This window comes from Salinicola corii (assembly GCF_008298015.1).
Taxonomy (GTDB): domain Bacteria; phylum Pseudomonadota; class Gammaproteobacteria; order Pseudomonadales; family Halomonadaceae; genus Salinicola; species Salinicola corii.
Genome location: NZ_VTPX01000009.1, coordinates 55,045 through 170,387, shown reverse-complemented (window position 1 = coordinate 170,387; position 115,343 = coordinate 55,045). Strand labels below are relative to the sequence as shown.

At 64.2% G+C, this 115,343-nt stretch carries 104 protein-coding genes and 1 riboswitch (2 of these 105 only partly in view); of the genes, 37 read left to right on the top strand and 67 right to left on the bottom strand.

From position 1 onward, the window contains the following. On the bottom strand, positions 1-734 hold the beginning of the coding sequence (locus F0A16_RS15830; RefSeq protein WP_149436374.1) for an IucA/IucC family protein. 1,012 nt of this gene lie to the left of the window's left edge; the window shows 734 of its 1,746 coding nt (coding positions 1-734); it begins with the start codon at positions 732-734; its stop codon lies beyond the left edge, outside the window. 242 nt (positions 735-976) lie between these two features. Then, positions 977-3,190, bottom strand: coding sequence for a TonB-dependent receptor (locus tag F0A16_RS15825; RefSeq protein WP_223119805.1), 2,214 nt, complete (start codon positions 3,188-3,190; stop codon positions 977-979). A gap of 591 nt (positions 3,191-3,781) precedes the next feature. Between F0A16_RS15825 and F0A16_RS15820 the strand changes: the two genes are divergently transcribed. The 8 genes from F0A16_RS15820 (at position 3,782) to F0A16_RS15785 (ending at position 13,220) form a co-directional block, all read left to right on the top strand. Continuing rightward, positions 3,782-4,597: a glycerophosphodiester phosphodiesterase family protein gene (locus F0A16_RS15820; protein WP_149436373.1), complete on the top strand. Its 816-nt coding sequence runs from the start codon at positions 3,782-3,784 to the stop codon at positions 4,595-4,597. An 84-nt stretch (positions 4,598-4,681) separates the two neighbouring features. Further along, positions 4,682-5,500, top strand: a complete 819-nt coding sequence (locus F0A16_RS15815; RefSeq protein WP_149436372.1) for a motility protein A — start codon at positions 4,682-4,684, stop codon at positions 5,498-5,500. Then, positions 5,497-6,351 (top strand): OmpA family protein, encoded by an 855-nt coding sequence (locus F0A16_RS22020; protein ID WP_149436371.1) that lies wholly within the window; start codon positions 5,497-5,499, stop codon positions 6,349-6,351. The genes F0A16_RS15815 and F0A16_RS22020 overlap by 4 nt, the downstream gene beginning before the upstream one ends. A gap of 214 nt (positions 6,352-6,565) precedes the next feature. Continuing rightward, positions 6,566-6,863, top strand: a riboswitch (cobalamin riboswitch). A gap of 172 nt (positions 6,864-7,035) precedes the next feature. Beyond that, entirely contained in the window at positions 7,036-8,904 is a 1,869-nt protein-coding gene (locus tag F0A16_RS15805; RefSeq protein WP_149436370.1) for a TonB-dependent receptor domain-containing protein, read from the top strand. A gap of 150 nt (positions 8,905-9,054) precedes the next feature. Then, a complete protein-coding gene (locus F0A16_RS15800; RefSeq protein ID WP_149436369.1) occupies positions 9,055-10,131 on the top strand; it encodes a PA0069 family radical SAM protein in 1,077 nt (358 codons plus the stop codon). Positions 10,132-10,366: 235 nt separating this feature from the next. Further along, positions 10,367-11,170: a glycosyltransferase family 2 protein gene (locus F0A16_RS15795; RefSeq protein WP_149436368.1), complete on the top strand. Its 804-nt coding sequence runs from the start codon at positions 10,367-10,369 to the stop codon at positions 11,168-11,170. Then, positions 11,167-11,463, top strand: coding sequence for a lipid-A-disaccharide synthase N-terminal domain-containing protein (locus F0A16_RS15790; RefSeq protein ID WP_149436367.1), 297 nt, complete (start codon positions 11,167-11,169; stop codon positions 11,461-11,463). Before F0A16_RS15795 ends, F0A16_RS15790 begins: the two co-directional genes overlap by 4 nt. A 14-nt stretch (positions 11,464-11,477) precedes the next feature. Further along, positions 11,478-13,220 (top strand): ArnT family glycosyltransferase, encoded by a 1,743-nt coding sequence (locus tag F0A16_RS15785; protein WP_149436366.1) that lies wholly within the window; start codon positions 11,478-11,480, stop codon positions 13,218-13,220. A gap of 62 nt (positions 13,221-13,282) precedes the next feature. On the opposite strand, the gene F0A16_RS15780 is transcribed toward F0A16_RS15785, so the two are convergent. Beyond that, a complete protein-coding gene (locus F0A16_RS15780; RefSeq protein ID WP_149436365.1) occupies positions 13,283-14,680 on the bottom strand; it encodes an ATP-binding protein in 1,398 nt (465 codons plus the stop codon). Continuing rightward, positions 14,677-15,339 carry a response regulator gene (locus tag F0A16_RS15775; protein WP_149436364.1) on the bottom strand — a complete coding sequence of 221 codons (663 nt, stop codon included), beginning with the start codon at positions 15,337-15,339 and terminating at the stop codon, positions 14,677-14,679. Before F0A16_RS15775 ends, F0A16_RS15780 begins: the two co-directional genes overlap by 4 nt. Before the next feature lie 220 nt (positions 15,340-15,559). Between F0A16_RS15775 and F0A16_RS15770 the strand changes: the two genes are divergently transcribed. The 4 genes from F0A16_RS15770 to cobO are packed head-to-tail and all read left to right on the top strand — an operon-like array spanning position 15,560 to position 19,291. Further along, positions 15,560-17,182: an ArnT family glycosyltransferase gene (locus tag F0A16_RS15770; protein WP_149436363.1), complete on the top strand. Its 1,623-nt coding sequence runs from the start codon at positions 15,560-15,562 to the stop codon at positions 17,180-17,182. Positions 17,183-17,240: 58 nt separating this feature from the next. Continuing rightward, positions 17,241-18,299, top strand: a complete 1,059-nt coding sequence (locus F0A16_RS15765) for an SDR family NAD(P)-dependent oxidoreductase (protein ID WP_149436362.1) — start codon at positions 17,241-17,243, stop codon at positions 18,297-18,299. A 34-nt stretch (positions 18,300-18,333) separates the two neighbouring features. Then, positions 18,334-18,642: a winged helix-turn-helix domain-containing protein gene (locus tag F0A16_RS15760; protein ID WP_149436361.1), complete on the top strand. Its 309-nt coding sequence runs from the start codon at positions 18,334-18,336 to the stop codon at positions 18,640-18,642. 49 nt (positions 18,643-18,691) lie between these two features. Beyond that, positions 18,692-19,291: a cob(I)yrinic acid a,c-diamide adenosyltransferase gene (cobO, locus tag F0A16_RS15755; RefSeq protein ID WP_149436360.1), complete on the top strand. Its 600-nt coding sequence runs from the start codon at positions 18,692-18,694 to the stop codon at positions 19,289-19,291. Positions 19,292-19,294: 3 nt separating this feature from the next. Here cobO and F0A16_RS15750 read toward each other — a convergent pair whose 3' ends face one another. Next, entirely contained in the window at positions 19,295-20,251 is a 957-nt protein-coding gene (locus F0A16_RS15750) for a cobalamin-binding protein (protein WP_187776044.1), read from the bottom strand. A gap of 120 nt (positions 20,252-20,371) precedes the next feature. Here F0A16_RS15750 and F0A16_RS15745 point away from each other — a divergent pair, with 120 nt between their 5' ends. Then, positions 20,372-21,199, top strand: coding sequence for an SIMPL domain-containing protein (locus F0A16_RS15745; protein ID WP_149436358.1), 828 nt, complete (start codon positions 20,372-20,374; stop codon positions 21,197-21,199). A 47-nt stretch (positions 21,200-21,246) separates the two neighbouring features. Here the strand turns inward: F0A16_RS15745 and F0A16_RS15740 are convergent, their stop codons facing one another. After that, a complete protein-coding gene (locus F0A16_RS15740) occupies positions 21,247-22,692 on the bottom strand; it encodes a sodium-dependent transporter (RefSeq protein WP_149436357.1) in 1,446 nt (481 codons plus the stop codon). Positions 22,693-22,934: 242 nt separating this feature from the next. On the opposite strand from F0A16_RS15740, the gene F0A16_RS15735 reads away from it, so the two are divergent. Both F0A16_RS15735 and F0A16_RS15730 read left to right on the top strand, forming a co-directional pair. Next, positions 22,935-23,591 (top strand): potassium channel family protein, encoded by a 657-nt coding sequence (locus F0A16_RS15735; protein ID WP_187776043.1) that lies wholly within the window; start codon positions 22,935-22,937, stop codon positions 23,589-23,591. Between the two features lie 67 nt (positions 23,592-23,658). Further along, positions 23,659-25,026, top strand: a complete 1,368-nt coding sequence (locus tag F0A16_RS15730; RefSeq protein ID WP_149436355.1) for a TrkH family potassium uptake protein — start codon at positions 23,659-23,661, stop codon at positions 25,024-25,026. Between the two features lie 6 nt (positions 25,027-25,032). Here the strand turns inward: F0A16_RS15730 and F0A16_RS15725 are convergent, their stop codons facing one another. Then, a complete protein-coding gene (locus F0A16_RS15725) occupies positions 25,033-25,647 on the bottom strand; it encodes a LysE/ArgO family amino acid transporter (RefSeq protein WP_149436354.1) in 615 nt (204 codons plus the stop codon). A 103-nt stretch (positions 25,648-25,750) separates the two neighbouring features. Here F0A16_RS15725 and F0A16_RS15720 point away from each other — a divergent pair, with 103 nt between their 5' ends. Together F0A16_RS15720 and F0A16_RS15715 are read left to right on the top strand one after the other, a co-directional pair. Continuing rightward, positions 25,751-26,659, top strand: coding sequence for a LysR family transcriptional regulator ArgP (locus tag F0A16_RS15720; protein ID WP_149436353.1), 909 nt, complete (start codon positions 25,751-25,753; stop codon positions 26,657-26,659). Positions 26,660-26,823: 164 nt separating this feature from the next. Then, entirely contained in the window at positions 26,824-27,204 is a 381-nt protein-coding gene (locus tag F0A16_RS15715) for a hypothetical protein (RefSeq protein WP_149436352.1), read from the top strand. Positions 27,205-27,258: 54 nt separating this feature from the next. Here F0A16_RS15715 and F0A16_RS15710 read toward each other — a convergent pair whose 3' ends face one another. Beyond that, positions 27,259-27,558, bottom strand: coding sequence for an MTH1187 family thiamine-binding protein (locus F0A16_RS15710; protein WP_149436351.1), 300 nt, complete (start codon positions 27,556-27,558; stop codon positions 27,259-27,261). A 479-nt stretch (positions 27,559-28,037) separates the two neighbouring features. Between F0A16_RS15710 and cfa the strand changes: the two genes are divergently transcribed. Beyond that, the gene (cfa, locus tag F0A16_RS15705; RefSeq protein WP_149436350.1) at positions 28,038-29,189 is read left to right on the top strand and encodes a cyclopropane fatty acyl phospholipid synthase; all 1,152 of its coding nucleotides are present in this window, start codon (positions 28,038-28,040) and stop codon (positions 29,187-29,189) included. An 88-nt stretch (positions 29,190-29,277) separates the two neighbouring features. Here the strand turns inward: cfa and F0A16_RS15700 are convergent, their stop codons facing one another. Genes F0A16_RS15700 through F0A16_RS15690 form a run of 3 tightly spaced genes read right to left on the bottom strand, consistent with a single transcriptional unit; the run spans position 29,278 to position 36,566 of the window. Continuing rightward, on the bottom strand, positions 29,278-34,194 hold the full coding sequence (locus F0A16_RS15700; RefSeq protein WP_149436349.1) for a coiled-coil domain-containing protein: 4,917 nt from the start codon (positions 34,192-34,194) through the stop codon (positions 29,278-29,280). Further along, positions 34,191-35,120 (bottom strand): hypothetical protein, encoded by a 930-nt coding sequence (locus tag F0A16_RS15695; protein WP_239023859.1) that lies wholly within the window; start codon positions 35,118-35,120, stop codon positions 34,191-34,193. Before F0A16_RS15695 ends, F0A16_RS15700 begins: the two co-directional genes overlap by 4 nt. Before the next feature lie 3 nt (positions 35,121-35,123). Further along, on the bottom strand, positions 35,124-36,566 hold the full coding sequence (locus tag F0A16_RS15690) for a hypothetical protein (RefSeq protein WP_149436348.1): 1,443 nt from the start codon (positions 36,564-36,566) through the stop codon (positions 35,124-35,126). A gap of 145 nt (positions 36,567-36,711) precedes the next feature. Here F0A16_RS15690 and F0A16_RS15685 point away from each other — a divergent pair, with 145 nt between their 5' ends. The 3 genes from F0A16_RS15685 (at position 36,712) to F0A16_RS15675 (ending at position 39,301) form a co-directional block, all read left to right on the top strand. After that, positions 36,712-37,698: an aldo/keto reductase gene (locus F0A16_RS15685; protein WP_149436347.1), complete on the top strand. Its 987-nt coding sequence runs from the start codon at positions 36,712-36,714 to the stop codon at positions 37,696-37,698. Positions 37,699-37,770: 72 nt separating this feature from the next. Next, entirely contained in the window at positions 37,771-38,118 is a 348-nt protein-coding gene (locus F0A16_RS15680; RefSeq protein WP_149436346.1) for a 4a-hydroxytetrahydrobiopterin dehydratase, read from the top strand. Continuing rightward, the gene (locus F0A16_RS15675; RefSeq protein WP_149436345.1) at positions 38,111-39,301 is read left to right on the top strand and encodes an amino acid aminotransferase; all 1,191 of its coding nucleotides are present in this window, start codon (positions 38,111-38,113) and stop codon (positions 39,299-39,301) included. The genes F0A16_RS15680 and F0A16_RS15675 overlap by 8 nt, the downstream gene beginning before the upstream one ends. Before the next feature lie 89 nt (positions 39,302-39,390). Here the strand turns inward: F0A16_RS15675 and F0A16_RS15670 are convergent, their stop codons facing one another. Both F0A16_RS15670 and dkgB read right to left on the bottom strand, forming a co-directional pair. Next, positions 39,391-39,849 (bottom strand): EF-hand domain-containing protein, encoded by a 459-nt coding sequence (locus tag F0A16_RS15670; RefSeq protein ID WP_149436344.1) that lies wholly within the window; start codon positions 39,847-39,849, stop codon positions 39,391-39,393. A gap of 122 nt (positions 39,850-39,971) precedes the next feature. Then, positions 39,972-40,784 carry a 2,5-didehydrogluconate reductase DkgB gene (gene dkgB / locus F0A16_RS15665; RefSeq protein ID WP_149436343.1) on the bottom strand — a complete coding sequence of 271 codons (813 nt, stop codon included), beginning with the start codon at positions 40,782-40,784 and terminating at the stop codon, positions 39,972-39,974. Positions 40,785-40,921: 137 nt separating this feature from the next. Here dkgB and F0A16_RS15660 point away from each other — a divergent pair, with 137 nt between their 5' ends. Next, the gene (locus tag F0A16_RS15660; protein ID WP_149436342.1) at positions 40,922-42,064 is read left to right on the top strand and encodes an NAD(P)/FAD-dependent oxidoreductase; all 1,143 of its coding nucleotides are present in this window, start codon (positions 40,922-40,924) and stop codon (positions 42,062-42,064) included. A gap of 124 nt (positions 42,065-42,188) precedes the next feature. On the opposite strand, the gene F0A16_RS15655 is transcribed toward F0A16_RS15660, so the two are convergent. From F0A16_RS15655 to leuC, 18 genes are all read right to left on the bottom strand, one after another. After that, on the bottom strand, positions 42,189-42,776 hold the full coding sequence (locus tag F0A16_RS15655; RefSeq protein ID WP_149436341.1) for a YceI family protein: 588 nt from the start codon (positions 42,774-42,776) through the stop codon (positions 42,189-42,191). 94 nt (positions 42,777-42,870) lie between these two features. Then, entirely contained in the window at positions 42,871-43,425 is a 555-nt protein-coding gene (locus F0A16_RS15650; RefSeq protein WP_149436340.1) for a cytochrome b, read from the bottom strand. A gap of 699 nt (positions 43,426-44,124) precedes the next feature. Then, positions 44,125-45,327, bottom strand: coding sequence for an O-succinylhomoserine sulfhydrylase (locus F0A16_RS15645; protein WP_149436339.1), 1,203 nt, complete (start codon positions 45,325-45,327; stop codon positions 44,125-44,127). Between the two features lie 52 nt (positions 45,328-45,379). Then, complete coding sequence (gene purF / locus F0A16_RS15640; RefSeq protein WP_149436338.1) at positions 45,380-46,891, bottom strand: amidophosphoribosyltransferase; 1,512 nt, start codon at positions 46,889-46,891, stop codon at positions 45,380-45,382. A 29-nt stretch (positions 46,892-46,920) separates the two neighbouring features. Then, positions 46,921-47,544, bottom strand: coding sequence for a CvpA family protein (locus tag F0A16_RS15635; RefSeq protein ID WP_149436337.1), 624 nt, complete (start codon positions 47,542-47,544; stop codon positions 46,921-46,923). Further along, positions 47,544-48,269 carry an SPOR domain-containing protein gene (locus tag F0A16_RS15630; RefSeq protein ID WP_149436336.1) on the bottom strand — a complete coding sequence of 242 codons (726 nt, stop codon included), beginning with the start codon at positions 48,267-48,269 and terminating at the stop codon, positions 47,544-47,546. The genes F0A16_RS15635 and F0A16_RS15630 overlap by 1 nt, the downstream gene beginning before the upstream one ends. Before the next feature lie 61 nt (positions 48,270-48,330). Then, positions 48,331-49,614, bottom strand: coding sequence for a bifunctional folylpolyglutamate synthase/dihydrofolate synthase (locus tag F0A16_RS15625; RefSeq protein WP_149436335.1), 1,284 nt, complete (start codon positions 49,612-49,614; stop codon positions 48,331-48,333). Positions 49,615-49,628: 14 nt separating this feature from the next. Beyond that, on the bottom strand, positions 49,629-50,576 hold the full coding sequence (gene accD, locus F0A16_RS15620) for an acetyl-CoA carboxylase, carboxyltransferase subunit beta (protein WP_239023858.1): 948 nt from the start codon (positions 50,574-50,576) through the stop codon (positions 49,629-49,631). 97 nt (positions 50,577-50,673) lie between these two features. Then, positions 50,674-51,504 carry a tryptophan synthase subunit alpha gene (gene trpA, locus F0A16_RS15615; protein ID WP_149436334.1) on the bottom strand — a complete coding sequence of 277 codons (831 nt, stop codon included), beginning with the start codon at positions 51,502-51,504 and terminating at the stop codon, positions 50,674-50,676. An 11-nt stretch (positions 51,505-51,515) separates the two neighbouring features. Further along, positions 51,516-52,784, bottom strand: a complete 1,269-nt coding sequence (gene trpB / locus F0A16_RS15610; RefSeq protein WP_149436333.1) for a tryptophan synthase subunit beta — start codon at positions 52,782-52,784, stop codon at positions 51,516-51,518. Then, positions 52,744-53,424, bottom strand: coding sequence for a phosphoribosylanthranilate isomerase (locus F0A16_RS15605; protein WP_149436332.1), 681 nt, complete (start codon positions 53,422-53,424; stop codon positions 52,744-52,746). Before F0A16_RS15605 ends, trpB begins: the two co-directional genes overlap by 41 nt. Then, positions 53,421-54,386, bottom strand: a complete 966-nt coding sequence (gene truA, locus F0A16_RS15600; RefSeq protein WP_149436331.1) for a tRNA pseudouridine(38-40) synthase TruA — start codon at positions 54,384-54,386, stop codon at positions 53,421-53,423. The genes F0A16_RS15605 and truA overlap by 4 nt, the downstream gene beginning before the upstream one ends. 24 nt (positions 54,387-54,410) lie before the next feature. Continuing rightward, complete coding sequence (locus F0A16_RS15595; protein WP_149436330.1) at positions 54,411-56,783, bottom strand: type IV pilus assembly protein FimV; 2,373 nt, start codon at positions 56,781-56,783, stop codon at positions 54,411-54,413. A gap of 210 nt (positions 56,784-56,993) precedes the next feature. Continuing rightward, positions 56,994-58,109, bottom strand: coding sequence for an aspartate-semialdehyde dehydrogenase (gene asd, locus F0A16_RS15590; RefSeq protein ID WP_149436329.1), 1,116 nt, complete (start codon positions 58,107-58,109; stop codon positions 56,994-56,996). Positions 58,110-58,265: 156 nt separating this feature from the next. Next, the gene (gene leuB / locus F0A16_RS15585; RefSeq protein ID WP_149436328.1) at positions 58,266-59,345 is read right to left on the bottom strand and encodes a 3-isopropylmalate dehydrogenase; all 1,080 of its coding nucleotides are present in this window, start codon (positions 59,343-59,345) and stop codon (positions 58,266-58,268) included. A gap of 30 nt (positions 59,346-59,375) precedes the next feature. Beyond that, on the bottom strand, positions 59,376-60,152 hold the full coding sequence (locus tag F0A16_RS15580) for a class I SAM-dependent methyltransferase (protein ID WP_149436327.1): 777 nt from the start codon (positions 60,150-60,152) through the stop codon (positions 59,376-59,378). Beyond that, positions 60,145-60,789 (bottom strand): 3-isopropylmalate dehydratase small subunit, encoded by a 645-nt coding sequence (leuD, locus tag F0A16_RS15575; protein WP_149436326.1) that lies wholly within the window; start codon positions 60,787-60,789, stop codon positions 60,145-60,147. The genes F0A16_RS15580 and leuD overlap by 8 nt, the downstream gene beginning before the upstream one ends. Then, positions 60,786-62,240: a 3-isopropylmalate dehydratase large subunit gene (gene leuC / locus F0A16_RS15570; protein ID WP_149436325.1), complete on the bottom strand. Its 1,455-nt coding sequence runs from the start codon at positions 62,238-62,240 to the stop codon at positions 60,786-60,788. Before leuC ends, leuD begins: the two co-directional genes overlap by 4 nt. Positions 62,241-62,433: 193 nt before the next feature. Here leuC and F0A16_RS15565 point away from each other — a divergent pair, with 193 nt between their 5' ends. Further along, a complete protein-coding gene (locus F0A16_RS15565; protein ID WP_149436324.1) occupies positions 62,434-63,312 on the top strand; it encodes a LysR family transcriptional regulator in 879 nt (292 codons plus the stop codon). A gap of 15 nt (positions 63,313-63,327) precedes the next feature. Here the strand turns inward: F0A16_RS15565 and aroC are convergent, their stop codons facing one another. Together aroC and prmB are read right to left on the bottom strand one after the other, a co-directional pair. Beyond that, entirely contained in the window at positions 63,328-64,419 is a 1,092-nt protein-coding gene (aroC, locus tag F0A16_RS15560; protein WP_149436323.1) for a chorismate synthase, read from the bottom strand. Positions 64,420-64,454: 35 nt separating this feature from the next. Next, on the bottom strand, positions 64,455-65,411 hold the full coding sequence (gene prmB / locus F0A16_RS15555; protein WP_239023857.1) for a 50S ribosomal protein L3 N(5)-glutamine methyltransferase: 957 nt from the start codon (positions 65,409-65,411) through the stop codon (positions 64,455-64,457). A 187-nt stretch (positions 65,412-65,598) separates the two neighbouring features. Here prmB and F0A16_RS15550 point away from each other — a divergent pair, with 187 nt between their 5' ends. After that, entirely contained in the window at positions 65,599-66,171 is a 573-nt protein-coding gene (locus F0A16_RS15550) for a Smr/MutS family protein (RefSeq protein ID WP_149436321.1), read from the top strand. 238 nt (positions 66,172-66,409) lie between these two features. Here F0A16_RS15550 and F0A16_RS15545 read toward each other — a convergent pair whose 3' ends face one another. From F0A16_RS15545 to F0A16_RS15535, 3 genes are read right to left on the bottom strand one after another with little or no spacing between them, the layout of a single operon-like run. Then, positions 66,410-67,486 carry a patatin-like phospholipase family protein gene (locus tag F0A16_RS15545; protein ID WP_149436320.1) on the bottom strand — a complete coding sequence of 359 codons (1,077 nt, stop codon included), beginning with the start codon at positions 67,484-67,486 and terminating at the stop codon, positions 66,410-66,412. Next, positions 67,483-68,364, bottom strand: coding sequence for an alpha/beta fold hydrolase (locus tag F0A16_RS15540; RefSeq protein WP_239023856.1), 882 nt, complete (start codon positions 68,362-68,364; stop codon positions 67,483-67,485). Before F0A16_RS15540 ends, F0A16_RS15545 begins: the two co-directional genes overlap by 4 nt. Continuing rightward, on the bottom strand, positions 68,361-69,167 hold the full coding sequence (locus F0A16_RS15535; protein WP_149436319.1) for an alpha/beta fold hydrolase: 807 nt from the start codon (positions 69,165-69,167) through the stop codon (positions 68,361-68,363). The genes F0A16_RS15540 and F0A16_RS15535 overlap by 4 nt, the downstream gene beginning before the upstream one ends. Positions 69,168-69,407: 240 nt before the next feature. Between F0A16_RS15535 and F0A16_RS15530 the strand changes: the two genes are divergently transcribed. After that, positions 69,408-70,355, top strand: coding sequence for an AEC family transporter (locus F0A16_RS15530; RefSeq protein ID WP_149436318.1), 948 nt, complete (start codon positions 69,408-69,410; stop codon positions 70,353-70,355). Positions 70,356-70,475: 120 nt separating this feature from the next. Here the strand turns inward: F0A16_RS15530 and F0A16_RS15525 are convergent, their stop codons facing one another. The 17 genes from F0A16_RS15525 to F0A16_RS15445 form a co-directional block, all read right to left on the bottom strand. After that, on the bottom strand, positions 70,476-72,053 hold the full coding sequence (locus F0A16_RS15525; protein WP_149436317.1) for an aldehyde dehydrogenase (NADP(+)): 1,578 nt from the start codon (positions 72,051-72,053) through the stop codon (positions 70,476-70,478). 130 nt (positions 72,054-72,183) lie between these two features. Further along, positions 72,184-72,963, bottom strand: a complete 780-nt coding sequence (locus F0A16_RS15520; protein WP_239023855.1) for a FadR/GntR family transcriptional regulator — start codon at positions 72,961-72,963, stop codon at positions 72,184-72,186. 78 nt (positions 72,964-73,041) lie between these two features. Continuing rightward, positions 73,042-73,851, bottom strand: coding sequence for an NAD-dependent epimerase/dehydratase family protein (locus tag F0A16_RS15515; RefSeq protein WP_149436315.1), 810 nt, complete (start codon positions 73,849-73,851; stop codon positions 73,042-73,044). A gap of 76 nt (positions 73,852-73,927) precedes the next feature. Then, positions 73,928-75,208 (bottom strand): TRAP transporter large permease, encoded by a 1,281-nt coding sequence (locus F0A16_RS15510; RefSeq protein WP_149436314.1) that lies wholly within the window; start codon positions 75,206-75,208, stop codon positions 73,928-73,930. A 4-nt stretch (positions 75,209-75,212) separates the two neighbouring features. Then, complete coding sequence (locus F0A16_RS15505; RefSeq protein ID WP_149436313.1) at positions 75,213-75,734, bottom strand: TRAP transporter small permease; 522 nt, start codon at positions 75,732-75,734, stop codon at positions 75,213-75,215. Between the two features lie 70 nt (positions 75,735-75,804). Continuing rightward, entirely contained in the window at positions 75,805-76,806 is a 1,002-nt protein-coding gene (locus F0A16_RS15500) for a TRAP transporter substrate-binding protein (RefSeq protein WP_149436312.1), read from the bottom strand. Positions 76,807-77,112: 306 nt separating this feature from the next. Further along, complete coding sequence (locus tag F0A16_RS15495) at positions 77,113-78,441, bottom strand: enolase C-terminal domain-like protein (protein WP_149436311.1); 1,329 nt, start codon at positions 78,439-78,441, stop codon at positions 77,113-77,115. A gap of 173 nt (positions 78,442-78,614) precedes the next feature. Next, the gene (locus F0A16_RS15490) at positions 78,615-79,745 is read right to left on the bottom strand and encodes an L-talarate/galactarate dehydratase (protein WP_149436310.1); all 1,131 of its coding nucleotides are present in this window, start codon (positions 79,743-79,745) and stop codon (positions 78,615-78,617) included. Between the two features lie 191 nt (positions 79,746-79,936). After that, the gene (locus F0A16_RS15485; protein ID WP_149436309.1) at positions 79,937-80,968 is read right to left on the bottom strand and encodes a LacI family DNA-binding transcriptional regulator; all 1,032 of its coding nucleotides are present in this window, start codon (positions 80,966-80,968) and stop codon (positions 79,937-79,939) included. A gap of 99 nt (positions 80,969-81,067) precedes the next feature. Beyond that, on the bottom strand, positions 81,068-81,538 hold the full coding sequence (gene sixA, locus F0A16_RS15480; protein WP_149436308.1) for a phosphohistidine phosphatase SixA: 471 nt from the start codon (positions 81,536-81,538) through the stop codon (positions 81,068-81,070). Further along, positions 81,538-82,617, bottom strand: a complete 1,080-nt coding sequence (locus F0A16_RS15475) for an NAD(P)H-dependent glycerol-3-phosphate dehydrogenase (protein ID WP_149436307.1) — start codon at positions 82,615-82,617, stop codon at positions 81,538-81,540. The genes sixA and F0A16_RS15475 overlap by 1 nt, the downstream gene beginning before the upstream one ends. Before the next feature lie 106 nt (positions 82,618-82,723). After that, a complete protein-coding gene (locus F0A16_RS15470; protein ID WP_149436306.1) occupies positions 82,724-84,166 on the bottom strand; it encodes an NAD(P)(+) transhydrogenase (Re/Si-specific) subunit beta in 1,443 nt (480 codons plus the stop codon). A gap of 18 nt (positions 84,167-84,184) precedes the next feature. After that, positions 84,185-85,756 (bottom strand): Re/Si-specific NAD(P)(+) transhydrogenase subunit alpha, encoded by a 1,572-nt coding sequence (locus F0A16_RS15465; protein ID WP_149436305.1) that lies wholly within the window; start codon positions 85,754-85,756, stop codon positions 84,185-84,187. A gap of 381 nt (positions 85,757-86,137) precedes the next feature. Then, positions 86,138-87,598: a protein adenylyltransferase SelO gene (locus F0A16_RS15460; RefSeq protein ID WP_149436304.1), complete on the bottom strand. Its 1,461-nt coding sequence runs from the start codon at positions 87,596-87,598 to the stop codon at positions 86,138-86,140. Positions 87,599-87,735: 137 nt separating this feature from the next. Beyond that, positions 87,736-88,614, bottom strand: a complete 879-nt coding sequence (locus F0A16_RS15455) for a glucosaminidase domain-containing protein (RefSeq protein WP_149436303.1) — start codon at positions 88,612-88,614, stop codon at positions 87,736-87,738. A gap of 152 nt (positions 88,615-88,766) precedes the next feature. Continuing rightward, a complete protein-coding gene (gene htpG / locus F0A16_RS15450) occupies positions 88,767-90,665 on the bottom strand; it encodes a molecular chaperone HtpG (RefSeq protein ID WP_149436302.1) in 1,899 nt (632 codons plus the stop codon). A gap of 106 nt (positions 90,666-90,771) precedes the next feature. Beyond that, positions 90,772-91,107 (bottom strand): YkvA family protein, encoded by a 336-nt coding sequence (locus tag F0A16_RS15445; protein WP_239023854.1) that lies wholly within the window; start codon positions 91,105-91,107, stop codon positions 90,772-90,774. Positions 91,108-91,406: 299 nt separating this feature from the next. Here F0A16_RS15445 and F0A16_RS15440 point away from each other — a divergent pair, with 299 nt between their 5' ends. After that, positions 91,407-93,383, top strand: coding sequence for a transglycosylase SLT domain-containing protein (locus tag F0A16_RS15440; RefSeq protein WP_149436301.1), 1,977 nt, complete (start codon positions 91,407-91,409; stop codon positions 93,381-93,383). A 219-nt stretch (positions 93,384-93,602) separates the two neighbouring features. Here F0A16_RS15440 and F0A16_RS15435 read toward each other — a convergent pair whose 3' ends face one another. After that, complete coding sequence (locus tag F0A16_RS15435) at positions 93,603-94,019, bottom strand: NINE protein (RefSeq protein WP_149436300.1); 417 nt, start codon at positions 94,017-94,019, stop codon at positions 93,603-93,605. Positions 94,020-94,625: 606 nt separating this feature from the next. On the opposite strand from F0A16_RS15435, the gene F0A16_RS15430 reads away from it, so the two are divergent. Next, a complete protein-coding gene (locus F0A16_RS15430) occupies positions 94,626-94,832 on the top strand; it encodes a cold-shock protein (protein ID WP_110600936.1) in 207 nt (68 codons plus the stop codon). Between the two features lie 134 nt (positions 94,833-94,966). Here the strand turns inward: F0A16_RS15430 and F0A16_RS15425 are convergent, their stop codons facing one another. The 4 genes from F0A16_RS15425 to F0A16_RS15410 form a co-directional block, all read right to left on the bottom strand. Continuing rightward, the gene (locus F0A16_RS15425; protein ID WP_149436299.1) at positions 94,967-95,407 is read right to left on the bottom strand and encodes a nucleoside deaminase; all 441 of its coding nucleotides are present in this window, start codon (positions 95,405-95,407) and stop codon (positions 94,967-94,969) included. A 63-nt stretch (positions 95,408-95,470) separates the two neighbouring features. Next, positions 95,471-96,394, bottom strand: a complete 924-nt coding sequence (yegS, locus tag F0A16_RS15420; protein WP_149436298.1) for a lipid kinase YegS — start codon at positions 96,392-96,394, stop codon at positions 95,471-95,473. Between the two features lie 254 nt (positions 96,395-96,648). Beyond that, the gene (locus F0A16_RS15415; protein ID WP_149436297.1) at positions 96,649-97,839 is read right to left on the bottom strand and encodes a multidrug effflux MFS transporter; all 1,191 of its coding nucleotides are present in this window, start codon (positions 97,837-97,839) and stop codon (positions 96,649-96,651) included. Positions 97,840-97,908: 69 nt separating this feature from the next. Further along, positions 97,909-98,604: an MgtC/SapB family protein gene (locus F0A16_RS15410; protein WP_149436296.1), complete on the bottom strand. Its 696-nt coding sequence runs from the start codon at positions 98,602-98,604 to the stop codon at positions 97,909-97,911. Between the two features lie 132 nt (positions 98,605-98,736). Here F0A16_RS15410 and F0A16_RS15405 point away from each other — a divergent pair, with 132 nt between their 5' ends. Continuing rightward, positions 98,737-99,588, top strand: coding sequence for a formate/nitrite transporter family protein (locus F0A16_RS15405; RefSeq protein ID WP_239023853.1), 852 nt, complete (start codon positions 98,737-98,739; stop codon positions 99,586-99,588). Positions 99,589-99,684: 96 nt separating this feature from the next. Here the strand turns inward: F0A16_RS15405 and F0A16_RS15400 are convergent, their stop codons facing one another. Next, entirely contained in the window at positions 99,685-101,388 is a 1,704-nt protein-coding gene (locus F0A16_RS15400; protein WP_149436294.1) for a 2-isopropylmalate synthase, read from the bottom strand. Between the two features lie 256 nt (positions 101,389-101,644). Between F0A16_RS15400 and F0A16_RS15395 the strand changes: the two genes are divergently transcribed. From F0A16_RS15395 to F0A16_RS15380, 4 genes are all read left to right on the top strand, one after another. Next, positions 101,645-102,130: an Lrp/AsnC family transcriptional regulator gene (locus F0A16_RS15395; RefSeq protein WP_149436293.1), complete on the top strand. Its 486-nt coding sequence runs from the start codon at positions 101,645-101,647 to the stop codon at positions 102,128-102,130. Between the two features lie 83 nt (positions 102,131-102,213). Then, the gene (locus tag F0A16_RS15390; protein ID WP_149436292.1) at positions 102,214-102,729 is read left to right on the top strand and encodes an invasion associated locus B family protein; all 516 of its coding nucleotides are present in this window, start codon (positions 102,214-102,216) and stop codon (positions 102,727-102,729) included. Between the two features lie 217 nt (positions 102,730-102,946). Continuing rightward, positions 102,947-103,924 carry a Bug family tripartite tricarboxylate transporter substrate binding protein gene (locus F0A16_RS15385; protein ID WP_149436291.1) on the top strand — a complete coding sequence of 326 codons (978 nt, stop codon included), beginning with the start codon at positions 102,947-102,949 and terminating at the stop codon, positions 103,922-103,924. A 101-nt stretch (positions 103,925-104,025) separates the two neighbouring features. Further along, positions 104,026-104,823, top strand: coding sequence for an HpcH/HpaI aldolase family protein (locus tag F0A16_RS15380; RefSeq protein ID WP_149436290.1), 798 nt, complete (start codon positions 104,026-104,028; stop codon positions 104,821-104,823). Between the two features lie 88 nt (positions 104,824-104,911). Here F0A16_RS15380 and F0A16_RS15375 read toward each other — a convergent pair whose 3' ends face one another. The 3 genes from F0A16_RS15375 to F0A16_RS15370 form a co-directional block, all read right to left on the bottom strand. After that, entirely contained in the window at positions 104,912-105,142 is a 231-nt protein-coding gene (locus tag F0A16_RS15375) for a hypothetical protein (RefSeq protein ID WP_239023852.1), read from the bottom strand. A 31-nt stretch (positions 105,143-105,173) separates the two neighbouring features. Next, on the bottom strand, positions 105,174-105,560 hold the full coding sequence (locus tag F0A16_RS21795) for a hypothetical protein (protein ID WP_187776048.1): 387 nt from the start codon (positions 105,558-105,560) through the stop codon (positions 105,174-105,176). Positions 105,561-105,753: 193 nt separating this feature from the next. Continuing rightward, the gene (locus F0A16_RS15370; RefSeq protein WP_149436288.1) at positions 105,754-105,957 is read right to left on the bottom strand and encodes a putative motility protein; all 204 of its coding nucleotides are present in this window, start codon (positions 105,955-105,957) and stop codon (positions 105,754-105,756) included. Between the two features lie 229 nt (positions 105,958-106,186). Between F0A16_RS15370 and F0A16_RS15365 the strand changes: the two genes are divergently transcribed. Continuing rightward, entirely contained in the window at positions 106,187-106,795 is a 609-nt protein-coding gene (locus F0A16_RS15365; RefSeq protein ID WP_149436287.1) for a hypothetical protein, read from the top strand. Between the two features lie 5 nt (positions 106,796-106,800). Here F0A16_RS15365 and F0A16_RS15360 read toward each other — a convergent pair whose 3' ends face one another. Both F0A16_RS15360 and F0A16_RS21790 read right to left on the bottom strand, forming a co-directional pair. Next, positions 106,801-107,250 carry a methyl-accepting chemotaxis protein gene (locus F0A16_RS15360; protein ID WP_187776042.1) on the bottom strand — a complete coding sequence of 150 codons (450 nt, stop codon included), beginning with the start codon at positions 107,248-107,250 and terminating at the stop codon, positions 106,801-106,803. Further along, positions 107,202-107,435, bottom strand: a complete 234-nt coding sequence (locus F0A16_RS21790) for a hypothetical protein (RefSeq protein WP_187776041.1) — start codon at positions 107,433-107,435, stop codon at positions 107,202-107,204. Before F0A16_RS21790 ends, F0A16_RS15360 begins: the two co-directional genes overlap by 49 nt. A 189-nt stretch (positions 107,436-107,624) precedes the next feature. On the opposite strand from F0A16_RS21790, the gene nfo reads away from it, so the two are divergent. From nfo to aldA, 3 genes are all read left to right on the top strand, one after another. After that, positions 107,625-108,473: a deoxyribonuclease IV gene (gene nfo, locus F0A16_RS15355; RefSeq protein ID WP_149436285.1), complete on the top strand. Its 849-nt coding sequence runs from the start codon at positions 107,625-107,627 to the stop codon at positions 108,471-108,473. A gap of 22 nt (positions 108,474-108,495) precedes the next feature. Continuing rightward, a complete protein-coding gene (locus tag F0A16_RS15350) occupies positions 108,496-108,783 on the top strand; it encodes a hypothetical protein (protein ID WP_149436284.1) in 288 nt (95 codons plus the stop codon). 176 nt (positions 108,784-108,959) lie between these two features. Continuing rightward, positions 108,960-110,435, top strand: a complete 1,476-nt coding sequence (gene aldA / locus F0A16_RS15345) for an aldehyde dehydrogenase (protein ID WP_149436283.1) — start codon at positions 108,960-108,962, stop codon at positions 110,433-110,435. 99 nt (positions 110,436-110,534) lie between these two features. Here the strand turns inward: aldA and F0A16_RS15340 are convergent, their stop codons facing one another. From F0A16_RS15340 to F0A16_RS15330, 3 genes are all read right to left on the bottom strand, one after another. Continuing rightward, positions 110,535-111,734: an MFS transporter gene (locus tag F0A16_RS15340; protein ID WP_149436282.1), complete on the bottom strand. Its 1,200-nt coding sequence runs from the start codon at positions 111,732-111,734 to the stop codon at positions 110,535-110,537. A gap of 100 nt (positions 111,735-111,834) precedes the next feature. Continuing rightward, complete coding sequence (gene pepN / locus F0A16_RS15335) at positions 111,835-114,486, bottom strand: aminopeptidase N (RefSeq protein ID WP_149436281.1); 2,652 nt, start codon at positions 114,484-114,486, stop codon at positions 111,835-111,837. A gap of 195 nt (positions 114,487-114,681) precedes the next feature. Continuing rightward, a complete protein-coding gene (locus F0A16_RS15330; RefSeq protein WP_338100613.1) occupies positions 114,682-115,092 on the bottom strand; it encodes a YbaN family protein in 411 nt (136 codons plus the stop codon). A gap of 215 nt (positions 115,093-115,307) precedes the next feature. Between F0A16_RS15330 and F0A16_RS15325 the strand changes: the two genes are divergently transcribed. Next, a protein-coding gene (locus tag F0A16_RS15325; RefSeq protein ID WP_187776040.1) for a DODA-type extradiol aromatic ring-opening family dioxygenase crosses the window boundary here: on the top strand, positions 115,308-115,343 show its beginning. 750 nt of this gene lie beyond the right edge of the window; the window shows 36 of its 786 coding nt (coding positions 1-36); the start codon lies at positions 115,308-115,310; the stop codon falls past the right edge of the window.

Here is a 115,343-nt window from a genome sequence, read left to right as displayed (position 1 = left end):
TTGAAGAGTGCCGCCTGGACTGGATGCATGCTGAGCACCACGCGGTCCGCCTCGACGCCCTGACGCCCTACCGCCGCCTCGACGTCAGCGGTCGCCAAGCCGTTCGTGCGGCACTCGAATCCCTCCCGGGGAAAAGAGAACTGATGTAGAGGGGTGAGCGCCTGAAACTCGGGCGAATATCGGCGCGAGTTCATCGAGTCGGGCCACTGCCTGGCCTTGGGGGCGGGATGGGTGGGATGACCGAACCAGAGCCGCTGCTCGCTGGCGAGATAGTCGCGCGGTGCATCCTGCACTGCCGCGTTGGCAGCCAGCATCTCGGCGATACCGCGCTCGCTCTGACGCATCTGCTCGAACAGTTCGGCGTTGACCTCACCATCATCGGCGGCGACGGCCGCGATCAGCACTTCGGCCAACTGCAGGAACGAACATGCCCGCCACTCGTGCACGCCCGACAGGCGGACGTAGGGGTCGGATAGATAGCGGTGCTGTCCCAGGTAGGCACGTCGATCGACGAGCAGGCAACAGTCGAAGCCATGCTCTCCCGGCCAGTGCAGGTCGAGCGGCTGGCCTTGCTGCCCTCGCAGCTCGCCGAGACCCCGAGAGTCTGCGGGCCAACGATAGGCAATCCAGCCGTTGGGTAAGGCGTACTCCTTGATGAGACAATTGAGCAACGCATGGGTCGAGGCGCGGTCGCTGACCGCCCTGGAAGACCCGGTATTGGGCCGAACGTTCATACACTCTCCGCTTGGTAGCTTCCAGTCGTATTCCTCGTCCGGCTAGTCACATCAGTGCGCCTGGTCCTGTTACGGCAGGCGACTTGTCGGTCTGTCCGCGGGCCTGTCCGCTGGCTCGCTTGACGGTTCGTCGAAAGGCGGTTTGTTCTTGGATTCCGCCATGTACTCGAGAGGGGCCGCTGACGACCTCATCCCAGATTGCCAAGGAAGTCTCTCGCGAAGCGCGATTCACCCGGCAACGATCAAAAGTCCACGCTGTAACCCACGCTCAGCGTTCTACCGCGCCCCGCGAAATAACGGTCGTTCATGTAGCCGGCATTCGGGCTATCGAGCGCGCTCTGGGAGTAGTAGGTGATGTACTGCTTGTCGAACAGGTTAGCGATGCCGACGTTCAGTTCGCCCACCGGCAACTGGTAACCGACGGCGGCATCGACCAGCGTGTAACCGTCGAAGTCGGTATCCCAGCCATTGGCGCTATCGTCGAAGCTCTTGTCGAAGGCGTGGTTGACCTGAAGGAAAGACGTCCATTTCGGCGACCACCGAGCGGACCAGCTCGCGATCAAACGATCGGGGGCGACGTTTAGGCCATTGAGCCTGGAATCGAGCGTGCCGTTGTTGTCGCTGTCGTATCGCCCCCGGGTATGGGAATAGGCCAGTCTTCCCGAGTGCTTGTCGGTGAACTCGTAGCCGACGGAAGCTTCGATGCCTTCGATTTCGGTCTCTTCGCGTTGCATCACGAAGGCGTCGTCCCGTGTCGTCAGGCGCGTGCCGAAGTCGGACGATGAAACGTAGTACGACAATTCGGCGTTCAGACGACCATCGTCGTAGCGCACACCGGTTTCGATGTTGTCCGTGACGATAGGGCGCAGATTCTCGAAACTGTCGACAGATTGACCCGGCGTGTTGATGCCACGAAGCACGCGGCCGACGTCGGGGATCGAAAACCCTTCCGAATAGTTGGCGAACAGGCTCCAGTTGTCGATGGGGCGCCACACCACACCGGCGTTGTAGAGCGTCTCTTCGAAATCGGGCGAGCCGCCCTCGACATCGACCCCGTTGTTAGCGGCTACTGTCCGGTAACTGTCGATATCGAGCTTGGCGTATTCATAGCGCGCGCCGGCCGAGAAGGTCACCGAATCGATCGGGCTGAAATCCACCTGGATGAACGGCGACAGATCGGTATATTTCACCTTGGGCACGTAGGTGCGATCCGTGCCCCACAGATACTGTTCGGTATCATCGCGCATGACATCGAAACCGAGCGTGAGCTTGATACGGTCGTCCCAGAGACCATCCTTGGTCAGCGACGTCTTGAGCCCGTATTTCTGCGTCTCCGCCATGGTCTGGTCATAGAGCGTGCCCACCGGCGCAATGCTCGGATCCTGGAACGACCCGGAATTGGTGGCCCCGAACAGCGATTCGTAATCCTGGTAGAACGCCAGCACGTTCAGGTGCATGCCGGCCAAGTCGTAGTCGTCCCAGGTGACGCCGGTGGTCCACACCCTGTTGTAGGGCGCGGAGCCCTCGGGATCGCCGCGTTCGGAGGTCGTCGGCACGTCATTGGCGCGATCGCCCGTAACGCTGACGTAGTTGTTCTGCCCCTCGAGACGATAGTGATTGACGCTGAACTGCAGCCGGCGGTCATCGTCGAACCAGTAGGCGACCTTGCCGAACACGTCGTAGGCGTCGGAATCCATCAGATCGCCCTGGGTATTGTCGACGCCGATGGGATCGCCATCGCCATCAACGTAGAGCCCCTGGTCCTCATAGCTCAGCGAGAAGAGGTAGTCGAGGTTGTCCTTGTTGCCACTGACGCCGTAATTGGTGCGGTAGCTGGTGATGTCCGCGTTCAATTCCGATGTCGGCGTAGTCACCTCGGCCTCGAAGTGCTGATTGAACGCGCCTGGCTCGGGACGCTTGGTGATCAGGTTGATGACGCCACCGGCCGCACCCAGGCCATTGGTGGCGTTCGCCCCCTTGATGACCTCGATGTGATCGATCATCGAGAAGTCGATGGTGTGCAGCTCGCGCCCGGTCGGACGCAGCGGATTGGACTGTGGGATGCCGTCGATCATGACCAGCGGCGCGCGCCCGCGTAGCGTCTCGCCACTGCCGCTCATCTTTTGGCGCGGGGGCGAATAGTCCGGCAGCAGGTTGCTGAGCATTTCCGACGAATCCGAGGTGATGCGCTGCTGCTGCGCGAGTTCCTCACGCGTGATCACGCGAATCACCTGGGGCGAGTCCTGCCGCTCGGTGCCCGAGCGCGTCGCCGTGACCACCATCGTCTGGGTGCCGCCGTCCGTCGCGCCCGCCTGACGCGTTCCCGATGCTCCGGTGTTCGCGACCACGGCATCGGCTGCCAGGGCCACCGGCACGCCCGTCGCCAAGCCCGTGGAGACCACCAGAGTCCCCCACACCGTCCGTCTCAACACCGCCCGCTTACCCTTGACCCGCATGATCCGCCCCCTACCGATATTTTCGTCGTTGTCTTAAGCTGCGTTTTTTTTAGCCGCACCCTTTTCACCGCGTCCGCCCTGCCGTTTCTTTTCTATCCGTGCGCAGCGATGCTTTCGCGCGTTCCCGAGCGCGTCGCCTGTTCGTCCCCGGCAGCGTGGCGGAGGATTATTGCAAACAATGTGCAACAGCATCAACTAACAATAATCATTCTCATATGAATGTCTTTCTGATTCATCGGGCCGTCATCTCCCTGGCCCAGACTTGGCCAATGGCATGATGCCAGTGCGACAGTCCGCATCCGGGTCAAGGCCTCGATACGGGATCCCCACGTCCGGCAGTTTATCTTGACGGCGGCGTCACGGTAGTCGAAGGTCAGGCGGTAGCCGAAGACCGGGCCCGGACGCCCGCGGTCTCGACCTCGACGACCGCGCACGCCGCTTGCCGAAACGGCTTGACCGTCGCGACGCGGCACACGCTTGTCGATCCGGCGTGCGATACTCGACCCAGCATGCCGTCCTCGACAGCGAAATTGCTTCTCAACATGGATAGTGGCCAACCCCAACCCAGCGTTGGCCGGAGACCCCGACGCAATGACCCAGAGCTCTGCCGCACCTTCCGACGCCCTCTCCCGCCACGCCGCTCCGCGCTATATCGCCCATCGCGGTCTCTCCGCACGGGCGCCGGAGAACACTCTGGCGGCCGTTCAGGCCGCGGCTGACGCCGGCTGCGAGTGGGTCGAGCTGGACGTTCAACTGCTTGGGGACGGTACCCCGGTGATCTGGCACGACGCCGGTCTCAAGCGCTGTTCCAATGGCCGTGGCAAGCTGGTGAAGCTGGATGCCGAGAGCGCCGCCAAGCTGGATGTCGGCAGTTGGTTCGGCGCGCAGTATCGGGGCGAGGCCATGGCGACCCTGGAAGCGATGCTGGCATTGATCAAGCGACTCGACATGGGTCTCAATCTGGAACTCAAGGTCTGCCGCGGCCGCAACGCCATCGAACTGGTGCAGGCCACCCTGCCGCCGACGCTGGAAGCGCTGCCGGCGGAGAAGCTGATCGTCTCCTCGTTCGACCGTCACGCCCTGACGGCGGCGCGGGCACTGGAATCCGATCCCGACCGGCTGCGCCTCGGAGTGCTCGACGACAAGGCCCCCAAGCGCTGGTGGCTGGAGACCGAGCGGCTTTCCGCTTACAGCCTGCACTTGGACTGGCGCAAGCTGAAGATCAAGCGGGCCCAGGAGATCGCCGACGAAGAGATCAAGCTGTTCTGCTATACCGCCAACGACCCGGTCACCTTCGAGAAGCTCTGGGATTGGGGTGTCGACGGTGTGATCAGCGACGATCCCACGCGTTTCGTCTTCCACGCGGAAGAGGCCGCCGCGCGTGCGTCGAATACAAAAAGCGCCTGATACACCCGCCAATTAGGACCTTTGGCCGCGCCTCATCGCGCATAAGATGGGCACCATGCCCGTTTTCCACGTCGCGAGCCGTTCATGAACCCATCCACGCTCATCGGCATCATCGCCAGTGCTCTGCTACTGGCGACCGTCGTGCTGTTCACCGCCCAGGCCCCAAGCAGCTTCTTCAACCTGCCGGGGCTGGCGATCGTGCTCACCGGCACGCTGGCGGCCAGCTTCATCAGCTACCCGCTGCGGGAGATGCAGCGGCTGTGCCGCCAGATCGCGGTGGTGTTCCGACGCGAGCCCCAGGCCAGCGAGCTGGAGAGCGACCTCGGGCAGTTGATCGAAATGTCGCGCCACTGGAGCCGTGGCAATATCCGCGCCATCGAAGGCGCGCTGGAGAGCACGACCAATCCCTTCCTGCGGACCGGCATACAGATGGTGATCGCCAATACCCGCGAGGAGGAGATCCGTGAAATGCTGCGCTGGCGCATGGTGCGGGTGAAGGCCAAGGAGCGTACCGAGGCACAGATCCTGCGCACCATGGCGGTCTACGCGCCGGCATTCGGAATGCTGGGTACGCTGGTCGGGCTGATCAACATGCTGGAGGTGATCCAGGCCGGCGACCTGGCGGTGATCGGCCCGCGTCTGGCGGTGGCTCTGATGTCGACGTTCTACGGCATTCTGCTGGCCAACCTGCTGTTCAAGCCGATCGCGGTCAAGCTCGAACGCCGCACCGAGGCCCGGCTGATGGCCATGACGCTGCTGCTCGAGGGGATCATGATGGTCAGCAAGCGTCGCCTGCCGGCTTTCATCGAGGAGGCGCTGAACACCTACCGCGCTGAACATCGCGACGAGATGCGCGATGTGCGACGCCCGCAGCCCGCCGACACCGCGGCCGAATCCGCATGAGCCTGGCCGCGATCTCCCCTGGCGGCCCCTTCTCCGACCTGCTGTTCGACGACGGCCCCTTCGACGACGCCGGACGCAGCAGCGAGAGCGATTCCTGGCTGATGAGCTACCTAGACATGCTCATGCTGCTGATCACGTTCTTCGTGCTGATGCTGGCGCTCTACGGCGGCCAGCTCGTCGATCGCGACCTCGAGACGCCCGCGGTCACTGCCCTGCCGCTGCAGATTCCTGCGACACGACCGCCCGCGCCTCTCCCGGCGGCGACCGTCGGTGAATTCTATCGCCCACCGCGACAGCTCGCGCCCGCGCCGCTGGCCAGCGATGCCGGCTTCTATTCGCCCGGCCCGGTCGCGGCACCCGAGAAGAGGGTGGCCACGGTCCCGATGGTGTTCAGCGTGCCGTTGTTCGATCTGCCCGATCCCACGCCCGCCGCCGCGCTGCCGCAGATCGACGGCGTCGAGATAACCGCGATCCCCCATGGATTCAACCTGCGGATCCAGGACCATCTGCTCTTCGACAGCAGCGCCGTGGGGCTGAGCGACAACGGTCGACGGCTGGTCGAACGACTGATCCCGACACTTCAGGCATTCAAGGGCACCATCTCGGTCGAAGGCCATACCGACAGCGTACCGATCTCGACCCCGCGCTTTCCCTCCAACTGGGAGCTGTCGGCGGCGCGTGCCTCGGCGGTGGTGCGTGTGCTGCGGTTGGCCGGCATCGGTGGTGACCGGCTGCGAGCGATCGGCTACGCCTCGACCCACCCCCTGGCCAGCAATCACACCCCCGCCGGGCGCGCCAGCAACCGCCGGGTGGAACTGGTACTCCAGGAACCGAACTCGCCGACGCCGTAACGACTTGCATCCGTCCGTGGCACCGCGGGTACCGTCTCCACATGATTTCATCGGCCACCATGCCGATCCTGAATTCACTTGTGGGGAGGAAGCTGCGACAATCCGGCCCGTCGAGAGACGTGTGCACGGGAAGCGCTGTATCAATTGTCGAGCAGTATAAAGCGCAAGGCGCACGCAGCGCAGAAGCCGGAGCCTATGGGTTATAGGTGAGGACTTTGAGCAGCGCGCAACGCCGCGATTTGACTGCACAGACATTTAGACAGTGTTTCCCTCGGGAAGCGGGTGAGAACCCCGCACTGCCCCCGCAACGGTAATCGCGTTAGGAACACTACATTTCCTTGGATACCACCGGGATGCGCCATCAAGCCATCCAGCCACTGTGATCCACCGGATATCGATTCGATAGAATCAACTTCAAGGGAACGTCCGGGATTATGGGAAGGCGTGCGTATCGGATGACCTGAGGGTCATCGCGCGAGAGTCCGGAGACCGGCGCGTTTCTCTTCACTGGTTGATGCGGAGGGCTCATCCAGTGGCGACCCTGCCTGCCCGAGCGAACCGACGCCCGCAGCGGGTCTCGTCACGTCCGTCCTCCCATTGCGTCTTGGTCAAGATTCAGCGCCATCGCCATCGCCCAGGCCACGGCGGTACTCGATCGCGCCACGCAGTTGGGGATCACATCACATGCGTTACAACAAGAACGCCGTCGCCTCGGGTGTCGCGCTCACGGTCGCCATGACCGCGCTTTCGGCCCAGGCCCAGCAGGCGCCGGCTCAACGACAACAGCAGCTAGACGATGTCCAGGTCACTGCCAATCGCCTGCCGCAATCGCAGGCAGACGTCTTGGCCAGCACCACCATCATCGATCGTGCCGAGATCGAGCGCAGCCAGGCGGATAGCGTGGTCGAGCTGCTGCAGAACCGCGCCGGCATCGAGATCGCCCAGACCGGCGCGCCCGGCAGCCTCACCAGCCTGTTCATACGCGGCAGCGAGTCCGATCATAGCGTCGTTCTGATCGACGGCGTCCGGGTCAATTCGGCGACGAGCGGCGGTGCGAGCCTGGAGTTCTTGCCGGTCGAGGCGATCAAGCGTATTGAAATCGTGCGCGGCCCGCGTGCGGCGGCCTATGGAGCTGATGCCATCGGCGGCGTAATCCAGATATTCACCCGGCGTGGCGGCGATGGTACTCGAGGCGCGCTGAACCTGAGAGTCGGGGAAAACAGCACCAACAAGCAGAACCTGTTCGTCTCCACGGGAGACGACGACACCCGCCTCAACGCCAGCCTGTTTCGCCGCGACGGCGACGGCTTCAACGCCACTGAGGCCGACACCAGCGGCGAGCGCGATGGCTTCGAACGCAGTGGTGGCCAATTGGGCCTTTCTCACCGTTTCAACGACCGGGTCGACTTCAGCTTCAATGCTCTGCGCCAGAACTTCGACACCGATTACGACGACTGTTACCCCGTCGGTGCCCTGGGCGCATCCGAGGACTGCCGGACCGAGGGTTATCTGCAGACCTTCGGCGGTCAGCTCGACGTTGCGCTCGACACCGACTGGAACATGATTCTTACCGCCGGTCATTTCGACGAGCAGCGGGAGGAGCGTTACAACGGCGAGCGCAACAGTCGCACCGAGTCACACCGCAACGAGCTGGGATTGCAGCACCGCTTCACGCGGGGAAATGGCGTCGACGTGCTCGGGGTCGACTACCGCGAGGAGCGCCTCGACTACGACGATTACGCCTACGGCTCGCGATATCAAAAGGACAGCCGCGAGAACTACGGCCTCTACGCCATGGTTCAACGCCAATATGGTCCCCACGAAGTATCGGGCTCATTGCGCTATGACGACGATTCACGGTTCGGCGACGAGACCACCGGTAATCTCGGCTATGCCTATCACCTGACCCGGTTCCAGCGGATCGGCGTCAGCTACGGCACTGCTTTCAAGGCGCCCAATCTGATCGATCTCTACGGACCTTACGGCACCAACCCCGATCTCGACGCCGAGACCTCGAAGACACTGGAGGCCTTCTGGGCCCTGGATCGCGGCCCTTGGGACGCTCGGGTATCCGTGTTCGAGAGCCGGATCGACGATCTGATCAGCTACGATCCGACGACCTATATTCCCTACAACGTCGATGAAGCACGCATCCGCGGCGTCGAGTTGAGCGGTGGGTGGCAACAGGGCGGTCTCGCCCTGCGCGCCAGCCTGACTCACCAGGACCCGGAGGATCGCGATACCGGCGACCGCCTCAAGCGCCGCGCCAGGACGTTTGGTCGGGTCGATGCCGATTACAGTCTCGCCGCCTGGTCCGTTGGCGCCACCCTGCGGGCCGCGGGCGACCGCCGCGACACGCAGTTCGCCTTTCCCTACGGCGACACCACCACGGCCGGCTACGGCGTGGTCGATCTGCGCACCGCCTGGCAGGTCACGCCGACCGTCGAACTGTCGGCCAAGCTGGAAAACGCCTTCGACAAGGATTATCACCTGGTGGATGGATATGACACCCAGGACCGCTATCTCGAAGGTGGCGTGAAGCTCAGTTTCTAGATGCCTTTCGCATTCATAAATGACTTTCGCACTCAGCGGCGCCGACACCCCGGCGCCGCTGTTCTTCCCTCTTCCCTCTGTAAATCGCTTTCACCCCCGTCGTTTCCAGTGATACTGTATATATAGACAGTATTCACAGGAGTCGCTGGCATGACGTCTCCCTCCAGGCCTACCGGCCCCATGAAAGGCCGCGGCGCGACCTACAATCCCGACAACCGTTTCCAGCCCACCCACAGTACCCGGGAAGACGACGGCTGGTGGCAGGAAGAGCTGCCGCCCCGGATCGCCACCCAGGTCCAGTTCGAGGCGCCCCGTACGGCGCTCTCCTGGAATCAATCGCCGGACCTGGGGTTCGATCGTTCGCTCAATCCCTATCGCGGCTGCGAGCACGGCTGCATCTACTGCTACGCCCGGCCCAGCCACGCCTACTGGGATCTCTCTCCCGGCATCGATTTCGAGACGCGCCTGATCGCCAAGACCGGCATGGCGGACCGGCTGCGCGAGGAGCTGTGCAAGCCCGGTTACGCCTGCCGCCCCATCAATCTCTCCGGCAACACCGACTGTTATCAGCCGATCGAGGCCCAACACGGTACGACGCGCTCGCTGCTGGAGCTGCTGCTGGCGTGTCGCCATCCGGTCACGCTGGTGACCAAGAGCGCACTGATCCTACGCGACCGGGAACTGTTGGCCGAGATGGCCCGCCAGCGCCTGGTGCGCGTCTTCGTCAGCCTGACCTCGCTCGACAACGAGTTGAAACGCACCCTGGAGCCGCGCACCGCCTCACCCGCGGCGCGCCTCAAGGTCATCAGGGACCTGCACCAGGCCGGGGTGCCGGTCGGCGTACTGGTGGCGCCGGTGATACCCGCCATCAACGACAGCGAAATCGAGACGCTCCTGGCCCGAGCCGCCGACGCCGGCGCCCGAACCGCCAACTGGACGCTACTCCGCCTGCCGCGCGAGGTGACGCCGCTGTTCGAGGCCTGGCTGGAGGCGCACTATCCGGAGCGCGCGGGCAAGGTGATGAGCCTGATTCGCCAATCTCGCGGGGGCCAGAGCAACGACAGCCGCTTCGGCCATCGCATGCGTGGCGACGGCCTGTTCGTGGACATGATCGGCCAACGCTTCCGCCGCGCCGCGAAGCGGCTGGGAATGGGACAACGAGCGGACATGGGGCTCGATACCACCCGCTTCCGTGCGCCCCACGCCCAGCAGGACCTGTTCGGCTGATTCTCGAGCATCGGCCACCACGCGGAGGACGCCCCTTGGTTGGTTGGAATGTCCTCCCCGCGACTATCGCTTAAGATTCCTTTAAGTCTGGCTCGCGACCATGGCGGAACTCCGCTCGCGCGCTCCGCGACACGTTCAATCGAGCCAGACCGGAACTGCCTGGGCCACACATCCTGCGAGACGAGTGATGTCGAGCGCCCAGGCAGCCGGTCAGCTCGCCAGGGAATTACCATCAATGCGCTCACCCCTTCACTCCCCCCTGCTCTCGATCCTGATACCGGCCAAGGACGAGGCCGGCAATCTACCCGGCCTGCTCGACGAGATCGAGCGGGCGCTGGCCGATATCGACCACGAAGTGATCGTGGTCGACGACGCCTCGACCGACGGCACCTGGGATCTACTGGAACGACGCGCGGCGCGGTCCCCCCGCCTGCGTCCGATGCGCCATGCGCTGAGTGCGGGGCAAAGCACCTCCGTCTGGCAGGCAGCCAGGGCCGCGCGAGGCATCTGGCTCGGCACGCTCGACGGCGACGGCCAGAACGATCCGGCCGACCTGCCCAGGCTGTTCGAGCGCGCTCGGCGTGGAGATGTCGCGCTGGTCGCGGGTCATCGCATCAATCGTCGCGACGACTGGATCAAGCGCACGTCATCCAGGGTCGCCAATCGCGTGCGCTCGGCGCTGTTGAACGATGCCACGCCGGATACCGGTTGCGGGCTCAAGGTGGTGCGTCGCGACGCCTTCGTGTCGCTACCCTATTTCGATCACATGCACCGCTTTCTGCCGGCGCTGATACGCGCCCAAGGCGGCCAGTGCGTTTCTGTTCCGGTCAACCATCGACCACGAGGAGCAGGGGAATCGCACTATGGGCTCAACAACCGCCTGTGGGTCGGACTGGTGGATATGGTCGGAGTGATGTGGTTACGCCGACGTAGCCGGCTACCCGCGACCTGCGTCGAGCTGCCGGCGGCGATGACGGCCCCGGCCGGCGACGCAGTGACCGATCATCGGCGCACTGATGGCAAGGAGGCGACGTCATGAATCAGGAATGGATATGGGTGATTATCGGTTTCATCGGGCAGGCCCTGTTTTCGGCCCGCTTCATCATTCAGTGGCTCGCCAGCGAACGCGCCAGACGCAGCGTCATTCCCGTCGCCTTCTGGTTCTTCAGCCTCGGCGGCGGCGCCACGCTGCTGGCCTATGCCATCTACCGTCGCGACCCGGTGTTCATCGCCGGTCAGGGCGCTGGCCTGGTCATCTACATTCGTAACCTGATGCTGATCCGGCGGGAAAAGCACCAGGCTAGCGTCCCGGAAACCCCCTCGAATTTCTGAACGAGACCTCGCTCATGCGGCGCTTCCTGTCCGATCCCTCGCAGGCCCACTATCGGCGTGCCTGGCTGTTGTTGCTGCTTTTCACCATCGTCCTGCTGGGCATCGGTATCGGCCTGCGCGACCCCTGGCCGGCCGATGAACCGCGTTTCGCGCTCAACGCGCTGGAGATGTTGCGAACCGGACAGTTCTGGTTTCCGCATCGTGGCGGCGAGCTCTATCCCGACAAGCCTCCGGTATTCATGTGGGCATCGGCACTAAGCATCTGGCTGACCGGCTCCGTGCGCTGGGGCTTCCTGATTCCCACCGCCCTCGCCGGTATCGGCACCCTACTGTTGACGGTGGATTTGTGTCGTCGGCTGTACGGTCGGCGTATCGCGCTGATGTCGGGACTGGCGCTGCTGAGTGCATTCCAGTTCGTGCTGCAGGCCAAGACCGCCCAGATCGACATGATGCTGACTTTCTGCACCACGCTCGCCACCTATGGCCTGTTGCGCCACGCGCTGCTTGGCCCCGCCAGAATCTGGTGGCTGGCGGGCTGGGCAGCGATGGGCCTGGGCATCATCACCAAAGGCGTCGGCATCCTGCCATTGACACTGCTCCCGGCCTGGCTGTGGATGACCTATTCCGGACACTCCCGCGGACCGATCACACGCATCACGCTCAAGGATGCCATTCAGGGCATCGCTGCCATGCTGCTGTGCATTGCCGCCTGGGCAGTGCCGATGATCGTCATGTCGACCTGGGGAGACGATCCATCGCTGGCAGCCTACCGGGACAACATCCTGTTCAAGCAGACCGGGCAGCGGTACGCCGACTCCTGGACCCATCTCGAACCCTGGTACTACTACCTGGTCAGCGTACTGCCCTGGGCGTGGATGCCGTTGATTCTCGCCTTTCCGTGGGCGTTGCCCGCCTGGTGGCGCCGCCTGCGGCGATCCGATCCACGGTTCCTGCTGCCGCTCAGTTCGATCGTGCTGATCGTGATCTTCTTTTCCCTCTCGCCTGGCAAGCGCGGTGTGTACATGCTACCGACCTTACCACTACTGGTGTTGGCGATGGCCCCACTGCTGCCGGGGCTCGTCACCAGGAAGCGCCTGCACTGGCTGGGTTTCGGCCTGCTGACATTGCTGGGCGGGCTGCTGTTGGCCGCGGGTGTTCTTGGCGCCGCAGGCCTGCCCGCGCTGGCCAAGGTCGCCGAGCGTCATGCCGTGTCCCCGTGGGCCTGGTGGATCGTGATCGGCACCATCGCGGCCGGACTACTGGCCCTGCGGCCTCGTCGTGGGCTCTGGGCGTTGACCATTTGGCTGGTGGTGTTCTGGGTGAGCTGGTCGACCTGGGGCTACGCACTGCAGGATCACGCCCGCTCGCCACGTGGCATGATGGCTCAGGTTCGGTCGATCACCGGCGCCGGCGCCTGGCTGGCGATGCCGGACTTCGACGAGGAGTTCCTGCTCCAGTCGCGCCAACCCAGCATCCAGTTCGGCGACCGCACCCCCGCCAGCGCTCAGTTCCGGCGAGCGTTCGCCTGGCTGCAGCAGGATCGAAGCCGCTGGATGTTTGCGATGAAACGCCAGGCCAAGGATTACGACTGCATCAACCGCGACCAGATTCATGACATGGGCATTCAGAATGGCGACGACTGGTGGCTCATCCCGGCAACCGCCGTCGGCCGATGCCAGGGCGATGCCGACGCGGCAACAATATTCGTGGCGCCCACCACGTTGCCGGACGACACCGGCAGCGCGCCCAGCGTTTGAAGCCAAAGCACCTCTCGTGGCGTCGAATCCGGCACCTCGAGAGCGGGGTCAGGCAAATGGAATCAGGCGACGACGTCCAGCCAGTCCAGTCGCACCGCCAGCCCTCCACCGTCGCGGTTGGCGAGAGACATTCTCACACGCTGGCGCTCGGCGAGCTCGACGGCAATCGACAAGCCCAGACCGCTGCCGCTGATGCGCTGATCGGATGCCCGCTGGAAGCGTTGGGTCACGGCTTCCAGCATGGACTCGGGGATCCCTGGTCCGGAGTCGGCGATTCTCAGCCACGGGCGCTGCTCTTCAATCCCCATGGTCACGACAACCCGACCGCCCGACGGGGTATAGCGCAGTGCGTTGTCCATCAGATTGCGAATCAGGATTCCCAGCTCGGTGGCGTTGCCCGTCACGCTGACAGGGTCGTCCTCGACGATCTCCAGCTCCTGCTGCTGCGATTCGGCCAGCGGCCACAGGTCGGCAGCCAGATCCATGACCAGCGCCGGCAGCGAGACCGGCTCCGGGGCCGGGCGCTCCTGATGAATATCGAGCCGGGCCAGCAGCAGCAGCTGTTCGACCACTCGCTGCAATCGCTCGATGCCGCTGTAAGCCTTGTCCAGCGCGCTGGGTTCGCCAAAGCGGGCGTTGTCCAGATGAATCTTCATCGCCGCCAGCGGTGTTCTCAACTCATGCGCCGCGTCCGCGGTAAAGCGTCGCTCGCGCTCCAGCGTCTGGCCGAGTCGCTCGATGAAGTCGTTGAGCGCACCGCGCAGAGTCTGCAGCTCCCGTGGCACCGCCACCCGAATCGGGCTGAGATCTTTTTCGTCCCGGGTCTGAACCTGGCGGGACAGATGCCCGATCGGCGCCAGGCCGCGCCGGATCAGCCGAGCGATCAACCAGATCAGAATTGGCAGCGCCAACAGCAACGGGACGAAATTGCCTAGCGCAACCTTGTTGGAGAGTTCGTCCTGAAACGCTTCCCGCAGTCCGACGCTCAGCCAGCGCCCGCCCTCGATCGGCATGCTGAATACTCGCCAGCGATGGCCGTCGAAGCGCTGCCAACGATATCCCGCGTCACTCGGCGCCGGAAAGGCGTCCTCCCCGTGCCAGCGCGGCCCCATCAGAATCGGTCGATGCTCGGCATCCCAGAAGCCCAGCGACAGCATTCCCTCTTCGTGAATGTAGCGTTTCGGATTGCCGATCTTGTCGATGAGGCTGCCGGTCTGGCCATACCAGCGAGCAAAATGGCCCGGCTGCGAGAGCTGCTCCGCGATCGCCGCGTACGTTTGCGGCGTGGTGTCGATATCGACGAGCCCCGACACGACGCGAGCCTGCAGACTCAACTGAGCGTCGAAGATCTCTTCCATCTCGTGTCGGGTGATCAGGTAGGCGGCGGTCACGGCCAGGGCCATGACCAGGACCAGCACGCCAGCGAGGGTGAAATTGAGATAACGGCGAATCGATGTCATGCCACGCGGCTATCCAGACGATAACCGATGCCTCTCACGGTGGTGATCAGATGCTTGTCGAGCTTGCGCCGCAGGTGGTGGACGTGAACTTCGAGCGCGTTGGAGCCGACCTCCTCGCCCCAGCCATAGAGCAGACTTTCCAGCTTGGGCCGGGACATCACCTTGTCGCTGTTTCGGGCCAGCTCGAGCAGTAGCGCGAATTCACGACGCCCCAAGGCGATCGTATCCCCTCGCCAGCTAACCTCGTGCTGCGACTCGTCGATGGTCAACCGTCCAATGGACAGCAACTGGGTCGAGCGCCCTTCGGCGCGCCGGGTCACGACCCGCATCCTAGCCAGCAGTTCCTGCAGGTCGAACGGTTTGAGCACGTAGTCGTCAGCACCCGCATCCAGCCCCTGGATACGCTGCTCGACGGCGTCGCGGGCGGTCAGAATCAGGACCGGTATCGGATACTGGCGACGCAACTCCTTCAATACCACCAACCCATCGATATCCGGTAGTCCCAGGTCGAGTATCACCAACGAGAAGGGCTCGACGCGCACCGCTTCCAGCGCATCGCGGCCTTTCATCAGCCAATCGACGACATAGCCCTCTCGGATCAGAGCAGTTCGGATGCCGTCACCCAGCAAGGGGTCGTCTTCCACCAACAAAACACGCATTGCGGTTTCCGTCCTGGTTTACCCATGGATATCCGTGAAATCTCATCCGTCCAGTGCCATTGAGGCACACCCACCTTAACGATTTCTTATCGCATCGCGCCCTCAATTCCATTAGATATGGTTGCCCAGTCCGATGCCGGCCGTCTTCCTTGCAGGATAATATTTCGTTAAGACACCGGCGCCACAGTAGCGGCTCACAGCCACGTCGGGACACCATCGCGTGATCATCACCCAAAACTCTTCACACTCGTCGCACACGCGACGGCTGGAGGCCAGGCACCGGGACGTTCTCGTCATCGTCCTGCTGTGGGCGATCTCCCTCGCCTCCGCGCTGGCCAAACCGCTGATGCCGATCGACGAGACCCGTTACGTTTCGGTCGCCTGGGAGATGTGGCAGGCCCACTCTGTCTGGCTTCCGCTCATGAATGGAGCGGCCTACGCCGACAAGCCGCCGCTGCTGTTCTGGCTGATCCAGTCGGGTTGGACACTGTTCGGCGTCAACGACTGGTGGCCCAAGTCGATATCGCCCCTGGCCTCGCTGGTCGCGATGATCCATCTCTATCGAATAGCGCGCCGGTTGGGTTACGCCGGCAGCCAGGCCCGACTGGCACCGATGGTGCTCGGCACCATGCTGATGTGGAATCTCTACGCCGGCGCGCTGATGTTCGACGTGCTGCTGAGTGCCTGCCTGCTGGGTGCCATCTCGCCACTGATCGCGGGTCGGTTCGACTTGCGCAAGGCCACCGTCAGCGGACTATGGCTGGGATTGGCGCTGCTGGCCAAGGGGCCGGCGGCCTTCGTGACGCTGGCACCGATTTTATTGTCGATCCCGCTCTGGCGCGCTTCGCCGCTGGGCGGGCCCGGTCGGCGGCGCCTGGCCTTCACCCTGGCGCTAGGGTTCTCGATGCTGCTGGCCTGGGCGCTGCCCGCCGCCTGGCTGGGCGGCGCCGACTACGCCCGGGACCTGCTCTGGGGCCAGAGTGTTGATCGCCTGCAGCATGCCATGGCCCATGCGCGCCCGGCGTGGTGGTACCTGCCATGGCTGCCTCTGCTGACCTTCCCTTGGCTGCTGTGGCCCGCCGGGTGGCCACGCCTCCCGAAGCATCGCCATCAGCGACTGGCCTGGATCTGGCTGATCGCACCGCTGCTGATCTTCTCGATGATCAGTGGCAAGCAGATCCACTATCTGATGCCGTTGCTGCCCGCGCTGGCGCTTCTGATCATGGACCGACTGGGCCAGGTCGACCCTCGCAGGCCATTCCGACCATGGGCGGCCGCTGTGGCGATGGCACTACTGGGCCTGACAGCGCTCGGTCTGGCGGGATTCGGCCGCGACGAGGCCGTCGGCTCGATGATTTCGCCTTTCGGCGCCCTCGCGCTACTCGCCTTCGCCGCCATCGTATGGCGGCAACGCTGGCACGGCGCCGCGCAGACGATCCGCGGCCTCTCTCTCGGCGTGGCGGTCGCCATGTTGATAACGGCACAGCTGATGCTGGCCCCGCTGTGGAACCGCTATGACATCGACGCCCCGGGCAAGCTACTGGCCAGACTGGAAGCCGGCGGCGTTCCGGTGGCCTTCGATGGCGACAACTATCAGGCCACCTTCCAGTTCGCCGGGCGCCTGCAGAGACCTCTCGTCGCGCTTTCCGGCGATCCTGCCGATCTCTGTCGGTTCGGCAACCAGGCGCCGTCAGGATGGGTCGTAGGTCGAGATCGCGACCTCCGCCCGCTGATCGCCCATGACAGCGCCGCCCATGTGTTCGACTATCGCGGGGGAAAGCTGGATATCGTGCCCGTCACCGCACTGTCATTTAGTCCCCGACTGCCCGCATGCGACTGGTAGAATTAACTTGAGGCTCACCGGCCCGGGCGGTGAAGATTCTTTCAATACAGGAACCAGCATGAAAATTCTCGTCACCGGCGCGGCCGGATTCATCGGCTTTCACCTCGCCGAACGCCTCGCTCGCGAGGGTCACAGCGTCGTCGCGCTGGACAATCTCAACGACTACTACGCCGTGTCGCTCAAGCAGGCACGCATGGAACGATTGTCGGGCATTCCTTTCCACCGCGTGGATATCGCGGATCTGGCATCGCTGGAGACGCTTTTCGCGCGCGAGCGCTTCACCCATGTCATCAATCTCGCGGCGCAGGCCGGCGTACGCCACTCCGTGGAGCACCCCCACGAGTACGGTCGCAGCAACCTGACGGGATTTCTCAACCTGCTCGACGTGTGCAAGCGACACGACATCGAGCATCTACTCTACGCCTCCTCCAGCTCGGTCTATGGGCGCCAGAAAACGCTGCCGTTTCGGGAGACCGACCCCGTGGATCAGCCCGCGTCGATCTACGCCGCGACCAAGCGCGCCAACGAAATGATGGCCTACAGCTACGCCGATCTGCATCGACTACCGGCCACCGGGATGCGATTCTTCACGGTCTACGGCCCGTGGGGACGCCCGGACATGGCACCCTGCCTGTTCGCGGCGAGCCTGCTGCGTGGAGAACCCATCGACATCTTCAATCACGGTCGCATGGCGAGGGACTTTACCTACATCGACGACGTGATCGAGTGCATCGTGCGGTTGTTGCCCCACGCGCCCCGGCCCAATGCCGACCGCTCCGCGCCCCACGAGATCTACAACCTGGGTCGCGGCAAGCCGATCGCCCTGCTCGACTTCGTCGATACGCTGGAGCGACGCCTGGGGACCACCGCCACGAGGCATTTCAAGCAGATGCAGCCAGGTGACGTCGAGCGGACCTGGGCGGATACCCACAAGCTGCGATCGGTCATCGACTATACCCCTCGCGTCTCCCTCGAGCAGGGTATCGACCGATTCGTCATTTGGCTGATCGACTATCGCGGGCTGATGCTGGAAGCCATGGCCGCTGGAGGCGAGTCGGCGATCGCGGCATCGGCGGTCGCGGCATCGGCGGTCGTCGAACGGGAGAGGTTGGCGTAGCATCGGACGACATTCCCGAGTGACGAGCCAAAGCATGCCGCTGAGCAAGACCCGAACCAGTTTCTATCGGCGACTTTACGTCGCCCATCTGATCGACGCCGGCCTCGCCGCCAGCGTTCCGGGCATCGTCGAGCTCAGTGGCATGCCACGCCGCACGGCCCAGGATACCCTCGCCGCGCTCGCCGAGCTCGACATTCACTGCGAGTTCGAGCAGTCCAAGGGAGAGCGCCATCAGATCGGACGCTATGTGATCCGTGACTGGGGCCCCATTTCCTCGACCTGGGTAAATGACCACGCCGAAGAGATCGCCAGCGCCCTGGGATATCCGCTGCCCAGGCCGTGAGTCCGTCACATCGCCCTGCTACCTCGACCGTCATCAATCGGAGTCGCCCATGAGCGATCGCCAGCAGCGTCACCAGCAAGCCATGCAGAAGCTCAAATCCCACGTCGACGAGAAGGTCGCCACTGCTACCGAGCAGCGGGGCCTGCTGCTGGTCTTCACCGGCAACGGCAAGGGCAAGACCACGGCGGCGTGGGGCACGGTGACCCGGGCGCTGGGCTACGGCTACCGTGTCGGCGTGATCCAGTTCATCAAGGGGCTGTGGGAGTGCGGCGAGCGCGAGCGGCTGATCGAGGATCCCCAGCTCGAGGTCCACGTCATGGCCACGGGCTTCACCTGGGATACCCAGAACCGCGACAGCGACACCGCCGCCTGCTTCGAGGTCTGGCGAGAAGCCGAGCGCCTGCTCGCCGACCCTGAGATCTATCTGGTGGTGCTCGACGAGATCACCTACATGCTCAAGTTCGGCTATCTCGACATCGACACGGTCAAGCGCGCCATTGCCGATCGCCCGCCGGAGCAGAGCGTCATCGTGACCGGGCGCAATGCCCACCGCGAGCTGGTCGAGATGGCGGACACGGTCACCGAAATGCAAGACACCAGGCACGCCTTCGATGCCGGGATTCAAGCGCGCCGCGGCATCGACTACTGAGGCTCAGCCTGAAAACGGCGGCGCTCGATCAGGCGCCCCCTTCACCTTGCGATGCGCATCGGCCAGCGCCTGACATACCTCCCGCACCGCCTGGATCATGCGCGGTCCGGGCCGGCTGATGGCGTCCCGATCGACGGTGTAGAGCGCGCCGTCTTGCACCGCCGGCAATTCATCGTGGTGTGCCCAGAACGCTTTCCAGCGGTCGTCGTCGCCGGCCGCCAGAATGACCTGCGGCCGAGCCTCGAGCAGCGATTCCCAGCCAATCTGCGGCACCAGTACGGGTGCCTCCTCGAATAGCGGCTCGCCGCCGCAGTGACGAATGATCTGGGTCACGATCTGGCCGCCGGCCAGCGTGGTCAATGGCGACTGCCCCAATTGGTAGAAGACCCGCGGCTTTGGTGACAGCGTCTGTGAGCTGCGTTGCAATTCCCGCTCGAACCGCGAGGCAGCCTTCTCCCCGGCGGCGTCATGGCCGCTGAGCCGGCCAATATCGCGTAGGTCGCCGGCGATCTGGTCGAGCCGCCGCGGCTCGCTGCGATAAACGGGGATGCCTAGCCGATCCAGTTGCTCGATCAGCGATGCCGGCGTGCCACTGCCCCAGGCCAGCACCAGATCCGGCCGTTTGGCGATGACCAGTTCGATGGGAATACCACGGTAGCTGCCGACCCGATCGATATGTGCCGCCGCCGGCGGATAGTCGCTCCCCTCGATGGCCCCGACCAACTGCCCGCCGGCGTCGACGGCATAGCTCATCTCGACCAGGTGCGGCGCCAGCGCGACGATGCGCTCGGCGGGCCGGGACAGGGTAACGGTGCGTCCGCCGTCGTCTTCGACGCTGATGGCATCGACCTCCGCCATGGCGTGCAGCGGTAGCAGCGCCGCACCGACGGCGGCGATCGCCGGCCACCACGGCACCAGCGACATCACGGCGTTCAGCAATGGGGAAAGAGAGCGCATCATCGGTTCTGCGAGTTGGGCTAAAGGTGCCGGCGAGCATAGCATGGGAACCGAAGGACGCCTGAGGCGTCTATGCAGCGCCCACATTGTGCGCGACACGCGTTTTTCGATAGAGGAAGTGCCATGTCTCACGACGCTCTGATCAATCGTTCAGCCCACTCTCACGCCTCACCCCGTGGCAGAAGCCTGGCCCGGAACCTGAGCCTCGGGCTTGCCGGGGTAGTGGCGACCATTGCCCTGGCCACGCCGGCGCTCGCCGACAAGACGCCACATCAGCTCCACGTCCAGGCCAACGCCACGATCGATGTCGCACCGGATCAGGCGACGCTGAATGCGCGACTGTGGGAGCGCACGCCGGCCCAGGTCCAGGGAGAGGAGTCCTCGGGCGATAGCGACGCCATCAAGGAGGCGCGGGACCGGCTCGAATCCCGCACCGGCGAGCTGATCCGGACCCTGGAAAACGCCGGCGTCGATAGCAAGCGGATTCGTGCCGGCTCGCTCAGCGTGCGCCCGGACATCGTGCAGTCCGGCAATCGGGGCGATGACGACACGCCGCCGAAGGTGCGCACCCAGGTCGAACGTTCGGTGTCGTTGACGCTGAACGATCTCGACCGGCTGCCCCGCGTGCTCGACGCCCTGACCGCCGCTGGCGTCGACTCTCTCGACGGCGTCAGCTACGGGCTCCAGGACAGCGACGCGGCGGACGATCGCGCACTCAAGCAGGCGCTGGAGCGGGCACGCCAGAAGGCCGAGATGATGGCCGATACGCTGGATGTCGACCTGGGCGATGTCGTCAATATCGAAGAGACCACGGCGCCCCGCTATCAACCGCAGATGATGATGCGTGCCGCGGCAGCCGACAGTGGCAGCGGCAGCAGCGCGGCGGAGTACCGCAGCGGCGAGATCAGCATCGACGCCGGCGTGAGCGTGACCTGGGAGATCGACGACTGATGACCTTCGGGCGGGCCTCGGCGCCCGCCCGTACCGTTGCACCAGGCTTACGCCCGACGCGTCAGGCGGGCGAGAACCACCTCCGCGAGCAGCGCCAGGGCCAACACCATTGCCAGCCAGCGCCAGTCGAAATCCGCATTCAGCGCACCCAGGGCATCCAGGAACACCATCACGATCGCCACCGGACAGACATAGCGGATCGTGAATCGCCACAGGGCGTGGATGGCCGACGGCAACCCAAGCTCCACCTCGAGGCTCTCTCGACGCAGCACGAACCCGGCCAGCAACGCCGTTCCCAGCCCACCCAGCGGCATCAGGAAGCGCGAGGTCAGGAAATCCAGCCAGTCGAAGAAGTGACGCCCCGCCAGCTTCCAGTCCGCGCCGACGTTGAACGACAGCATCGCCAGCGTACTCACGATCCACAGCAGGATACCGACGCCCCAGGCCGCCCTGGCGCGTGACAGGCCGTGGCTTTCGTTCAGCCAGGCGACCGTGGCTTCGATCATCGAGATGGCCGAGGTCAGCGCGGCCACGGTCAACATCAGGAAGAAGATCGTCTCGATCACCCCGCCCAGCGGCATCTGCTGGAACGCCAGCGGCAGGCTCATGAAGATGAGGCCGGGGCCGGACGCCGGGTCCATGCCATTGGCGAAGATCACCGGGAAGATCGCCAGCCCGGCCATCAGCGCCACCAGGGTGTCGCAGATGGCGACCATCAGCGTGGTACGACCGATGGACTGGCCCGCCGGCAAGTAGGCGCCGTAGGTGAGGATCGCGCCGGAGGCCAGCGACAGGGTGAAGAAGGCGTGCCCCATCGCCGCCAGGATGGCCTGTCCGGTGAGCTTGCCGGGATCGAAGGCGAACAGGAACTGCACGCCGGCGCCGAAGCTGCCGGAAAAGATCGCGTACACGATCATCACCACCAGCATGACCACCAGCCCCGGCATCATCCAGCGCACGCTGCGCTCGATCCCCGCCTGGACGCCCAGCCCCACGATCGCCATCGTCGCCACGGTGACGAGCGTACTCCAGAAACCGAGATTCCAGGGATTGGCGTTGTTGGCACCGAAGATGGCCGCCATGCCCTCGACGCTGTCGGCCGTCAGGCCACCACTGAGCGACTTCCACAGGTAGGAGACCGCCCAGCCGGCAACCACGACGTAGAACGACAGGATCATGAAGCCGCACAGCATCGCCATCCAGCCAAGTCCCGACCACAGCCCGCTGCGTCCGGACTCCCGCGCCACCCGCCGGATCGCGTCGATCGGGCTGCCCCGGCCTCTGCGCCCCAGTGCGATCTCGGTCATCATCACCGGCACGCCGATGGCCACGATGCAGACCAGGTAAACCATGACGAAAGCGCCACCACCGTATTCGCCGGTCATGTACGGGAATTTCCAGATATTGCCCAGCCCCACGGACGAGCCAGTAGCCGCCAGGACAAAGCCCCAACGTCCCAGCCACAGATTCTTGGGTCGTGCGATTGCGGTCATGCTTCCTCGTCGTTCCAGTGGACGGCCTGAATACGCTAGCCCCGTATCGAGGGTCGGGGCGCGGCGCAAGAAGTTGCCCAGGACGGGCCGATTGCGGCGGAAGATTGTAGCGTCGACGCGCGACATGCGCGACCAAGTCGTGGTTGGTAGGATGCCGGAGGTTGTGCAAAGCTTGGCCCACAGCGATGATCCAGCCCACTCGCCGGTCGGCATTACCGGCGCCGATCGATAAGGAGATTCCGATGTCCCGGCACTTCGCCATTCTGGGGTTGGGCTACTTCGGCAGCACTGTTGCACGCGAACTGAAACGTCATCAGAACCAGGTGCTCGGGGTCGACGCCGACGAAACTCGGATCGACGCGCTGTCGGACATGCTCGATCACGCGGTGATCGCCGACCTCACCGACGAGAAAGCGTTGAGCGAGCTCTCGCTGGATGCCTACGACGTCGTGGTCATCGATGTCGACGATAACGTCGAGGCCAGCGTCACCTGCACACTCCACGTCAAGGAGCTCGGCGCCAAGGAGATCTGGGCCAAGGCTCACTCCGATGCTCACTACAAGTTGCTCAAGCGCCTGGGCGCCGACCGCGTCGTCTACCCGGAATACGATGTCGGCGTGCGGGTCGCGGAGAGCCTCAACTATCACGCCATGGTCGATTTCATCCGGCTGGGCGAGCGCCAGTTCATCGTCGAGATCGAGACCACCGACCGTCTGATCGAGAACTGTGCCAGCGTCGCCAACCTCGCCATCGATCCCGAGGCCCTGTCTCTGGTCGCCATCAAGCGTGGCGAAGAGGTGATTCGCACGCCGGACGACGACACCCCGCTCCAGGCCGGCGACAGCCTGATCCTGATGGGCGACCTGCAGGCACTGCGCGAAATCGGCAAACAGATATGAGCGTTCCGCCTCATCCCTCTGCACGAGACGCCCTCGAGGCGCCCGCCAGCCACCGCGGAGGGTGCGAGTGAGACGCTGGCAACGACTCAAGCGGCCCTTTCGTCGCGCCCCGCACGGCGGTGTCATCAGGCTCTCTCCACCGGAGATACTGCTGCTCGGTTTCGCGCTGCTCTGCGCCATCGGCGCCCTGCTGCTATGGCTTCCGGGCAGCGCGACGCGCCCCCTGGCCTGGCACGAGGCCCTGTTCACCGCGACCTCGGCGGTCACCGTCACCGGGCTCAGCGTGATCGATGTGGGCAAGGACCTGACATTCATCGGCCAGTTGGTGGTGCTGGTCCTGATTCAGGTAGGCGGCCTGGGCTTCATGACCTTCGCCGCGTTGACGGTGCTGCTGCTGGGAACGCGGCTGCCGCTGAGCCAGCAGAACCTGGTCCGCGAGGCGCTGGGAGAGATCGCCTTCAGCGACATCCGCGACCTGGTCAAGCTGGTGGTCGCCTTCGCCTTCATCACCGAGACCGTCGGCACGCTGCTGCTGGCCTGCCACTGGGTGCCCGAGCAGGGGCTGGAGATGGGGCTGTGGCACAGCCTCTTCCACGCCGTCTCGGCGTTCAACAACGCCGGTTTCTCGACCTTTTCCGACAGCCTGATCAAGGAGGTCGGCGATCCGCTGGTCAATGCAACGGTGACGCTGATGTTCATCGTCGGCGGGCTGGGCTTCGTGGTGGTCAGCGATCTCTATCGCCATCGTCGCTGGTCGCGCCTGGCGATGCAGACCAAGGTCGTGCTGCTGGCCACGTTCTGGCTCAATGTGATCGCCACCGCGATCCTGCTCGGCCTGGAGTGGTCCAATCCCGGCACCCTGGGAGGCCTGGGGAGCGTTTTCGCCAAGCTGCAGGCGGCCTGGTTCCAGGCCGTCACCCCGCGTACGGCCGGCTTCAACACGCTGGAGACCGGCTCGCTGACCGACGCCTCGACGCTGCTGGTGATGGTGCTGATGTTCATCGGTGCCGGCTCGAGCTCCACCGCCAGCGGCATCAAGATCACCACCTTCGTGGTCCTGCTGCTGACGGCCCGCGCGTTCTACCGCAACACCGAACACCCCACGGTCTTCGGCCGCTCGATCCCCCAGGAGACCGTGATCAAAGCGATCACGGTAGCGCTGGCCGGGGTCCTGCTGGTGGTAATGGCGCTGTTCGGGCTCACCATCACCGACAGCAAACAGTCGTTTCTCGATCTGGCGTTCGAGACCGTATCCGCCTTCGGTACCGTGGGGTTGTCCCGGGGCATCACCAGCGATCTTTCGCTGCCGGGGCAGTTCCTGCTGGGTCTGACCATGCTGCTGGGCCGGGTGGGACCGCTCTCCGTCGGCTATTTCCTGGCGACACGGCAGGCCCGGGGCGTTCGCTATGCCAAAGGCGACATTCAGATTGGCTAACCCTGTTCACAGCGTTCGAGTCGCGAGCTGCCAGGCGACCAGCAGCATGATCGCTCCGACCGCCGTGTCGATGCCCTGCCACCACCGCGGGTTGCGAAGCCGTGGCGACAGCCAGTGCGCCAGTCCGACCAGCCCGAAGAACCAGACCAGCGACGCCAGCGACGCTCCAACCACGAATCCGACGGGGCTGGACTGCTGGCCGCCGATGATGCCCAGCATCACCACCGTATCCAGATAGACGTGGGGGTTGAGCAGTGTCACCGCCAGCGTGGCCGCGATCACCGACCACGCACCTGCCGCCGGGAGTCCATTCGCGGACTCCCCTACTTCGAGGCTGCGGGGGCGCACCGCACGCCTGAACGCTACCGCGGCCTGCCACACGAGCCAACCAGTGCCACCCCAGCGCGCCAGCTGCAGGCCGGTAACGCTCGAGGCGATCAGCGGCGCGAGGCCCGCCACGCCGGCGGCCACCAGCGTCAGATCGCAAAAGGCGCAGATCCCGGCCACCAGCCAGCCATGTTCGCGACGCAGGCCCTGCCTCAGGACGAACGCATTCTGCGCCCCGATGGCCACGATCAGCGTGGCGCCGATCAACAAACCCTGAATGACTGACGTTCCCATAGTGAACTCTCATGGCGCTGCGCGAAGGCACGGGGATTCGCATCATGCGGCGACATCGACTATTAATAAAAATGAATTGGCTAATGAGGCATTAGAATATTTGATGCTGGATTACAAACTTCTCGAAGCGCTGTCCGCCATCGTCGATCAAGGCGGATTCGATCGCGGCGCCCAGCAGCTCAACCTGACCCAGTCGGCGGTCTCCCAGCGTATCAAGTTGCTGGAAGCCCGACTGGGCCAGCCGGTGGTCGTCCGCACGCCGCGCCTGCTGCCGACCCCATTGGGCCAGCGGCTTCTCAACCATGCCCAGCAGGTGCGTTTGCTGGAGCATGACCTGCTCGACCGGATCCCGGCACTCGGCGAGGGCGCGCAACGGCTCAGGCTGGCGATCAACGCCGACAGCCTCGCGACCTGGTGGGCCCCGACCCTCGGCGACTTCTGCCATCGTCGCGGCGTGCTGCTGGATCTGGTGGTGGACGATCAGGAGGTGGCACTACGCCGCATGCGCGATGGCGAGGTGGCCGGCTGCATCTGCGCCACCGCGCGGCCTGTCCAGGGCGCCCGCGCTCGTGCCCTCGGCACCATGCGGTATCGCGTGATGGCCAGCCCCGGATTCGCCGAGCGCCATTTTGCGGAGGGTGTCTCGCAGCAGGCGCTGGAACGGGCGCCGGCGATTCTCTACGGACCGGAAGATCGCCTGCATCAGCGCTATCTCGATCTGCACGGTTTCAAGGATCCGTTTCCGCACCACCTCTGCCCTTCGTCGGAAGGCGTGCTGCACATGACGCTCGCCGGCATCGGTTACGCCATGATCCCCGAGTGCCAGGGGAGCGATGGGCTGTCGCGGGGGGAACTGGTCGATCTCGATCCGCAACGTCCCCTGGACGTGCCGCTCTACTGGCACTTCTGGCGCCACGGCGGCGAGCTTCTCGTTGCTCTGACCGCGCATCTGCTATCCGCCGGCGACAACTGGCTGAGAGCACCGGAAGCGACGACGCCCGCATCTGCCTGACAGGCAGCACGTCGCGCACCAGGGACATTTTCCCTGTTGTAGAATGACTTACGAATTTCGATAGCTTGCGGATAGCAATCGGGGTTCTAAACTGAAACACCAGCCGGCGACGCTGCAATTTCGCGCACGGCCAGTTGGCCACCGTGACACAAGAAGTGAGTGACATGATGAAGACGACAGCAACGACACCGATCTGGATGGCCCTAACGGGATTGCTCACGGTGGGCGCCCTCGCGGGCTGCGCCAGCGACAGCAGCTCGGTCGAGAAGGAAGCCACCCGTTACGTCGTGACCGGTCTGGGTGACGACAAGGACGAAGCGATGAGCAATGCCAAGGAGCGCGCTCTGGAGCAGTGCGAAGCGCAGGACTACGACGAATTCGTCATCGTCGAGCAGCAGACGATGGGGCCGGGCGAGGAGTCGGGCAAAGCCGCCAGCGCCGACCAGCAGCTCGAGGGCGCCACGGTCGACGAGGACACCGAGCTCCAGGCCGCCACCCAGGAAGGCGATGGCTACAAGGTCACCTGGACGATTCGCTGCCGCTAACCCCCTGTCGCCGGCCAGCGCATACTCTCCCGTTTTTACCCGAAGTCGACGAGGCTAGCCTCGCAGGGCCTCGACGCTGTCGACCTTCTCGTCCATGCGTTGTTCTCGGTCCGTTCGTGTCCCCATTTTCAGCGTCGTGGTGATTCTCGGCGCTCCCATTGCATGCACCCCCTCATGGCATGCCTTGACGACGGCCATCACCTCATCCCACGGCCCTTCGATATTGGTGCCGTAGGCATGCATTCGATGATGGAGGCCCGAGTCCTCGATAATTCGCTGACACGCCGCCACATGGGGCGATACCGACACCCCGACTCCCAGCGGCACGACACATAGATCGACGATGACGTGCATTGTTTCGCTCCTTCGATCGGTTTACCCATCGCGCTGAATTCCGTCGTTCGAATCCCGACCACGCCGGACGGTGGATTCGACCGGGTCGATCCAGTATATCGACGAGACGAATCACCTGTAAAAAAGCGGGCTCGGGCCTGGACTATCGTGGCAATAGCGCTAGGCTTATTGACGGCAAAGCCGTTAGCACGCAATGTAAATAAGCCTAATGCAATTACGGCTGGACTCTATCTGAAACGTCATCGAACACCTATTGTTTCGGATAGCGCATGGCCAATAGGGAACAGGGACCGTGGCGCACCACGCCCTCCCGCCGCCATAGCTTGATCCTTCGAGCCGTTTCAAGCGAGTGGAAAATGACCGAAAAAACGCGTCAGCGCGGTCGAACCCGCAATTCAAAAGGTTATTTTTCGTCGTTCGAGCGGAACGATGCCGTCAGGCGGCCGGGGAGCACACTGCGCCCCTTGCTAGGAAACAATATGACCAGTAATACGCCTATCGCCCCCGTCGCGCTGCCCGACACCCGCGCCCGTCAAACGCTGGAGAAACTGCTCGAAGGCTCCGGTGTCACCCTCAACGGCAACCAGCCCTGGGATATCCGCGTTCACCACCCCGACCTCTTCTCGCGGGTCGTTCGCCAGGGCTCCATCGGCTTCGGCGAAGCCTACATGGATGGCTGGTGGGAGTGCGATCGCATCGACGAGATGATCCACCGCCTGCTACGCCACGGACTCGGCACGGTCGCGCACACCACCACCGAACGCATCGTCTACAAGCTTCAGTCCACCTTCATGAACCTGCAGAGCAAGGCTCGGGCCTATATCGTCGGCAAGGAGCACTACGACTTCGGCAACGACCTTTTCACTCGCATGCTGGACGAGACGCTCTGCTACTCCTGCGGCTACTGGAAGGAAGCCCGCACGCTGCACGAGGCCCAGGTCGCCAAGCTCGACCTCGCCTGCCGCAAGCTGGATCTCGAACCCGGCATGCGAGTGCTCGACATCGGCTGCGGCTGGGCCAGCTTCGCCGAGCATGCCGCCCGCCAGTACGGCGTCGAGGTCACCGGCATCACCATCTCCGAAGAGCAGGCAAAGCTGGGCCGTGAACGCTGCGCCGGGCTGCCGGTGGAGATATTGCTCGAGGATTATCGCGAGCTCAGTGGCGAATTCGACCGTATCGTGTCGATCGGCATGTTCGAACACGTCGGCCAGCGCAATTACGCCACCTACTTCGATACCGTCAAACGCCTGCTGAAGCCCGGTGGCCTGTTCGTGCTGCACACGATCGGCTCCAACACCAACGAGGTCAGCATCGACCCCTGGATCAACAAGTACATCTTCCCCAACGGCATCTTGCCCTCGATCCAGCAGGTCGCCGACGCTAGCGAAGGCAAGCTGATCATGGAGGACTGGCAGAACTTCGGTGCCGATTACGACACCACGCTGATGGCTTGGCAGGAGAACCTGCTCGCCCACTGGCACGAGATCGCCGACCACTACGGCGAGCGGGTCAAGCGGATGTTCCTCTACTATCTCGGCTCCTGCGCCGGCGCTTTCCGGGCGCGAGATCTCCAGCTGTGGCAGGTGGTCTACTCCAACGGTCGTGGTGGACGTTACGATTCGCCGCGCTGATGCGGCCGCGGGCCGCGCGGATTACCCGAGATCGTCGCACGGATGGATAAAAACGGGCCTGCCGTTGCGGTAGGCCCGTTCTCATCCTTCACTCCACCGGAGCCGGCGTCACGTGGATACCGAACAGGCTGGCTTCGCCGCTACCCCGGCCGGCCTCCTCGGGAGCCACTGCCTGCCCCTCACGTACGATGACATGGCCGCCCTGCCCCTGCTGACCGCCGATCACGCTGCCGACCAGATAGGTGGGGAAGATGCTCGGGTCGTTCTCGTAGTTGGGGTTGTGGATCAGGCCGATCATCTGGAAACGCCCGCGTGTATTGCGCAGCGATTCCAGCGAATCCTGGATCAGGCGGCGATGGGAGAGTTTGGAGAACAGGCCATCGAGCAGGATGACACTCTCGCGGCTGGCACGGGCCCGGCGCTTGTGGCTACCGGGTAGCTCTCGCAACTCGCGCTCGATGGCGAACTCGGAAAGTTTCACCAACCACATCAGCGAGACCGCCTCGCGCTGGCCTTCCGACATGTCCTCGTTGAGCGAGAATAGCCGGCCATGCGGGCGGATCGCATCGTGCTTGAGGCGGATCGTGACGTCGCAGAACAGCCCGCGATAGATGCGTCGACGAATCTGGCGGGTCAGCTCGTCGTCGCGGCCGCCCTTGGCCTGCGCGCCATCGCCTGCCTGCTCGAGGCGCCGCCGTTGTACCGCGAGATGGGCGTCGATGTCCGCCAGCAACTGCTGAATCAACTCCCGTACCGACTCGTCGGCGATCAGGTCGGCCTTGACCTCGAAGTAGGCGCCACCGCCGCTGGAGCGTTTCGCGACACGCTTGAGAATTTCCAGATTGCCGGCCGCGTCGATGATGATCGAACTCAGGCGCTCGACCAGGGTGTCCTCGATCTGCTCCCGGGATGCGTGCAACCGGGCCACGCGCTGGCGATGCTCCTCCAGCTGCCCCCCCAGCTGACGGTGCAGACCCCGCAGCGACTCCAGCGCCGCGTGGCTGACGCCCTCCAGCGTATCCAGCCGCGCGCGTTCGGTTTCGTTGAACAGCCGGCTGGCACTGGCCGACTCCAGCGACAGCGCCAGCGCCTTCTCCCTGGCCGCCACATCGCGGGCCTGCCGCTCCCGGTTGCGGGCACGCTCGCCGAGGTTGAGCCCGCCCAGCCCCTCCAGCAGGGTCTGCTGACAGGTCTCCAAGGCCTCGAGATCGAAAGCGGCGGCATCCGTCTCTTGGTCGGGATCATCCAGCGCCGTCGCCAGCCACTGGCGCCAGTCGTCCATGGCCGCGTCGAGCCGTGGCGCGTCGACACCCACCGCCGGCCAGCGGGCCGTGGCGTCCGCGGCGGCACGCTCCAGCCAGCCCTCGGGCAGTTGACGCAACACCTCCAGCCACGCCACCGCCAGCTGGTCCACCACCGTCAGCGCCTGCTGGTGGCGGGCCACGCGGGCTTCCACCGCGCCCTGCTCGCGACCATTGGCCTTGCGCCGCTCCCGCGCCTCCTTGAGCGACTGCTTGAGGCGGCCGATGTCGCGTTCCAGGGTGCGATTGCCCCCCTGATCGTCGCGGACATCCAGGAAGGCCCGGATCCGCGCGAAATCGAAGTCGGCTCGTCGACTGGCCTGGGCCAGTGCGGCCGCCAGTGCCGTTTCCTGAGCCTCGGCATCGCGCATGAAGCCAGGCCCCTCTTCGGCGACGAACGCCGCCAGGCGGCGCAGGCGCTCGCGCTCCCCGTCGGCGAACAGATGACGCAGCTGCTCGCGACACGCGTCGCGACGGGCGTTCAACTCTTCACTCTGCAGCGCGATCTCGGCGAACCGCTCCTCGTACTCGGTCAAGGTCTCGGTCAGCGCCGCCAGACTGGCGTCGATCTCCTCGAGACGCTCGACGCCACCGGCCGTGGCGAATCGCTCCGCCGCCAGCCAGAGCTCACCGTGGGTCTCCAGCTCCCTGGCGGCCTGCTCGCGCTGCGGACTCAGCGTCTCGATACGAGCCGCGGCAGCCTCGCTCTCCTCGACGGCCGCTTCCAGCGCGGGCTCGCCGCCCTCCTCGAGGAAGCGCTGGAAATCGTCGATCGATTTCATCGCCGCTTCGCTCAGGCGCGGCTCGAGCGCCTGCCGTTCGCTCTCGGCCCGCTCGCGCTGCTCCTCCAGCGCCGCCAGTTGCACTTCCACATCCTGGCTGACCGCTTCCTCGGCCTGCAGCGCCAGGCGGAAACGCTCGCCGTGGGGGTCGAGTCGCTGGACCTCGGCTTCCAGCGCCAGCTGGCGTTCACGGTCGACCGCGAGACGCTGCTGGGTCTCCTCCCGCAGCGCGGTCAGATAAGCGGGGTCGAGCGCGGCCTTGACCGCCAGCGTCTCGACGCCCTGCACCGCCCCCAGCGGCAGCTCGCCACGTGCCAGCGTCGCCTGCAGGCGATCGGCCTCGAGCACCGGAACGCCGCAGCCGGCGTCCACCAGGCACTGCGACGCTTCGCGGGCGTTGTCTTCACCTTCGACCACCGGCGCGAACAGCTGGCCGGCGGCCTGGGCCAGCCATTCGCGACGCTGGCCGTCTTCCGCCTCGATACCGGCCAGCACCTCGTGGAGGGGGCGAAAGGCGATCTCCCTGGCGTCGAGACACGCCCGGGCTTCGGCCTCGGAAGCGAGCCGGGCCAGCGGATCGCCGCTCAGGCTCTCGAGATACTGCTCGCGCGCGTCGATGGCGGCCGCCAGCGTCTCCTGCTCTCGCAGCAGGCGGGGGTAGCGCGCCTTGGCATCCTTGAGCCAAGCCGAGGGCGCCTGTTCGCTGAACTCCCTGAAGTCGTGCAGCGCCTGCTGCAGGGTCCCGAGCTGCTGGCCCTGCTGGTCGAGTCGGTGCAGGCGATCCTGGGCTTCCCGTGACTGGCGATAGAGCGTGTCCCGCAGATGCACCGGCGAGGCCTCGCCGTGCCAGTGACGATAACGCTCGGCGGCGTCCCTGAGCGGCGTCAGCCGTTCGAAGCGCGCCTTGGCATCGCTCTGGGCCCGCCGACTCTCGGCCAGCGCCTGCTCGTGTTCTGCCAGCGCGTTCTTGCGTTCGCTCCAGAACCCCACCGCCGAGTGCTCGGGCCAGCGTTCGGCGAAGGTCTGCCAGGCCTGCCGGCCGGAGGCCAGCGGCGCCAGCTCCCCTTCCAGGCGCTGGCGCTGCTCGCGTCGCGTCTGCAGCGCTTCGCGGATCGTCTCGCGCTGAGTGTCCAGTGAACTGGCCTGAGCGTCCCAATCGTCAAGCTGCGCTTCCAGACGCTCCCGCTGTGCTTCCTTGGTCGCCAGCAGTTCGTCGGGTGTGGTAGCGGGATGTTCGGCAGTGAACGCTTCGTACCACTGCGCCGGCTGCTTCAGCTCGCCCATCCGCCCCAGGTGGTCGGCATGGGCCTTGCGGGTCCCTGCCAGCCTGGCCTGCGCGCTCTCGCGGGTGGCTTCCGGCGCTTCCAGCTCGGCCTCGGTGAAGAGCCCCTCGGCCAGTGCCTGGGTGTAGACGCTCTGGTTGTCGATGAAATCTCGCTGCCGCGATTCCAGCTGCTCGCGCTCCTGCTCCAGCCGCTCCATCTCCTCATCGAGCTGTTCGGCATCGAGCCGCAGCGAACGGCGATACTCGCGGTCGGCGATCACCTCTTCGCGAAAACGGTTGCCATCCATCGACTCGAACGCCTCGGCGGCGTCGTCGAGCAGGCCGAGCGCACGGTAGCGAGAGGCGTCGTCATTGAAGGCGTGACTGTCCGCCAGCCAGGCCCGGGCCTGGTCGAACGAGACATGACCGATGTCGCGGGCCGTGATCCAGGTCGCCTGCGGCAAGTGGATCAGGCGACGATGCGTATCGACGCGCGCACCGCGTTCGGAAAGCGCCAACCGCACGTTACGCTCGGCCTGGCGCGACAGCTTGGCCAACAGCCACGTGGAGACCCGCGGGCGTTCGGTATCGCCGGCCGCCCAGGCGAAGCCGACGGCATTGTCGGCCGCTTCCTCGGCGGGTGCGGCCTGCTCGGCACTGCCGCTGCCTCCCGGCAAGCCCGGCAGCGGTGCCAGCGCCTGGCCACCCAGCAGTCGCTCGGCCTCGAGCAGCGAGGCATCGAGTTCGGCCAACTGGCGACGCGCCTCGAGCAGCCCCTCGCCCTCTTCGTTCAGGGTGGCCAGCCGCTCGACCTTGTCACCGGCGCGCTGCTGGTCGCTTTCGGCTTCCGCCAGCCGATGGCGCAGTTCGGTGATCCGGGTGCCGGAGTTGAGGATCACGTCCTCGATCAGTTCCTCCTCCTCGTCGGTCTCGCCGCGAGTCGCCCCGGACAGAATTTGCGGCGCCAGCACTTCGTAGAAGAAGGCCTGGTCGGCCTTCTCGCCGGCGCGCGGCTTGATCGCGTTGAAGATCTGGCTCTTGTCGGCGCCACCCTCCTTCTGGAACGCCGCCATCTGCGCCAGTTCACGGCGCGAGATATGCGCCCCCACCGCTTCCAGCCACTCCTCGCGGTTGTGGGCCCGGGTCACCCCCTGCGCACGCATCGTGCTCTGGAAGTCGGCATTGGCGTAGAGCGCCAGCTTGCCGTCACGGGTAATGTGATGCACCGGTACGTCGGCCAGCTTGCCCGGATAGTGGTAGAACACCAGCCCGCTGCCGTCGCTGTAGCCGTACATGCCGAACACGAAGGTCTCGCCGGCGACTTCCTCGCCGGCGACGGCCAGCATGTCGTCCTGCTGGCTGGCGCTGTCCTGGGCGCGAAACTCGACGCGCAGGTGCGTCCAACTGCGGCCCTCGCCGTTGACCTTCGACGGCGAGCACTTGCGCCGGGTTCGGGTCAGGAGCTGGCGATCGCGGGAGAGCATGCCGATCAAGGCCTCGGCCATGGTGGTCTTGCCGAAGCCGTTCTCCATGCTGATCGCGCTCGACTGCCCGCGCAGGTCGAGCAGCAGGTGACGCATCTTGGCTTCCCAGGGCGAGGCGATGTCACCGTGCTTGTTGAGCAGGTTGGCGATCTCGATACGGTTGATGACACTCACCGGCGATTCTCCTCGGCGTTCTCGGTCGTCGATCCATCCATGTCTTCCGACGGCTCGTCGAACATGTCGGCGGCGCGCGTCTCGGGATCGTCGTCGCTATCGCCAGACCCGCTGGCCGGACTCTGGTCCAGCGCCTCGTCGGCGACATCCTTCCCGGCGCTGTCGAAGGGACGGTCCGAGGGCTCGGTAGAGGTCAGCTCGATCAGGTGTGTCAGGTGGTTGACCCCAATCTGCTCGGCTTCCAGTGCCCCCAGCAGGGTCTGCTGCCAGACATCCTCGTCGACGGCTTCTCGAACGGCCTCGAGATGACCGGCACGCACCAGCAGATCGATGAACGCCTTGACCCGACGAGGGATGTCCTCGCCGCGCTCATCGAGCAGCACCCGGCTGTTCTCCGGTGCCCGATCGCCGAGACCGCGCAGCGTCTCCAGTTGATCGCGCACCAGTTCGACCAGTTCGCGGGTGACGAACGTGGCCTCCTGATAGCGGCTGACGTCGGACAGGGCACGGTTCAGCCGGGTGTAGATCAGGGTATGCAGCAACAGCCACAGCTGCAGATACCACAGCGCCAGCTCGGCCCGGCTCTCCTGGCGCAGCTTGAGTGCCTCGAATACCGCTTCACGGGTGTAGAGCGGCGGCTGCTCGAGCTCGGGATCCGGCAGCAGCGCGAAGAACCGCGATCCCGGTGCGATGCCCGGATAGTCGCCGGATTCGAACGCCTTGAGCCGCAGCCCCTGGCCGGCAAGAAAGTCCCGCAACGCCTCGCGCTCGTTCTCCTGGGCGTCGTCGATCAGGGCACAGACGTCGCGCTCGGAGAGCTGGCCCTCGCGCGCGGCGCGGCGCTTGCGGCCGCCGCTGGGGACCCGTTCCGCGGTGCGGTAGCGCAACAGATAGGCAACGACCTCGCCCATTTCCATCATGTTCATAAATCAGACCTTCTGTTCTTTCGTTGCCGTCTTTCGCAGGCGCAGCGAGGGCGTCACCGCGCCCTCGATGCGGCGTCCGTCGGGCAGCGCGATCGAGAATGGGGTGTCGTCGATACCGACGCTCAGGTGGTCATCGAGCAGTTGGGTGTCGACGAAGGTGTTGAGCAGTTGCGGCAGGCAGTCCAGGGTTTCGGTGTGGGCCGGGTCCGCCTCGAAGTGGTGCCAGCCCTCGCTGAGCGCTTCCGGCAGCGACAGCGGCGCCTGCCGCAGGCGCTGGCGCAGGGCCGGGCCACGCGCCTTGAGATAGCGCGCCAGCAGCGGATCGGCGCTGGGCTTGTCACTGGCCTCGTCGAAGACCAGCGCCGCCCCGCTGCGCTCGGCGCGGCGGGTTTCCACCAGCGGCAGCAGCGTCTCCACGCGGGGCATCGCTACCTGCGTGCCGAGCGGCATCATGCGCGCCACCACCGCATCCTGCAGACGCTCGGGGGGCGGCGAGAGCAACAGTTGGTGCGCCAGCCCGGCGAAGTCGATCACGCCCATCGACTGGATCCGTCCCTCGGCGATATCCGACAACAGTTCGGACAGTCGCCGCGAGAGATTCTCGATGGCGTTCAACACCCGCCCGATGGTGGCGGAGAGCATGCGCAGGTCCCACTCCTCCTCCTGCCGCTCGGCCCAGGCATCGAAGTGGGCGATCAGGGTCGGCGTCGAGAGCTGCGACCGCGCGCTGAGCAGCGTGCTCTGGATGGTGTTCAGCGCATTGTGGTAGTGACGCTCGTTGTCCAGCAGTGCGGCCAGCTTGCCCTCGTGGGTCGGATTCTCGCGAACCCGCCGCAGCTCCTGGGTCAGCGCGCGAATCGCCATCAGGATCTGCTGGGTGATGTCGGGGACCCGGGCGTAGTCTCCGCGGGAGAGCGCGGCAATGACCTTGGCGGCGTCATACTCCGAATAGAGCAGGTCCTCGACCTGGCTGGCCAGAGTGACCGCCTGGCGGCCGCTGGGCGTCAACCGCACCTGGCCGGTCTGGCCCTGCTTCTCGATCAACGCCGTGCGCTTGGTGCTGCGGCCGCCGCGCGTTCCCGGCGGGGTTTCGCCCTCACCGGCCCCGCTGTCGGCGGCGTCCGCCTGCCACTCCCGATAGTGAATCTCGCTGGGGGTCGCCAGCAGATTGATGACGAAGCTCAGATCGTCCGCTGGCAGCTCGGGATAGTCCCCTCGCAGGTGGGCCAGGCAGCGACGCTGGGTGACAAAGGCGCTGTTGGTGGCGAAGTCCACCTCGAGCAGGTAGTCCAGCAGCAGGCAGCCCAGGTCGAGCCAGTAGCCGTCGCGAAGGCCGCGACGCTGCTCCTGGGAGACCTGGACGAAGGGCGAGCCCGGTTCGTGGGCGCTGTCGTGTAGATCCAGCAGCCGCGTCGTCGCGACCAGCAGCTTGTTCCAGGCGGTCATGTCGACTCCAGACGGGGAACAACGAGAGAAAGCGCTGCATTATGCCAAGGATGGCCTGCCGGGTCATGGCGATCCGCGTAACGAACCCGCCATTGACTGCTATGGTGAGAAGTCCCTTCATCCACGATTCACCGGGAGTTCTCGCATGGAATACCGTCGCCTCGGCCGTACCGGCCTCAAGGTCTCTCCGCTCTGTCTCGGCACCATGACCTACGGCACGCCTCAGTGGCGCGACTGGGTGCTGGACGATGCCGGGAGCCGCCCTTTCATCCAGCAGGCGCTGGATGCCGGCATCAACTTCTTCGATACCGCGGACATGTACTCCGACGGCGAGTCGGAGCGCGTCGTCGGCAAGGCGCTGAAGGATTTCGCGCGGCGGGAGGAGGTGGTGCTGGCGACCAAGGTCTACAACCCCACCGGCAACAAGTCCCCCAACGAGCGCGGCTTGTCTCGCAAGCATATCCATCACGCCATCGATGCCTCGCTGGAACGGCTGGGCATGGACTACGTCGACCTCTACCAGACCCACCGCTGGGATTACGACACGCCCATCGAGGAGACCATGGAGGCGCTCCACGAGGTGGTCAAGGCGGGCAAGGCGCGCTATATCGGCGCCTCCAGCATGCACGCCTGGCAGTTCGCCAAGGCGCAGCACGTCGCCGAGCGCAACGGCTGGACGAAGTTCGCCACCATGCAGCCGATGGTCAACCTGATCTACCGCGAGGAGGAGCGCGAGATGATTCCCCAGTGCCTGGACCAGGGCGTGGGCGTGATTCCGTGGAGCCCGCTGGCCCGCGGCATTCTCGCCGGCAGCAAGCCGGTGGGCAGCGAAGGCAGTACCACGCGCGCCAGGAGCGACGAGCAGATGCGCAACTGGAAGCTGGGGCTCGAACATGACGCACCGGTCATCGAGGCGCTGCAAGGGCTCGCCGGGTCACGCAACGTCTCCCCCGCCCAGATCGCGCTGGCCTGGCTGCTGCAGAAACCCGGCATCACCGCCCCCATCGTCGGCGCCAGCAAGCCGCACCACCTGGATCAGGCGCTGGGAGCGCTGGAGATCACGCTGACGGCGGAGGAAATCGAGAGCTTGGAAGCGCCCTACGTGCCACACGAGGTCGTCGGGTTCGCCTGACCTCCGGCCACCACACTCCGCGCCATGACAAGGCCGCATGGCGCTTGCCATTCATGCAGGGAGAAACGAGCCATGCCGACCCTCGCCGAACAGCACTGCAGCGCCTGCCACGGAGAGGCAGCGCGCCTGACGCCGGAGCAGATCGACCAGCTGCTTCCGGCCCTGCCCAAGTGGCAGATCGTAGAGCGCGGTGGCATCATGCAGTTGCAGCGAAGCTTCACGTTCCGCAATTTCGCGCAGGCCCTGGACTTCACCAACCGCGTGGGCGAGCTCGCCGAGTCGCAAGGCCATCACCCGGCGATCACCACCGAATGGGGCAAGGCCACCGTGACCTGGTGGACCCACAAGATCCGCGGCCTGCATCACAACGATTTCATCATGGCCGCCAGAACCGACGAGGTAGTGCACGCTAATGTTTGAGAAGATCGAGCGCGTCCCGGGAGATGCCATCCTCGGGCTGATCGAAGCGTACAATCAGGATTCCAATCCGCAGAAGGTCGATCTCGGCGTCGGCGTCTATCGGGATCCCGACGGCAATACGCCGATCATGCGCGCCGTGAAACAGGCCGAGGCACGTCTGCTGGAGAGCGAGAAGACCAAGAGCTACATCGGCTCTCACGGCGATCCGCGCTACGGCAAGGCGGTGCTGCCACTGGTACTGGGTCCGGATTCGCCGGTCCTGGCCGCCAACCGGGCCAGCGCCACCCAGTCACCCGGCGGCACCGGCGCCCTGCGCCTGGCGGCGGATTTCATCCGTACCCAGTTGCCGGGCAAGAGCGTGTGGCTCTCCAACCCGACCTGGCCGAACCACATCGGCATCTTCGAGGGCGCCGAGATCCCGATCCAGCGCTACCCCTACGTCGACGAAAACAATCGTCTCGACTTCGACGGCATGCTCGCCGCGCTCAAGCGGATTCCGCGGGGCGACGTGGTGCTGCTGCACGCCTGCTGCCACAACCCGTCTGGTTTCGACCTCAACCAGGATCAGTGGCGCCAGGTTCTGGACGTCGTCCAGGAGCGCGGGTTGCTGCCGCTGGTCGATTTCGCCTACCAGGGTTTCGGTGACGGCCTGGACATCGATGCCTTCGGCGTCCGTCTGCTGGCCGAGAATCTCGAGGAGATGCTGATCACCAGCTCCTGTTCGAAGAACTTCGGCCTCTACCGCGAGCGTACCGGCTGCCTGATCGTGATCGCCAAAACGGCCGAGCAGATGGAGAACGTACGTTCCCAGATGGCGATCGTGGCGCGGGAAAACTACTCCACGCCCCCCTCCCACGGCGCTGCGATCGTGGTCGACATTCTCGAGTCCGCAGAGCTGACCCAGCTCTGGAAAAGCGAACTGACCGATATGTGCGACCGCATCAACACGCTGCGTCGCGACCTGGTCGATTCGCTCAAGCCCTACGGCCTCGACCAGCGCTTTGCCCACGTGGCCGAGCAACGTGGCATGTTTTCCTATACCGGGCTCTCCACCGAGCAGGTCAAGCGGCTGCGCGACGAGTACAGCATCTACATGGTCGGCTCCGGTCGCGCCAACGTCGCCGGATTCACCAGCGAGAACCTGCCCTACGTGGCCAAGGCGATCGCCGCCGTCGTCGACTGACCCCGGCGTCGCACCCGCGACTCGACAAAAAAATCCCGGCTCAGGCCGGGATTTTTTTCGGGAATGGAGAACGCCACGGCATGGCGGTCTCACTCGGCTAACGTATCGGCGCCCATCGCCTGCTCGAAGCGCTCCCGTGTCACGCCGCCGGCTTCCGGATCGTTGAGCTGCTGGAACAGGTTCAGCTGCTCGGCGCTGACTGCCTCGTCCTCGTCGATCACGCCATCACCGTTCACATCCAGTTGATCGAAGCTCAAGGCGTTGGGGCGCTGGTCGACCGGAGTCTGGGCGCCGCCAGCGGTGAAACCGGCGTTCTCCCGACCGACGCCGCCGGATTTCTCGATCGACTCATGGTCGACCTGGGAGGCGTTGGCGGGCGCCTGCGGCGCTTCATCCTCCGACGCGACATTCGGCGCCGAATCCTGCGTCGCCGCGCCATCCTGGGCCCAGACCGGCAATGCCAGCATGGCTGCCAGTACGCCTGCACCCAGTCCCAAACCCGGGCGCAGACCGGGACTCTTTCGCTTCGCCGTCATCCGTGTACGCATCGCTGATCCTCTTGAAACGGTAACGCTTTGACCCGCGAGCGCGACAAAAATTCGACGACCGTGAACGCCGGCGTTTCACGACGCCTGCCAGGAAGACGCCCATCGCGCTCGCCGGCCGGGCTTCACTCGTCCCAATCCGGGGCGAACGACGGATTGGCCTGCCGGTCCCCACGATCGAGATCGTCGATCCGGGCGATCTCCTCGTCGCTGAGCCGGAGGTTCATCGCCTCGAGGTTGGATTTCTGGTTGGCCGGATTGGTGGAGGACGGAATCACGATGATGTCGCGTGCCGCGATCCAGGCCAGGGCGACCTGCGCCGGAGAGACATCGTGGGCGTTGGCGATACGCTCGAGGACCGGGTCCTTCATCACCTTGCCCACCGCCAGCGGCATGTAGGCCGTGACATCGAGCCCTTTGGCCTGACAGTGTTCGACCAGCTTGCGGTTGGCGAGGAACGGGTGCACCTCGATCTGGTTGGTGACGATGTTCTCGCCGCCCGGCAAGCCGAGCGCTTGGTCGATCTGCGCGACGGTGAAGTTGGAAACACCGATGTGCCTAGTCTGGCCGCGAGCCCGGGCCGCGTCCAGGGCAGCGATGTAATCGGCCATCGGCACCTCCTCGCCGGGCGAAGGCCAGTGGATCAGGATTAGGTCCAGTTGCTCGAGACCGAAGTTCTCGAGACTCTGCTCGACGGCCCCGGTCAGCGCCTTCGGCTCCAGCTTGTCCCACCAGATCTTGGTGGTCACGAACAGCTCGTCGCGCGGAACGCCGCTCTGGCGGATCGCCTTGCCCACCGCGGCCTCGTTTTCATACATCTGGGCACTATCGAGATGGCGATAGCCGAGTTCGAGCGCGGAGGTCACCGAATCGATCACCGCCTGCTCCTTGAGACGATACGTTCCCAGACCGGGTTGCGGCAGCATATGACGCGCCATGGTGCTTTCTCCTTGATAGGAAAGGCCAGATAAAGTCGAAGGCCGGATAAAAGGACACTGTGGGTGAAAACGACATCTTCAAGCCCCACTCCCAGCCCATGCTAGACTGAACGCTGATTTTCCGCCCGGATCGAGGCATGCCAAATACTCAGCCGAGCTCTTCCGACCGTCCGCCTGAGGGCCGGCATCTGATACTCGTCGGCAACGGCGACTCCCATCTTCACGTTGCGGCCCATGCAGAGCGCCTCGTCCAACATGGTGCTCGAGTGACGCTGGTCACCCAGCAGGACTTCGCATTTTCGGATTGGCTCGGCGGAATGCTGGGTGGCGAATGGCAGCGCGACGACGTTCGTCTTCCTGCGGACCGCATCGCCGTTCACGGCGGTGTACATGTTCGCGCCGACGTGACGCAGGTCGATCGACGCCAGCGCCGAATCACGCTCACCGGCGGGCGCGAGCTCGATTATGACTGGCTATCGCTCGACCTGCCGCCAGTCGTGGATGAACACGCCATCCCCGGTTTCTATACCGCGCAGGGTGTTTTCACGGCTTCCGCCGATGATCTGTGGCAATTGCGCCAGCAGTTGGAAAGCCAACTCGCAGGCGCTGCGGCCAGACTGCCGCGTGTCGCGCTCCTCGCCGGCGGACCGAATGGCGTCGAGCTTGCCGCCAACCTGCTGGCACTGGGAGAGCGCTACGGACGTCGACTGCCGGTAACGCTGATCGCCAATGACCGGAAGCTGCTCCCCGGGGCCTGTCAACGTGCCAATCGCTGGCTGACTCAACGCCTGCATCGTCGCGGACTGCAACTGGAACTGGTCGCGACGGCAACCCGCTACCATCGGGGTCAGTTAGTCCTGGACGACGGCAGCGTCGTCGATGCCAATTTACTCGTCGTGACCGATCGCCTGAAACCTTCGCCCACGCTCGAGATGTTCGGCCTGGCCCGGGACGAGAACAACGCCATCGATGTCGACGCGAAACTGCGTAGCCGGCAAGACCCGAACCTGTTTCTGGCCGGGGAGAAGCCCGCCGGCCGCAGCGAGGGGCTGACCACACGCGAGCGCACCGCACTGCTGCTGGCGTCGCTGGAAGCGGCGGTCGGAGGGGAATCCCGGGCCCTGCGCTATGGCCAGAGCGAGCGCTGGAAGGCACTCAATCTGGGTGATCTTCGTGACATCGCCTGGCGCGGCCCGCTATGGTGCCGCGGTCGCTGGGTTCGGCGCTGGAAGCATCGTCGCGACCGCCGCGAGGTCGCGCACTATCTGGGCGACTGCTGAACCCTGCCGCAGCCGGTCAGACGACTCATCGCATACCCACGCCCCATGACACAAGATCCCGGCACCATGGCCGGGATCCCGTCTTTGGGGGGCGTCACCGAACGCCTTCCCTGCCCGAAACGTCTTACTGACGGATGCCCTCGAGCACGATATAGAGTTCGACGCTGTGCATCGGCTCCGGGAACTGGCTCATGTCGATGTCGAAATCGGCCAGGTTCAGCGTCGTGGTCGCTTCGAAGCCCTGACGATAACCGCCCCACGGATCGTCGCCACCGCCAATGTGATCGACCTCGAAAGTGACCGGTTTGGTCACGCCATGGATGGTGAGGTCGCCGGTCATTTCGGCCTCCTCGCCATCATCGTCGACGTCGAAGCTGGTGGACTTGAACGTGGCCTGGGGGAACTCGCCCGCGTTGAGGAAGTCGCCGCTCAGGATATGCTTGTTGCGCTCGGCGTGATTGGTTTCCAGGCTGTCGACGTCGACGGTCACGTTGACGCTGGAGTCGTCCGGCGACTCGGGATCGTAGCTGAACCCGCCGTCGAACGACTTGAAGTTGCCCAGAATGTACGAGTAGCCGAGGTGGCTGATCTTGAACTGGATGAAGGCGTGCTGGCCTTCGGTGTCGATCTTGTAGTCGGCTGCCTGGGCCTGGGCCAGCGGCATGGCCGACGCGGCGGCGATCAGCGTGGCGAGTGCGGTCTTTTTCAACATCGTCTTGCTCCTCGAAGCGATTGAATTCATGTTGCCGAGCGATTCGGCCAGGGCGTTCGGCACGGGGCCGGCCGCCCTGGCCGGAAAAGCGTGATCAGCGCTGCCTGCCCGCACGGGGCGTCAGCATCCGGACCAGCGTATCCTGGCGATCCAGCCAGTGGTGCTTGCAGGCCGCCAGACCGTGGCCGACGGCCAAAACCACCAGCGCCCAGGCCGCGTACCAGTGCACGTCGCCTGCCAGCACGGCCTGATCCGGCAAACCCGACACCAGCGCCGGCATGGTGAACCAGCCGAACACGCTGATGCCGTCGCCTTCCGCCGTGGAAATCAGGTAGCCGGAGATCATCACGACGAACATCAGCGCATAGATCAAGCCATGGCCGATGTGCGCCGCGCCTCGTTCCAGCCGCGAGCCATGGGCGACCGGCGTCGGCTGCAGCACCCTCCAGATCACCCTCAGGACACTCACCAGCAGCACCAGGATGCCTATCGACTTGTGCCACCATGGCGCCAGGTGGTACCAGTGATCGTAGTACCCCAGGCCGGTCATCCACCAGCCCAGGGCGAACAGACCGAAAATCGCCAGCGCACTCGCCCAGTGAATGGCGATGCTGACCCAGCCCCAACCCGATCGCGTATTACCCCACACGGCGTATCTCCCATTCGTCTCGATTCAGCATACTGCCTCACGATCAGGAAGCTAGAGCGGGATCCGTAAAATGATTGGTGACGAGCGGGAAACAATAAGACGGAGACACGAGCCGGTTTCCCGCCTCATCTCGGTGACAGCCGACGGAGCCTTCCGCGGACGCACCGGCGTACATCGCATCGAGGGAAGAACGAGGGGGAACGCGCTGCCACCCGGACGCGAGGCAGCGCGGCCATCAATACCTGACATGACAGTCGGTGTGGTGGGCAGATATCGTCAAAGCCATCGAGGAATCGATGGCCGCTTCGCTTTCAATGACTGAATATGCTGCTATCGGACTTTTTGGAGGCCTTTGCAGCCTTCTTCTCCTTGGCTGTCAGGAGGGGCTTCTTCTTGGTGTCTTTCTTGCTGTCTCGTCCTTTGCTCATCACATTTTCCTCGCCCGAATACGACCCAGTTGGTCAACCCGGCGGCTGCGACCCACGTGATGATGATTTCAGCCAGCCAGGCCGACGTGACAACGTCAGTATGGCCCCACGAACGAACAATAGATAGCAATGGCCAACCGAAACCCGACCGTCAAAACCGACAAGGCTCCAGCGCAACCGCCGGAGCCTTGCTCCCTTCGGGAAGGCGCCTTGTCGGGCACCCCAGGTTAGCGCCCACCAACCTAACGCGTCAGGTCGGCGCCCTCGCCGGCTAGAGCAATTTCAGCCCGCGTGCGAGATCGGCCTTGAGATCGTCTAGCGTCTCCAGCCCGACGGCGATGCGAATCAGGCCGTCCCGGATGCCGGCGGAAGCGCGCTGCTCGTCGCTGAGACGGCCATGGGTGGTGGTGCCGGGATGGGTGATGGTGGTCTTGACGTCCCCCAGGTTACCGGTGATCGACATCAGGCGAGTGTTGTCGATCACCGTCCACGCCGCCTCCTGGCCGCCCTTCACCTCGAGCCCCATCACCGCGCCGAACCCCCGCTGTTGCTGCCTGGCCAGCGCATGCTGCGGGTGACTCTCCAACCCACTGTAGTGGACACGCTCGATGGCCGGCTGCGACTCCAGCCACTCGGCGAACGCCAGCGCGTTGCGGCTATGCGCCTCCATCCGTAGGCTGAGTGTCTCCAGCCCCTTGAGGAAGATCCAGGCGTTGAACGGGCTCATGCAAGGGCCGCAGGTACGAACGACGCCGTAGAGTTGCTCGAGCTCCTGGTCCCGCCCCACGACCGCCCCGCCGATCGCCCGGCCCTGACCGTCGAGATACTTGGTCGCCGAGTGGATGACCAGGTCCGCCCCCAGCTCCAGCGGCCGCTGGAGCGCCGGGGTGAGGAAGCAGTTGTCGATCGCAAGCCAGGCACCGTGGCGGTGGGCCAGCTCGGCCAGTGCCGCGATGTCGACCAGCTCGTTGAGCGGGTTCGACGGCGTCTCCGCGAAGAGCAGTCTGGTCCGGGGCGTGATCGCCGCTTCCCACTGTGCCAGATCGTTGAGCTCGACATACCGCGGTACCACGCCGAACTTGGCGAGGTACTTGTCGAACAGGGCAATGGTCGAGCCGAACACCGAGCGTGACACGATGACTTCGTCGCCCGCTTCCAGCAGTGCCAGCACGGTGGAGAGGATCGCCGCCATGCCGGAACTGGTGGCGACGCAGCGCTCGCCGCCCTCGAGCGCCGCCAGACGCCGTTCGAAGGTACGTACCGTGGGATTGGTGAAGCGGGAGTAGACGTTGCCGGGCTCCTCGCCCTTGAACTTGCGCGCCGCTTCCGCAGCGCTGCCGTAGACGAAGCTGGAAGTCGGAAAGATCGGCTCGCCGTGTTCCTGCTCGTGGGTACGCTCGTGCCCCGCGCGGATCGCCAGCGTCTCCAGGCCTAATGTTTCCAACCCCGGTGTGAGGTCGTCGTCAAAACTCATCCTGCAGCTCCTGAAAGCAGGACCCGATGAGCGGATCATCGGGCCGGAAGGTTCAATCGTCCTCGATATCGTTGTGCAGGTCGACCACAGCATTGAGGCTCTCGCGCTGCTTGGCGGCATCGTTACGAGAAGCCTCCAGCGCGGCGAAATAGGCCTCGTCGACATCGCCAGTCACGTAACTGCCGTCGAAGACGGAACAATCGAAATCGTCCAGTGCCGGATTGACTTCGCGACAGGCGGACTTGAGGTCCTCCAGATCCTGATAGATCAGCTTGTCGGCGCCAATCAGTTCGCTCACCTCGGCATCGGTGCGACCATGGGCGACCAGTTCGGTGGCCACCGGCATATCGATGCCGTAGACGTTGGGATAGCGCACCGCCGGTGCGGCGGAAGCGAAGTAGACCTTGTTGGCGCCGGCGTCGCGCGCCATCTGGATGATCTGCTTGCAGGTCGTCCCACGCACGATGGAGTCATCCACCAGCAACACGTTCTTGCCCTCGAACTCGCTGGCGATGGCGTTGAGCTTCTGGCGAACCGATTTCTTGCGCTGGGTCTGGCCCGGCATGATGAACGTCCGCCCGATGTAGCGGTTCTTCATGAAGCCTTCACGAAAGGTCACCCCGATGTGCTGGGCCAATTCCAGCGCCGTGGTCCGGGAGGTATCCGGAATCGGAATCACCACATCGATATCGTGATCAGGCCACTCACGCTGGATGCGGTCGCCCAGCTTGCGGCCCATCTGCATCCGGGTGCCGTAGACGTAGGCACCGTCGAGCATGGAGTCGGGACGCGCCAGGTAGACGTGCTCGAAGATGCACGGCGTCAGCCGCGGCTTGTCGGCACACTGCTGCGTGTGGATGTTCTTGTCCATGTCGACGAAGATCGCCTCGCCCGGCGCCAGGTCGCGTACCAGTTCGAAGCCGGCGACGTCGAGCGCCACGGACTCGGAGGCGATCATCACCTCCTGTCCCTCGGCGGTCTGGCGCGTGCCGTAGACCACGGGACGGATGCCATGGGGGTCGCGGAATGCCACGAGACCGAAACCGTTGATGATGGCGACCGCCGCGTAACCGCCACTACAACGACGATGGACACGGCGCAACGCATCGAAGATGTCTTCCGGGGTGAGATACAGCCCCTGTTTGCCCAATTCGTGGGCAAACACGTTGAGCAACACCTCGGAATCGGAGCTGGTGTTGATGTGACGTAGGTCGGAGGAGAACAACTCCTGCTTGAGCTGTTCGGAGTTGGTCAGGTTACCGTTGTGGGCCAAGGTGATGCCGTAGGGAGAATTGACGTAGAACGGCTGGGACTCGGCCTCGCTCGCGGAGCCCGCGGTCGGGTAGCGCACATGGCCGATCCCCAGGTGGCCCTGCAGACGCTTCATGTGGCGCGTATGAAACACGTCGCGCACCAGCCCGTTGTTCTTGCGCAGCAGAAAGCGACCCTCATCCCAGGTCATCATGCCGGCGGCGTCCTGTCCGCGGTGCTGCAAAACCGTCAATGCGTCATAGATCAACTGATTGACCGCTTCATTGGCCATGAGGCCTACGATACCGCACATGCCGCCTTACCTCGCTTGGTCGCACCCATCTAGGGCGCCGGATTTTCGGTCGAATCGGGGATCGGAATCGTCACGCCCCGCTCGTCCTGCCTGTCTGAAGAACTGGATGAGGTGCTGCCACTGCCCGGCAGTGTCAGCGGTAACTTGCGCATGGCATCCTCCGCAGCCGTCGTATCGACGTCCCAGCCCTGCAGCTGGACCACCGCCCACTCGCGCAGGGATTCGAATGACGGTCTCAACTGCGCCTGCTGCCACGCCTGCAGCTGCGCCAGCGGCGTCAGCCCGATGACGACCGTGACGATCACCAGGATCGCCGCTCCCCGGGCCAGGCCGAAGGCCGCGCCGGCCAGGCGATTGAAGAAGCCCATGCCGACCCACTCGACCGCCGCATTGAGCAGCCGGATGATGAAGCCGCAGATCATCACCACCACGAAGATGATCAGCACGAAACCCAGTACCAGCCGTGCGTCGGGGTGGGAGATGTAGGGCGCCAGCAGATCGGCGATCGGTTTGGCGAATATCCGTGCCGCCAGCAACGCTACGATCCAGGCTCCGAGTCCCAGCGCCTCCCGCACCAGGCCACGCATGAAACCTGCCAGCATCGATATCGTCAACACCAGCAGGAAGGCATAGTCGAGCCAGGTCAATGTCATCAGCTACCCGGCTTGCGGATCAGCAGCCCCTGGATATTGGCGGCCTGCTTGAGCTCGGAACGCGCCTTCTCGCCTGCATCCGACGAAGAGAAAGGCCCCACGTAGACCGTGGTCAGATTGTTGTCCCGGGGCTGGGAGTATGCCGCGAAACCCTGTTCCTTGAGCTTGGCGGCCAAGCGTGTGGCATTGTCGGACTGACCAAAGCTGCCAACCTGGACCACCCAACCACCATCGCTGCTCGCGGGGGTACGCTCGGGCGTCGACGCCTGCTGGGGAGAAGACTGCCCGGTAGAGGCGGGTTTGGCCGGTTCCGGCTCGGGCTGACGGGACGCAGGCTGCGGCTGTTCGGACTGCGCGATATCGGCAATCGGATCATCATCGTCGTTGGCGGACGATCCGCCGCCGGCAGCGCCGTTCTGGCCAAACGAGTCGTCGCTGCCGGCACCCAACTGACTGCGAGTGTCCGGTTCCGGCACGGGAGTGTCGTCCGTATCGCCATTGCCGGCGCTGTTGCCATTATTGGAGGCGACCGACGTCGGCGACTGCGGTGACTCGATGATGCGTTGACGCGTCTCGCCCCCCTCGACCGGCTGTTCGATCACCATGACCGGCCCCGGCTCCTGCTGGCGCGGTTCGGGGTCGTCGAACAGCATCGGCAGAAAAATGGCCCCCAGCGCGACGAGAATGACCGCGCCACTGATACGTTCACGCCATCCATACTTCATAGGACCTGGACCTCCTTAGACATGCTTCGACAGCCGATCGATCATCCTGTGATCGAATTCACTACGCGTTGTCATTCATCCGGGCCTGAAGCGCCTCGAGCGCGCCGGCCACGGTCAGAAACGAACCGCATACTAACACTTCTTCACCGGGCACAAGACGTGGCACCAACCAGTCGACGGCCGCCGACGGCGAGGACGCCGCCGACAATGTCTTCCCGCCCTGCGAGGTAACGACCGTGGCAAGCTCCTCCCCGGAGCGGCCGCGAGGGCCCGGCAAGCCCACCGGCAGCCATACGTCGACGACCGGCGCCAGCGCCTCGATCAGCGCCTCGGCGTCCTTGTCCCTGAGCACGCCGAGCAATCCGATACGACGTGCCGGTCGCGGACGCCGGGCCAGCCGCGACCCCACGTAACGGGCCGCATGCGGGTTGTGCGCCACGTCGAAGCACCAGTTCCCCAGCCACTGCAGCCTGCCCGCCAACGCCACGGTCGACATCGCCAGGCGAGAGTCGGCCTCTCGTGGCGGCACACCGCACAGGCTCAGGGCCTGAAGGGCGACGGCGGCATTGTCCAGCGGCAACCCCGGGTCGGGCAAGCTATCGAGACGATAGCGACCATCCGCTTCCGGCCGCCCCTGCCAGGACCATTCACCATCGCCCGCTTCGGCGTGATCGAAATCGCGGCCAAGCCAGTAGGCGGCGACGCCAAGCAACTCGGCGCGACGTGAGACGCTGGCCGGCAACTGCCGGCTGCCGAACACCGCCGGACGCCCCTCGCGCAGGATGCCGGCTTTCTCGAAGCCGATACCCTCGAGATCGGTGCCGAGAAAATCCGCATGATCCCGGGCGATGGTGGTGATGATCGCCACATCGCAGTCGATCACGTTGACCGCATCCAGCCGGCCGCCCAGCCCCACCTCGAGAATGGCCAGTTGAGGGCGGACATCGGCGATCGCCACCAGCGCCGCCAGGGTGCCCGCTTCGAAGTAGGTCAGACTGACCGGATCGCCGGCCAGACGCGCCGTCTCGACGCGCTCGAACCCGTCGATCAGGATTTCGTCCTCTGCGGCCGCGCCGTCGAAGCAGAGCCGTTCGTTGTAGCGCAGAAGATGGGGAGAGGTATAACTGGCCGTCGTCGAGCCGTGGGCTCGGGCCAGCCGCTCCAGCATAGCCACCGTGGACCCCTTGCCGTTGGTACCGGCAACGGTCACCACACGGTGCGCGATCGGGCCCTGAGTCAGACCGAGCCGCTCGGCCACCACGGCCACCCGCTCGAGCCCCATGTCGATGGAGACCGGATGCTGGCGCTCGAGACGCGCCAGCCAGTCGTCGAGGGTGGCACTCATGGCTCGGCGATTCCTTAACGCGAGGCTCGGGAAGCGTCCGGCTCGTCCGGTAGTGGAGAGAAGTCCCCGACCTCGACGGAGGCATCGTCCGCCGACACCCCCACCACCGGCTGGTGGGTCAGCTTGCGCAGCACACTGCCCAACCGCTCACGCAGCTCCGGTCGCGACACGATCATGTCGACGGTGCCGTGCTCGAGCAGGAATTCGCTGCGCTGGAAGCCTTCCGGCAGGGTCTCGCGCACTGTCTGCTCGATGACGCGCGGGCCGGCAAAGCCGATCAGGGCGTTGGGTTCGGCCACGTTGAGATCGCCCAGCATCGCCAACGACGCCGACACGCCGCCGAAGACGGGGTCGGTGAGCACCGAGATGTAGGGCACGCCAGCCAGTTTGAGTTTCTCGAGCGCCGCCGATGTCTTGGCCATCTGCATCAGCGAGAACAGCGCTTCCTGCATGCGCGCACCGCCGGAGGCGGCAAAGCAGACCAGCGGAATCTCCTCCTCGAGCGCCAGCGTCGCCGCACGCACGAACTTCTCGCCGACGACCGCGCCCATGGAGCCACCCATGAACGAGAACTCGAACGCCACCGCCACCACCGGCAAGCCGTCGAGCGCCCCGCGCATGGCGATCAACGCGTCGTTCTCGTCGGTTGATTTCTGGGCCGATGCCAGCCGATCCTTGTACTTCTTGGAGTCGCGGAACTTGAGCCGGTCGCTCGGCTGGAGATCGCCCGCGATCTCCTCGCGCCCTTCCGCATCGAGGAACCAGTTGAGCCGCTTGCGAGCGGTCAGCCGCAGATGATGCTGGCACTTGGGGCAGACGTTCTGGTGCTTCTCCAGTTCGGGAAGGTAGAGCACCGATTCACAGTTCGGGCACTTGCGCCATAGGCCGTCCGGCACGCTAGCGCGGCGGTCATTGCGCTGGGTACGGCTCATCGACGGAACGATCTTGTCTAGCCAGCTCATGTCAGGAAAGCTTCCCTATTTGCCAAAACAGAAAGTGGTGAAAACAGCCGTTACGAGAAACGGAAATGCTGGATGATACCAAATCGGCGACCCTGCCTCAGCCGACCGCGTCACGGTCGAGCGCCTCCCGCATCTCGCCGAGAATCGACTTCAGCGCCGCGGGAATGGAAGTCGGATCGTCGGCACGCTCGGCGATACGGCCGACCAGGGCACTGCCGACGATGACGCCATCGGCAACTCGACCGATCGCCGCCGCCGCCTCGCCATCGCGGATGCCGAAACCGACACACAGCGGCAGCTCGGTCACACGCCGGAGCTTGCCCAACTGCTCGCCAACGGCATCGGCGTCGAGCGTTGCCGCCCCGGTCACGCCCTTGAGCGAAACGTAATAGAGGTAGCCCTCGCCGTACTTGCAGATCTCCTTGGCACGCGCTTCGGAGGTGGTCGGCGCCAGCAGGAAGATCGACTGCAGGCCATGCTCCGCGAACAGCGCGGCGTTGTCGCCGGCCTCCTCCGGAGGCATGTCAACCACCAGTACCCCATCGACCCCGGACGCCTGCGCCTGACGCGTGAAGACGTCGTATCCCATGCGCTCGATGGGGTTGAGATACCCCATCAACACTACGGGTGTTTCGGTGTCCCGCTGGCGAAATTCGGCCACCATCTCCAGCACGTGGCGTAGTTGGGTACCATGCACCAGCGCCCGCTCGCATGCCTTCTGGATTACCGGCCCGTCCGCCATCGGATCGGAGAATGGCACCCCGAGTTCGAGGACGTCGGCGCCGGCTTCCACGCAGGCATGCATGAAACCGACCGTGTATGCCGGCGCCGGATCGCCGGCGGTGATGTAGGGAATGAGCGCGGTCCGGCCCTGGGCCTTGAGCGCCGCGAAGCGCCGGTCGATGCGATTGGATACGGTTCGATTCATGTCGACCCCAGTCAAAATTCGATGCCGTCGAGCTTGGCGACGGTGTGGATATCCTTGTCACCGCGCCCGGAGAGATTGACGACGATATGCTGATCCGGAGACATCTCCCCCGCCAGCTTCTTGGCGTGAGCCAGGGCGTGGGCCGACTCCAGCGCCGGCATGATGCCCTCGACGAGCGTCAGCTCACGGAACGCCGCCAGCACTTCGTCGTCGTCCGCCGCCACGTAACGCACGCGGCCGACGTCTTTCCACAGCGCATGCTCGGGGCCGACGCCGGGATAATCCAGGCCGGCGGAGATCGACTGGGTGTCGGCAACCTGCCCGCCCTCGTCGGACATCAGGTAGGTCCGGTTGCCGTGGAGCACGCCACGCGGGGCATTGGCCGTCAGCGGCGCGGCGTGACGGCCGGTAGCGACGCCTTCGCCACCGGCCTCGACGCCATACATGGTGACCTCATCGTCCTCGACGAACGGGTAGAACAGGCCCATGGCGTTGGAGCCGCCGCCCACGCACGCCACCAGCGCGTCCGGCAGCCGCCCGATCTGCTCGAGCGACTGGCGACGCGCCTCGCGCCCGACGATGGCGCTGAAGTCGCGGACCAGCATCGGATAGGGATGCGGACCGGCCACCGTGCCGATGATGTAGAAAGTGTCGTCGACGTTGGTGACCCAGTCGCGCAGCGCTTCGTTCATCGCGTCCTTGAGCGTCCGCGAACCGGACTCCACCGGTACCACCTTGGCGCCCAACAGGTGCATGCGGTAGACATTGAGCTTCTGACGCTCGACGTCCTCGGCGCCCATGTAGATCTCGCACTTCAGACCCAGGCGCGCGGCGACCGTCGCAGTGGCGACGCCGTGTTGCCCGGCGCCGGTCTCCGCGATCACGCGAGGCTTGCCGGACTTCTTGGCCAGCAGCGCCTGTCCGATGGTGTTGTTTACCTTGTGCGCGCCGGTGTGGTTCAGATCCTCGCGCTTGAGCCAGATCTGCGCCCCGCCGATCTCCCGCGACCAGCGTTCGGCGTGATAGAGCGGGGATGGCCGACCGACATAGTGCGTCAGGTCGCGGTCGAACTCCGCCTGGAACTCGGGATCGTCCTTGAGACCGGCGTAGATGGTCTCGAGCTCCTCGAGGGCGAAACTCAAGGTCTCGGAAACGAAACGGCCGCCGTAAGGACCGAAGTGGCCGCGAGCGTCCGGCAGTTGCGTCAAGTCGTGGAATCGGCTCACGAAGGGACCCTCATCAGTTGGCGGTGGATGAATTGGTGGTGAACGACGACGCATCGGATGGCGTCGGGGACAGCGCGGCATTCGTCGCCTGCACCCGCTCGCAGAAGGCACGGATCCGCAGCGGATCCTTGATTCCCTTGCGCGACTCGACGCCACCGGACACATCGACAGCATAGGGTCGCACCCGCGTGATGGCATCGGCGACGTTGTCGGGTGTCAGGCCGCCGGCGAGAATCACGGGTTTCGCCAGCGAGTCGGGGATACGCCGCCAGTCGAAGGTTTCCCCCGTGCCGCCCGGAACCCCCGGGCGAAACGCATCGAGAAGCAGCGCGCCAGCCCCCGAATATGTCTCGGCCACCGCCTGAAGATCGATATCGTCGCGCATGCGTACCGCCTTGATCCAGGGCTTGTCGAAACGCGCGCAGAAATCGGCCGGCTCGTCGCCATGGAACTGTAGCAGGTCGAGATAGGGTAGACACGCTTCGACATCGGCCACGCTCGGGTCGACGAACAGGCCCACCCGGGTCAAGAACGGTGACACTGTGGCACTCAGCATCGCGAGTCCATCGGCATCGATGGCGCGCCCGCTGCCCGCCCACATCACGAAACCCAGCGCGTCAGCTCCGCAAGCGATGGCGACCCGAATATCCTCGGCTCGGGTCAGGCCGCATATCTTGATTCTGACGGGATTCATGGCGAGACCTCCAGGCCGGCCTGCGGATGCTGGTCGACCACCCGGCCCTGATCGTCGATCCATTTCGGCCATACCCGACGCCGGCGCATCAACGGCGTATCCGGAATCATATCCCGATCTCCGGTCCAGTCACCGAGAAACGCCATCAGGTTCGGCCCGACAGGTTCCTCGGGCAACGCGAAACGTTCGTCGAAGCGCACATCGACGAAATGCAGCCCACAGGCAGGCGCGGTTACGTTACCCAGTCTGCGATCCTTCAGCGCCAGCAGCTTGGCGGGATAGGCTTCATCCTCGTCTCCGCGCCCAACCGCCACCAGCACGCCGGCGATATTTCGGATCATGTGATGCAGGAAGGCGTTGGCCTGAACATCGATCATGACCAGCGGACCTAGACGGCGCACCTCGATGAAATGCAGGTGACGAACCGGCACCTTCGATTGACAGCCGGCAGCGCGATAGCTGGAGAAGTCATGTTCACCGACCAGGGCTTGAGCGGCACGATGCATGCGCTCGGCATCCAGCGGCTCCCGACACCACGTCACGTTGTTCCGTTCCATGACCGAGCGCGTCGGCTGGTTGAGAATGAGGTAACGATAGCGGCGGGCCAGCGCCGAGAAGCGGGCGTGGAAGTCGTCGGCCACCGGCACCAGCCAGCGCACCGCAATATCCCGCGGTAACTGCGCGTTGGCTCCAAACAACCAGGCTTTCTGGGTGCGCGCGACTGGCGCATCGAAATGAACGATCTGGCGCGTGGCGTGAACGCCACTGTCGGTGCGGCCGCTACAGAGCACTCGCACCGGGGCCGCGGCGATCTTGCTCAACGCGGCTTCGAGCGCTCCTTGCACCGATTGAGCGTGGCGCAAGCGTTGCCAGCCGCAGTAATGCGTGCCGTCGTACTCGACGCCAAGGGCCAAACGGCCCGTCAGCGGCTGGTTGTCGTCCTGCCGGGAGAAAAACGCCATCGCAACCTGTACAGCCGAAAGTCGTTAGGGGCGCCCATTATCCCGATGCGACAACCGGAATTCCACCTCCTCGACGTCCCAGCTGGCGGGAACTTCACGTCGAGGGCCAGAGGTCCCCTCGCCCCGGGGCCTCGACGCACCCCCAGCGATACCGGGATACCCCGACGTCCCGCTCGCCAGGACGGCCCTGCTACCGGTTTTCCCGTCGTCATCGACCGACGCCGAAGCCGCCGACTCCATGGCTCTGTCGCCGGGTTCCCATTCTTCCGTGACTTCCAGAGGCCCTTCCGTTGGCTTCAGCGAGTTTTCCATGGGTTCCGGAGAGAGTGCCGAGAAATCGACGACCGGCTGGGTCGTGGAGGATGAAAGCGCTGCCTCGGCCTGCTCGGTATCCAGCTCCAGCGTCGGCGCTTCGTAATCGATGCGGACAACGAGCGGTGACGTTTCCGACCCGTCGACAACCTCTGTCATTTCGTCGTCGAACAACACCGACATGGCGTCCTGTCTCTCGGCTTCGACATCCCCCTTCGTGGCCTGGCGGTGAATGGCATCGATGCCGAAACGAGGGCCCCTCTCACGAGATGGGGGCGTTTCGGAAGTCGCAACGCCGTCAGCCCTCCCCCAGGTCGAGGGCTCGGAGATGGCATGCCGTACCTGGGACTCGAACAACGCATCGACGTCCTCCACCTCCGCCTGCCACTCTCGGCCGCCATCCTGCTCGACGCCATCGCCCGTCGCTTCTTCCCAGCTCTCTTCCACGTGGCGGGCACGGTAGTCGTCAACCAGGGCCTGTCCTTCCTGCCGCTGTTCGGGCGTCGCATCCCCGCCAAAGCCGGATAGCGCCACTTCCAGAGCGTCCATATCCCGAAGATCCCCCAGCGCTCTAAGCAGGCCCAGCCGAAGTTGGGCGTCCTCCCGTTTCGCGAGGTGCTGACGCAACCAATCACGCGCCTCGGCATGGCGACCGTAGGCCATGTAGATGTCGGCCTGGCTGATCGAGACGGAACCGGCATCCCCGTCGCCAGCCGCCGCCCGCCGACGCGGGGATGCCTTCGCGGTCTGGCGTTTCGCCCGGGCCTCCTTTGCCTTGCCCGGAGAGGTCTCGTCGGCGCTCGGCAGCCCCTCGCCTCCAGCCTGACGCCGTCGTCGCTGGAGGCCCCACAGCGCCAGCAGCACGCCGCCGCCGATCCAGTCCAGGTGACCTACCAGAGCCCCTCCCGCCGAGGCCGGCGGGACCGATGCGCGGGCAACGCCCGGGGAAGACGCGGCCGGGGGCTCTGTCTTGGCATCGGAAGCCGTCGTGTCGGAGGCCACCGGCATCGCCACCAAAGCGGCCGCCGCCACCGCCGGATCGCTCACGACGGGGGCCTTCCCGGGAGAATTCTCCCCGACAGGCGGTTCTCCGGGAGGGGGGCCGTCATTCGTTGTCGGTGCTCCCGCCGGCTGGCCGTCAGCCGGCGTAGCAGCGGCAGCGAGCGCACCCCGTAGTTCGTCGCGCTCGGCTTTCAAGGCATCCATGGCCGTCCGTTGCCGTTCGGTTTCGGCAGTCAACTCGGCCAGACGATGCTCCAGCAGGGCGAGTTTCGGGGCTTCCGCCATCCCGGCCCGGCCGGAAGCCGGCCGCTGTCCCGCGATATCGATGAACGGGCGCGCTTCATCGGCCTGCCCCACGAGCGCCCGCAAGCGGGTAACGGCGTCGCCACGGGATAGCCCGGCAACGACGTCGAGCGCGGGTACGGTCAGATCGACCCCGGCGCGCAGTCGGCTGATATCGTCATCGATGAATGCCTCGGGGTTGGACTGAAAGAGGGTCACCATCAACGCCTGGCGACTGATACCGGCACGAGGCAGCAACGAGGCCGCGAGACTCGACAACGAGTCGCCCGGGTGGACGCGCAGATGCGCTGGCCAGGCGTATGGCGCACTTGTCGCTGTCCGCACCGGCATCGTCGCCTCCCGTGACGACGCCGAGACATCGCCACCCAGCAGTGGCGGCGAACTGGCGTAGTCGACAGGATCGAACAGTAGCGAAACGCCCCGCTGCCACTGGCCGTCCGGCCAGGTCACCACCAGCAACAGGTCAAGGAAAGGTTCCCGCACCCGACGCGGGCTGTCGAGTACCAGCGTCAATTCGCCGTCCCGGCGCACGACCTTGGCCGACACGGTGTCGGCCAATGCGCTGCGGGCCAGCCCCGCCTGACGATAGGCCTCGGCGTCAGCGACAGCCACCGAGATCCGCGATGCTGCCAGGCCGCCCGCATCGGTCAGGGGCAGTACCACATGCAGCGGGCGGTTGAGCGGGGATACCTGCTGCGGATCGCCGACGCCGAGCGCCTGGGCCGACGAAGCCAGTGCCAGACAGAGTCCGCCAGCCATCATTGTGAGCCATCGCCGCATGGTGCCCTCGCCAATGCCTTGGAGTGAATCTCGAGTCACTCATCGGCAACGGCGCATTGAACTTTAACATTCAGCAACACATCAGTTACCAAGACCGGATCGGCGGCAAGCCAACCCCGGGTCCGGCACCACCGCAAAAAGCCCCGCCGGCGTGAACCGACGGGGCTCGATAATGGTCTCGGTCGAGACGCTACCGTGACTGGCGCGGGCTCACGCCTGCTCGCGAAGAATCTTGAGCATGCGCTTGAGCGGCTCGGCGGCACCCCACAATAGCTGGTCGCCGACGCTGAACGCGGTCAGGTATTCCCCGCCCATGGCCAGTTTGCGCAGTCGGCCCACCGGTACTGTCAGCGTACCGCTGACGGCCGCCGGCGTCAGATGCTGCAACGTGGCGTCCTTGTCGTTGGGGACGACCTGGACCCAGTCGTTGTGCTTGGCCAGACGATCCTCGATCTCATCGATCGGCACGTCCTGCTTGAGCTTGATGGTGAAGGCCTGGCTGTGAGAGCGCATCGCGCCGATACGTACACAGAGGCCGTCGATGGGGATCGGGTTGTTGCCGGTGGCGAGAATCTTGTTGGTCTCGACGCCGCCCTTCCACTCCTCCTTGCTCTGGCCGCTGTCCATTGCCTTGTCGATCCACGGCAACAGGCTGCCGGCCAGCGGCGCGCCGAAGTTGTCGACCGGGAATTCGCTGCCGCGCATGGCGGCGGTGACATCGCGGTCGATGTCGAGAATCGCGCTCGATGGCGTGGCGAGATCGCGGGCCACGGCCGACTGCAGCGCGCCCATCTGCGACAGCAGTTCGCGCATGTGCTTGGCCCCGGAACCGGAGGCCGCCTGATAGGTCATGGAGGTCATCCATTCGACCAGGCCGGCCTCGAACAGACCGCCGAGGCCCATCAGCATCAGACTGACGGTACAGTTGCCACCGACGAAGGTCCTGGCGCCCTTGGCAAGCTGGGCATCGATCACGTGACGGTTGACCGGATCGAGCACGATGGTCGACTCCTCCGCCATGCGCAGGGTGCTGGCCGCATCGATCCAGTAGCCTTTCCAGCCCGCCTGGCGCAGCGGCTGATAGACCGCGCCGGTGTAATCCCCGCCCTGGCAGGTGACGATCACGTCCATCGCCTTGAGCGACTCGATGTCGTTGGCATCCTTCAACGCCGGCACGTCGACGCCGATGTCGGGACCGGCCTGGCCTGCCTGGGAGGTGGAAAAGAACACCGGCTCGAGCCCGGCGAAATCGTTGTCGTCCAGCATGCGCTGCATCAGCACGGAACCGACCATCCCGCGCCAGCCGACGAATCCGACTTTCAACATAGTTGGCGTACCCCGAAGCGTTTTTGAATGTCCTGAATCGACACGACGACCCGTTCGAGTCGTCGCATCCTGTCAATCTTGAAGGCGCATTATAGCGCATTGGTACAGGCCTGTTTGCGCCATACGCCGTGAGCCGCGTTGCTGCGTCGAACGCGCTCAGGCCTCGGCGAAGGCCGCCAGCACCGCATCGCCCATCTCGCTGGTGGAGACCTGACGGGTGCCCGGATAGGCGATGTCGGCGGTACGCAGGCCCTGATCCAGCACCTTGCCGACCGCCCGCTCGATACGAGCGGCGAGTTGGGGCTCGCCCAGCGAATAGCGCAGCATCATCGCCACCGACAGAATCGTCGCCAGCGGGTTGGCCAGCCCCTGGCCGGCGATATCCGGCGCGCTACCGTGACACGGCTCGTACATGCCCTGCTGGCGCTCGTTGAGCGACGCCGACGGCAGCATGCCGATGGAGCCGGTCAGCATGGCGGCGGCGTCGGAGAGAATGTCGCCGAACATGTTGCCGGTCACCACCACGTCGAACTGCTTGGGCGCCCGCACCAGCTGCATGGCAGCGTTGTCGACGTACATGTGCGTCAGCTCGACGTCGGGATATTCCGGCGCCAGTCGGTTCATCACCTCGCGCCACAGAATCGTGACTTCGAGCACGTTGGCCTTGTCCACCGAGCAGAGCTTCTTGCCGCGCTTCTGCGCCATCTCGAAGGCGACGCGACCGATGCGTTCGATCTCGGATTCGGCGTAGACGTAGGTGTTGAAACCGACCCGCTCGCCGTTGCGCTCCTCGATGCCACGAGGCTGACCGAAGTAGATGCCGCCGGTCAGCTCGCGCACGATCATGATGTCGAGCCCGGAAACCACTTCCGGCTTCAGCGTCGACGCCTCGGCCAGCTGCGGGTAGAGCAGCGCCGGACGCAGGTTGCCGAACAGGTTGAGGTTCTTGCGCAACCCCAGCAGTCCTTTCTCGGGGCGTTTGCTCAGATCCTCGAGCGTATCCCACTTCGGCCCACCCACGGCGCCGAGCAGGATCGCATCGGCCGCCTTGGCCTTGGCCAGCGTCGACTCGGGCAGCGGGTGCCCCTCGGCATCAAAACCGGCACCGCCAACCAGCGCCTCTTCCAGTTCGGCGTCCAGGCCGGCGTCGCGGCACGCATTCAGAATCTTGACCGCTTCTGCCGTGATTTCCGGGCCGATGCCGTCACCGGGGAGAACCAGAATCTTCTTGCTCATGCGTTTTCCTCAAGCGTGTTCCTTGATTTGTCACTTCGTGGCCCACAGCACCAGCATATCGGTACTGAACGCGCCGTCGTCGCTGATCTCGAAGGCGTCTCGCACCTCCTGACCGACCTGACTCTGCAGATGGCGAATCGCATCGCGCATCACGTCAGGCGTACGCATGCGTGCAATCCACGTGTCGAAATCCAGGCGCAGACGCTGGCGCGAGCTGGACGTCATCACGAGACCTGCTTCGCCGACCATCCGCGCCCATTCACTCGGGGCGTAGTCGCGTACATGACTGGTATCGCGCAGCATCTCGATGGTCTGCAGGAAACTGTCGAACAGCGGCTGCTCGGACGCCGCGACATCGATGAATGCCGCCAGACCACCCGGCTTCAAGACCCGTCTCGCTTCGCGCAGCGCCAACCCGACGTCGCGCCAGTGGTGGGCGGAAAAGCGACTGCATACGACATCGAAACTGTGATCGGCGAACGGCAGCGACTCGGCAACACCCTGCACCGTGCGGATATTGCCGAAACCGCGTTCGCCGCCGGCTTCGGCAACCACGCCGAGCATCCGCGGCGACAGATCATAGGCCACGACTTCCGCCGCCAGATCGGCAACCTGGAAGCTCACGTGACCGGCGCCACAGCCAAGATCCAGTACGCGGGGTGCGTCGAGCCGCCCAACACGCTCCCGCAACTGCACGAACTCGGCACCCTGAGCATGCACGCTACTGCTCAGATAGGCCGCCGCCTGCGCGCCGAACTGGCGCTCGACCACGGCGCTATGGTCGTTGTGCCGTTCCGCGTCAGACATCCCGGAACAGCCAGGGATTCGCCGGACGATGGCGACTTTCGAAGTCTCGAATGGCCCCGGACTGCTCGAGGGTCAGGCCGATATCGTCGAGCCCTTCCAGCAGGCAGTGTTTGCGGAAGGCATCGACCTCGAACGGGATCGTCTCGCCGCTCGGCGTGATCACCTGCTGTCCTGCGAGATCGATGTCCAGACGATAGCCCTCGTTGGCTTCGGTCTCCTGGAACAACCGGTCGACCGTCGTCTCGTCGAGGGCGATCAACAGGATCCCGTTCTTGAACGAGTTGTTGTAGAAGATGTCGGCGAAGCTCGGCGCGATCACCACGCGGAAACCGAAGTCGTCCAGCGCCCAGGGCGCGTGCTCGCGCGAGCTGCCGCAGCCGAAGTTACGCCTTGCCAGCAATACCTGCGCATCGCGATAACGCGACTGATTGAGCACGAAATCCGGATTGAGCGGCCGGCTGGACGCGTCCTGGCCCGGATAGCCCTCGTCGAGATAACGCAACTCGTCGAACAGGTTGGGGCCGAATCCGGTGCGCTTGATCGATTTCAAGAACTGCTTGGGGATGATCAGGTCGGTATCAACGTTGGCGCGATCGAGCGGCGCGACAAGACCCTGCAGACGTTCGAACTTCTTCATGCGCTCATCTCCCGTGCACTGTCCCGGTCATAGTCGTATTCGCGAACATCGACGAAATGCCCCTCGATGGCCGCCGCCGCCGCCATCGCCGGGCTCACCAGATGGGTGCGCCCACCATAGCCCTGGCGACCTTCGAAATTACGGTTGGACGTCGACGCGCAGCGCTCGCCAGCGCCCAACTTGTCGGCGTTCATCGCCAGGCACATAGAACAGCCCGGCTCGCGCCACTCGAAGCCCGCCTCGACAAAGATCCTGTCGAGTCCTTCCGCCTCAGCCAGCCGTTTCACCAGACCGGAGCCCGGCACCACCATGGCCAGCTGGATGTTGTCGGCGACCTTGCGGCCCTTGGCGACCTTGGCGGCCTCGCGCAGATCCTCGATCCGCGAGTTGGTGCAGGAGCCGATGAACACCTTGTCGAGCTGGATGTCGGTGATCTTCTGTCCGGCGGACAGCCCCATGTATTCGAGTGCCCGGGTCATGCCCTGGGTCACGGTCTCGTCGGCGGCGTCGTTCGGATCCGGCACGCTCGCCGAGACGTTGACGACCATCTCCGGACTGGTTCCCCAGGTCACCTGGGGTTCGATCTCGGCGGCGTCGAGCTCGACGACCTTGTCGAAATGCGCGCCGTCGTCGGAAACCAGATCGCGCCAGGCCTCAACAGCAGCCGGCCACTGGTCGGCCGCGGGGGCAAAGGGCCGTCCTTTCAGGTAATCGATGGTGTTGTCGTCCACCGCCACCAGGCCGACGCGGGCCCCGGCTTCGATCGCCATGTTGCAGATCGTCATGCGACCCTCCATGGAGAGATCGCGAATCGCGCTGCCGGCGAACTCGATGGCGTAACCGGTGCCGCCGGCGGTACCGATACGCCCGATGATCGCCAGCACGATATCCTTGGCGGTGACGCCGAGACCCAGCTTGCCCTCGACGCGCACCTGCATGTTCTTCATCTTCTGGGCGATCAGGCACTGGGTGGCGAGCACGTGCTCGACCTCGGAGGTGCCGATGCCGTGAGAGAGCGCCGCGAAGGCGCCGTGGGTGGCGGTGTGGGAATCGCCGCAGACCACCGTCATGCCCGGCAGCGTGGCGCCCTGCTCCGGCCCGACCACGTGGACGATGCCCTGGCGCTCGTCGTTGATCCGGAACTCCTCGATATCGAAGCTCTCGCAGTTGGCATCCAGGGTCTCTACCTGGATACGAGAGACGTCGTCGAGGATCCCGGCGTTGCCGGCGCTGCGCTCCTTGAGCGTGGTCGGCACGTTGTGATCCGGCGTCGCCAGGTTGGCGTCGCGACGCCAGGGTTTGCGGCCGGCCAGGCGTAGCCCCTCGAACGCCTGGGGCGAGGTGACCTCGTGCAGCAGGTGACGATCGATGTAGATCAGCGCCGACCCGTCGTCGCGCTGGGTCACCAAGTGCTGCGCCCACAGCTTGTCGTAGAGCGTCTGGCTTGCCATGTCTGTTCTCTCCTCCGTCACACTGTCTGAGGCAGCTTTTGTGACGTAACGCTTGCGAATCGAGACGTCATGTGACGCCGCGAATGATTGGTTAGCCAAGATACGGCGGTCGCATACATAAAATCAATTCATCTTGATTATGCTTTGGATTCCATAACAGAATGTATGAATTAATCTGCCGGAAATCGATGTCATGGACACCCAGAGCCTACAAGCCTTTATCGCGGTTGCCGACACAACCTCTTTCTCGCTGGCCGGCGAGCAGCTCCACCTCACCCAGCCGGCGATCAGCAAACGCATCGCCACGCTGGAACACCAGACCGGCGCCAAACTCTTCGATCGCATCAATCGTCGGGTCAGCCTGACCGAGGCCGGCCGGCTGTTGCTGCCACGTGCGCGCCAGATCCTGCAACTGGTAGAGGATAGTCGTCGCACCTTGAGCAATCTGAGTGGCAGCATCGAAGGCAGCCTGACGCTCGCCACCAGCCATCACGTCGGTCTGCATCGATTGCCGCCGGTTCTCAAGGCCTTCACGCAGCGCTACCCGGACGTCGACCTGGACCTGCGCTTTCTCGATTCCGAGCAGGCCTACCACGGCGTCGTGGCCGGCGAGATCGAACTGGCTGTCGTGACGCTGTCGCCTCGTCCCAATCCTCAGGTGGATTCGGTACCGGTGTGGATCGATCAGCTGCGCTTCGTCGCCGCGCCCGGACACCCGCTGACGACGCGCAGCGAGCTGCCGTTGTCGACGCTGGTGGACTACCCGGCAGTACTGCCGGGTCCGCTCACGTTCACGCGCGACATCGTGGTGGATTCGTTCAATCGGGCCGGTCTGGCAATCGATGTGGCGCTCTCCACCAACTACCTGGAGACGCTGAAGATGATGGCCGGCATCGGGCTGGGCTGGAGCGTGCTTCCGGAGAGCATGATCGACGAGGAGATCGCGGTACTGCCGGTGGCGCACCCGCCCATCGAGCGACGGCTCGGGTATCTGGTCCACCGGGAGCGCACGCTCTCCAACGCCGGGCGCGCGATGATCGCGGAACTGGAAGCCGCAAGGAAGGCAGGTTAGCGCCGAGGCGGCTTCTCAGATCTGGTCAAGGCGCGGTGTCTCGACCTGAACGTCGGCGTTCTGGGCGCGATGGCGCAGCAGATGGTCCATCAGCGTCAGCGCCATCATCGCTTCGGCAATAGGCGTGGCGCGGATACCGACACAGGGATCGTGACGCCCCTTGGTCACGACCTCCGCCGGCTCGCCGTGAACGTCGATCGAGCGCCCCGGCCGGGTAATGCTGGAAGTCGGCTTGAGCGCCAGATGCGCGACGATGGGCTGGCCGCTGGAGATGCCACCAAGCACGCCGCCGGCATGATTGGAGAGGAACCCCTGCGGCGTCATTTCATCGCGATGCTCGCTGCCACGTTGAGCCACGACACCGAAGCCGTCACCGATCTCGACCCCCTTCACCGCGTTGATGCTCATCAGCCCGTGTGCCAGCTCGGCGTCCAGACGATCGAAGACCGGCTCGCCCAGCCCCACCAGCACGCCCTCGGCGACGACCGTAATCCTGGCTCCCACCGAATCCTGGTCGCGGCGTAGCTGATCCATGTATGCCTCGAGTTCAGGCAACTTGTCCGGATCCGGGCAGAAGAACGGGTTGTCGTCCACGCCATCCCAGCTCTTGAAGTCGATCTCGATGGGACCGAGCTGGCTCATGTAACCGCGCACGCGGATCCCCTGCTGCGAGAGCCAGGCCTTGGCGATGGCGCCGGCGGCCACGCGCATCGCCGTCTCGCGGGCACTGGAGCGACCGCCGCCACGGTAGTCACGAATCCCGTACTTGTGGTGATAGGTGTAATCCGCGTGGGCCGGGCGAAACTGCTCGGCAATCTTGGAATAATCCTTGGAACGCTGATCGGTGTTCTCGATCATCAGTCCGATCGGCGTGCCGGTGGTCCTGCCCTCGAACACGCCGGACAGGATCTTGACCTGATCCGGCTCGCGGCGCTGGGTGGTATGGCGAGAAGAACCCGGTCGGCGGCGATCCAGGTCGCGCTGCAGATCCGCCTCGCTGAGCTCGAGCCCCGGCGGGCAGCCGTCGACGATGGCACCCAGTGCAGGGCCGTGACTCTCACCGAAAGTGGTGACGGTGAACAGTTTGCCGAAGGTGTTGCCGGACATGCGCGATCCTCAGGAAATGGACGAAAGATTCAGGTTCAGGCCGGGCGGGACGCGGCGAAGTGGTCCGCGTAGGCATCGAGATCCTCGGCACCGAGCGCGAACACCCCCTCGCCGCCGCGCTCGAACTCGAGCCACAGAAACGGCACTTCGGGAAACGCCGCCTCGAGATGGCGCTGGGAGTTGCCGACCTCGACGATCAGCATACCGCCATCGTTCAGATAGGTCCGCGCCTCGCGCAGAATACGCCGCACAATGTCCAGGCCGTCTCGCCCGGCGCCCAGCGCCAGGTCGGGTTCGTGGCGATACTCCGCCGGCATCGCCGCCAGATCGCGACTGTCGACGTAGGGCGGATTGCTGACGATCAGGTCGTAGCGCTGCCCGGCGACGCCCTCGAACAGGTCGGAGGCCACGGCGCGCACGCGCCGGCCGACGTCGTGACGCACGATATTGGCTTTTGCCACCTCCAGCGCCTCCGGGCTGATATCGACCAGGTCCACCTCGCAGGTCGGCAGGTGGAGCGCGGTGGCGATGCCCATACAGCCGGAGCCGGTGCAGAGATCGAGCACGCGCGCCGGCGGCATCTCCTCGAACCAGGCCGAAAAGCCCTGTTCGATCAGCTCCGCGGTCGGCGAGCGCGGAATCAGCACCCGCTCGTCGACCTCGAACGGGAAGCCGGCGAAGAACGCCTCGCCGAGCAGATACGGCAGCGGCCGGCGCGTCTCGATCCGACTTCGCACCAGCGCGACGATACGTCCGCGTTCGACGCCCAGCAAGCGCGAGTCGAGCACCGCCGGATCGACGTCCCAGGGCAGGTGCAGCGCCCCCAGCACCAGCGCCACCGCTTCGTCCCAGGCGCTGTCGGTGCCGTGCCCGAAATGGAGACGGTGGGCGTGGAATTCGCTGGTTGCCCAACGCAGGCAGTCACGCACGCTGAACAGATCGGCAACGATGACATCGTCGGCTAGCGTCAAGGTCGACTGCAGAGGGGGCATGGACGGGGCTCGCATCTGACTGAAAAACGGACGACGATTGTACCCGCAAGGGTGCCGGGTTCACAGCCGGGCTGATTCATCACCAACCGGTCCCCACAGACAAGCCACGAAGCGCGGAATCGTTTACCCTTTGCGCCGCGCGACGATTCCAGCCGGCACGATGGCGGCCAGCAGAGGTTCCACGGTCATGACTCCAGGCGACGACGACGATCACAACGCGTTCCGCGAGGCACTGAAAGCCGCCGGCGTCAGGCGGCTCAGCGTCAACCGGGCCGCCGTCGGCAAGCCACGTCGCAACGACATCAACGCCGACACCCGCCGCGAAGCCGCCGAACAGGCCCCGCCGGTCGTGCAGTCGCGGCTGTCCGACGGCGGCGTCGAGGCAGTCACGCCGCATCAGCGCCTGGCGTTCTCGATCCCGGACCTCCCGGCGAGAACCTTCGCGCAGCTCAAGCGTGGCCAGATCGGCTGGGAGGGCGGACTCGACCTGCATGGCTACACGCTCGACGAGGCCCGCCTGGAGCTCGAATCGTTCATCGACGATGCCATCGCCAACCGCACTCGCTGCGTGCTGGTAGTTCATGGCAAGGCGCGCGGCTATCGCGGCAGCGGCGCGGACTACCCGGTGCTCAAGAGCCACGTCAACGCCTGGCTCAAGAACTGGTCACGCGTGCTGGCATTCTGTTCGGCGAGCGACATCGACGGCGGCACCGGCGCGCTCTACGTCCTGCTGCGCACTCGCGCCGACTCGAAAAGCTAGTGTGGTGTCTCACAAATACCATCCCATAATATCGGTCCCTGGCGCCGCCATGCGGCGTTGCTCGTCGTTGCCATAGACCCCACTATGACGCCTCCTCGCGCCTTGCCTGGCAACGCCATGCATCCGATATTTCTTCGCGTTACTTGCGAGACACGACACTGGAAGATCACGTGGTGCGCCCCGAAGAGACTGGTTCACCGAGCGGGCCGGAGCACAAGGCGGCCGTGGCGCGTCTCCTTCAACCGTGCCGCTTGGGCGACGACAACGGTAGTGGCAGCCGCCCCTGGGGGTCGCTGCTACTGGAGGGATGGCGGCGGCCGTCGACCGGCTCGCCCGCCACCGTCGTGCGGTCGCGCTGGCGCTCATGGCGGTCCAGGGCCTGGGCGGTGAGATAGCGCCCCAGTTCGATCAGCGCCTCCGCCCGATGGAACTCGTAGGCACCGCACACGCTCTTGGGAACGTCGATCAGGATGTCGGGCGGATAGCCGGCGATCTTGTACTTGGCCAGCGCGGCCTGGGTGATATCGAACGAGGCCAGCATCATGTCCAGCTTGCTCCAGGCGCGCTCGGTCTGGCTCGACCAACTGACGTTCTCGGACGCCTCCTCCTCTTCGCTGAACGACGACACCATGCCCTGCACCCGCGTGCGCACGTTCTTCAGCCAGCCGCTGAAGCTCTTGCCCTCGGCCTCCCGCTCGATCTCGCGGGCGTGCTCCTGGGCCGCCTGATCGGGCGGCAGCAACTCCTCCAGCGTTACCGGCCGCGGCGTCTGGGCGGTGGCGTTGACCGCCAGCACCAGATCCGACTCCACCGACACCGTGGGGATGATCGGGAGCGGGTTCAGCAGCCCGCCGTCGACCAGCACGTGGCCGTTTTCCTGCACCGGAGTAATGATCCCCGGGACCGCGATCGAGGCGCGGATAGCCCGCAGCAGCGGCCCGCTCTGAAACCACACTTCGCGCTGCCGACCCAGGTCCGTCGCCACGGCGGTGAACGGCATCGGCAGATCCTCGATGCGGATGTCACCGACCAGCGATTCCAGCTTGGTCATCACCTTGCCGGCGCGCATCGCGCCCATGGCGCTCCAGGTGATGTCGACCAGCCGAAGCACGTCGAAATAGTCGAGTTGACAGACCCAGTCGCGATACGCATCGAGCTTGCCGGCAGCATAGATTCCGCCGATCAGGGCACCCATGGAGCAGCCGGAGATCGAAGCGATCTCGTAGCCTCGCGCCTCGAGCTCCTCGATCACGCCGATATGCGCGTAGCCCCGCGCACCGCCACTCCCCACCACCAACGAGACTCGAGGTTTCATGACACGCACTCCCCGACGGTCGATTGATGCCAGCGTACGATTTCGGCAGCCACCTGCGCCACTCTGATGCGCTCCAGATGCAGATGATGGCCGCCGGAGACGATCCGTCGCTCGAGCCTGTCGATCCGACGGCAGGCATCGCCGAGATGCGGCCGCCCCGCCAACACGCCGCCCGTGGCCTGCAACAGCAATACCGGCGCCCGGATCGCGGCCACCGTCTCCAGCATCTGGTCCGGCGTCCAGCGCAGCAGCGACGGCCAGGTCAGGCGCCGGTCGGTACGCCAGCGATAGCGCCCATCCTCCCCTCTAGCCAGGTTCCGCTCGACGATGGGCCGCGCGGTATCCGCATCGATCGGGGTGACCCCGCCACGAACCCGCGCCGCGACGGCGTCGTCCACGCTCGGGTAGTCGCCGGCACTGCCGCGTCGCCGCCCCCGTGCCCCCAGGGCCGCCTGCAGCTGTACCACCGTCTCGGCCGGTTCGTTGGTGGTCGAGGCGAGCCCGTCGATCAGCGCCAGCCGCTCCACTCGCGTCGGCATCGCCGCGGCGATCAGGCTGGCGACGCCCGCGCCCATCGAGTGACCGACCAGCGTCGCGGCGCGCAGGTTCAACCCGTCCAGCGCCTCGAGTACGTCGGGGACGTAGCCCCACAGCGGATAGTCGGCGCGTTCGCCGCGATGCGGCGAATGACCATGCCCCGGCAAGTCCAGCGCTACCAGGCGAATGCCCAGCTCGGCGACCAGCGCTGGCGCCAGCCGAGCGAAGGATGCGGCATTGTCGAGCCAGCCGTGCAGGGCCACCCAGGCCGGCGCGGCCTCGTCGCCCCAGCTCAATGCCGCCAGCCGCCCTTCTCCTAGTACCATCTCCGTTGGTCTCACGCGGTCTCTCCCAGCATCTCGTCGATGGCCCCGACGATGGCCTCGCGGGTGGCTTCCGGTTGTTCGAACGGGAACATGTGTCCCCCGGGTACGCAGCGAAGTCGAATGCCCAGCCGCTCGAGCGAGCGCCGGCGACCGGGCGTCAACAGGTCCGACGCCTCGCCGGCGATCACCGTCAGCGGCACCTCGAGCTTGCGCAGCACCGACGCCAGGTGATCCGGCAGGTGGCGAAACACCGCCGCTTCGGTTCGGGGCGCATAGCGCAGCCTGGTGGCACCACTGTCATCGTCGATCGTGGTCGCCCCGGTGACGTAGTCGCTCATGGCGGTCTCGGTGAAGCGCTGAAACAGCGAGCGGCGACGCAACGCCGCGGCCATGGCGTCGCGGCTGGGCCAGGTCTCGCGACGTTTCAGCGTCTTGCCAGCCGGTGTCACCCGATCGACAAACCCTGTCAGCTTGGCGGCCTTCAACATCCAGGCATCACGCCCGAGCAGCAACGGGGGGTCCAGTGCCACCACGGCCCGGAAGCGTTGCGGCTCCTTGGCCGCCGCCATGATCGACAACACCCCGCCCATGGAGTGGCCCACGGCCACGACCGGCGCTGCCAGCGGCGCGGTCGCAAAGAGATACTCTTCGCGAAGCGCCAGCCAGTTGCGTCCGACCGGATAGCGGGGGTCGTGGGCCAGACGATCCAGCGGGTGCAGTTCGAAACGGCCCGCCAACGGCGACAGCAACGTCCGGTAACTGGCGCCGGTGAAGCCGTTGGCGTGGGCGAAGACCAGTGGATAAGGCAGCATCGACATCCGAATTCCCTTAGACTGTTCCCTTAGACTATCGGCTATACATTTTTACCGCTTCACCTTGCCGACGCTATCGTCGACACGCTCGTCGAACGCGCGTTCGAAGCGTCTGCCAAAAAGGATTGTACTGTGTCTCGCAAAGGATCCCATCGCGATACTCGCCTGCGTAACCGATTATTCTGGGCCCTGCTGATCGCAGCGCTGATCGTCGGCTTCTGGCTGGTACGCGGCGGAGAGTGACCGATGGGGCTGCTGGCCGCCTTTACCCATACGCTGGAGATCACGCTCCCCGTCTTCCTGATGGTCTTCCTGGGCCTTGGTCTCAAGCGCATCGGCTGGATCGACGCCCACTTCATCACCACGGCCTCGATGCTGGTGTTCAAGGTCACCATGCCGGCACTGCTGTTCCTCAGCATCGTCAAGGCCGACCTGAGCCGTGCACTGCAACCGGAGCTGATCGGCTACTTCATCGGCTACACCATCATCAGCTTCTTTCTCGCCTGGGCCTGGGCGATCTGGCGACACCCGCGGATAGAGCGCGGCATCTTCACCCAGGGCGCGTTCCGGGCCAACAACGGCATCGTCGGTCTCGCCCTGGCGGCCGGCCAGTACGGAGACTACGGCCTCTCCATCGGCGGCGTGCTGGCCGGTGCCGTCATCGTCATCTATAACGTTTTCTCGGTCTTTATCCTGTCGTTCTATAGCGACGACGTAGACACCGATTTTCGCAGCCTGATCAAGAACCTGGCCCGAAACCCGCTCATTCTGAGCGTGGTGTTCGCGATCCCAGTGGCACTGGCGAACCTCGAGCTGCCCGGTTGGGTCATGACCTCGGGCGGCTATCTTGCCGGCATGTCGTTGCCGCTGGGTCTGATCTGTATCGGCGGCACGCTCTCCATTACCGCCTTCAAGCGCAGCGGCGCCATCGCCCTCGATGCCAGCCTATGGAAGCTGGTGTGGGTCCCCTTGTTCGGCGTTCTGGGCGCCCTCGCCGTAGGCATCCAGGGCCCGGCGCTGGGGATCATCTTTCTCTACCTGGGCTGCCCGGGCGCGGCGGCCAGTTTCGTCATGGCCAAGGCGTTCAAGAGCAACGACAAACTGGCCGCCAATATCATCGTCATCACCACTTTCGCCTCCATGTTCACCCTGAGCCTGGGGCTGTTCCTGTTGAAATGGCTGGGGTTGATATGACACGGGCGACTATCACGACAGGATGAACGCCGGACAAAAAAAGGCCGCTCGCGAGAGCGGCCTTCGATCATCATGTCATCACTATGGCGCCGGTTGCGGCACGGGACTGGCTTACCGAGATCAGCTTTCGCGCTCGCCGTCGAGCAGACGACGCAGCTTCAGCGGATTGCTCTCGCGCACGGCTTCCGGCAACAGTGCATCCGGCAAGTCCTGATAGCAGACCGGGCGCAGGAAGCGGAGGATCGCAGCGGTGCCGACGGACGTCGAACGTGCGTCGGAGGTGGCCGGGAACGGGCCGCCGTGAACCATGGCATGGCACACTTCGACCCCGGTCGGCCAGCCGTTGGCCATGATCCGACCGGCCTTGCGTTCCAGGATCGGCAACAGCGTCCTGGCGGCTTCGAGATCGCCATCGTCCATCTGCAGGGTCGCCGTCAGTTGGCCTTCCAGCGCCTCGGCCACGCGCTTGACCTCGGCGGCGTCACGGCACGCGACGATCAGCGACGAGGCCCCGAAGATCTCGGCCTGGAGCGATTCGTCGGCAATCACATCCTCGCCAGCGGCCACGAACAGTCCGCTCTGGCACTGATTGGGGCCGTCGCCCTGCTGCCCCCGCGCGACTTCTCTCACCTTGGCATTCGCGGCCAGCGCACTGACACCGTGGTCGTAGGCATCGTGGATGCCCGGCGTCAGCATCGTCTGGGCGGCGCTGGCCTCGACGGCCTGCGCGGCGGCGTCGACGAACGCATCGAGATCCGGGCTCTCGATCGCGATCACCAGCCCCGGATTGGTGCAGAACTGCCCGGCCCCCATGTTGAGGGACCCCACGAACGCCTCGCCCAGCGCCTTGCCACGCGCCTTGAGCGCCGCCGGCATCAGGAAAACCGGGTTGATGCTGCTCATCTCGGCATAGAAGGGAATCGGCTCCGGACGGCGCTGGGCGATATCCAGCAGCGCCAGCCCGCCCTTGCGTGACCCCGTGAAGCCGCCGGCCTTGATCCGCGGATCGGCGACCAGCGCCTGGCCGACCTCGAAGCTGGAGTCGTGCAGCATCGAGAAGACCCCCTCCGGCAGCCCGCACTGCTTGACGGCCGCTTGCACCGCTCGCCCGACCAGTTCGCAGGTGCCGGGATGCGCCGGATGCGCCTTGACCACCACGGGACAGCCCGCGGCCAGCGCCGACGCGGTATCCCCGCCGGCAACGGAAAACGCCAGCGGAAAGTTGCTGGCACCGAAGACCGCCACCGGCCCCAGGGCGATGTGGCGCTGACGCAGATCGACGCGCGGCATCGGCTGACGATCCGGCAAGGCTGGGTCGACCCGTACGCCCAGCCATTCACCGGCCCGAACGGTTTTGGCGAACAGCCGGAGCTGCCCGCAGGTGCGCCCCCGCTCGCCTTGGATTCGCCCCTGCGGCAGGCCGGATTCGGCCACCGCACGTTCGATCAGGGCATCGCCGATCGCTTCGATCTCGTCGGCAATCGTCTCAAGAAAGCTAGCGCGTGCCTCGAGCGAGGATTCACGGTAGGTATCGAAGGCCGACCCGGCGAGCTCGCAGGCCCGCGAAACGTCCTCCGCCGTTCCCCCGTTGAACTCAGTCGGCAGCCGCTCTCCAGTCGCCGGATTGATCGCCACGATTGGATCGCGACTCCCTTTGACGGCCTGCTGCCCGATCAATAATTCGCCAGTCAGATTCACGTTACCTCCTGGATAGCGCTTGAATGTCCGGACGCCGACGCCAACACAGCGCCTCCACCCTTTGCCGAAAGCGGTAGACGCGAATGGACTGCGGTTGGCCGGCCCGGACGTCGGTCCGGGCCAGTGGGCGTCACGTTTGGGAATGATCCTGATACGCGGCGTAGTTGTCATACGCCCGCTGAAGATGACGATGCATGGCGTTGCGCGCAGCTTCCGCCTCGCCCGAGACGACTGCCTGCAGGACCTCGGCGTGCTCACGAGCAACTCTTTCAAGATAGTAAGATACGGCTTCGGGGTCGAGTTCCACGGACAAGAGTTTCGTGCGAGGGATAGCACCCTCGTGTAGCTGATCATACAGCGACACGAAAAACGGATTGTGCGTGGCCTCGACGACCGCTCGGTGAAACACATAGTCCTCGTGACGCGCCTGGCTGTCGGTCTTGCAGGCGGCCAGGAACCGTTCATGGGCCAATTCCATCGCCGAGATATCGGCCGGCGTGTGCCGCTCGGCCGCCAGCGCGGCGGCCTGGGAGTCCAGCGTGATGCGCATCTCCAGAACGTGCAGGATATCCTCTACCGTGGTGGCATTGATGCGACGAGCGGGAAAATGATGATCCGGCGCGGAGCGCAGCACGCGCGTACCGATACCGCGACGCGTCTCGACGAGCCCCATCGACTTGAGGTGGGCAATCGCCTCGCGCACCGCCGTCCGGCTGACGCCGAACATGTCGCACAGTTGACTCTCGGTCGGCAACTTGTCCCCCACCGCGATCCGCTCCTGAGTGATCAGCGCCTCCAGTTGCCGGGCAATCTGGCGCGAAAGACTCTCCTGAGACGAGATACGCTTTATCTCCCAAGCCTTGGTCTGCTCCATCGTGCTGCCTACCTTATCGATTTTCTTGTCCGACACCCGAAGTTACTCGGGCGTCGCCAGCGCTGCCTGACGTTCGAGACCATCAGCATACCATTCGGCCTGGCGGCCACGGGCTCAAGTTTCGTCGTCGGGATGCGCCAGGACGACGAATTTTCCGCCCTGGTGGACCACCGCCGGATCGTGCGGGTCCTGAGGATGTTGCCGTGCCTCGGCCTCCACTTCCGCACGCCACGGCGACGAACTCTCCCGCGGCACCCAGCCGAGAAACTGCGCGTGGCGGTTGTCCCACCACCGCTCCTCGTTGTCCGAGACGCCGTAGATCACCGTGTGACCCAGGCGTGGCGCCTGGAAAGCGCGCTCGAGTAGCGCCACGAAGTCCTCGGTTCCCAGCCAGGTGGCCAGCATCCGGGTGTCCTTGGGCCGGGGAAAGCAGGAGCCGATACGAACACTCAGGGTCTCGATCGCGAACTTGTCGAAATAGAGGCTCGCCAGGTCCTCGCCGAAGCACTTGGAAACGCCGTAGAGCGAATCCGGCCGATGGGAAACCCGGGTGTCGATGCGCGTCGAGCGTTCGTAGTACCCGATGGTGTGATTCGAACTGGCGAACACGATTCGCGGCCCGCCCTGCCGGCGAGCCGCTTCATAGAGGTTGTAGACCCCGATGATATTGGCCTGGAGGATGCCTTCCCAGGGCTTCTCCACCGAGATGCCTCCCAGGTGGACGATGCCATCGCAACCGTCGACGAGCCGGGCGACGGCCTGGGCATCCGACAGTTCGCAGGCCACGAGCTCCTCGTGATCGGCCGCATCGCCCAGATCGGCGATGTCGGACAGGCGTACCTCTCGGGCCAGCCGGGAAAGATAGGGGCGGATCGCCTGGCCCACGCCGCCGGCGGCGCCGGTGACCAACAGTCGGTTCAACATCGGTGGACTCCTCGAGTCAGATCAGTCGCAGGATGGCCAGGCGCGAACCGGATCGGGCCTGGCACTGGAGATCGGGTCACTGTAGCCAGTTCGGCAGGGTCAACGAAACGGCGGGCACGTAGGTCACCAGCATCAGCACCGCGAACAGCGCCAGATAGAACGGCCAGATGGTCTTGACCGTCTGCTCGATCTTGATCCCGCCGATGGCGCTGCCGACGAACAGACAGCCGCCGACCGGCGGCGTGCAGAGCCCGATGCCCAGGTTCATCATCATCAGAATGCCGAACTGGATCGGATCCATGCCGAACTGCTGTGCCACCGGCAGGAAGATCGGCGTGCAGATCAAAATCAACGGCGCCATGTCCATGATCATGCCCAGTGCCAGCAACAGCAGGTTGAGCATCAACAGGACGACCACCGGATTGTCGGAGATGGACGTCAGCCCCTCGGCGAGCAGCTCCGGCACGTTGTAGAGCGCCAGCAGGTAGGAGAATGCCGAGGCACAGCCGACCAGGATCATGACCAGCGCCGTGGTCTTGACGGCCTGGTAGACCGCCGTCTTGAACGCCGACCAGCGCAGCTCGCGGTAGACCAGGCCGGTGATCACGATCGCGTAGATGGCGCCGAACGCCCCCGACTCGGTTACGGTGAGGATGCCGGAGAGCACGCCACCGACGATGATCACCGCCGTCAGCAGACCGGGCAGCGAGGCGAAGAAGCTGACCACCAGGGCCGCCCATCCCGGAAACGCTTCGCCACCGTAGCCCCGCTTGACCGCCACCACATAGGCCGCAACCGCCAGGGCGAGGCACATCAGGACCCCCGGTACGATGCCGGCGACGAAAAGCTGCGTCACCGAGACGCCCCCACCGGCGGCCACCGCGTAGAGAATCATGTTGTGGCTCGGCGGGATCACGACACCGGCGATGGAGGAAGTGACGGTCACGTTGACCGCGTAGTCGGTGTCGTAACCTTTCTCCTTCATCACCGGGATCAGGATCGAACCCAGCGCGGACGTATCGGCGACCGCCGATCCGGAGATTCCGCCGAACAGCATCGACGACGTGACATTGACCATGCCGAGCCCGCCGCGCATGCGCCCGACGGCCGCCGATGCGAACCGCACCAGTCGGCTCGAGATCCCGCCATGGAGCATCAGTTCACCGGCGAAGATGAAGAACGGTATCGCCAGCAGCGAAAAGACGGAGATGCCCGACACGATACGCTGGAAGCCCACGAACAGCGGCAGCCCTTCGTAGAGAAAGGTCACGATCGAGGCGAGTCCCACGGCGAAGGCGATCGGGGCGCCCACGATCAGGCCGAGCAGGAAAACACCGAAGAGTATTGCCAGTCCCATGGGTTCAGCTCCCCGCCCGCGGATTCGAAAACCACCGTTTGATGAGATTGGCGCCGGTGAAGATCACCAGCAGCACACCGCATACGACCAGCGGCGCGGCGCGCCAGCTCTCCGACAGCCCGATCATCGGAATCGGCCGCCCCGCGTTGCTCAAGACCATCAGCCCGCCCTGCCACGCCATGAAGGCGCCGAATAGGATCACGAAACCATCGGCAATGGCATGCATGATCGCGCGGGGCACGCGAGGCGCGCCCTCCCGCAGGAAATCGATGCTCAAGTGGGAATTGAAGCGCACCCCGGCCGCGGCACCGAGACAGGTGATGTAAACGACGATCAAGAGCGACGACTGCTCGATCCAGGTCGGCGTGTCGTTGAGCACGTAGCGCCCGAACACCAGCCAGCCGAACGAGAAGATGAGAAACACCAGCAGAATGCCGGCGACGATCAGACACAGACGTGCCAGACCATCCAGCACCCTGTCAGATGTCGAGCCAGGAGCGGGAGCCGAATCCGGAACCTTGTCCACGTTGGTTGTCCTGTCGATGTCGGGAACGGGTGACGAGCGCCGGCGACCCGGCCCCGTCACCTTGCTGTTTTCACTGGGTGTTGCGGATATCGTCGATCAGCGATTCCAGGTCGGGATGTTCCTTGACGAACGCCTGGTAGATAGGCTCCATCCGGGCCTGAAACGCACTTTTGTCCTTGACCTGATTGACCTTCACGCCCGCTTTCTCGACGATCTCGCGGCTCTTCTCGACCCGCTCCGCCCAAAGCTTCCGCTGCTCCTTGGCGGCGTTCTCCGCAGCGGTGCGCACGATCGACTTGTCCTCGTCGGACAGAGCATTCCAGCTCGTCTTGGCGACGCACAGACACTCCGGGATGATCAGATGATCGGTTTCGGAGAAGTATTTGGCGACTTCGTAGTGGTTACTGGATTCGAACGACGGAAAGTTGTTCTCGGCACCGTCGATAACCCCAGTCTTGAGAGACTGGAATACCTCGCCGTAGGACATCGGCGTCGCGTTGCCGCCCAGTGCATCGACCATCTGCACGTACAGGTCGTTGTTCATGACCCGGAGCTTCAGACCCTTGACGTCGTCCGGCTCCTCGATCGGGTGGTCGGTGTCGTAGAAGCTTCGGGCACCGGAGCCGAACCACGACAGCGCGATCAGGTTCTTTTCGGCCAGAGCGTCGGCGAAGCGCTGGCCGATGTCGCCATCCATGACCCGATACATCTGATCGACGCTGTTGAACAAAAACGGCAGCGACAGCACGTCGGTTTCCGGCACGATCGGGCCCATCGGGCCCATGTTGAAATTGCCGAAGTCCAGCGCCCCGCTCCGCGCCTGATCGAACGCGTCCGGCTGATCGCCCAGCACCGCGTTGTTGTAGACGCGAGGGTTGACCCGGCCTTCCGTCTTGTCGGAGACCTCGTCGGCAAAGGATTTCAACGCCAGCGAGTTGGGATAACCGTCGGGATGAACGTTCCAACCTCTCCAATCTTCCGCCGAGGCACTCGTGGCAATGCCCATCAGCGCACCGGCAGCCAAGAGTGCCGTCAGCGGCACGGTCATTTTCGAGAAAAGAGATTGCGGCATGATCTGCTCCTGTAGCGATGGATCGCCTGTTTGTTATCGTTTTACAGGCTGCCATACATCATACTTAATACAATATTAGACTTTGGCCTCGCAGACGAATGTCTGACAATTCTTTGCCATACAACAAAATTTTGTCTCTAAATTATTATTGGCGGCGACAACTTCATGATTTCTTTTCCTTAATTGAGAAAAGCAGACCGCTCCCCACGGAGACGTGGCTTTCGATCTCAAAACAGGGGGAAAGATGACACCTCCGGGATGCCTTCTTTCCGATCTTTCCGGGTCAAACGTCACCAAACCCATGCATCAACGCACCAACGCCGGGCGCTTGGGATCGAACGACCAGCCATCGATCAGATACTGCATCGCCATGGCGTCATTACGGCTGCGCACATCGAGCGACTTGTAAAGCGCATGGGCCTTTTCCACCTGGTCCATGTCGAGCTTGACCCCTAGCCCCGCCGTCTTCGGCACGCTCAACTTGCCATCCCGGATCTCGAAGGGTCGCTCGGTCAGGCGCTGCCCATCCTGCCAGATCCAGTGGGTATCGATGGCCGTGATATTGCCGGGGCAGGCTGCCGCCACGTGGGTCATCATCGCCAGCGAGACATCGAAGTGGTTGTTGGAGTGGGAGCCCCAGGTCATGCCCCACTCGTCGCACAGCTCGCCGACCATGACCGCGCCCTGCATGGTCCAGAAGTGGCAGTCCGCCAGCGGAATATCGACCGCATTGAGCGCCACCGCGTACTGGAGCTGCTTGAAATCGGTGGCGATCATGTTGGTTGCGGTGGGTAGCCCGGTGCGTTTCTTGAACTCGGCCATGGTCTCCCGACCCGACCAGCTCTCCTCCTGACCACAGGGGTCTTCCGCGTAGCTCAGGATCTCCTTGATCGGCTCGAGAATCCTGACCGCCTCGTCGAGCTTCCAGGCGCCGTTGGGATCCAGCGTCAAGCGCGCCTCGGGGAAGACGTCGTGCAGCGCTCGAATGCAGTCGGCCTCCTCCTCGCCGCGCAATACACCGCCCTTGAGCTTGAAGTCCCTGAAGCCGTAACGCTCATAAGCCGCCTTGGCCAGATTGGCCACCGCGTCCGGCGTCAGCGCCTCCTGGCGGCGCACCTCGTCCCAGTCATCGACCGGATTGTCGGCCCTGGGATACGGCAGATCGGTCTTATCCGGATCGCCAAGCAGGAACAGGTAGCCCAGCGCTTCGACTTCGTCGCGCTGACGCCCGAACCGGCCCAGCAGGTCGGCGACCGGCTGACCGAGGGCCTGGCCGTACAGATCGAACAGCGCCGATTCGATGGCGGTCAGCACATGGACGGCAACGCGCAGGTCGAAGGTCTGGCGCCCCCGCTCCTCGCGGCCGTTACTGGCCAGCAGCCGTCGCGAGCGATTGAGCGTCTGCTTGACCTCGTTGACCCGCGATCCTTCGACCAGCGAGCGGCACTGTTCCAGCCCCTTGAGGATGTCCTCGCTGGAGGGAATCTCGCCGACGCCCTGATTGCCGGCGTCGTCCTCGAGGATCAACAGACAACGAATGAACCACGGCGCGTGACCGCCGCTCAGGTTGAGCAGGAAGCTGTCGTAGCCGGCCACCGGCATCACCGTCATCCTGGTCACTTTGGGGAAACTCATATCGCACTCCTCGTACAACAAACTGTCGGAAATTACCCAACTGATTCCGTAAAAAGTTGCCGAGCGATGGTCAGACAAGGCAAAAGTCGACTCGAAAGACGGAGTTTACGTGGGTGTAAATGAGTACTTTCGCGTCGATTTTTAACGCCGTATGACCGAGCGCAGGCACTTTTTCAGCCGCGCTTGCCGAATTCGGCGCTGTCCACGGTCCATTTGCGCGCCTGCTCGGTTAGCGTGATGCCAAGCCCAGGACGGTCCGGCACCACCATGCGGCCGTCGCGGGTCTCCAGGCTTTCGTTGAACAGCGGCTCGAGCCAGTCGAAGTGCTCCACCCACGGCTCGGCCGGATAGGCGGCAGCCAGGTGAAGATGGATCTCCATCGCGAAGTGCGGCGCCAGCTGCAGGCCGGCGGCATCCGCCAGCGTCGCCAGCTTGAGGAACTGGGTGATCCCGCCGATGCGTGGCGCGTCCGGCTGAATGATGTCGGCGCTGCGATGCTTGATCAGCTCCATGTGCTCGCCCACGCTCGCCAGCATCTCGCCGGTGGCGATCGGCGTATCCAGCGCGGCGGCCAGCGCGGCATGCCCTTCCACGTCGTAGGCGTCCAGCGGCTCCTCGATCCACACCAGATTGTAGGGCTCCATGGCACGGCCGAAGCGCAGTGCCGTGGCACGATCCCACTGCTGGTTGGCATCGATCATCAGCGGCACGTCGTCGCCCAGGTGCTTGCGCACCGCCTCCACCCGCTGCAGATCGATGCGCGAGTCGGGCTGGCCGACCTTGATCTTGACGCCCTTGATGCCGTTCTCGAGCGAGCGCGTGGCGTTCTCCTTGACCGCTTCGATCGGCGTATGCAGGAAGCCGCCCGAAGTGTTGTAGCACTGCACGGAGTCGCGGTGGGCGCCCAGCAGCTTGGCCAGCGGCAGCCCGGCACGCCTGGCCTTGAGGTCCCACAGCCCGACATCGATGGCGGCGATCGCCTGCGTCGAGAGTCCGCTACGCCCGACCGACGCACCGGCCCAGACCAGTTTCTGCCACAGCTTGCCGATGTCGTTGGGGTCCTCGCCCAGGATGGCCGGGGCGATCTCCTTGGCGTGGGCAAACTGTCCAGCCCCACCCGCGCGCTTGGAGTAGCTGAAGCCGATCCCCTGATGGCCGTCGCGGGTTTCGATCTCGGCGAACAGAAAAGAGACCTCGGTCATGGGCTTCTGACGGCCGGTCAGTACCTTGGCATCACTGATGGGTGTCGCCAGTGGCAACAGCACATGCGAAAAACGGACCCAGCGGATCGCATCGCTAGACATTCGGCTTCCTCGTTGTCGTGGCTGAGAGGCTCTGCTCCCGGAGGCTCGACGCCATGGATGATTGCGCTATCACCCAAGCACTCAAGCTGTGGACGAGGAAATGTTAGCGCAATCAATTTGTATGACAAAGCGTCACGATGATGGTTTCGACCAAAGGATGAAAGGAGACCGCCTGGCGGATTCGGGAGCGATCAGGTGGTGTCGCGATCGACGATCTCAAAGCCGACGTCCAGAGTGCGGGCCGCGCGCTCGAACGTCGGCTGGGCCATTCGCTGGAGCAGATGCTCGGCCGCGCGCAGGCCGATGGCGGCGCCGTCGATGCGCACGGTGCTCAGCGCCGGGAAGCTGGCAGCTGCATAGCTGCTGTCGCCAAACCCCATGATCGCCAGTTGCCCGGGTACCGACAAGTCTCGGCTCTGCGCCTCCGCCAGCACTCCCAGGGCGAGGATATCCGAGCTGCAGACGATCGCATCGAGCGAATGGCTGTCGAGCAGCTCGGCGCTCTTGTCCCGCCCCCAGGGCATGCTCGAGGGCGTGCCGACCTCGCGTAGCTGGTATTCGCCCTCGCCCGCATCCTCGAGCCCGGCAACGAATCCGGCAACTCGGAATCTGGCTCGGGAATCGTCCGCGCTGATGAGGCCGAACCGGCGGTAGCCACGTGCCAGCAGATGCTCGGCCACGGCGCGCCCCACCGCTTCATGGGAAAACCCGACCAGCATGTCCAGCGGATCGTCGCTCATGTCCCAGATCTCCACCAGCGGCACGCTGGCCGACTGGAGCCGCTGGCGCGTCAGCGTCGAGTGACGACAACCGGTCAGCACGATTCCGTCGGGGCGACGGCTCAGCACGGTCTCGAGAATCGTCTCCTCCTGCTCCGGTGTATAGCCGGTCAGGCCCAGCAGCACCTGATACCCCTGCGGGGCCAGCACGCCCATCACCGTCTGCACCACCTCGGCGAACAGCGAGTGCGCCACCGTCGGCACCAGCAGCGCCACCAGCCGGCTTCGACTCGACGCCAGTGCGCCCGCGACCCGATTGGGCACATAACCGGTTTCCAGCACCGCTCGCTGAACCCGCAGGCGCGTGGTCTCGCTGACCAGTTCGGGCCGATTGAGGGCCCGCGACACCGTCATCGGCGCGACACCAGCGACACGAGCCACGTCGGTCAGCCGTGCGCTACCGGTAGAGCGCGAGGAGCGCGGTCTGGTGCTGCTATCGTCCATGGCTGTCATGACTCGTTCGGCGGCCTATCGACTCGGTGGGTAGCGCAAGCATTTCTCGACCGCGGACACTGGCGGGAGCCCCCGGCCGTCATCCGCTCCTCAAGCATATGGTGGCCCGACGAAGGCCTTCAAGCTGGCGCAGCCCGCCGCCCATACCTCGGCCTCGAGCAGCGCGGCCCCGGCGGTGGGGAAAGCGATGCCGGCGCCAGGAGAACCATCGACCAGCCGCCCGGCCAACGCGCCGACCAGCGGCATATGGCTGACGATGATCAAGGGCCGCGCCGTATCGAACAGGGTCAGCCGTCCGATCAGCGCGCCGACATCGTCGTCCGGCGTTATCGTGTCGATGGTCTCCAGTTCGCAATGCGTCGCATCGACCACGGCCTGCGCCGTCTGCTGCGCGCGACGGTACGGGCTGGCCCAGACCACCGCCCCCTGCAGCTCCGGGCGCGCGGCCAACCACCGACCGGCAGCGTGCGCCTCGCGCTCCCCGCGCTGGGTCAACCGGCGCTCGGAGTCGGGGTTCCCGGGCCCCGCCTCGCCATGCCTGACCACCGCCAGCCAACCCATCACTCGTTGTCCGGCGCGAGGTCGTGAGCACGGGAGACCGCCTCTCGCGACAGCATGAACTCGACGTCGCTGCTCTGCTCGCTCTCCATCAGCGCCTTGGCCATGTCCTTGGCCGGGATGCCACCGAACATGACCTGATAGAGCCCCTGGGCCAGCGGCATGTAGATCTCCTCCTGGCGGGCTTTCTCGCAGACCAGCTTGACCGTGTTGACGCCCTCCGCCACCTGACCGAGCACCTCGATGGCGGAGTCGAGATCGTGCCCCTGCCCCAGGGCGTAGCCGACGCGGTAGTTGCGCGAGAGCTCGGACGAACAGGTCACGATCAGGTCGCCGACGCCGGAGAGCCCCAGGAAGGTCATCGGATTGGCCCCCAGCGCGACCGCGAAGCGGCTCATCTCCGCCAGCGCGCGGGTCATCAACATGCTGCGGGTGTTCTCGCCCATGCCCAGCGCCGCCGCCATGCCCGCGGCGATGGCGTAGATGTTCTTGAGCGAGCCACCGAGCTCCGCGCCATAGCGATCGTTGCCCGCGTAGACGCGGAAGTAACTGCACCCCAGCGCCGCCTGGACGTAGGCCCGCGTGACCGGATCGTCGCTGGCGATCACCGTTGCCGTGAGATGCTTCTGGGCGATCTCGGCGGCCAGGTTGGGGCCGGACAGCGCCCCGATATGCGAGGAGCCGGTCTCCTCCTCGATCACCTGGCTCATCAGCTTGAAGCCATCGGCCTCGATCCCCTTGGTAGTACTGACCAGAATCTGCTCCGGGCGCAGGTGCGGACGCGCCTGTCGCAGCACACTGCGAAACGCCTTGGAGGGGATCGCGATGAACACCACGGCGGCCTTGGCGACGGTCTCAGCCAGATCGGTGGAGGCTACCACCGCCGGATTGATCGGATAGTCGGGCAGGTAGCGGCCATTGCGATGTTCGCGGTTGATCTGCTCGACCAGGGCTTCGTCGCGCAGCCATTGGCGAACCTCGGCGCCATTGTCGGCGGCGATACTGGCGATGGCAGTACCGAAGCTGCCACCGCCGAGTACCGCGACCTGCATGCGCTGTTCTGCCCCGTGCTTGTCTGACATGGTCGTTCCATTGACGATGAGCGATACCCACAGTGTAACGAAAAAACGCCCCGAAAACGGGGCGTTGATCATGGCAGGCAGCGGGTTCAGCAGTCCATGGCAGTGGCTAGTCGATCATCCCCACCAGCGAGTCGATGCTGGCCCGGGCATCGCCGTATAGCATCCGCGTGTTGTCCTTGAAGAACAGCGGATTCTCGATACCGGAGTAGCCGGTTCCCTGGCCGCGCTTGCAGACGAACACCTGCTTCGATTCCCACACTTTCAATACCGGCATGCCGGCGATGGGGCTCGCGGGGTCCTCCTGCGCCGCCGGATTGACGATGTCGTTGGAGCCGATGACGATCACCACGTCGGTGGTGGCGAAATCATCGTTGATCTCGTCCATTTCCAGCACGATATCGTAGGGAACCCGCGCTTCCGCCAGCAGCACGTTCATGTGCCCCGGCAGGCGACCGGCGACGGGATGGATACCGAAACGCACCTCCTTGCCCGCCGCGCGCAGCTTGCGCACCAGATCGCTGACCGCGTTCTGGGCCTGGGCCACGGCCATGCCGTAACCGGGGACGATGATCACGCTGTCGGCATCATTGAGCGCGCTCGCCACGCCAGCGGCGTCGATCGCGACCTGTTCGCCCTCAATCTCGGCGGCCGGCCCCTGCGTCCCGCCGAAGCCGCCCAGAATCACGCTGACGAAGTTGCGGTTCATCGCCTTGCACATGATGTAGGAGAGAATCGCCCCGGAAGACCCCACCAGCGCGCCGGTGACGATCAACAGATCGTTCGAGAGCGTGAAGCCGATCGCCGCGGCGGCCCAGCCCGAGTAGCTGTTGAGCATCGACACCACCACCGGCATGTCGGCGCCACCGATACCCATGATCAGGTGCCAGCCGATGAAGAACGCCAGCGCCGCCAGCAGCAACAGCGTCCAGAAACCGGCGCCGTTGAAATAGGCGATGGCCAGCAGCAGGCACAGCGCCACCGCGCCGGCGTTCAGCAGATGTCCGCCGGGCAGCTTGTGCGGCTTGCCGCCGATCCTGCCGGCCAGCTTGCCGAACGCCACCACCGAGCCGGTGAACGTCACCGCGCCGATGAACACGCCCAGCACCACCTCGCCCTGCAGAAAGGCCAGCTCCGCCGGCGTCTTGTGGGCCAATGTCGAGGCGAACGCCGACAGACCGTCGAAGGAGACACCGGCCGCCTTGATCGCCATGACCCGGGCCCGTTCCAGCTCCGCGTTCCAGCCGATGAACACCGCCGCCAGCCCGACGAAGCTGTGAAGCGCCGCCACCAGTTGCGGCATTTCGGTCATCTCGACCTTGCGTGACAGCCACGCGCCGGCCAGGCCGCCGATCAGCATCATCGGGATCATCCAGCCATAGCCGCCGATCAGCGGTCCCACCGCGGTGAACAACACCGCGATCGCCATGCCGACGATGCCATACCACACCGCGCGCTTGGCCTTCTCCTGATTGCTCAACCCACCCAGCGAGAGGATGAACAGGATACTCGCCGCGATCGCCGCGGCGGAAACAAACTCGTGTTGCAACATTGCCTTTCTCTCCGCGGATCAGGATTTCTGGAACATGGCGAGCATACGACGGGTCACCAGGAAGCCACCGACGATGTTGATCGACGCGATCAGCACCGAGATGGCCGCCAGCAGCGTCACCAGCCCACTGCCCGAGCCGATCTGCATGATCGCGCCCAGGATGACGATGCCGGAGATGGCATTGGTCACCGCCATCAGCGGCGTATGCAGAGAGTGACTGACGTTCCAGATCACCTGGAACCCGACGAAGCAGGCCAGGACGAAAACGATGAAGTGCTGCATGAACGATGCGGGCGCGACCATGCCCAGCAGCCACATCAGCACGCCACCGGCGGCCAGGATGCCGACCTGGCGCTTGCTCTGGGCCAGGAAGGCGGCGTGTTCCGCCGCCTTTTTCTCCTCGGGCGTCGGCTCCTTGACCTTCTCCTTGGGCTTGGCAGCCGCGATCGCCTTGACCTTGGGCGGCGGTGGCGGGAAGGTGACTTCACCGGCATGGGTCACCGTCGCGCCGCGGATGACGTCGTCGTCCATGTCATGAACGATCACGCCATCCTTCCCTGGCGTCAGGTCGGTCAGCATGTGGCGGATGTTGGTGGCATAGAGCAGCGATGCCTGGGTCGCCATGCGTGAGGGGAAATCGGTGTAGCCGACCACGATCACGCCGTTGTCGGTGACGATGCGCTCATCCATCACGGTCAGATCGCAGTTGCCGCCCTTCTCGGCGGCCAGGTCGACGATCACCGAGCCGGGCTTCATCGCCGCGACCATGTCTTCCAGCCACAGCTTGGGCGCTGGTCGGCCGGGGATCAGCGCGGTGGTGATGACGATATCCACCTCCGGCGCCTGCTCGCGGAACAGCGCCAGCTGCTTCTCGCGGAACTCGGGGCTGGAGGGCGCGGCGTAGCCGCCGGTTCCCGAGCCATCCTGGCTGTCTTCGAAGTCGAGAAACAGGAACTCGGCACCCATCGACTCGATCTGCTCCGCGACCTCCGGGCGTACGTCGAAAGCGCGAACCACGGCCCCCAGGCTGGTGGCGGTACCGATCGCGGCAAGCCCGGCGACGCCAGCACCGACGATCAGCACCTTGGCCGGCGGCACCTTGCCGGCCGCCGTCACCTGCCCGGTGAAGAAGCGCCCGAACTGGTTGCCGGCTTCGATCACGGCGCGGTAACCGGCGATATTGGCGGTACTGGAAAGCGCATCCATCTTCTGGGCCCGCGAGATACGCGGCACCATGTCCATGGCCACCACCGTCGCCCCCTTGGCACGACAGCGTTCGAGATTGTCCTCGTTCTGGGCCGGCCAGAAGAACGTGATCAGCGTCTGTCCTTCCCGCAACCGCTCGACCTCCTCGGCCGCCGGCTCGCGTACCTTGATCACGACTTCGGCATCGCGCCACAGCGCATCCGCGCCCTCGACGACGCTGACGCCGACGTCACGGTACGCGTCGTCGCTGAATCCGGCGAGCACGCCGGCACCGCTTTCGATCAGGCTCTCATGCCCGAGTTTCTGGATCTGCTGCGCGCTCTCCGGCGTCAGCGCAACACGCGCTTCCCCCCTGGCGAGCTCCTTGGGCGCCCCAATCTTCATCGGATGTTCTCCCCATGGTCAGCCATGCAGCGACACTCCTCGTGATATATCGATAGTCATATAGCGATCACGCACCACTCCCGGCCATACGCGGAAGTACATGGCCAATAAAGTGCCCGTCATCGCTTATCGCAAGCGTTGCGGTAGATGGGTACAGTTTTCCGGAGAACCATCAGGCGAATCAAGTGATTAGGAAAAAACCAACCCGATCAATAATTTATGGTAGGCATAACCAAATCATTATGTTTAAAAAACGCACCAAGCTTATGTTTTCAATGTTAAAATTCGAACCCGTGATTTCCATTATCGAACTTATAATGAATGACTTATCACTCAAAAATGCCGGCTCGAGAACCGGCATTCAGCCATCGCGAGAATCGATCATGACGAACAGGAGAGACACACGGGCGGTGCGCTAGCTGATGGCGCTTCGCTCCAGATTTCCATGCCGGGTCGACGAACGGATGGGGCCGACAGCAGCTCACGGAACGTCGCCAGCGGACGCGTATCGCCCTCCTCCGCCGCCTCGATCACCTGCTGCGCCAGATGCGTACGCAAGATATAGAGCGGGTTGACCCGGCGCATGGCCGCCAGCCGCTCGGTGTCTCCACGGGATTCCTGGTCCAGACGCCGGCGATACCGCTCCAGCCAGCTGTCGAGCTCCGGACTCTCGATCTCGGCGCTCAGCGACAGACCACCGACGACGTCGCGCTCGCTCAACGCGCGGAAGCTGCGATGAAAGTCGGCCCGCGAACTCTCCAGCAGTCTCAACCACTCGTCGATCAGCTCGCCATCGCCCTCCTGCTCGGTCTCGAGGCCCAGCCGTCCGCGCATCAGGATGGCGTAGGCCGCCTGCAGCGTCGGCTCGTAGCTGTCGAGAATCTCGCGCAAGCGCTCCACCTCGATCAACGGCGTCAGCGACTGCCCCAGCACGGTCAGGTTCCATAGCGCCACGCCAGGCTGCTGGTCGAAGGCGTAGCGGCCTGAGGTATCGGTGTGGTTGGGGGTCAGGTTGGACTCGAAGCGATCCATGAACGCATAGGGACCATAGTCCAGCGTCAGTCCCAGGATCGACATGTTGTCGGTATTCATCACCGCATGCACGAAACCGTACGCCTGCCAGCGGGCGATCAGTTCTGCCGTCCGCGTGACCACGTCCTGGAACAGGGCTTCCAACGGGGCGTCCTGATGGGCCAAGTTCGGGCGATGGCGATCGATGACATGCCGCATCAGCCGCTCGAGATCCTCTACCCGCTGCTGCTGGTAGAGCCATTCGAAGTGACCGAAGCGGACGTGACTCTCGGCCAGTCGCAGCAGGGTCGCGCCAGGTTCGACACGCTCCCGCATCACCTTCTCGCCATTGATGGCAACCGCCAACGCCTGCGTGGTCGGGATCTTGAGCCCGGTCATCGCCTCCCCGGCCAGATATTCGCGAATCGAGGAGCGCAGCACCGCGCGGCCGTCGCCGAAGCGCGAGTAGGGTGTCTGGCCGGCGCCCTTGAGATGCAGGTCGATCGGCCCCTGCGAAGTCATCGCCTCGCCCAGCAGCAGGCCGCGCCCGTCACCGAGCGCCGGGTTGTAGGTTCCGAACTGATGACCGGTGTACTTCTGGGCCAGCGGCTCCATGCCGTCCAGCAGGCGCTCGCCGCTTATCAATGCGGTCAATCGATCCCGATCGATATCGTCCACCTCCAGTCCCAGCCGCGCGGCGCCCGCTGGGCTGATGTCGAGCAGCCGGGTATCGCGCCACGGAGTCGGGCTCACCCGGCTGAAGAAATCCTGGGGAAAGCGAGACCAGACATTATCGAAGGTCAGTGACTCGAGGGATGTCGCGCTGGCCATGGCGGCCTCCTCGGGTTGGCGGGAAGTGGCTGTAGTCTAGCCCAAATGACCGGTCACACACGACCCAGCGCTACCCGGCGATTTCGCCCGGTAGTGCTCGCGAGGACCGGTTCGGGCAAGAGACTCGACCTGACGAATCAGGCCGGGCTGCCTGACGCGAACGGATCGTCGATGCCATGGTCCCGGATCAGCTCACCGTTGGTGCGCAATAGCGACAACAGCTGCTGCTGGTAGTTGGATGATGTCGAGTAGTTGTGCAACGTGCCGATCAACTTCTCCGCGGAGATGGACTTGCCCCTGGCGGCAAGCGCGGCGCGCTGGTCGCGCAGTTGGGCGTAGGCTCGATGGGTATTCAGGTTATGCAGATAGGCACCGACACCATCGCGGACGCTATCGAATATCTGAAAACGTCGTGAGGTGCCGCGTTGCGCGATACCGCACCCCTTGCTGAAACAGCGCATGCCGAACAGATTGTTGCTTTCACGAGCCAGCCTGGAGGTCCCCCAGCCGGACTCCTCGACAGCCTGGATCACCACCATCTCCAGCGGCACGGTATTGACCCGCGACAACAGCACCTGACTGATCTCTCCCGGCGCGCAAGTGACGCCGTAGTCGTCGCACAGCCGAGCCAGGCGTCGCTTTTCGTCCGGCCTCATCGGGTTGATCCGGGAGCGCACCCCCACCAGCCAGTTGCGATCGCTTTGAATGCGGGCGTTCTCGGCCTGCACCAGAGGCACCAGCATGCTCAAAAAGGCCGCCTTGCGCTCGGGCCCCGCCTTGATCTCATTCAGATTGGGCAGCTCGTTGACGGGATCCAGCGCCGGTGGCTGAATACGGGCATCGAGGGTCGTTACGGTTTCGGATAGCGACTCGGCTGAAGATGCTATCGGAAATATCGCGACACCCAGCATCAGGATGCCGCCGGTAATCGCGGCCATGGCTCGCCGCAGGCGATCGGGTCGGGCGCGTTGGCGACACTGACGGCGGCTGGAAAACGATGGAAAGGATCGCGACATACTCGCTCCCCCATTTGAAAGAAGACGGCAGGTTAACAGCAATTAGCCTCAAGGTTGTGGAAAGAACGTGCAAAAACGCTGTTTCAAAACGAACGACGGCCGGCTTTGCAAGCCGGCCGTCATACTGGCAAGGGCCAATCAGGTCATGTCGATCAGGCACTTAGCAGCAGGTTGAGGCGCTTGACGTAGGCCGCCGGATCGTCGAGGTGTCCACCCTCGGCGATGACCGCCTGATCCAGCAGGATATGCGCCAGATCGTCGAAATTGCTCCCCTCGGTGCTTTCGAGACGTGACACGAGGCCGTGTTCCGGGTTGAGCTCGAGAATCGGTTTCACCTCCGGCAACGGCTGACCGGCGGCCTCCATCATGCGGCGCATCTGGAAGCCCATCTCGTGCTCCGGAAGGACCACGCAGGCTGGCGAATCCGTCAGACGATGAGTGACTCGCACCTCCTGAACGTTGTCTCCCAGCACCTCCTTCACTCGCTTGACCAACTCTTCCTTCGACTTGGCCGTCTCTTCCTGAGCCTGCTTCTCGGCTTCATCGGCCATGTCGTCGAGTTCCAGGTCGCCCTTGGCGACATCGGCAAACGACTTTCCGTCGAACTCGGTCAGATGGCTCATCAGCCACTCGTCGATACGATCATGCAGCAGCAGGACCTCGATACCCTTCTTGCGGAAGATCTCCAGGTGCGGGCTGTGGCTGGCCGCGTTGAAGCCATCCGCCACGATGTAATAGATCTTCTTCTGGCCCTCCTTCATACGCTCGACGTAATCCACCAGCGACTGGTCCTGCGTCGCGCTGTCGGTATGCGTGGTCGAGAAACGCAGCAGCCCCGAGATCTTGTCGCGGTTGGCGTAATCCTCCGCCGGACCTTCCTTCAGCACATCGCCGAAGGTGTTCCAGAAGGTCTGATAGGCCTCCTTGTCCTTCGACAGCTTCTTGAGCATGTCCAACGCACGCTTGGTCAACGCCGACTTCATCGAGTCGACCTGCGGCGATTTCTGCAGTAACTCGCGAGAAACGTTCAACGGCAGATCGCGGGAATCCAGCACGCCCTTGACGAAGCGCAGATAGAGCGGCAGGAAGGCCTCGGCATCGTCCATGATGAACACGCGCTGGACGTAAAGCTTGAGCCCGCGCACGCCGTCACGCTGATAGAGATCGAACGGGGCACGCTCCGGTACGTAAAGCAGGCTGGTGTACTCGAGCTTGCCTTCGACCTTGTTGTGGCTCCAGATCAGCGGGTCGCTGAAGTCGTGAGCGATATGCTTGTAGAACGCCTTGTACTCGTCGTCGCCGATCTCGGCCTTGGGGCGCACCCACAGCGCGGTCGCCTCGTTGACGGTCTCCCAACTGACGGTCTCGCTGCCTTCGATCTCGTTGCCCTCTTCGTCGCGGGCCTTTTCGACCTTGGGCATCCGCACCGGCACATCGATGTGATCCGAGTATTTGCGAACCAGATTCTTGAGCCGGAAGTCGTCGGCGAACTCCTTGGCGTCATCCTTCAGATGAAGCACGATCTCGGTACCGCGCTGGGGGTAGTCGATGTCGGCAATGGTGAACTCGCCCTCGCCTTTCGAGCGCCACTCGACACCCTGATCGCTGTCGGCACGACGCGTGCGCACGACCATCTCGTCGGCGACAATGAACCCGGAGTAGAAGCCCACACCGAACTGGCCGATCAACTTGGCGTCTTTCTGCTTTTCACCGGAGAGCTGCTTGAGGAAGTCCGCGGTGCCGCTCTTGGCGATCGTACCCAGGTTCTGGATCACCTCGTCGCGGTTCATGCCGATGCCGGTATCGCGCACGGTAACTGTGCCTGCCCCGGCGTCGTGCTCGATCTCGATGCGCAGTTCGGCGTCGCCGGCGTAGAGACCGTCGTTCTCCAGCGCCTCGTAGCGCAGCTTGTCGCAGGCATCCGCCGAGTTGGAAATCAGCTCACGCAGGAAAATCTCCCGGTTGGAGTACAAGGAGTGGATCATCAAATGGAGAAGCTGCTTGACCTCGGTCTGAAAGCCTAGTGTTTCTTCTTGAGTCGCGGTGGTCATTGATGGCCTCTTGACGCTGTTACGAAATAAAGACGAACGAAATTGGGGTGCTCAGCGATATGGGGCTGGCCAGCCCCATTTCAAGCCAAGCTTCCGGGAAGCGCGTTCAGTCTACGACGACTTCCTCGTCATCGATGCCCTTCCAGCGTCGATAATCTCCCATCGCCCGGTCGACTCGCGTCAGCAACCATCCGACGATGAAGACGTCATCGACGAGCCCGACGATCATCAGGAAGTCGGGGATCAGGTCCAGCGGGGACACCAGATAGACCAGCGCCAGCGCCATCCACCCGAAGGCCGCCCACGGGACGGGACGGTAGCGTCCACGAAAGACGTCCATGCTCATGGGCCCGAAGACGCGAAACGCTCGTCCGATCCGGGCCAAGGCGCCGCCACGTTGCTTGAGACGAGAGAGCTGGGTCACGAAACGCCAGGGATTCATGGTCGAACCTCTAGTGATGGATTGGGGGAGATGGCGCAAGCGCCGTCACCTGTCCCTGTAGATGGTCACGATTCGACCAGGATTCAACGTTGGCGTTGTGAAACGGGGCTACCCAAGTCGCCCCCCATCGGCGACGATGGGCGCCATGAGTCGACCAGCTCCTGGCGGACGGCCCGGCCGCGGCGCCACGTCTTCCACCGGCGCCGCCGGTACGGCCTCGCAGGAGAGACGTCGTCGACCGCAGCCCGATCAGACCAGCAGCGTTCGGCGACGAGCGCTTTGAAAAAGAGAGAGACCCAATGCCCGCATTGCCCATTCGCAGACGTTGGTTGAGCTGGTGCCTGGCCGGCGCCATGGGCTTGAGCACCGGTGCCCAAGCCGTCGTGACGTCGCCCGACGTCAGCACCGATGACGACCGAGCCATGAAGCAGGCGCTGGACGCTGCCCGCGATCGTCGCTGGGACGATATCGATCAGGCCGCCATACAGGACCATGTGCTGGCCGGTTACGTGGAGTACCACAGGCTTCGCGCCCGGCTCTCCAGCGCGTCGGCGGCGGAGGTCAACGACTTCATCGTTCGCCATGGCGACTCCCCGCTTGCGGACTGGATGCGCGGCGCCGCCCAGACCCGCTTCGGCCAGTTGGGACGCTTCGACGACCTGCTGGCCATCAGCGATGGCGAACCCTCCGCCACCATCCGGCAGTGCTACTACTACACCGCGCTTCTCGACCGCGATCCGGCCCAGGCCGCGGCGGGCGGAGAGAAGCTGTGGCACGTTGGTGCCTCCCAACCCGAAGCCTGCGACACCCTGTTCTCGACGCTTCAGCAACGCGGCGTGCTGACCGACGAGGACACCTGGGAACGCATGATGCTGGCGTGGGAGAACGGTCAGGCCGGGCTGGTCACCTATCTCGAGCGCGGCCTCGACGACTCCTGGCAGCGCGCCATCGACAGCTTCGATAGCGTCCGCGGCAATTACGCCGGGGTCACCCAGGTTCCGCTAGACCTGGGGCCCGACGGCGAGGCCAGTGGTGCACTGATTGCCGCCGCCATGCATGGACTGACTCGCGCCGATACCGAAGCATCGCTGGAGGCCTGGCGCAAGATCGCCCCCCACGTCTCGCTCAGCGAGGAGCGACGTCACCGGATCGAACACGATCTGGCGTTCTATTCCATGGTTCGCGACGTCGACAACAATCAGGGCTGGGTCGACACGACGCTGCCGCGTCTCGCGGACGCCGACCTGATCGAGCTACGCATTCGCAATGCGGTCACCGAGGGCAATTGGTCCAATGTCGCGCGCTGGAGCGAAGCGCTCCCGCCGGACGTGCGTGCGGAGGCTCATTGGCAATACTGGCTCGGACGCGCCAGCGAAGAAATGGGAGAAGAGGCCCAGGCGCGTCAGGCCTACCAGTTGGCCGCACAGGATCGCAGCTTTTTCGGCTTTGCCGCCGCCGACCGTTTGGGGCAACCCTATCAACTACAGATGGCCAACACCCAAGTCTCGACGTTGCAGCAGGAACTGACGGGCATGCTGCCGGTAGTGAAGCGCACCGAGGCACTGATGCGTATCGGTGAAGAGGGCCTGGCTCGCAGCGAGTGGTATACCGCCGCCACTCGCGACACGCCGGACCAGGCCAAGGCGCTGGCCGACTACGCGATTCGCCAGGGCTGGTTTGGCATGGCGATACAGACCACCATTGCAGCGAAGCAGTGGGACGCCTTGCCCTGGCGCTTTCCGGCGGCCTATCGCGACTCGTTCATCAAGTGGGGCGAGGTCAACCAGGTTGACCCCTATCTGCTGATGGGCATCGCAAGGCGCGAGAGTGCCTTCAACCCGCAGGCGACATCCCCCGTGGGAGCGCGCGGACTGATGCAGTTGATGCCAGGTACCGCCGACCACGTCGCCCGCAATCTCGGCATCAGCGCCCCCAGCACCTCGGAGCTTTTCGAGCCCCAGACCAACATCCGTCTCGGCAGCACCTACATCCACTCGATGCTGGAGCGCTATCGCGGCAACCGGATCGCGGCGACGGCGGCCTACAACGCCGGCCCTCAACGCGTGGATCGATGGCTGGCCAGCGCACCGCGCGAATTCGACCGCTTCGTCGAGAGCATCCCTTTCCGGGAAACCCGGGACTACGTACAGGCCGTACTGGCCTACCGGGTCATTTTCGAGAGTTTGGCCAAACAGGGCGATACGCAAGGCGTCGCCATGCTCTCCCAGGCCGAGCGCCAGGGGAATTACGACCCGACCCTGATCGCCCGGAACTGAACCGCTCCCACTGCGCTAACGCAACGCCCGTCCGTCCTGGAAGGGAGTACCAAATTCAGGACGGACGAGGCGATTCGGGTTGAAGGGGCCCGTGGCGCTAGCCGAATCGTCTCATCCTCGACCTGGCGGTCGAGTGTTTCGAGGATATCGGTGAGCTTCATTCGCTTCGACATACGCCATCTCCTTGTGACGTCGTGACATTCAGCCTGGATGGATCGGTCAAAGGCCGCGACGGGCGTGCTTCAACGAGATCTGATCGTTGAGCGTCCAGAAATCGTAGAGAATCCCGATCAGGAACAAGCCGCCGGTCACCAGATAGATCAGTCCGGTAATCCACTTCCCCATGTACATGCGGTGAATGCCGAATACCCCCAGAAACGTCAGCAGGATCCAGGCCAAGGTGTAACTGGTCGGCCCGGCCCGGAAACGCAAGTCAGCCTGGCGATCCATGCCGGGGATCAGGAACAGGTCGATCAACCAGCCGATCCCGAACAGTCCCAGCGTCAGAAACCAGATCGTGCCTGTCACGGGTTTGCCGTAATAGAACCGATGGGCTCCAGTGAACCCGAAAATCCATAACAGGTAACCGATGACCTTGCTGTGCGTGTCGTTGAGACTCAAACCGTGTTGTGCCACGCGCGTTGCTCCTGACTCGTTTGATGTTTGAAAACCACTGACCGGCGCGGGCTTTGTGCGCTGGCGCGCCCAAAAGCAGCGAGCGACAGCTTACCCAAGGTCGCCGACACGATACATAGCCGTGTTGCGGGACTGCGGCTCGGCCACGATGTCGGCCGAAATACCTGCTACGTCTTCGAATTTAGGAAGACGTACCTGCTACTCCTGACGGCAAAGTCCGATCATTCCTCGCCAGCAACGTCATCTCTCAGGACTAGTATGACGGTTTTCTGTCAATCTTCTTAAAAAGGGTTAATAAAACCATACCGTGTGACGCGATCAGCCCGGAAAAAAGGGGTTGGTGGGCTGTAGACGTGCCTAAATTTTCCATCTATGGTTTGTGAGCGGGGCATGGGAAACGATACTACCAAAGTCAAGTCTTCAGATGCTTGACGAGGTATATCCCCCAATGCAACATCCGTTGCGTAGGTTTGCAGGTAGAATGTCGTCAGTTGTTAGTCGATCTCGTCGAACTCCTAGTGCGCATTCCCCCCTAGTCTGACCACGCATTTCGGGCATCCCCCGGGAGGCTCGGGTACATCACTATGCAAGTTAAGGATATCGACAATGGCAACTGGCACTGTCAAATGGTTCAACGACACTAAAGGCTACGGTTTCATCTCGCCCGATGACGGCGGCGATGATCTGTTCGCGCACTTCTCCGAAATTCAGGCAGAAGGCTTCAAAACTCTGCAGGACGGCCAGAAGGTTACCTTCGACGTCACTCAGGGCAAGAAAGGCCTTCAGGCCGCCAATATCAAGGTTGCTGGCTAAATCCGGCCAAAGGTTCCAGACGCAGGGATCGATTCCAAGCGTTTCACCGCCTTGAGCAAAGCCCACCGGATGGTGGGCTTTTTAATGCGTGTGACGCCCCCCCGTCAGCCGGGAGCGCCCTGCCCTCCCGATTCTCAGGGTTCGCCGATATCCTCGTGCCAAACCTCCGGATGCGCGGCGATGAACCGTGACATCAACTCTCGGCAAACCGGATCATCGAGGACTTCGACCTCGACGCCACGCGCCCTGAGCAGCGCCTCTTCACCCATGAAAGTTTGATTCTCGCCAACGATGACCCTGGGTATGCCGTAGAGCAGAATCGCGCCGCTACACATCGAGCATGGCGACAGCGTCGTGTAGAGGGTCGAATCCCGGTAGACAGAGGCAGGCAGGCGACCGGCATTTTCCAGCGCGTCCATCTCTCCATGGAGAATGGCGCTCCTTCTCTGCTGACGCCGATTGTGTCCCTGCCCGATGATCTCTCCCCGGTGGACCAGGACGGACCCGATCGGGACGCCCCCCTCGTCAAGACTACGCCTCGCCTGTTCGACCGCTGCCTGCATGAAGTCATCCATGTCGAGCCCTTCCTTTAGCACATTGACCGATTTATGACGCTCCCCATCGCGCGCCGGTCGATATCAACCGGCGCGGCGTAGCAAGGGACAGTTTTCGGGAACCACCAGCGGCAAAGCCTCGCGATCGAGCGATGCCCGGAAGTGCTCGTACCGGCGTGGTTCACCATCGAGATTGAGAGGAAAGGCACCGTCGCTGTCGAACTCGACCCACGGCACGCGAAGATAGCGCACGAATTCCCCATCCTGAGGAAGATTCTCGAGCTCGTCGATGATGCGTTTCAGCTCACCCAGGGAGTTGAAGTGACGCACGAACAGCAATTCAAGCAGACCATCATCCAACCTCGCGGAGGGCGCCAAGCGCTGCCCGCCGCCGGCCTGGCATCCGTTACCGATGGCCAGCATGAAGAGCGGAACGCGCGCTTCTCCCTCCGGCCATCGCATGTGACCTTCGAAGGGCTGATAATTCCACGCTTTCAACATGCCCATCAACGAATAGGCTCCACCGCCCAGCAGCCGCTTCAACCCCACCGGCGTGGATGTGGTGATTTCGGCACCGAACCCGCCTGACGCCACATTGACGAACGCCTCGTCATCTAGCTTGCCGACGTCCACCGGCCGAATGCTGCCGGTCAGAGCCAACGCCAGGGCATCACGCGGTCCCATCGGCAGGTTCAGGCCATGGGCGAAGTCGTTGGCACTTCCCAGCGGCAGAATACCCAGCGCCGGGCGCCGCTCCGGAGGCTGGCGCATCAGCCCGGCGACGATCTCGTTGATCGAGCCGTCGCCGCCGCCAGCAATGATTCGCGAGGCGCCACCAGCCACCGCACTATCCACCAGCCAGACGCCATCGCCACCCTCCCAGGTGACTCGAACCTGAAGATCGTGACCTTGGCGGCGCAGATGCTCGACCGCATCCCGGATCTCGGGCTGTTGCGCCGATTTCCCGTTGAGAATCAACCATGTGCTTTCCTTGCCAGGACTGGCCATACCTGTCTTGTCCTTTCCCGAGGCCGGTCGACTCATCTCGGCCGTGCCGTAATGTCTCGCGCTGTCGTTACGACAAACCCGCTCATTCTAGCGCGTTGGCGGCGCCCCGATATTCGACGTGTTAAACCTCACGCCAACGCAACGACACCCCGTTCCGCCTCATAGGTCGCATGGCGACGGCTAATCGGGTGCAAGAGAGAGGCCGGTTGGCATGGCTGTGACAACAGCACGGCAAACTCTCTCCATGGACCAGGTCACCCGCTGGAGGCGACATCGTCCGCCCCCCCTCTTCCCGCCGCCCACAGCGCCGCACCTGCGCCACAACATATCAATGCCAGAGACATCTGTGGTGCCAACGGCGTGATCAGCAATAGGGTTGCCAGCGAAGCGCCGCCACCCAGTTGAATGGCGCCCAGCAGCGCCGCCGCCGTTCCCGCCCGCTCCGGGAACGGTTCCAGCGCCAGGCTAGCCGCGGCCCCGAGCACCATCGAAAAGCCCACCGACAACACCGCCACGGGCCCCATGAAAGTGAGCACGGAAACCGGCAGGCCCCAGTACAGGCAAGCGATCAGGGCGCCTCCGCCCACGACGACGACCAGCCCCCGCTGCACGGTCGGTTTCCGACCCCATCGCGCCATCAACCGGGGCACGATGAAGAACGCCACGGTGCTGACCAGCGCATTGCCGCCAAACCACACGCTGAAGACCCACTCCGGCTGTCGTAGCCGATCCATCATCACCACCGGCGCCGCAGACACATAGACGAGAATGGCCGCCATCATCGTGCTGACGAGAATGGCATAGTAGAGAAACCGCCGATGGACCAACACTGGACGATAGCGTGACCAGCGATAGAGTCGCCGTTCGATCGGAGTGCCATGGGGCCGTGTCTCTCCGAAGCGCCAATAGGCACCCAACCACAGCGATCCCGCAAACCCGGTCATGAAGGCAAAGTTGCTGCGCCACCCCAACGCCACTGTCAGCGCTCCGCCCAATACCGGTGCCAACGACGGCACCAGCGTCAGTGAACCATTGAGATAACTATAGAGCCTGGCTCCCTCGGTTGGGGTATAGCTGTCACGTACTGCCGCAAAGGCCACGGTGACGGCGGCACAGGCACCGAACCCCTGGAGTACGCGGGAAGCGTACAGCATCTCTATCGACACGGCAGACATGCCGATCAGCGCCGCGACCATGTAGATGGCAGCACCTCCCAGCAGCACGGGACGGCGCCCGAAACGGTCGGTCAACGGACCGACCATGAGCTGCCCGACGCCGACGCTCATCAGAAACAGAGTGATCGTCAGTTGCAAGGCAGCATGGGAACGACCGAATTCATCCGCCATCGCGGTCAACGCCGGCAGATAAATGTCAATTGCCAGTGGCGACAGCATGACCGCGCCCATCAAGATCCAGAAAGCCGGACGTCCTTCGCGTTGCTGCATGACTGCCTCGCCACTATTCAGGAGCGCCTACTCTATCGATTGACGGGGGAATGACAACCATTCTCGATATCAATCTCCCGTGGGGGAGAGCTGGAACTCAAGCAGGCGATCGTGGTCGCGCAGATCGGCGGCCAGTGGCGGAATGTACTTACGGTCATGCGTTCGCAACATCATGCGGTATTCGAACTGCCGACCGTCGTCGCGCGTGCGGTAGCTCAAGCTCTCGACCCTGAATCGGTGAGACGCCATCAGGTCATGAATCTGCGGCTCGGACATCACGCTGTGACTGTCGAAACGCAGGATGCAGCGGGCAAAGATCCGGCTAGGCATGCGGCCCTCCACTACCCGGAAAAGAGAGAGCGTCAGCAAGGTGACCGCGGTCGCCACCATTGCCGGGAACAGAAAACCGATGCCATAGAGAATGCCCAGCGTGGAAGTGATCCAGATCGAAGCGGCCGTGGTCAGCCCCCGAACCGTCAACCCCTCCTTGAAAATCACGCCAGCGCCCAGAAACCCGATCCCGGTCATGATCCCTTGAGCCATTCGGGTGGGATCGGTGCGAACGGTCGTTTCCGGCACCTCCGTGCCCAGCCATTGCCACTGATACATCGTGACCATCATCAGCAGCGCCGACGATACGCAGACCAGCGCATGGGTACGGAAGCCCGCCGGCCGCCCATGAAAGGTCCGCTCCAGCCCGATCAGGCTTCCCGCCAGCCAGGCCATCCCCAAGTGCATCAGCATCGTCCAGGATTCCGGCGACATCGTTGGCTATCTCCTTGTCGCATTTACGACTATCGTTCAAGCATAGCGCCTGTGAACATCGATCGCAGAGGCCTCGGCGGTGATTTTCGCCGCCCCCGCTCCGCCACTTTTCAGCTGACGAGGAATGACCGCTTGAGCAAACGCCACCATCTCACCCCGCCCAGCCGGGTGGCTAAAGACGACGACGATGAGCACGATCTCCAGCTCAACGGCGAGGAACTGCCCTCCCGCGCCGCTGCCGTGCATGAATCCATCCGGGAGGAGGGGGAAACGGAGCTGAGCCGGACCGTATCGGCCCTGCTCTGGTCCGCCATCGCCGCCGGCCTCTCGATGAGTTTCTCGATGCTGGCGAAGGGCCTGCTGCGCGCGCACCTGCCGGACAACGACGTCGGGTTCCTGGTCGAGTCACTGGGCTACACGGTGGGGTTCCTGGTGGTCATCATGGCCCGCCAGCAGCTCTTCACCGAGAATACCGTGACGGCAGTGCTTCCCGTGATGAGCCAGCCCAGGCTCGGCAAGTTCGTGTGCCTGCTCCGGCTCTGGGGCGTGGTGCTGGTGGGCAACCTGGTCGGCGTCGCCGTCTCCGCCTGGGCCATTCTGGCACTGCCGATCTTCTCGATGCAGACCCACGAGGCATTCCTCGCGCTGGGCGAGCACATCCTCGAGAACACGCCGATGCAGATGTTCGCCAAGGGCATCGTGGCCGGGTGGATGATCGCGACCATGGTCTGGCTGCTGCCCAGCGCGGGAAGCGCCAAGATCTGGGTCATCCTGATCGTGACCTACCTCGTCGCGATCGGCGAGTTCACGCATATCATCGTCGGCTCCACCGAGGTGATGTACCTGGTCTTCTCCGGCCACGCCGGCTGGTCGGAATACCTGTTCCACTTCGGCTTCCCGACCCTGCTCGGCAATGTCGTCGGCGGCACCTTCATCTTCGCCCTGATCAGCCACGCGCAGATCCGCAGCGACAGCGATCGTTGAGTCTTGCCACACCATCGCCGCCTATCGAGCACGGCAACGCAAACGGGGCGCCACTTTGGCGCCCCGTCTTGTATTGTCGCTGGAATCGCTTGGGGCTCAAATCGTCCGCTCGGTCTCGCGGGCTTGGCGGGACTCGGTGGTCGTGGATGCCAGATTGATCCCGGAGAGGATCGCCTTGAGCGAGGCACTGACGGTGTCGCTGTCCTCGGCGACGGCGCAGACGCGTTGCCCGTCGACGTTGAGCTGGACGAAGGCGATGGCGTTGGCCTCGCTGTCGCCACCCAGCGAGTGCTCCGCGTAGTCGATGATGCCGACGCTGACGCCGGAATGCTTCTGCCACGCATCAGTGAAGGAGGACATCGCGCCGTTGCCCTTGCCGGCGAGACGCAGCGTCTCGGCGCCCTGCCACAGGGTCACCTCGATGCCTTCGTCCTGCCCTTTGGAAAGACGATAGTCGGCCAGCGACAGCGGTGACTCGCAGGTGAACCGGTCGAACATCACTTGGCGAATGATCTCGCTGGAGAGTTCGCTGGCCCGCTTCTCGCTCTCCTGCTGCACGTGGGGCGCCAGCGCCAGCATCATCCAGCGCGGCAGGCTGATGCCGTAGTCGCGCTCGAGCAGGAACGCCATGCCGCCCTTGCCGGATTGGCTGTTGACCCGAATCACCGCCTGATAGTCGCGACCGATGTCATGCGGATCGATGGGCAGATAAGCGACCTGCCACGGCTCGTCCGGCCGCTGCTTCTTGAGCGACTTGCGGATCGCGTCCTGGTGGCTGCCCGAAAAGGCGGTGTAGACCATCTCGCCGACCCAGGGGTGGCGCGGGTGAATCGGGATGTTGGTGCACTCGTTGACCACTTCGATGATCTCGTCCGGCCGCGACAGGTCGAGTTCCGGATCGATCCCCTGGCTGTAGAGGTTCATCGCCAGCGTGACGATGTCCATGTTGCCGGTGCGCTCGCCGTTGCCCAGCAGCGTGCCCTCGACGCGCTCGGCCCCGGCCAGCAAGGCCAGCTCCGCGGAGGCCACCGCCCCGCCGCGATCGTTGTGGGTGTGAATCGAGATGATGACGCTGTCGCGATCCCTGATGTGCTGGCAGAAGTACTCGATCTGATCGGCGTGATGATGCGGCCCCGCCACTTCCACCGTGGTCGGCAGGTTGAGGATGCACTTGTTGTCGGGTGTCGGCTGCCAGACGTCCATGACCGCTTCGCAGATCCGCAGCGAGAAGTCGATTTCCGTGCTGGAGAAGCTTTCGGGCGTGTATTCGAACCGCCACTCCACTTCCGGATAGCGCTCGGCGTAGGTCTTGACCCAGGTGGCGCCCTGCACCGCGATGTCGACGATGCCATCGCGATCCATCTCGAACACCCGCTCGCGCTGGACCGTCGAGGTGGAGTTGTAGAGGTGGACGATGGCGCGCTTGGCACCGACCAGCGACTCGAAGGTCTTCTCGATGAGGTGCTCGCGACACTGCACCAGCACGGCGATGGTCACGTCGTCGGGAATCTGGTCATCCTCGATCAACCAGCGCACGAAGTCGTAGTCGGGCTGGCTCGCCGAGGGGAATCCGACCATCACCTCCTTGATGCCCACCTTGACGATCTGGTGCCAGAATCGCTTCTTCTGCTCGACGCTCATCGGTTCCAGTAGCGCCTGATTGCCATCGCGCAGGTCTTCGCTCACCCAGATCGGCGCGTGATCGAGATCACGATCCGGCCACTGGCGGTCGAAGGCGGGGACCCGGGGAGCCGGGCGGTATTTTCTGTGATCAAAGGCGCGATGATCGAAAGCAGACATGGCAACCATCCTGACGAGGTGAAAGAGCCGAAGGATCCTAGGGCGCGCCGCTGGAGCGAGCCCCGCTGTTGAGCCACCGCGGATCGCGGCGGACACGAGGGCCGGCCCCCGGATGTGGAGGCCGGCCCGAAGCTGCTTGTGGCAGCAGAAACAGTGTAAGGCTTTTGAGCCGACAGGACATTGCGAAGATCGATCTTTTTCGCCACTTGATGGCATAATCTGCCAACCCGTAAAAACTTACAGGCAGATATTGCCAATGAAAGTCCCACAACCCCTTGCACTCGATCGCTACGACCGACGCATCCTTGAACTGATCCAGCAGGAAGGCCGGATCAGCAACCAGGAACTGGCCGAGCGCATCGGACTCTCGCCCTCGCCCTGCCTGCGTCGCCTGCGCGCGCTGGAGGAGAGCGGGCTGATCCTCGGTTACCGCGCCCTGGTCGACGCGCGGCAGCTGGGTTATCGGCTGATGGCGCTGGTGCACATCTCCATGGATCGCCACACCCCCGAGCGCTTCGCCAACTTCGAGCGCCAGGTGGCGGCGCTGCCCCAGGTACAGGAGTGCCTGATGATCACCGGCCAGGAGGTCGACTATCAGCTCAAGATCCGGGTCGAGGACATGGACGGCTATCAGCAGCTTCTGCTGCAGCACATCACGCCGATCGAGGGCGTCTCCGGCGTCCACTCCAACTTCGTGCTGCGTCCAGTGTTCGAAAATCGCGGCGTGCCGGTGGAGCTCTGACCGACAGGACCGCCCCACACCGCGCGAATTGGACCATACTCATGCACGACGACGCGCGACCGATCACAACACAGGAAAATGCCATGTCTTTTCGCCGTACCCTGCTCGCCTCGCTGCTGCCGCTGGCCGCCGCCATCCTGACGCCGGCGCAGGCTCAGCAGCCGAACGAACCACAGGTCGATACCGAGCAATTCCAGTCCTGGGAAGTGCGCTGTCCCAAGAGCGGTGAGCGCCAGAGCTGCGTGATGAGCCAGATGGTCAGCAACCCGGACAGCGACGAGCCGCTGATGCGCGCCATGGTCGGACTTCCGGCCCAGGCCGACGGTCCGGTCATGGTCTTCCTGCTGCCGCTGGGCGTGCGTCTGGCGCCGGGTATCCAGCTGCAGGTGGACGACAACGAACCGGTGGGCATGCCCTATCAGGTCTGCCTGCAACAAGGCTGCCGCGCCAATCTGGCGCTGTCGCCGCAGCTGCTCGCCCAGCTGCGCGGCGGCAACCAGGCCACCGTCAGCGCCATCGCCCCCGACGGCAAGCGGCTCGACATGGACCTGTCGCTGATGGGCTTCACCAGCGCCAGCCAGCGCATCGCCTCGCAGTAAAGGGCCCCGCCAGATGCCAGGCCCGGCGCGCCGGGCCTGTCCTGGCCGCAGCGACGGTCCGGTCCCGACGGCGCAGCGTCGGCGCTGGTCGACTTCCCCCCATTAGACGATTGCGCAATTGTGGAGAGCGTAACGCCGGGTTAAGACTTTGCATGCAAAGTTCATCTTGAAAACCCGTTCATCCTGAAAACCACAAGACACGCCTAGCGAGGTCACCATGAAACGATCAAGCGCGCCCCGCCATCTCGGCCTGCTGCTGTCCGCCGCCGTCCTGGCCTCGCCGCTGGCATGGGCGGACTATCCCGAAAAGCCGATCACCCTGATCGTCCCCTGGGCAGCCGGCGGGGGCACCGACGCCACGGCGCGCATCATCGCCTCGTCGCTGGAACAACAGCTCGGGCAGACGATCAACGTGCAGAACCGTACCGGGGGTAGTGGCGTGGTCGGCCATACGGCGATCGCCAACGCCAAGCCGGATGGCTACACCCTGGGCCTGGCCACCGTCGAGGTGGCGATGATGCACTGGCAGGGGCTGACCGATTTCACCTACCAGGACTTCACCCCCATCGCTCAGGTCAATTTCGACTCCGCCAGCCTCTCGATTGCCGACGACTCCCCGTTCGAGAACCTCGAAGACTTCGTGACGAAGGTCAAGGACGACCCGCAAGGCACCTATACGGCGTCGGGCACTGGCCTGGGCGGCATCTGGCACGTCGCGCTCAACGGCTTCCTGATGGACCAGGGCATCGCCGCCGGCAAGATCACCTGGATTCCCAGCCAGGGCTCCGCGCCGGCCATGACCGAGCTGGCTTCCGACAGCATCGACCTGGTGGCGTCGTCGCTTCCCGAGGCGCGATCGATGATCGATGCCGGCGAGCTCCAGAGCCTCGGCGTCATGACGCCCGAGCGACTCGAGGGCTTTCCCGATGTCCCGACCTTCAAGGAACAGATCGGCAGCGATTTCACGCTGGGGGCGTGGCGCGGCATCGTCGGTCCCAAGGGCATGAGCGAGGATATCGTGGCCACGCTCGAGGAGGCGCTCAAGAAAGCCTACGACAGCGATGCCTATCAAAACTTCATGGCCAAGCAAGGTTACGGCGTGGTGTGGCGAGACGCCGATGGCTTCGCGCAGCTGATGGCCGAAGATGACCAGAAATTTGGCAAGATCATGGGCGAGATGGGCCTGACTCATTAAGGGATATCCCGCACCCTGCTCTCGATACCCGATCGGGCCGGCGTCGTGACGATACCGGCTCGTTCTCATTTCCCGTCTCAGATACCCAAGAGGTGACCTGCATGGAGCTGCCACGGAATCCATTCAACCGCTCGCTCGACGGCAATACGCGCTACGGCTGCTGGGCCGGTTTCGGTACCGGCTATGCTACCGAGATTCTCGCCACTGCGGGGTTCGACTGGCTGCTGATCGACGGTGAACACGCGCCCAACACGGTTCCCTCCATTCTCTCGCAGTTGCAGGCCGTGGCCCCCTATGCCAGCGCACCGGTCGTGCGTACCGTCAACCACGACCCCGCCCTGATCAAGCAGCTGCTCGATGTCGGCACCCAGACGTTGATGATCCCGATGGTCGACACCGCCGAGCAGGCCGCCAGACTGGTCGCCGCGACCCGCTACCCGCCACACGGATTCCGGGGCGTCGGTGGGGGCCTGACCCGCGCCACGCGGTGGGACAGCGTCGAGGATTACCTGGCACGGGCCCATGAGGAGCTTTGCCTGATAGTCCAGGTGGAGTCGCGGACCGGCGTCGACAATGCCGAAGCGATAGCGGCGACCGAGGGCGTCGATGCCATCTTCGTCGGGCCGGTGGATCTGTCCACCGGGGTCGGCCACGCCGGCAATCCGAACCATCCCGACGTGCAGGCGATGATTCGCCATACCCTCGAGGCGACCCACGCCGCCGGCAAGGCCGCCGGCATCCTGGCCCCCGCCGAGGCAGACGCCAGACGCTACGCGCAATGGGGCTTCGACTTCATCGCCGTGGGAATCGATATCTCGCTGCTACGTCAGGCCGCCATCGAGACGATTTCGCGCTATAAGCCCGAGACGCCAAAACCGAAATCGAGCCTCGGGTACTGAAACCCGCCACTCGATCGTGAGTTGGCAACGGCATCGAAGCATCGAGGCATCGAAAAAGCCCCGGCCACATCCTGTGGCCGGGGCTTGGCTAAGCCAATCGTTCTCCGCAATATCGACATATCACGGTCTTGTCCGCGAGGGATTCGACGCCCGGCATCGCTTCCACTGCACGAGTCATGTCCGCCGTCTCTCGGTAGTTCGCGGTCTGCTCGGACTCGCTGAAAACACGACTCCCTCCCACCGTCGTTTTTTCATCGAAGACCGGGAAAGCCGAAACGATCTGGTTCTCCTCCCGGCGCAGACCGATGTCCTCGAGCATATGGTCGTTCAACCCCCTCAAGGCCCTCAAATCACGCTGGCACTGACGACTCGCCGCGAAACGCTTCAATAACGCATTGAAAGAATTTGAAATTTTCATTGATCCGATCTCCAGATTGGCGAAGGCCGGACACGAATCGCAGTAAAAAAGAGTGGACTTTCGTCGTCTTTCGGCCGCGATGGGTGTCGCGGCCGATGATGAAATTCACCCCAGGACGCGCGACCGACAGCGTGCTCGCATACCGCGCAGGCGCGCGATATTGGAGAACGGTGAACAGGTCAGGCGATGGGAATTCATCACGATTTCCGAAAGTTGATGAGAAGTCTTCGATAACGTCATCCGCTATCGAATTACCGAAAGCAATAAACTTATTCCCTCCGGTCATTTTGATTAAAAACGAGGCATCTGCCGGCGTCAACCGGCAAAACGGAAATAGGTCAAGATTCCTCGAGTTGCGCCGGGATGGAAGCTCACGACGGGAAAAGCGAGGTGGTTACCGGAGTAACGCGTGCAGGTGTGGCCTGGCACGCCGGGACCGATCGGAAACGCGACGGTTCGGCAGCCCTTCGGACGCCCGGCTAGCGCTGGGTAGCGCCAGCCGGGCGCAGGCTTCAGGCATAGGTGTTGATTTGCGTTCCCACGCTGCCGGAGGATGCCAGCTCCGGCGACGGTGACACCGAGGACATCAACTGCGCGATGTGTGATGCCTGCCCATCCAGCGACTTTTTCAACAGGCTATTCTGCACTTGCTGGTCCTGATTGAAGTTCTGTAGTGCCAACGCAGTGCCGACGGTGGCATTGACTGCAGTATCCATCACCAACTCCTTGATCCGAAGAAAGGCCATGTTGCCATCGACCTTTCGGTTTCTCGATCTTTCGGTCCATCGATTGGTCTTATCGGCCGGACGCTACACCGACTTTAGCCATCGGGCATGGGCAGGCATCGCGGGCGGCGACCCCACCGGGAAAATCACGGCGCTATCGTCTACGCTTGACGGCGCAGTTGTCACCTAGCCAAGCGTTTGCCATCCGAAGGATATATCGATGCCCAGACTCCCGTTTACCCTCGCACTCGCGCTCTGTGCCGGCGTTACCTTGAGTGCTTGCCAGCAGCGTGACGCTTCGAATCAGGATACCGACGCTTCCAAGGAGACGTTTCACGCGGCGAATTACCCGCTCGAGGTCCAATACGATGCCTCGCTGACACGCGTCGATGGCGAGGTCTCCAGCTATTTCGACAACGGCGGCTGGCAACTGTCGGACGACGCGCCCGGCGATCGCCTGATCCTGCTGGAACTCCCCGAATCCGACGACGTGGCGACCGCCCTGTGGCGCTTGGGCGCAAGCCATGATGCCGAGGCCGTGGACCACTGCCTGACCCTGCCCACCAATGCCCAGGCCATGCCCTCGAAGACCACCATGGCGGGAGAGGCGTTTACCGGCTTCACCCTTGGCGACGCCGGCATGAGCCACTTCCAGAATGCCGAAGGTTATCGCGCCGTGGTGGACGATACATGCTACGCCATCGACCTGATCGTGCAGGGCACCCGTGGCGAGGTCTACGATCCCCCACGCCAGCCGCCGTTCTCCAGCGACGAGGCCATGAAACGGTTGCGCTCGATCAGCGACGGGCTGTCATTCACCGGCAAATAGCCAGGCTACCCCACTGCCGCCGGCGCTCGGCCGGCCACCCGAGGGAGCGCGCGTCCCCCCGATGGGGCCGCTCCAGCCGAAGACCGGCTCGATGCCGCCGCGTCGATCGTCTTCCCCAGGTCGAAGGATGAGATCGCCTCATCCAGCAGGCAGGATTGCTGACGCAGTCGCTCCGAGGCACGCGAGACGCTCTCGACCAGCGATCCGTTCTCCTCGGTATCCTGGCCGATCCCGCGCAGGTCGGCGTTGACCTCGCCAATGTCGTCGCTCTGGCGGCAACAGGCCCGGCTGATCCCGTCGATCAGCCGAGCGACATCGTTCGTCCGGGCAAGCATGTCGGCCATGGTATGCGCGACGTCTTCCGCCCTGGCGGTACCGTTCACGACTTGCTGCCGGGAGTCGCCGATCAGCGCCCTGATATCGCGGGACGCCCCGGCGCTGCGGTCGGCCAGCACCGGATCATCACGATGGGTAGGATACTGGCCGGCAACCCCACGACCAGGGCAGGCCACCACAGGTCGTGAACGGCGGCCATTCCCAGTGTCGCGAAGCAGAGGACGATCAGCAGCAGCTCCATCAGACGATTGGCACGAACATAGACACCGGTCAGCAGGTCCCTGGGCGAAGAAGATGAATCCATGGCGTCTCTCACGGTCTTGTTGTCGGATCCGGTCCATTACCGGGTGTCAGCGTGCATGCCGATCAGAACAGTTATCGGCATCCCGAAGCGACACTTCACTCCCTTTTCGTCGGCCCCTTCCCGCCGCGGGACACCGCCTTGGCGCGGCTGCTACACTGCGAGCGCGAGCCCCAAGGATTGGATGACCTCATGAAAACCATCGGAGCCCACGTCAGCGCCGCGGGCGGTGTCGACCAGGCCGTGAGTCGCGCCACCGAGATCGGCGCCAACGCTTTTGCGCTGTTCACCAAGAATCAGCGCCAGTGGAAGGCCAAGCCCCTGGAAGAGAGTACGATCGAGGCATTCAAGCGCGCCTGTCGCGAGCAGGGTTTCGGCCCGGCCCAGATACTTCCCCACGACAGCTACCTGATCAACCTGGGCCATCCCGACCCGGAGGGGCTGGCCAAGTCCCGCGCGGCGTTTATCGACGAGTGCCAGCGCTGCGAGCAGCTGGGGCTGACACTGCTCAACTTCCACCCCGGCAGTCATCTCAACCGGATCAGCGAGCGCGACTGTCTGGCCCGGATCGCGGAGTCGATCAACGAGACCCATGCGGCGACCCGCTCGGTGGTCGCGGTGATCGAGAACACTGCCGGCCAGGGCTCGAATCTCGGCTTCAGGTTCGAACAACTGGCCGAGATCATCGAACAGGTCGACGACAAGACCCGCGTGGGCGCCTGCATCGATACCTGTCACGCCTTCGCCGCCGGCTATGACCTGCGCACCGAGGCGGACGCCACTGCAATGCTCGACGAGTTCGAGCGCGTGGTCGGCATTCAATACCTGCGCGGCATGCACCTCAACGATGCCAAGAGCGAGTTCGCCAGTCGGGTCGACCGCCACCACAGCCTCGGCAAGGGCAATATCGGCCTGCCGGGGTTCACCGCATTAATGCGCGATCCCCGCACCGATGACATACCGCTGATACTGGAAACCGTCGAACCGGCGATCTGGCCGGACGAAATCCAGTGGCTGCGCGATCAGCAGCACGCCGATTAACTTTTCAGGACAAGACCTCACCATGGATGGATTCTTCAACTGGCTCGGCGAAGCGATCGGCAACGTGATTCGTGCCGTGATCAATGGGCTGCACGGCGTTTTCGGCGGCCTGTGGCAGGCACTCGACGGCTTCGTCGAGGGATTGACCGGCTCACTGGGCATCAGCGATTCGGTCTTCAGCATCGCCGTGCTGGTGATTGGCGTGCTGCTGCTTGTCAGTGGCATCCGCTCACTGGTTCGCGGCGGCATCGTCGGCGGCATCGTCTGGCTGCTGCTGGGCCTGCTGATACTGAGCTGGCTGATTCGTTGAGTCGGGTGTCTTCCCGATGGCAACAATCGTCGGGAAGACATGCCTATTCCTCCTGGGCCCCCATGATCTCCTTGTCATTCCCCCTTTCGTCTACCACCTTGAGGTCGCAAGGTCACAATGATCGGTGACCGATTGACGACAGGTTCTGTCGTCGCGTCAGACAAGGAGACATCAGGATGAGTCAGTCACTCAAATCGCAGCAAGACGGCGTCGACGTCTACAACCAGTTCATTGGCGGCCAATGGCTCACCGGTGACGGCGAACTGCTGGACGTGCTCAATCCCGCCACCGGCGAGGTCATTGCGCGGGCCCGACTGGCCGATGAAAAGCTGGCCGACCAAGCACTCCAGGCAGCCCAGGATGCGTTCCCCGCCTGGTCACGCAAGACCGCCGTCGAGCGCGCCGATCACCTCTACAGGCTGGTGGAGCTGATCCAGGAGAACCGGGACCGCCTGGCCCGGCTGATCACCACCGAACAAGGCAAACCGCTCTCCGAATCCGATGCAGACGTGGGCATGTGCTGCGACCTGATCCGCTTCGCGGCCGAGAATACGCGCCGGCTGGAGGGCGACATCATCCCGGCGGACGACCCCGACGAGCAGATCTGGATCCAGAAGGTTCCGCACGGCGTGGTGGTCGGCATCACCGCCTGGAACTTCCCCGCGGCGCTGATCGGCCGCAAGCTCGGCCCGGCCCTGGCGGCGGGCAACACCATCGTGCTCAAACCTTCGGAAGAGACCCCGCTGACCGCGCTCGAGCTGGTCGAACTGGCGCGTCAGGCCGGTATTCCCGACGGGGTGGTCAACCTGGTCAACGGTCGCGGTCGAGACATCGGCAATCACCTGATCCAGAGCCCGATCACCCAGCTGGTCAGCATGACCGGCAGCGTGCGCGGCGGCCGCGAGATCAACAAGGCCGCCGCCGAACATCTCAAGATCGTGCGTCTCGAGCTGGGCGGCAAGGCGCCGTTCATCGTGCTCGACGACGCCGATCTCGACCCGGCGGTCGACGCTGCCATCGCCTCGCGCTACAACAACTGCGGCCAGGTGTGCACCTGCAACGAGCGGATGTACGTGCAGTCCGGCATCTACGATCGCTTTCTGGAGCGCTTCAAGCAGCGCGTCGAGGCGCTCAAGGTCGGCAATCCGCTGACCGACAAGGACGTCGACATGGGGCCGAAGATCAACGCGAAAGAGCTCGACAAGATCCATGACATGGTCGAACACGCCCAGAGCCAGGGCGCGCGCTTGCTGACGGGCGGCAAACGACTGACCGGCGGTGATTACGACAAGGGCAACTACTACGCGCCGACGATCCTGACCGATGTCGACAACGACATGGACATCATGAAGGAGGAGATCTTCGGGCCGGTGGCGCCGATCATGAAGGTCGACGGCTTCGAGCAGGCGATGGCGTACGCCAACGCCTCGGAGTACGGCCTATCCGCCTATGTGTTCACCCAGAACGTGAAGCACCTGATGGCGCTGACCCGGGAGCTCGATTTCGGCGAGATCTACGTCAACCGCGGCGGCGGCGAATCAGTCCAGGGCTTTCACAAGGGGTATCGCAACAGCGGCCTTGGCGGCGAAGACGGCAAGTACGGGCTGGAAGCCTACGTCAAGAGCAAGACGATGTACGTACACTATTCCTGACGCCCATGCCGCCCTTTGAGTGAATCGTCGCCGTTTTCCGACCTTCCCCATGACGGGCCGCCAGTGGCGGTCCGTTGTCGTTACCGGCCTATCGCTCTGCTAGCACTGCCCAAGCGACGGCAGCACGTGGTCGCGATAGCACCACAGAATGAACACCCCGGTGGCGATCATGACGAGCGCCACGCCCAGCAGGATCGAACCCGTCGCCAGAAAACCGGCCGTCGCGCTGACGAGCAGCCCGCCCAGCGGCTGGGTGAGGTTGTTGAGCATCACCACCAGCCCCGTCGTCTTGCCGAAGTCTTCCGATGGGATGACCCGACGGCGCAGGCTGCGAATCGAGACGCTGAACATCTTGTCGAAGCCGATCACCAGCAGGAATCCGAGGGCGTAGAGCGACGAGATCGCGGTCACGCTCGCCATCAGCCCGCCCAGCGCCATCGCCGCATAGGCCAACAGCCCCAGCCGGTCCGCCGGTATCAGCGACCTTGCCGTGAACAGCAACACCAACACCGTGGCCAGCGCGCCGCCGGCCTGCAGCACGCCATAGTATATTTCGCCGTGGCTCTGAACGCCGGTGACAACGGCGGGCGCCGTTGCCAATAGCGTTCCCAGCAGCAGGTTGACGGCCATCGCCAGTCCAATCGAGGCCGGCAAGGCGGGACTGGTGCGTAGATGACGGCCGGCGATCAGCAGCGCCCGATACCCGTTGGGCGAATCCGATCGCGGCACCGGAAGCTCGGGCCGAGCCCCACGCTGCCAGCGCCACACCGCGAAATCGCTCAGCGCGAACCCGAGCGCGATCACCACCACCACCGTCTCCCACTCGAGCCGCGCCAATAGCGCCGCCGCCACCAGCGGGCCAAGTACCGTCCCCACCTGATCGAACAGTTGAGCGTGGGAGACGAGTCGCTCGTAGCGGGTTGCGCCGAAGGCCTGCACCAACAGCATCTCTCGCGCCATGACGCCCTGGGTCGACAATACGCCGACCAGCGCCGACAGGCCGATCAACCATGCCACATGGGGTACCGCCAGATAGCCCAGGATCGCCGCGATGCATGTCGCCATGCGCCAGCGCTGGCTCGACCGCAGCAACCGATCGTTGCGATGACGGTCGCAGAGCTGACCGCACAGCGGAAAAGCCAGAAACCGTGGCAGGGTCTCGAAGAAGAACGCCAGCCCCGACCAGGCGACACTGCCGGTCAACCGATAGATCACCAGCGGTACCAGAAACAGCAGCATCTGGTCCGCCAGTCGCGACAGCAGCAGCGAAACGAAGAAATGTCGGTTGGACGATGTCATGCGCCGGACGCTCCCCCCAGGTTCCTATTACCGGCGGCAACCGCCAAGCCGCGGCGCCGCTCGCCGGGCGCGACCGGAATCGACCAGGCGAGAGCCGTCATCAGGCATCCGCCAGCGCGCGTTCCACCATCTCATAGACGTTGGGCGAGAGTTTCTCGGCACGAATGCGCTCGAGCTCGGCCTTCATCAACGCCTGACGCTGCTCGTCGAAGCGCTGCCAGCGGGTCAATGGGGTGATGATGCGCGCGGCGATCTCCGGGTTGAGTCGATTGAGTTCGATCACGACGTCCGCCAGCAACTTGTAACCCTCGCCATCGAGTCGGTGGAAATTGACCCGGTTCTGGGCGAAGGCGCCGATCAACGCGCGCACCTTGTTGGGGTTCTTCATCGAGAACAGCGGATGCCCCATCAAGAAGCGCACGCGATCGAGCACGTCGGCCTGGGGACGGGTGACCTGGATCGTGAACCATTGATCCATCACCAGCGGATCGTGAGCCCATTTCTCACCGAATGCCTTGAGTGCCGGCTCGGCCAGATCGGTGCGGTCGCTGTGTGCCAGCAGCGTCAACGCGGCGCGGACGTCGGTCATGTTGGCGCCCCGCTCCAGTTGCTGCTGCGTGAGGCCGATGGCTTCGTCGTCCTCGATACTCATCAGGTAGGCCAGGGCGACGTTCTTGAGGCGACGGCTCGCGATCTGCTCCGGCGTCGGCGCGTAGGGCTCGTCACTCAGGTTGTCACGGTAGATGGCGAGAAAGTCGTCGCGCAGTTGCCAGGCCAGCGACTGGCGCACGAACTCGCGGGCGGCATGGATGGCGTCGACATCGACCATCGGCTGCTGTTCGGCGATGTACGCCTCCGACGGCAGCGTCAGCATTTCCGCCAGCACGGCCTTGTCGTCACCGGGCTCGTTGAGCAAGCTGCGATACGCCTCGACCAGGCGCACGTCCATCACCTTCTCGACGCCGTTCCGATGCGCGGCGATCAGGTCGTCCAGCGCCAGCATGGTCAGACGCTGACCGGCATCCCAGCGATTGAAACCGTCGGAGTCGTGGGTCAGCAGGAACGCCAGCTCCTCGCGGGAGTAGGGATAGCGCAGCTTCACCGGTGCCGAGAACCCGCGCAGCAACGACGGCACCGGCGCCTCCTCGACGTCGGTGAAGACGAACGTCTGCTCGGCTTCGCGCAGATGAATGACGGCATCCTTGCCCCGTTTTTCACCGTCCAGCGTCAGGGTCAGGTCGTGGCCGGACTTGGTCCCCACCAGGCCCATGCGAACCGGAATGTGGAGCGGCAGCTTGCCGGTCTGTCCCGGCGTCGCCGGAGTGCGCTGCGACAGGCGCAGACGATATTCGCAGTTGGCGTAATCGTACTCGCCATGGGCGTCCACCTCCGGCGTTCCTGCCTGCGAGTACCAGCGCAGGAACTGCTCGAGGTCGAGGCCGGACACTTCCGCCATGCAGGCGACGAAGTCCTCGATCGTCACCGCCTGGCCGTCGAAGCGCTCGAAGTAGAGATCGCTGCCGCGGCGGAAATCCTCCCATCCCAGCAGGTGGCGCAGCATGCGCACCAGTTCCGCGCCCTTCTCGTAGATCGTCAGGGTGTAGAAGTTGGATATCTCGATGTAGTGATCGGGACGGACGGGATGGGCGGTGGGTCCGGCGTCCTCGGCGAACTGGGCGGTACGGAAGAACGAGACGTCCTCGATCCGCTTGACCGCGGCCGAATTGACATCGGCGGAGAAGGTCTGGTCGCGGAAGACGGTGAAGCCTTCCTTCAGCGAGAGCTGGAACCAGTCGCGGCAGGTGACCCGGTTGCCCGACCAGTTATGGAAGTATTCATGGGCGACGATCCCCTCCACCCGCTGGAAGGTCGCGTCGTTGGCGGTCTGCGGATGGGTCAGCACCGCCGCCGAGTTGAAGATGTTGAGCCCCTTGTTCTCCATCGCCCCCATGTTGAAGTCGTTGACGGCGACGATCATGAAGCGGTCGAGATCGTACTCGCGACCGTAGGTCTCTTCGTCCCACTGCATGGAGCGCTTGAGCGAGGCCATGGCGTGCTCGGTCTTGTCGAGGTTCTCCGGCTCGACCCAGATCTGCAGCAGCACATCGCGGCCGCTCATGGTGGTGTAGTGGTCCTCGACCTTCTCCAGGCTGCCGGCGACCAGCGCGAACAGGTAGCTGGGCTTGGGGTGCGGGTCTTCCCAGGTCACGAAGTGGCGATTGTTGGGCAGCTCGCCCTTCTCCACCGGATTGCCGTTGGAGAGCAGCACCGGCAGCGAATCGCGGTCGCCGATCACCGTGGTCGAGAACGTCGCCATCACGTCCGGACGATCGGGGTAATAGGTGATACGGCGAAACCCTTCCGGCTCGCACTGGGTGCAGAACATGCCATTGGAGCGATACAGCCCCTCCAGTGCGGTATTGGCGTCGGGATCGATCTCGACCTCGGTATCGAGCAGGAAGCGCTCCGGTACGGTGGCGACGGTCAGCTTGCCGTCGCCGACCTCGAACTCCCCCGGCTCCAGCGTCTGGCCGTCGATGGCGATACGGATCAGCTCGAGCTCGCCACCGGCCAGTTCCAACGGCAGGCCGGTCTCCTTGTCATCGGGCTCGCGATCGGGATGGCGTTCCATATGCAAGCGCGCCTTGACCCGGGTAGCGGACGGCGCGAGATCGAAGGTGAGCTCGGTGTGCGTGACGCGGTACGCCGGCGGCAGATAGTCCTTGAGATAGGTCGCTTGCATCCCAGACATGACAACGCTCCTTGTGGAAGTGGGCAGGTCGCGACGGCGGGTCGAATCCGAAAACGGGCCCGCCGCCCGACGATCGAGCACCATTCTACCCGCGTGACCGGAACGATATCGAATCAGGATCGCGCCCGGAGAAGACGGGCGGGATGTAAAGCAAAGAAGGGAGGAGAAGAGAGACGCGGATACCGGCCCCGGGGCTCAGCGGCGCTCGGAGGCCTCTTCCGACCACACCCCACGCACCGGACACTGCAGGCTCGGCAAGGGCCGCGTCACAATCCAGAGCGCCAGCCCCGCCAGACCCACGATCAGGCCGACCTTGAGCGGCCAGAGGGAGACGGTGAAGGCGATGATCGCACACGAGACACCGAGCATGATCACGGCCATGATCTTGGCGTGCCTGGGGATGGCACGCTCGCGTTCCCACGACTGGATCGGCGGGCCGAAGCGCGGATGGTTGCGAATCCAGTTGGCAAAGCGCGGAGAACCTCGCGACGCCAGCCACACCGCTGCGAGCATGAAACAGGTGGTCGGCATTACCGGCAGGAACAGACCGATCACGCCCAGCGCAAAGCTGATGGCGGCCAAGGTGACATAGATGGCATTACGCATGCCGGACATCCCCACTGCGATGGATCGAGGCGCCGCCCGAAGAGGACGCTGGTTCCGGTAGTGTAAACCAGCCTCCTCCCTGCCCTCCAATCTCCGTCGATGGAAAACGCCAATGTTGACGATAGCGAAACCGTCCGTTCGCCTGGAGACGGCTAGTGTGGCCCGGTCTTCGGCGTAGGCTGTCGGTAATGCCCATTTTCACGGAAGCGACTGCCATGACGACGCGCCAGGTGCTCTATCTCTCCCACGGC

Excerpts from the sequence above, each read along its gene's own strand:
- F0A16_RS15825 (WP_223119805.1), bottom strand. The coding sequence starts at position 3,190 with ATGCGGGTCAAGGGTAAGCGGGCGGTGTTGAGACGGACGGTGTGGGGG.
- F0A16_RS15820 (WP_149436373.1), top strand. The coding sequence starts at position 3,782 with ATGACCCAGAGCTCTGCCGCACCTTCCGACGCCCTCTCCCGCCACGCC.
- F0A16_RS15815 (WP_149436372.1), top strand. The coding sequence starts at position 4,682 with ATGAACCCATCCACGCTCATCGGCATCATCGCCAGTGCTCTGCTACTG.
- F0A16_RS22020 (WP_149436371.1), top strand. The coding sequence starts at position 5,497 with ATGAGCCTGGCCGCGATCTCCCCTGGCGGCCCCTTCTCCGACCTGCTG.
- F0A16_RS15805 (WP_149436370.1), top strand. The coding sequence starts at position 7,036 with ATGCGTTACAACAAGAACGCCGTCGCCTCGGGTGTCGCGCTCACGGTC.
- F0A16_RS15800 (WP_149436369.1), top strand. The coding sequence starts at position 9,055 with ATGACGTCTCCCTCCAGGCCTACCGGCCCCATGAAAGGCCGCGGCGCG.
- F0A16_RS15795 (WP_149436368.1), top strand. The coding sequence starts at position 10,367 with ATGCGCTCACCCCTTCACTCCCCCCTGCTCTCGATCCTGATACCGGCC.
- F0A16_RS15790 (WP_149436367.1), top strand. The coding sequence starts at position 11,167 with ATGAATCAGGAATGGATATGGGTGATTATCGGTTTCATCGGGCAGGCC.
- F0A16_RS15785 (WP_149436366.1), top strand. The coding sequence starts at position 11,478 with ATGCGGCGCTTCCTGTCCGATCCCTCGCAGGCCCACTATCGGCGTGCC.
- F0A16_RS15780 (WP_149436365.1), bottom strand. The coding sequence starts at position 14,680 with ATGACATCGATTCGCCGTTATCTCAATTTCACCCTCGCTGGCGTGCTG.
- F0A16_RS15775 (WP_149436364.1), bottom strand. The coding sequence starts at position 15,339 with ATGCGTGTTTTGTTGGTGGAAGACGACCCCTTGCTGGGTGACGGCATC.
- F0A16_RS15765 (WP_149436362.1), top strand. The coding sequence starts at position 17,241 with ATGAAAATTCTCGTCACCGGCGCGGCCGGATTCATCGGCTTTCACCTC.
- F0A16_RS15760 (WP_149436361.1), top strand. The coding sequence starts at position 18,334 with ATGCCGCTGAGCAAGACCCGAACCAGTTTCTATCGGCGACTTTACGTC.
- cobO (WP_149436360.1), top strand. The coding sequence starts at position 18,692 with ATGAGCGATCGCCAGCAGCGTCACCAGCAAGCCATGCAGAAGCTCAAA.
- F0A16_RS15750 (WP_187776044.1), bottom strand. The coding sequence starts at position 20,251 with ATGATGCGCTCTCTTTCCCCATTGCTGAACGCCGTGATGTCGCTGGTG.
- F0A16_RS15745 (WP_149436358.1), top strand. The coding sequence starts at position 20,372 with ATGTCTCACGACGCTCTGATCAATCGTTCAGCCCACTCTCACGCCTCA.
- F0A16_RS15740 (WP_149436357.1), bottom strand. The coding sequence starts at position 22,692 with ATGACCGCAATCGCACGACCCAAGAATCTGTGGCTGGGACGTTGGGGC.
- F0A16_RS15735 (WP_187776043.1), top strand. The coding sequence starts at position 22,935 with ATGTCCCGGCACTTCGCCATTCTGGGGTTGGGCTACTTCGGCAGCACT.
- F0A16_RS15725 (WP_149436354.1), bottom strand. The coding sequence starts at position 25,647 with ATGGGAACGTCAGTCATTCAGGGTTTGTTGATCGGCGCCACGCTGATC.
- F0A16_RS15720 (WP_149436353.1), top strand. The coding sequence starts at position 25,751 with ATGCTGGATTACAAACTTCTCGAAGCGCTGTCCGCCATCGTCGATCAA.
- F0A16_RS15715 (WP_149436352.1), top strand. The coding sequence starts at position 26,824 with ATGATGAAGACGACAGCAACGACACCGATCTGGATGGCCCTAACGGGA.
- F0A16_RS15710 (WP_149436351.1), bottom strand. The coding sequence starts at position 27,558 with ATGCACGTCATCGTCGATCTATGTGTCGTGCCGCTGGGAGTCGGGGTG.
- cfa (WP_149436350.1), top strand. The coding sequence starts at position 28,038 with ATGACCAGTAATACGCCTATCGCCCCCGTCGCGCTGCCCGACACCCGC.
- F0A16_RS15695 (WP_239023859.1), bottom strand. The coding sequence starts at position 35,120 with ATGAACATGATGGAAATGGGCGAGGTCGTTGCCTATCTGTTGCGCTAC.
- F0A16_RS15690 (WP_149436348.1), bottom strand. The coding sequence starts at position 36,566 with ATGACCGCCTGGAACAAGCTGCTGGTCGCGACGACGCGGCTGCTGGAT.
- F0A16_RS15685 (WP_149436347.1), top strand. The coding sequence starts at position 36,712 with ATGGAATACCGTCGCCTCGGCCGTACCGGCCTCAAGGTCTCTCCGCTC.
- F0A16_RS15680 (WP_149436346.1), top strand. The coding sequence starts at position 37,771 with ATGCCGACCCTCGCCGAACAGCACTGCAGCGCCTGCCACGGAGAGGCA.
- F0A16_RS15675 (WP_149436345.1), top strand. The coding sequence starts at position 38,111 with ATGTTTGAGAAGATCGAGCGCGTCCCGGGAGATGCCATCCTCGGGCTG.
- F0A16_RS15670 (WP_149436344.1), bottom strand. The coding sequence starts at position 39,849 with ATGCGTACACGGATGACGGCGAAGCGAAAGAGTCCCGGTCTGCGCCCG.
- dkgB (WP_149436343.1), bottom strand. The coding sequence starts at position 40,784 with ATGGCGCGTCATATGCTGCCGCAACCCGGTCTGGGAACGTATCGTCTC.
- F0A16_RS15660 (WP_149436342.1), top strand. The coding sequence starts at position 40,922 with ATGCCAAATACTCAGCCGAGCTCTTCCGACCGTCCGCCTGAGGGCCGG.
- F0A16_RS15655 (WP_149436341.1), bottom strand. The coding sequence starts at position 42,776 with ATGTTGAAAAAGACCGCACTCGCCACGCTGATCGCCGCCGCGTCGGCC.
- F0A16_RS15645 (WP_149436339.1), bottom strand. The coding sequence starts at position 45,327 with ATGAGTTTTGACGACGACCTCACACCGGGGTTGGAAACATTAGGCCTG.
- purF (WP_149436338.1), bottom strand. The coding sequence starts at position 46,891 with ATGTGCGGTATCGTAGGCCTCATGGCCAATGAAGCGGTCAATCAGTTG.
- F0A16_RS15635 (WP_149436337.1), bottom strand. The coding sequence starts at position 47,544 with ATGACATTGACCTGGCTCGACTATGCCTTCCTGCTGGTGTTGACGATA.
- F0A16_RS15630 (WP_149436336.1), bottom strand. The coding sequence starts at position 48,269 with ATGAAGTATGGATGGCGTGAACGTATCAGTGGCGCGGTCATTCTCGTC.
- F0A16_RS15625 (WP_149436335.1), bottom strand. The coding sequence starts at position 49,614 with ATGAGTGCCACCCTCGACGACTGGCTGGCGCGTCTCGAGCGCCAGCAT.
- accD (WP_239023858.1), bottom strand. The coding sequence starts at position 50,576 with ATGAGCTGGCTAGACAAGATCGTTCCGTCGATGAGCCGTACCCAGCGC.
- trpA (WP_149436334.1), bottom strand. The coding sequence starts at position 51,504 with ATGAATCGAACCGTATCCAATCGCATCGACCGGCGCTTCGCGGCGCTC.
- trpB (WP_149436333.1), bottom strand. The coding sequence starts at position 52,784 with ATGCGTCGTCGTTCACCACCAATTCATCCACCGCCAACTGATGAGGGT.
- F0A16_RS15605 (WP_149436332.1), bottom strand. The coding sequence starts at position 53,424 with ATGAATCCCGTCAGAATCAAGATATGCGGCCTGACCCGAGCCGAGGAT.
- truA (WP_149436331.1), bottom strand. The coding sequence starts at position 54,386 with ATGGCGTTTTTCTCCCGGCAGGACGACAACCAGCCGCTGACGGGCCGT.
- F0A16_RS15595 (WP_149436330.1), bottom strand. The coding sequence starts at position 56,783 with ATGCGGCGATGGCTCACAATGATGGCTGGCGGACTCTGTCTGGCACTG.
- asd (WP_149436329.1), bottom strand. The coding sequence starts at position 58,109 with ATGTTGAAAGTCGGATTCGTCGGCTGGCGCGGGATGGTCGGTTCCGTG.
- leuB (WP_149436328.1), bottom strand. The coding sequence starts at position 59,345 with ATGAGCAAGAAGATTCTGGTTCTCCCCGGTGACGGCATCGGCCCGGAA.
- F0A16_RS15580 (WP_149436327.1), bottom strand. The coding sequence starts at position 60,152 with ATGTCTGACGCGGAACGGCACAACGACCATAGCGCCGTGGTCGAGCGC.
- leuD (WP_149436326.1), bottom strand. The coding sequence starts at position 60,789 with ATGAAGAAGTTCGAACGTCTGCAGGGTCTTGTCGCGCCGCTCGATCGC.
- leuC (WP_149436325.1), bottom strand. The coding sequence starts at position 62,240 with ATGGCAAGCCAGACGCTCTACGACAAGCTGTGGGCGCAGCACTTGGTG.
- F0A16_RS15565 (WP_149436324.1), top strand. The coding sequence starts at position 62,434 with ATGGACACCCAGAGCCTACAAGCCTTTATCGCGGTTGCCGACACAACC.
- aroC (WP_149436323.1), bottom strand. The coding sequence starts at position 64,419 with ATGTCCGGCAACACCTTCGGCAAACTGTTCACCGTCACCACTTTCGGT.
- prmB (WP_239023857.1), bottom strand. The coding sequence starts at position 65,411 with ATGCCCCCTCTGCAGTCGACCTTGACGCTAGCCGACGATGTCATCGTT.
- F0A16_RS15550 (WP_149436321.1), top strand. The coding sequence starts at position 65,599 with ATGACTCCAGGCGACGACGACGATCACAACGCGTTCCGCGAGGCACTG.
- F0A16_RS15545 (WP_149436320.1), bottom strand. The coding sequence starts at position 67,486 with ATGAAACCTCGAGTCTCGTTGGTGGTGGGGAGTGGCGGTGCGCGGGGC.
- F0A16_RS15535 (WP_149436319.1), bottom strand. The coding sequence starts at position 69,167 with ATGTCGATGCTGCCTTATCCACTGGTCTTCGCCCACGCCAACGGCTTC.
- F0A16_RS15530 (WP_149436318.1), top strand. The coding sequence starts at position 69,408 with ATGGGGCTGCTGGCCGCCTTTACCCATACGCTGGAGATCACGCTCCCC.
- F0A16_RS15515 (WP_149436315.1), bottom strand. The coding sequence starts at position 73,851 with ATGTTGAACCGACTGTTGGTCACCGGCGCCGCCGGCGGCGTGGGCCAG.
- F0A16_RS15510 (WP_149436314.1), bottom strand. The coding sequence starts at position 75,208 with ATGGGACTGGCAATACTCTTCGGTGTTTTCCTGCTCGGCCTGATCGTG.
- F0A16_RS15500 (WP_149436312.1), bottom strand. The coding sequence starts at position 76,806 with ATGCCGCAATCTCTTTTCTCGAAAATGACCGTGCCGCTGACGGCACTC.
- F0A16_RS15495 (WP_149436311.1), bottom strand. The coding sequence starts at position 78,441 with ATGAGTTTCCCCAAAGTGACCAGGATGACGGTGATGCCGGTGGCCGGC.
- F0A16_RS15490 (WP_149436310.1), bottom strand. The coding sequence starts at position 79,745 with ATGTCTAGCGATGCGATCCGCTGGGTCCGTTTTTCGCATGTGCTGTTG.
- F0A16_RS15485 (WP_149436309.1), bottom strand. The coding sequence starts at position 80,968 with ATGGACGATAGCAGCACCAGACCGCGCTCCTCGCGCTCTACCGGTAGC.
- sixA (WP_149436308.1), bottom strand. The coding sequence starts at position 81,538 with ATGGGTTGGCTGGCGGTGGTCAGGCATGGCGAGGCGGGGCCCGGGAAC.
- F0A16_RS15475 (WP_149436307.1), bottom strand. The coding sequence starts at position 82,617 with ATGTCAGACAAGCACGGGGCAGAACAGCGCATGCAGGTCGCGGTACTC.
- F0A16_RS15470 (WP_149436306.1), bottom strand. The coding sequence starts at position 84,166 with ATGTTGCAACACGAGTTTGTTTCCGCCGCGGCGATCGCGGCGAGTATC.
- F0A16_RS15465 (WP_149436305.1), bottom strand. The coding sequence starts at position 85,756 with ATGAAGATTGGGGCGCCCAAGGAGCTCGCCAGGGGGGAAGCGCGTGTT.
- F0A16_RS15460 (WP_149436304.1), bottom strand. The coding sequence starts at position 87,598 with ATGGCCAGCGCGACATCCCTCGAGTCACTGACCTTCGATAATGTCTGG.
- F0A16_RS15455 (WP_149436303.1), bottom strand. The coding sequence starts at position 88,614 with ATGTCGCGATCCTTTCCATCGTTTTCCAGCCGCCGTCAGTGTCGCCAA.
- htpG (WP_149436302.1), bottom strand. The coding sequence starts at position 90,665 with ATGACCACCGCGACTCAAGAAGAAACACTAGGCTTTCAGACCGAGGTC.
- F0A16_RS15445 (WP_239023854.1), bottom strand. The coding sequence starts at position 91,107 with ATGAATCCCTGGCGTTTCGTGACCCAGCTCTCTCGTCTCAAGCAACGT.
- F0A16_RS15440 (WP_149436301.1), top strand. The coding sequence starts at position 91,407 with ATGCCCGCATTGCCCATTCGCAGACGTTGGTTGAGCTGGTGCCTGGCC.
- F0A16_RS15430 (WP_110600936.1), top strand. The coding sequence starts at position 94,626 with ATGGCAACTGGCACTGTCAAATGGTTCAACGACACTAAAGGCTACGGT.
- F0A16_RS15425 (WP_149436299.1), bottom strand. The coding sequence starts at position 95,407 with ATGGATGACTTCATGCAGGCAGCGGTCGAACAGGCGAGGCGTAGTCTT.
- yegS (WP_149436298.1), bottom strand. The coding sequence starts at position 96,394 with ATGGCCAGTCCTGGCAAGGAAAGCACATGGTTGATTCTCAACGGGAAA.
- F0A16_RS15415 (WP_149436297.1), bottom strand. The coding sequence starts at position 97,839 with ATGCAGCAACGCGAAGGACGTCCGGCTTTCTGGATCTTGATGGGCGCG.
- F0A16_RS15410 (WP_149436296.1), bottom strand. The coding sequence starts at position 98,604 with ATGTCGCCGGAATCCTGGACGATGCTGATGCACTTGGGGATGGCCTGG.
- F0A16_RS15400 (WP_149436294.1), bottom strand. The coding sequence starts at position 101,388 with ATGTCTGCTTTCGATCATCGCGCCTTTGATCACAGAAAATACCGCCCG.
- F0A16_RS15395 (WP_149436293.1), top strand. The coding sequence starts at position 101,645 with ATGAAAGTCCCACAACCCCTTGCACTCGATCGCTACGACCGACGCATC.
- F0A16_RS15390 (WP_149436292.1), top strand. The coding sequence starts at position 102,214 with ATGTCTTTTCGCCGTACCCTGCTCGCCTCGCTGCTGCCGCTGGCCGCC.
- F0A16_RS15385 (WP_149436291.1), top strand. The coding sequence starts at position 102,947 with ATGAAACGATCAAGCGCGCCCCGCCATCTCGGCCTGCTGCTGTCCGCC.
- F0A16_RS15380 (WP_149436290.1), top strand. The coding sequence starts at position 104,026 with ATGGAGCTGCCACGGAATCCATTCAACCGCTCGCTCGACGGCAATACG.
- F0A16_RS15375 (WP_239023852.1), bottom strand. The coding sequence starts at position 105,142 with ATGCTCGAGGACATCGGTCTGCGCCGGGAGGAGAACCAGATCGTTTCG.
- F0A16_RS15370 (WP_149436288.1), bottom strand. The coding sequence starts at position 105,957 with ATGGATACTGCAGTCAATGCCACCGTCGGCACTGCGTTGGCACTACAG.
- F0A16_RS15365 (WP_149436287.1), top strand. The coding sequence starts at position 106,187 with ATGCCCAGACTCCCGTTTACCCTCGCACTCGCGCTCTGTGCCGGCGTT.
- F0A16_RS21790 (WP_187776041.1), bottom strand. The coding sequence starts at position 107,435 with ATGGATTCATCTTCTTCGCCCAGGGACCTGCTGACCGGTGTCTATGTT.
- nfo (WP_149436285.1), top strand. The coding sequence starts at position 107,625 with ATGAAAACCATCGGAGCCCACGTCAGCGCCGCGGGCGGTGTCGACCAG.
- F0A16_RS15350 (WP_149436284.1), top strand. The coding sequence starts at position 108,496 with ATGGATGGATTCTTCAACTGGCTCGGCGAAGCGATCGGCAACGTGATT.
- aldA (WP_149436283.1), top strand. The coding sequence starts at position 108,960 with ATGAGTCAGTCACTCAAATCGCAGCAAGACGGCGTCGACGTCTACAAC.
- F0A16_RS15340 (WP_149436282.1), bottom strand. The coding sequence starts at position 111,734 with ATGACATCGTCCAACCGACATTTCTTCGTTTCGCTGCTGCTGTCGCGA.
- pepN (WP_149436281.1), bottom strand. The coding sequence starts at position 114,486 with ATGTCTGGGATGCAAGCGACCTATCTCAAGGACTATCTGCCGCCGGCG.
- F0A16_RS15330 (WP_338100613.1), bottom strand. The coding sequence starts at position 115,092 with ATGCGTAATGCCATCTATGTCACCTTGGCCGCCATCAGCTTTGCGCTG.